This window comes from Frankia sp. Allo2 (genome assembly GCF_000733325.1).
Classification (GTDB): Bacteria; Actinomycetota; Actinomycetes; order Frankiales; family Frankiaceae; genus Frankia; species Frankia casuarinae.
This window is the reverse complement of the sequence record NZ_JPHT01000004.1, coordinates 93,056-208,398: the sequence shown is the minus strand read 5'-3', so window position 1 is coordinate 208,398 and position 115,343 is coordinate 93,056. Positions and strand designations below refer to the sequence as shown.

At 70.5% G+C, this 115,343-nt stretch carries 94 protein-coding genes, 3 tRNA genes and 2 pseudogenes; 32 read left to right on the top strand and 67 right to left on the bottom strand.

Features of this window, described 5'->3' with window-relative positions; translation table 11 throughout:
• The first annotated feature begins 216 nt into the window (after nucleotides 1–216).
• The 4 genes from ALLO2_RS05460 (at nucleotide 217) to ALLO2_RS05440 (ending at nucleotide 6,223) form a co-directional block, all read left to right on the top strand.
• On the top strand, nucleotides 217–1,422 hold the full coding sequence (locus tag ALLO2_RS05460; protein ID WP_232234899.1) for a glycosyltransferase family 4 protein: 1,206 nt from the start codon (nucleotides 217–219) through the stop codon (nucleotides 1,420–1,422).
• 1,469 nt (nucleotides 1,423–2,891) lie between these two features.
• Complete coding sequence (locus ALLO2_RS05450) at nucleotides 2,892–3,767, top strand: TylF/MycF family methyltransferase (RefSeq protein ID WP_035730206.1); 876 nt, start codon at nucleotides 2,892–2,894, stop codon at nucleotides 3,765–3,767.
• A gap of 45 nt (nucleotides 3,768–3,812) precedes the next feature.
• A complete protein-coding gene (locus tag ALLO2_RS05445) occupies nucleotides 3,813–4,604 on the top strand; it encodes a protein-tyrosine-phosphatase (protein WP_011435733.1) in 792 nt (263 codons plus the stop codon).
• Nucleotides 4,601–6,223, top strand: a complete 1,623-nt coding sequence (locus tag ALLO2_RS05440) for a Gfo/Idh/MocA family oxidoreductase (RefSeq protein ID WP_035730100.1) — start codon at nucleotides 4,601–4,603, stop codon at nucleotides 6,221–6,223. Before ALLO2_RS05445 ends, ALLO2_RS05440 begins: the two co-directional genes overlap by 4 nt.
• A 113-nt stretch (nucleotides 6,224–6,336) precedes the next feature.
• Here ALLO2_RS05440 and ALLO2_RS05435 read toward each other — a convergent pair whose 3' ends face one another.
• Together ALLO2_RS05435 and ALLO2_RS24005 are read right to left on the bottom strand one after the other, a co-directional pair.
• Nucleotides 6,337–8,151, bottom strand: coding sequence for a bifunctional diguanylate cyclase/phosphodiesterase (locus ALLO2_RS05435; protein ID WP_035730098.1), 1,815 nt, complete (start codon nucleotides 8,149–8,151; stop codon nucleotides 6,337–6,339).
• A 433-nt stretch (nucleotides 8,152–8,584) separates the two neighbouring features.
• A complete protein-coding gene (locus ALLO2_RS24005; protein ID WP_255361177.1) occupies nucleotides 8,585–8,974 on the bottom strand; it encodes a class E sortase in 390 nt (129 codons plus the stop codon).
• Nucleotides 8,975–9,283: 309 nt separating this feature from the next.
• Between ALLO2_RS24005 and ALLO2_RS05430 the strand changes: the two genes are divergently transcribed.
• Nucleotides 9,284–10,162 (top strand): glycosyltransferase family 2 protein, encoded by an 879-nt coding sequence (locus tag ALLO2_RS05430; protein WP_011435730.1) that lies wholly within the window; start codon nucleotides 9,284–9,286, stop codon nucleotides 10,160–10,162.
• Here ALLO2_RS05430 and ALLO2_RS05425 read toward each other — a convergent pair.
• Nucleotides 10,141–10,890: a bifunctional 2-polyprenyl-6-hydroxyphenol methylase/3-demethylubiquinol 3-O-methyltransferase UbiG gene (locus tag ALLO2_RS05425; RefSeq protein WP_023840565.1), complete on the bottom strand. Its 750-nt coding sequence runs from the start codon at nucleotides 10,888–10,890 to the stop codon at nucleotides 10,141–10,143. The genes ALLO2_RS05430 and ALLO2_RS05425 overlap by 22 nt on opposite strands.
• Nucleotides 10,891–11,010: 120 nt before the next feature.
• Between ALLO2_RS05425 and ALLO2_RS05420 the strand changes: the two genes are divergently transcribed.
• Nucleotides 11,011–12,219 (top strand): glycosyltransferase family 4 protein, encoded by a 1,209-nt coding sequence (locus ALLO2_RS05420; protein WP_035730084.1) that lies wholly within the window; start codon nucleotides 11,011–11,013, stop codon nucleotides 12,217–12,219.
• Between the two features lie 92 nt (nucleotides 12,220–12,311).
• Here the strand turns inward: ALLO2_RS05420 and ALLO2_RS05415 are convergent, their stop codons facing one another.
• The 3 genes from ALLO2_RS05415 to ALLO2_RS05405 all read right to left on the bottom strand — a co-directional run bounded on the left by ALLO2_RS05415 (nucleotide 12,312) and on the right by ALLO2_RS05405 (nucleotide 17,179).
• Complete coding sequence (locus ALLO2_RS05415; RefSeq protein ID WP_035730083.1) at nucleotides 12,312–13,490, bottom strand: RNA polymerase sigma factor; 1,179 nt, start codon at nucleotides 13,488–13,490, stop codon at nucleotides 12,312–12,314.
• Between the two features lie 40 nt (nucleotides 13,491–13,530).
• The gene (dnaG, locus tag ALLO2_RS05410; RefSeq protein WP_232234897.1) at nucleotides 13,531–15,354 is read right to left on the bottom strand and encodes a DNA primase; all 1,824 of its coding nucleotides are present in this window, start codon (nucleotides 15,352–15,354) and stop codon (nucleotides 13,531–13,533) included.
• 562 nt (nucleotides 15,355–15,916) lie between these two features.
• A complete protein-coding gene (locus ALLO2_RS05405; protein WP_023840561.1) occupies nucleotides 15,917–17,179 on the bottom strand; it encodes a deoxyguanosinetriphosphate triphosphohydrolase in 1,263 nt (420 codons plus the stop codon).
• Nucleotides 17,180–17,274: 95 nt separating this feature from the next.
• Here ALLO2_RS05405 and ALLO2_RS26195 point away from each other — a divergent pair, with 95 nt between their 5' ends.
• Nucleotides 17,275–17,430, top strand: coding sequence for a hypothetical protein (locus ALLO2_RS26195; protein WP_011435724.1), 156 nt, complete (start codon nucleotides 17,275–17,277; stop codon nucleotides 17,428–17,430).
• Between the two features lie 40 nt (nucleotides 17,431–17,470).
• A complete protein-coding gene (locus tag ALLO2_RS05400; protein WP_011435723.1) occupies nucleotides 17,471–18,010 on the top strand; it encodes a PH domain-containing protein in 540 nt (179 codons plus the stop codon).
• Between the two features lie 95 nt (nucleotides 18,011–18,105).
• Here the strand turns inward: ALLO2_RS05400 and ALLO2_RS05395 are convergent, their stop codons facing one another.
• The 16 genes from ALLO2_RS05395 to hemW all read right to left on the bottom strand — a co-directional run bounded on the left by ALLO2_RS05395 (nucleotide 18,106) and on the right by hemW (nucleotide 38,755).
• Nucleotides 18,106–19,980 (bottom strand): transketolase, encoded by a 1,875-nt coding sequence (locus ALLO2_RS05395; RefSeq protein ID WP_011435722.1) that lies wholly within the window; start codon nucleotides 19,978–19,980, stop codon nucleotides 18,106–18,108.
• A 237-nt stretch (nucleotides 19,981–20,217) separates the two neighbouring features.
• Nucleotides 20,218–20,904, bottom strand: coding sequence for a YdcF family protein (locus tag ALLO2_RS05390; RefSeq protein WP_035730080.1), 687 nt, complete (start codon nucleotides 20,902–20,904; stop codon nucleotides 20,218–20,220).
• Nucleotides 20,905–21,028: 124 nt separating this feature from the next.
• On the bottom strand, nucleotides 21,029–23,722 hold the full coding sequence (gene ppdK / locus ALLO2_RS05385; RefSeq protein ID WP_035730077.1) for a pyruvate, phosphate dikinase: 2,694 nt from the start codon (nucleotides 23,720–23,722) through the stop codon (nucleotides 21,029–21,031).
• A gap of 76 nt (nucleotides 23,723–23,798) precedes the next feature.
• A complete protein-coding gene (locus tag ALLO2_RS05380; protein ID WP_035730075.1) occupies nucleotides 23,799–26,852 on the bottom strand; it encodes a glycine--tRNA ligase in 3,054 nt (1,017 codons plus the stop codon).
• A gap of 273 nt (nucleotides 26,853–27,125) precedes the next feature.
• Nucleotides 27,126–27,692, bottom strand: a complete 567-nt coding sequence (locus ALLO2_RS05375; protein ID WP_232234896.1) for an antibiotic biosynthesis monooxygenase — start codon at nucleotides 27,690–27,692, stop codon at nucleotides 27,126–27,128.
• A gap of 23 nt (nucleotides 27,693–27,715) precedes the next feature.
• Nucleotides 27,716–28,513, bottom strand: coding sequence for an isoprenyl transferase (locus ALLO2_RS05370; RefSeq protein WP_011435717.1), 798 nt, complete (start codon nucleotides 28,511–28,513; stop codon nucleotides 27,716–27,718).
• A 288-nt stretch (nucleotides 28,514–28,801) separates the two neighbouring features.
• A complete protein-coding gene (gene recO / locus ALLO2_RS05365) occupies nucleotides 28,802–29,533 on the bottom strand; it encodes a DNA repair protein RecO (RefSeq protein ID WP_011435716.1) in 732 nt (243 codons plus the stop codon).
• A gap of 203 nt (nucleotides 29,534–29,736) precedes the next feature.
• Nucleotides 29,737–30,660, bottom strand: a complete 924-nt coding sequence (gene era / locus ALLO2_RS05360; RefSeq protein ID WP_011435715.1) for a GTPase Era — start codon at nucleotides 30,658–30,660, stop codon at nucleotides 29,737–29,739.
• Nucleotide 30,661: 1 nt separating this feature from the next.
• Nucleotides 30,662–31,087 (bottom strand): hypothetical protein, encoded by a 426-nt coding sequence (locus ALLO2_RS05355; RefSeq protein WP_035730071.1) that lies wholly within the window; start codon nucleotides 31,085–31,087, stop codon nucleotides 30,662–30,664.
• A complete protein-coding gene (locus ALLO2_RS05350) occupies nucleotides 31,084–32,448 on the bottom strand; it encodes a hemolysin family protein (RefSeq protein WP_035730069.1) in 1,365 nt (454 codons plus the stop codon). The genes ALLO2_RS05355 and ALLO2_RS05350 overlap by 4 nt, the downstream gene beginning before the upstream one ends.
• A 20-nt stretch (nucleotides 32,449–32,468) precedes the next feature.
• Nucleotides 32,469–33,074, bottom strand: a complete 606-nt coding sequence (gene ybeY, locus ALLO2_RS05345; protein ID WP_011435712.1) for an rRNA maturation RNase YbeY — start codon at nucleotides 33,072–33,074, stop codon at nucleotides 32,469–32,471.
• 28 nt (nucleotides 33,075–33,102) lie between these two features.
• On the bottom strand, nucleotides 33,103–34,140 hold the full coding sequence (locus ALLO2_RS05340; RefSeq protein WP_035730199.1) for a PhoH family protein: 1,038 nt from the start codon (nucleotides 34,138–34,140) through the stop codon (nucleotides 33,103–33,105).
• 150 nt (nucleotides 34,141–34,290) lie between these two features.
• Nucleotides 34,291–34,983: a 16S rRNA (uracil(1498)-N(3))-methyltransferase gene (locus tag ALLO2_RS05335; RefSeq protein ID WP_011435710.1), complete on the bottom strand. Its 693-nt coding sequence runs from the start codon at nucleotides 34,981–34,983 to the stop codon at nucleotides 34,291–34,293.
• Nucleotides 34,984–35,106: 123 nt separating this feature from the next.
• On the bottom strand, nucleotides 35,107–36,246 hold the full coding sequence (dnaJ, locus tag ALLO2_RS05330; RefSeq protein ID WP_035730067.1) for a molecular chaperone DnaJ: 1,140 nt from the start codon (nucleotides 36,244–36,246) through the stop codon (nucleotides 35,107–35,109).
• On the bottom strand, nucleotides 36,246–37,265 hold the full coding sequence (hrcA, locus tag ALLO2_RS05325; protein WP_011435708.1) for a heat-inducible transcriptional repressor HrcA: 1,020 nt from the start codon (nucleotides 37,263–37,265) through the stop codon (nucleotides 36,246–36,248). The genes dnaJ and hrcA overlap by 1 nt, the downstream gene beginning before the upstream one ends.
• Before the next feature lie 254 nt (nucleotides 37,266–37,519).
• Nucleotides 37,520–38,755 carry a radical SAM family heme chaperone HemW gene (gene hemW, locus ALLO2_RS05320; protein ID WP_011435707.1) on the bottom strand — a complete coding sequence of 412 codons (1,236 nt, stop codon included), beginning with the start codon at nucleotides 38,753–38,755 and terminating at the stop codon, nucleotides 37,520–37,522.
• A 225-nt stretch (nucleotides 38,756–38,980) separates the two neighbouring features.
• Here hemW and ALLO2_RS05315 point away from each other — a divergent pair, with 225 nt between their 5' ends.
• Nucleotides 38,981–39,145: a hypothetical protein gene (locus ALLO2_RS05315; RefSeq protein ID WP_232234895.1), complete on the top strand. Its 165-nt coding sequence runs from the start codon at nucleotides 38,981–38,983 to the stop codon at nucleotides 39,143–39,145.
• A gap of 60 nt (nucleotides 39,146–39,205) precedes the next feature.
• Here the strand turns inward: ALLO2_RS05315 and lepA are convergent, their stop codons facing one another.
• Complete coding sequence (gene lepA / locus ALLO2_RS05310; protein WP_035730196.1) at nucleotides 39,206–41,050, bottom strand: translation elongation factor 4; 1,845 nt, start codon at nucleotides 41,048–41,050, stop codon at nucleotides 39,206–39,208.
• A gap of 342 nt (nucleotides 41,051–41,392) precedes the next feature.
• Here lepA and rpsT point away from each other — a divergent pair, with 342 nt between their 5' ends.
• Complete coding sequence (gene rpsT / locus ALLO2_RS05305; protein ID WP_011435705.1) at nucleotides 41,393–41,662, top strand: 30S ribosomal protein S20; 270 nt, start codon at nucleotides 41,393–41,395, stop codon at nucleotides 41,660–41,662.
• A gap of 79 nt (nucleotides 41,663–41,741) precedes the next feature.
• On the opposite strand, the gene ALLO2_RS23105 is transcribed toward rpsT, so the two are convergent.
• The 4 genes from ALLO2_RS23105 to ALLO2_RS05285 form a co-directional block, all read right to left on the bottom strand.
• A complete protein-coding gene (locus ALLO2_RS23105; RefSeq protein WP_011435704.1) occupies nucleotides 41,742–42,113 on the bottom strand; it encodes a hypothetical protein in 372 nt (123 codons plus the stop codon).
• Complete coding sequence (gene holA / locus ALLO2_RS05295) at nucleotides 42,110–43,114, bottom strand: DNA polymerase III subunit delta (RefSeq protein WP_035730064.1); 1,005 nt, start codon at nucleotides 43,112–43,114, stop codon at nucleotides 42,110–42,112. Before holA ends, ALLO2_RS23105 begins: the two co-directional genes overlap by 4 nt.
• Before the next feature lies 1 nt (nucleotide 43,115).
• Nucleotides 43,116–45,749 (bottom strand): ComEC/Rec2 family competence protein, encoded by a 2,634-nt coding sequence (locus tag ALLO2_RS05290; RefSeq protein ID WP_232234894.1) that lies wholly within the window; start codon nucleotides 45,747–45,749, stop codon nucleotides 43,116–43,118.
• 7 nt (nucleotides 45,750–45,756) lie between these two features.
• A complete protein-coding gene (locus ALLO2_RS05285) occupies nucleotides 45,757–46,464 on the bottom strand; it encodes a ComEA family DNA-binding protein (protein ID WP_035730190.1) in 708 nt (235 codons plus the stop codon).
• Between the two features lie 9 nt (nucleotides 46,465–46,473).
• Here ALLO2_RS05285 and ALLO2_RS26930 point away from each other — a divergent pair, with 9 nt between their 5' ends.
• The 3 genes from ALLO2_RS26930 to ALLO2_RS05270 all read left to right on the top strand — a co-directional run bounded on the left by ALLO2_RS26930 (nucleotide 46,474) and on the right by ALLO2_RS05270 (nucleotide 48,091).
• A complete protein-coding gene (locus ALLO2_RS26930) occupies nucleotides 46,474–46,851 on the top strand; it encodes a hypothetical protein (protein ID WP_035730063.1) in 378 nt (125 codons plus the stop codon).
• 356 nt (nucleotides 46,852–47,207) lie between these two features.
• A complete protein-coding gene (locus ALLO2_RS05275) occupies nucleotides 47,208–47,402 on the top strand; it encodes a ferredoxin (RefSeq protein WP_011435700.1) in 195 nt (64 codons plus the stop codon).
• Between the two features lie 125 nt (nucleotides 47,403–47,527).
• Nucleotides 47,528–48,091 (top strand): HdeD family acid-resistance protein, encoded by a 564-nt coding sequence (locus tag ALLO2_RS05270; protein WP_011435699.1) that lies wholly within the window; start codon nucleotides 47,528–47,530, stop codon nucleotides 48,089–48,091.
• A gap of 69 nt (nucleotides 48,092–48,160) precedes the next feature.
• Here the strand turns inward: ALLO2_RS05270 and ALLO2_RS05265 are convergent, their stop codons facing one another.
• The gene (locus tag ALLO2_RS05265) at nucleotides 48,161–49,177 is read right to left on the bottom strand and encodes an SOS response-associated peptidase (protein WP_011435698.1); all 1,017 of its coding nucleotides are present in this window, start codon (nucleotides 49,175–49,177) and stop codon (nucleotides 48,161–48,163) included.
• Nucleotides 49,178–49,243: 66 nt separating this feature from the next.
• The gene (locus tag ALLO2_RS05260; RefSeq protein ID WP_011435697.1) at nucleotides 49,244–49,936 is read right to left on the bottom strand and encodes a M50 family metallopeptidase; all 693 of its coding nucleotides are present in this window, start codon (nucleotides 49,934–49,936) and stop codon (nucleotides 49,244–49,246) included.
• A gap of 225 nt (nucleotides 49,937–50,161) precedes the next feature.
• Between ALLO2_RS05260 and ALLO2_RS05255 the strand changes: the two genes are divergently transcribed.
• Entirely contained in the window at nucleotides 50,162–50,920 is a 759-nt protein-coding gene (locus ALLO2_RS05255) for a 1-acyl-sn-glycerol-3-phosphate acyltransferase (protein WP_023840554.1), read from the top strand.
• Between the two features lie 84 nt (nucleotides 50,921–51,004).
• On the opposite strand, the gene ALLO2_RS05250 is transcribed toward ALLO2_RS05255, so the two are convergent.
• A complete protein-coding gene (locus ALLO2_RS05250) occupies nucleotides 51,005–52,234 on the bottom strand; it encodes an alkane 1-monooxygenase (RefSeq protein ID WP_011435695.1) in 1,230 nt (409 codons plus the stop codon).
• Nucleotides 52,235–52,438: 204 nt separating this feature from the next.
• On the opposite strand from ALLO2_RS05250, the gene ALLO2_RS05245 reads away from it, so the two are divergent.
• Together ALLO2_RS05245 and ALLO2_RS05240 are read left to right on the top strand one after the other, a co-directional pair.
• A complete protein-coding gene (locus ALLO2_RS05245) occupies nucleotides 52,439–52,651 on the top strand; it encodes a hypothetical protein (RefSeq protein ID WP_051874897.1) in 213 nt (70 codons plus the stop codon).
• 102 nt (nucleotides 52,652–52,753) lie between these two features.
• Complete coding sequence (locus ALLO2_RS05240; protein ID WP_011435693.1) at nucleotides 52,754–53,656, top strand: AEC family transporter; 903 nt, start codon at nucleotides 52,754–52,756, stop codon at nucleotides 53,654–53,656.
• A gap of 71 nt (nucleotides 53,657–53,727) precedes the next feature.
• Here the strand turns inward: ALLO2_RS05240 and ALLO2_RS05235 are convergent, their stop codons facing one another.
• Nucleotides 53,728–54,552, bottom strand: a complete 825-nt coding sequence (locus ALLO2_RS05235; protein WP_011435692.1) for a hypothetical protein — start codon at nucleotides 54,550–54,552, stop codon at nucleotides 53,728–53,730.
• Between the two features lie 358 nt (nucleotides 54,553–54,910).
• Between ALLO2_RS05235 and ALLO2_RS05230 the strand changes: the two genes are divergently transcribed.
• Together ALLO2_RS05230 and ALLO2_RS05225 are read left to right on the top strand one after the other, a co-directional pair.
• Nucleotides 54,911–55,849, top strand: a complete 939-nt coding sequence (locus ALLO2_RS05230; RefSeq protein ID WP_011435691.1) for a proteasome assembly chaperone family protein — start codon at nucleotides 54,911–54,913, stop codon at nucleotides 55,847–55,849.
• A 405-nt stretch (nucleotides 55,850–56,254) separates the two neighbouring features.
• Nucleotides 56,255–57,145 carry a hypothetical protein gene (locus ALLO2_RS05225; protein ID WP_023840553.1) on the top strand — a complete coding sequence of 297 codons (891 nt, stop codon included), beginning with the start codon at nucleotides 56,255–56,257 and terminating at the stop codon, nucleotides 57,143–57,145.
• On the opposite strand, the gene ALLO2_RS05220 is transcribed toward ALLO2_RS05225, so the two are convergent.
• Nucleotides 57,056–58,735: a DHA2 family efflux MFS transporter permease subunit gene (locus ALLO2_RS05220; RefSeq protein ID WP_035730059.1), complete on the bottom strand. Its 1,680-nt coding sequence runs from the start codon at nucleotides 58,733–58,735 to the stop codon at nucleotides 57,056–57,058. The two genes, ALLO2_RS05225 and ALLO2_RS05220, sit on opposite strands and share 90 nt — an antisense overlap.
• A gap of 269 nt (nucleotides 58,736–59,004) precedes the next feature.
• On the opposite strand from ALLO2_RS05220, the gene ALLO2_RS05215 reads away from it, so the two are divergent.
• Nucleotides 59,005–59,898 (top strand): TetR/AcrR family transcriptional regulator, encoded by an 894-nt coding sequence (locus ALLO2_RS05215; RefSeq protein ID WP_232234893.1) that lies wholly within the window; start codon nucleotides 59,005–59,007, stop codon nucleotides 59,896–59,898.
• Between the two features lie 3 nt (nucleotides 59,899–59,901).
• Here ALLO2_RS05215 and ALLO2_RS28060 read toward each other — a convergent pair whose 3' ends face one another.
• The 4 genes from ALLO2_RS28060 to ALLO2_RS05195 form a co-directional block, all read right to left on the bottom strand.
• Complete coding sequence (locus ALLO2_RS28060) at nucleotides 59,902–61,116, bottom strand: nitrilase-related carbon-nitrogen hydrolase (RefSeq protein ID WP_011435686.1); 1,215 nt, start codon at nucleotides 61,114–61,116, stop codon at nucleotides 59,902–59,904.
• A gap of 80 nt (nucleotides 61,117–61,196) precedes the next feature.
• Nucleotides 61,197–61,910 carry an MBL fold metallo-hydrolase gene (locus ALLO2_RS05205; RefSeq protein ID WP_035730056.1) on the bottom strand — a complete coding sequence of 238 codons (714 nt, stop codon included), beginning with the start codon at nucleotides 61,908–61,910 and terminating at the stop codon, nucleotides 61,197–61,199.
• Nucleotides 61,907–63,010, bottom strand: coding sequence for a PHB depolymerase family esterase (locus ALLO2_RS05200; protein WP_330218937.1), 1,104 nt, complete (start codon nucleotides 63,008–63,010; stop codon nucleotides 61,907–61,909). Before ALLO2_RS05200 ends, ALLO2_RS05205 begins: the two co-directional genes overlap by 4 nt.
• A 176-nt stretch (nucleotides 63,011–63,186) precedes the next feature.
• Nucleotides 63,187–63,966 carry an SDR family oxidoreductase gene (locus ALLO2_RS05195; protein ID WP_011435683.1) on the bottom strand — a complete coding sequence of 260 codons (780 nt, stop codon included), beginning with the start codon at nucleotides 63,964–63,966 and terminating at the stop codon, nucleotides 63,187–63,189.
• Between the two features lie 234 nt (nucleotides 63,967–64,200).
• On the opposite strand from ALLO2_RS05195, the gene ALLO2_RS24000 reads away from it, so the two are divergent.
• Together ALLO2_RS24000 and ALLO2_RS26190 are read left to right on the top strand one after the other, a co-directional pair.
• Nucleotides 64,201–64,461, top strand: coding sequence for a hypothetical protein (locus ALLO2_RS24000; RefSeq protein ID WP_023840550.1), 261 nt, complete (start codon nucleotides 64,201–64,203; stop codon nucleotides 64,459–64,461).
• A gap of 198 nt (nucleotides 64,462–64,659) precedes the next feature.
• Nucleotides 64,660–64,827: a hypothetical protein gene (locus ALLO2_RS26190; RefSeq protein WP_157902431.1), complete on the top strand. Its 168-nt coding sequence runs from the start codon at nucleotides 64,660–64,662 to the stop codon at nucleotides 64,825–64,827.
• Between the two features lie 171 nt (nucleotides 64,828–64,998).
• On the opposite strand, the pseudogene ALLO2_RS05190 reads toward ALLO2_RS26190, so the two are convergent.
• A pseudogene (locus ALLO2_RS05190) lies at nucleotides 64,999–65,752 on the bottom strand (helix-turn-helix domain-containing protein); the annotation flags it as partial.
• A gap of 406 nt (nucleotides 65,753–66,158) precedes the next feature.
• On the opposite strand from ALLO2_RS05190, the gene ALLO2_RS05185 reads away from it, so the two are divergent.
• The 3 genes and pseudogenes from ALLO2_RS05185 (at nucleotide 66,159) to ALLO2_RS26920 (ending at nucleotide 68,626) form a co-directional block, all read left to right on the top strand.
• Nucleotides 66,159–66,830 (top strand): GPR1/FUN34/YaaH family transporter, encoded by a 672-nt coding sequence (locus tag ALLO2_RS05185; RefSeq protein ID WP_035730050.1) that lies wholly within the window; start codon nucleotides 66,159–66,161, stop codon nucleotides 66,828–66,830.
• Nucleotides 66,831–67,560: 730 nt separating this feature from the next.
• Nucleotides 67,561–67,848 (top strand): annotated as a pseudogene (locus ALLO2_RS28055) (transposase family protein); the annotation flags it as partial.
• A 370-nt stretch (nucleotides 67,849–68,218) separates the two neighbouring features.
• The gene (locus ALLO2_RS26920) at nucleotides 68,219–68,626 is read left to right on the top strand and encodes a hypothetical protein (RefSeq protein ID WP_035730048.1); all 408 of its coding nucleotides are present in this window, start codon (nucleotides 68,219–68,221) and stop codon (nucleotides 68,624–68,626) included.
• A gap of 170 nt (nucleotides 68,627–68,796) precedes the next feature.
• On the opposite strand, the gene ALLO2_RS05175 is transcribed toward ALLO2_RS26920, so the two are convergent.
• From ALLO2_RS05175 to nadD, 4 genes are all read right to left on the bottom strand, one after another.
• Nucleotides 68,797–68,870: transfer RNA gene (locus ALLO2_RS05175), tRNA-Ala, on the bottom strand.
• 78 nt (nucleotides 68,871–68,948) lie between these two features.
• Entirely contained in the window at nucleotides 68,949–69,647 is a 699-nt protein-coding gene (locus ALLO2_RS05170) for a histidine phosphatase family protein (RefSeq protein ID WP_011435678.1), read from the bottom strand.
• A complete protein-coding gene (gene rsfS, locus ALLO2_RS05165; protein WP_035730177.1) occupies nucleotides 69,644–70,105 on the bottom strand; it encodes a ribosome silencing factor in 462 nt (153 codons plus the stop codon). Before rsfS ends, ALLO2_RS05170 begins: the two co-directional genes overlap by 4 nt.
• A gap of 189 nt (nucleotides 70,106–70,294) precedes the next feature.
• Nucleotides 70,295–70,882, bottom strand: a complete 588-nt coding sequence (gene nadD / locus ALLO2_RS05160; RefSeq protein WP_011435676.1) for a nicotinate-nucleotide adenylyltransferase — start codon at nucleotides 70,880–70,882, stop codon at nucleotides 70,295–70,297.
• Nucleotides 70,883–71,133: 251 nt separating this feature from the next.
• Here nadD and pgm point away from each other — a divergent pair, with 251 nt between their 5' ends.
• Complete coding sequence (gene pgm / locus ALLO2_RS05155) at nucleotides 71,134–72,834, top strand: phosphoglucomutase (alpha-D-glucose-1,6-bisphosphate-dependent) (protein WP_035730045.1); 1,701 nt, start codon at nucleotides 71,134–71,136, stop codon at nucleotides 72,832–72,834.
• Nucleotides 72,835–72,848: 14 nt separating this feature from the next.
• Here the strand turns inward: pgm and ALLO2_RS05150 are convergent, their stop codons facing one another.
• The 4 genes from ALLO2_RS05150 to ALLO2_RS05135 form a co-directional block, all read right to left on the bottom strand.
• Nucleotides 72,849–74,297, bottom strand: a complete 1,449-nt coding sequence (locus ALLO2_RS05150; RefSeq protein WP_011435674.1) for a VWA domain-containing protein — start codon at nucleotides 74,295–74,297, stop codon at nucleotides 72,849–72,851.
• A 98-nt stretch (nucleotides 74,298–74,395) separates the two neighbouring features.
• Entirely contained in the window at nucleotides 74,396–75,283 is an 888-nt protein-coding gene (locus ALLO2_RS05145; RefSeq protein ID WP_023840545.1) for a MoxR family ATPase, read from the bottom strand.
• Nucleotides 75,284–75,471: 188 nt separating this feature from the next.
• Nucleotides 75,472–77,097, bottom strand: coding sequence for a malate synthase A (aceB, locus tag ALLO2_RS05140; RefSeq protein WP_011435672.1), 1,626 nt, complete (start codon nucleotides 77,095–77,097; stop codon nucleotides 75,472–75,474).
• Nucleotides 77,098–77,180: 83 nt separating this feature from the next.
• Nucleotides 77,181–78,440 (bottom strand): glutamate-5-semialdehyde dehydrogenase, encoded by a 1,260-nt coding sequence (locus ALLO2_RS05135; RefSeq protein WP_035730042.1) that lies wholly within the window; start codon nucleotides 78,438–78,440, stop codon nucleotides 77,181–77,183.
• Between the two features lie 323 nt (nucleotides 78,441–78,763).
• Here ALLO2_RS05135 and ALLO2_RS05130 point away from each other — a divergent pair, with 323 nt between their 5' ends.
• Together ALLO2_RS05130 and ALLO2_RS05125 are read left to right on the top strand one after the other, a co-directional pair.
• Entirely contained in the window at nucleotides 78,764–79,939 is a 1,176-nt protein-coding gene (locus tag ALLO2_RS05130) for an exonuclease SbcCD subunit D (RefSeq protein ID WP_035730040.1), read from the top strand.
• A complete protein-coding gene (locus tag ALLO2_RS05125) occupies nucleotides 79,939–83,097 on the top strand; it encodes an AAA family ATPase (RefSeq protein ID WP_035730038.1) in 3,159 nt (1,052 codons plus the stop codon). Before ALLO2_RS05130 ends, ALLO2_RS05125 begins: the two co-directional genes overlap by 1 nt.
• 181 nt (nucleotides 83,098–83,278) lie before the next feature.
• Here ALLO2_RS05125 and ALLO2_RS05120 read toward each other — a convergent pair whose 3' ends face one another.
• The 5 genes from ALLO2_RS05120 to rplU all read right to left on the bottom strand — a co-directional run bounded on the left by ALLO2_RS05120 (nucleotide 83,279) and on the right by rplU (nucleotide 87,464).
• Nucleotides 83,279–83,635, bottom strand: coding sequence for a hypothetical protein (locus tag ALLO2_RS05120; protein WP_232234892.1), 357 nt, complete (start codon nucleotides 83,633–83,635; stop codon nucleotides 83,279–83,281).
• A 356-nt stretch (nucleotides 83,636–83,991) separates the two neighbouring features.
• Nucleotides 83,992–85,107, bottom strand: a complete 1,116-nt coding sequence (gene proB, locus ALLO2_RS05115; protein WP_011435667.1) for a glutamate 5-kinase — start codon at nucleotides 85,105–85,107, stop codon at nucleotides 83,992–83,994.
• Nucleotides 85,108–85,111: 4 nt separating this feature from the next.
• Nucleotides 85,112–86,701 (bottom strand): GTPase ObgE, encoded by a 1,590-nt coding sequence (gene obgE, locus ALLO2_RS05110; RefSeq protein ID WP_035730037.1) that lies wholly within the window; start codon nucleotides 86,699–86,701, stop codon nucleotides 85,112–85,114.
• Between the two features lie 173 nt (nucleotides 86,702–86,874).
• On the bottom strand, nucleotides 86,875–87,141 hold the full coding sequence (gene rpmA, locus ALLO2_RS05105) for a 50S ribosomal protein L27 (RefSeq protein ID WP_011435665.1): 267 nt from the start codon (nucleotides 87,139–87,141) through the stop codon (nucleotides 86,875–86,877).
• A 5-nt stretch (nucleotides 87,142–87,146) separates the two neighbouring features.
• Entirely contained in the window at nucleotides 87,147–87,464 is a 318-nt protein-coding gene (gene rplU, locus ALLO2_RS05100) for a 50S ribosomal protein L21 (RefSeq protein ID WP_011435664.1), read from the bottom strand.
• A 466-nt stretch (nucleotides 87,465–87,930) separates the two neighbouring features.
• On the opposite strand from rplU, the gene ALLO2_RS05095 reads away from it, so the two are divergent.
• Complete coding sequence (locus ALLO2_RS05095; RefSeq protein ID WP_011435663.1) at nucleotides 87,931–88,575, top strand: hypothetical protein; 645 nt, start codon at nucleotides 87,931–87,933, stop codon at nucleotides 88,573–88,575.
• A gap of 133 nt (nucleotides 88,576–88,708) precedes the next feature.
• Here ALLO2_RS05095 and ALLO2_RS05090 read toward each other — a convergent pair whose 3' ends face one another.
• The 10 genes from ALLO2_RS05090 to ALLO2_RS05045 all read right to left on the bottom strand — a co-directional run bounded on the left by ALLO2_RS05090 (nucleotide 88,709) and on the right by ALLO2_RS05045 (nucleotide 104,322).
• Nucleotides 88,709–92,308: an Rne/Rng family ribonuclease gene (locus ALLO2_RS05090; RefSeq protein ID WP_083342663.1), complete on the bottom strand. Its 3,600-nt coding sequence runs from the start codon at nucleotides 92,306–92,308 to the stop codon at nucleotides 88,709–88,711.
• A gap of 441 nt (nucleotides 92,309–92,749) precedes the next feature.
• Nucleotides 92,750–93,499 (bottom strand): TIGR03936 family radical SAM-associated protein, encoded by a 750-nt coding sequence (locus ALLO2_RS05085; protein ID WP_011435661.1) that lies wholly within the window; start codon nucleotides 93,497–93,499, stop codon nucleotides 92,750–92,752.
• Nucleotides 93,483–95,522, bottom strand: coding sequence for a TIGR03960 family B12-binding radical SAM protein (locus ALLO2_RS05080; protein WP_035730033.1), 2,040 nt, complete (start codon nucleotides 95,520–95,522; stop codon nucleotides 93,483–93,485). The genes ALLO2_RS05085 and ALLO2_RS05080 overlap by 17 nt, the downstream gene beginning before the upstream one ends.
• A gap of 108 nt (nucleotides 95,523–95,630) precedes the next feature.
• A complete protein-coding gene (gene rodA, locus ALLO2_RS05075) occupies nucleotides 95,631–96,866 on the bottom strand; it encodes a rod shape-determining protein RodA (protein WP_011435659.1) in 1,236 nt (411 codons plus the stop codon).
• A 116-nt stretch (nucleotides 96,867–96,982) separates the two neighbouring features.
• Nucleotides 96,983–99,172 carry a penicillin-binding protein 2 gene (mrdA, locus tag ALLO2_RS05070; protein ID WP_035730031.1) on the bottom strand — a complete coding sequence of 730 codons (2,190 nt, stop codon included), beginning with the start codon at nucleotides 99,170–99,172 and terminating at the stop codon, nucleotides 96,983–96,985.
• Entirely contained in the window at nucleotides 99,169–99,711 is a 543-nt protein-coding gene (gene mreD / locus ALLO2_RS05065) for a rod shape-determining protein MreD (protein WP_011435657.1), read from the bottom strand. Before mreD ends, mrdA begins: the two co-directional genes overlap by 4 nt.
• Nucleotides 99,712–99,716: 5 nt before the next feature.
• Nucleotides 99,717–100,700 (bottom strand): rod shape-determining protein MreC, encoded by a 984-nt coding sequence (mreC, locus tag ALLO2_RS05060; RefSeq protein ID WP_011435656.1) that lies wholly within the window; start codon nucleotides 100,698–100,700, stop codon nucleotides 99,717–99,719.
• Nucleotides 100,701–100,838: 138 nt separating this feature from the next.
• Nucleotides 100,839–101,870 (bottom strand): rod shape-determining protein, encoded by a 1,032-nt coding sequence (locus ALLO2_RS05055; RefSeq protein ID WP_035730168.1) that lies wholly within the window; start codon nucleotides 101,868–101,870, stop codon nucleotides 100,839–100,841.
• A gap of 436 nt (nucleotides 101,871–102,306) precedes the next feature.
• Nucleotides 102,307–102,720: a nucleoside-diphosphate kinase gene (ndk, locus tag ALLO2_RS05050; protein WP_011435654.1), complete on the bottom strand. Its 414-nt coding sequence runs from the start codon at nucleotides 102,718–102,720 to the stop codon at nucleotides 102,307–102,309.
• Nucleotides 102,721–102,891: 171 nt separating this feature from the next.
• Nucleotides 102,892–104,322, bottom strand: coding sequence for a dihydrofolate synthase (locus ALLO2_RS05045; RefSeq protein WP_011435653.1), 1,431 nt, complete (start codon nucleotides 104,320–104,322; stop codon nucleotides 102,892–102,894).
• Between the two features lie 177 nt (nucleotides 104,323–104,499).
• On the opposite strand from ALLO2_RS05045, the gene ALLO2_RS05040 reads away from it, so the two are divergent.
• Complete coding sequence (locus ALLO2_RS05040) at nucleotides 104,500–105,819, top strand: folylpolyglutamate synthase/dihydrofolate synthase family protein (protein ID WP_035730028.1); 1,320 nt, start codon at nucleotides 104,500–104,502, stop codon at nucleotides 105,817–105,819.
• Between the two features lie 66 nt (nucleotides 105,820–105,885).
• On the opposite strand, the gene clpX is transcribed toward ALLO2_RS05040, so the two are convergent.
• The 5 genes from clpX to ALLO2_RS05015 all read right to left on the bottom strand — a co-directional run bounded on the left by clpX (nucleotide 105,886) and on the right by ALLO2_RS05015 (nucleotide 110,830).
• Complete coding sequence (gene clpX, locus ALLO2_RS05035) at nucleotides 105,886–107,172, bottom strand: ATP-dependent Clp protease ATP-binding subunit ClpX (protein ID WP_011435651.1); 1,287 nt, start codon at nucleotides 107,170–107,172, stop codon at nucleotides 105,886–105,888.
• Between the two features lie 362 nt (nucleotides 107,173–107,534).
• A complete protein-coding gene (locus tag ALLO2_RS05030) occupies nucleotides 107,535–108,188 on the bottom strand; it encodes an ATP-dependent Clp protease proteolytic subunit (protein ID WP_198030949.1) in 654 nt (217 codons plus the stop codon).
• A gap of 83 nt (nucleotides 108,189–108,271) precedes the next feature.
• Nucleotides 108,272–108,913, bottom strand: coding sequence for an ATP-dependent Clp protease proteolytic subunit (locus ALLO2_RS05025; protein ID WP_035730024.1), 642 nt, complete (start codon nucleotides 108,911–108,913; stop codon nucleotides 108,272–108,274).
• A gap of 335 nt (nucleotides 108,914–109,248) precedes the next feature.
• Nucleotides 109,249–110,700, bottom strand: coding sequence for a trigger factor (gene tig / locus ALLO2_RS05020; RefSeq protein ID WP_035730022.1), 1,452 nt, complete (start codon nucleotides 110,698–110,700; stop codon nucleotides 109,249–109,251).
• Between the two features lie 57 nt (nucleotides 110,701–110,757).
• Nucleotides 110,758–110,830, bottom strand: a tRNA-Pro gene (locus tag ALLO2_RS05015).
• A 47-nt stretch (nucleotides 110,831–110,877) separates the two neighbouring features.
• On the opposite strand from ALLO2_RS05015, the gene ALLO2_RS05010 reads away from it, so the two are divergent.
• A tRNA-Gly gene (locus ALLO2_RS05010) sits at nucleotides 110,878–110,951 on the top strand.
• 219 nt (nucleotides 110,952–111,170) lie between these two features.
• Here ALLO2_RS05010 and ALLO2_RS05005 read toward each other — a convergent pair.
• Both ALLO2_RS05005 and ALLO2_RS05000 read right to left on the bottom strand, forming a co-directional pair.
• Nucleotides 111,171–112,316: an acyl-CoA dehydrogenase family protein gene (locus ALLO2_RS05005; protein ID WP_011435637.1), complete on the bottom strand. Its 1,146-nt coding sequence runs from the start codon at nucleotides 112,314–112,316 to the stop codon at nucleotides 111,171–111,173.
• Between the two features lie 9 nt (nucleotides 112,317–112,325).
• Nucleotides 112,326–112,661 carry an enoyl-CoA hydratase-related protein gene (locus ALLO2_RS05000; RefSeq protein WP_023840467.1) on the bottom strand — a complete coding sequence of 112 codons (336 nt, stop codon included), beginning with the start codon at nucleotides 112,659–112,661 and terminating at the stop codon, nucleotides 112,326–112,328.
• Between ALLO2_RS05000 and ALLO2_RS04995 the strand changes: the two genes are divergently transcribed.
• Together ALLO2_RS04995 and ALLO2_RS04990 are read left to right on the top strand one after the other, a co-directional pair.
• The gene (locus ALLO2_RS04995; RefSeq protein WP_011435636.1) at nucleotides 112,639–112,932 is read left to right on the top strand and encodes a hypothetical protein; all 294 of its coding nucleotides are present in this window, start codon (nucleotides 112,639–112,641) and stop codon (nucleotides 112,930–112,932) included. The genes ALLO2_RS05000 and ALLO2_RS04995 overlap by 23 nt on opposite strands.
• A gap of 225 nt (nucleotides 112,933–113,157) precedes the next feature.
• Nucleotides 113,158–115,107 (top strand): class I SAM-dependent methyltransferase, encoded by a 1,950-nt coding sequence (locus tag ALLO2_RS04990; protein ID WP_023840466.1) that lies wholly within the window; start codon nucleotides 113,158–113,160, stop codon nucleotides 115,105–115,107.
• Nucleotides 115,108–115,343: the final 236 nt, after the last annotated feature.

Below are 115,343 nucleotides of genomic sequence, written 5' to 3'. Positions count from 1 at the left end.
CACCGCCACTCAGGCCCCACCGCCACTCAGGCCCCACCGCCACTCGGCACCCGCGATCCGCGACCCACGACACGCATCTACAGACAGTTGCTCGATTAATACTTTGAGTGACAGAGTCGGATCGATTCGTACTGGCGCACGGCCCACCCGGTCCGATCAGCGGTCATTGCGAGGAGGAACAGCCGGCTCATGACCTCCGTCCCCAGGTCGACGACGGTGGCAGTCGTCGTATCGCACGCGATCCAGCATTTCGCGCCGCTGTACCGGGCGTTGACCGAACACGAGGTGGATCTTCGGGTGCTCTTCCTGTCCCGATCGGGCCTGGAACGCTACTTCGACGCGGATTTCGGCCTCGACGTGCAGTGGAAATCGGACGTCGTAACCGGTTATCACCACGAGTTCATCGCGGACCTGCCGCTGCGCCCTGGCTGGCGGCAGCCCGACGTCACCCGGCAGATGGTTACCCGGACCTGGGCGGCCCTGGACCGACTGCGCCCCGCATGCGTGCTCGTCTACGGATACCGGTACGCCCATTCCCTCGCGGCGCTCGCCTGGTGCCGGCGACGAGGCGTACCCGCCCTCATGATCAGTGACAGCGAGCTCCTCGGCCAGCGAACCCCAGCCGTCCGCGCCGTCAAACGGCTCACGCTGCCCCACCTGATGCGTTCAGTGAGCGCATTCCTCACGATCGGCGACAACAACGAGGCGTACCTGGCCCACTATGGAGTCCCCGCCACCCGCATGTTCCGCACGCCGTATCCCACCGATGAGACGGCGCTGCGGGCCGTACTGGCGCATCGGGACAAGCATCGAACGGCGATCCGCGCCGAGCTGGGCATCGCCCCGGACGCCCTTGTCGCCTTGTTCGCCGGAAAGATGATCTCTCGGAAGCGCCCCCTCGACATCGCGGACGCACTGCGCATCCTCNCCCGCACGCCCCGGGGTCCGGTCGACCGGGAAATCATCGTGATCATGGCTGGGGACGGAGTGCTGCGCGCCACTCTCGATGCGGTGGCCGCCGAGCTCGGCGGCGCGTTGCGGATGGTCGGATTCGCCGACCAGGAACGGCTCCCCCGCCTGTACGCGGCCAGCGACCTCTACCTGCACCCCGCCGAGCGGGATCCGCATCCGCTGGCGGTCAAGGAGGCGGTGCTCTGCGGCCTGCCGGTGGTGGTCAGCGACCGGGTGGGCTCCACCGGCCCGACCGACGACGTCCGTCCCGGCCGCAACGGCCGGGTTCACCCGGTCGGCGATGTGGACGCGCTCGCACGGATCCTCGGGGAGCTGCGCGCGCGCCCCGACGTCCTGGCCAGGATGGCCCAGGAGTCGGAGAAGGTGATCGGCGACATCGAGCTCGCCGCGTCCGTGGACGGCTTCCTGCGCGCCGTTGCCCATGTGCGCGACACCGCTCGGCGCGGATGACCAGAGCCGTCAGCCGCCGGGCCGTCATGACCGGCCCGCTCGCGAGCCGGCTTCCCCGCTCCACCGTCGCCGTACTCGCCGGCAACGCGGGCACGCTGGTCGTCGGGACCGCGACCGGCGTCCTGGCCGCCCGCGCTCTGGGGCCGGTGGCCCGCGGCGAGTTCGTCGCGCTGCAGACCTGGGCGGGCATGCTCGCGATGGTGTTCGCCCTGGGTGTTTCCCAGACGCTGGTCACCGATGACGGTGAGGACCGCGCGCTGCTCGGCCCGCTGCTCACCCAGACCGTCGCGTCGGCGCTGCTCGCCGCGGTGCTGTTCACCGTGGTGCCGATGCTGATCACTGTGGGCCCGGGCCGTTCGGGCGGCACGGGAGCCGGGCGGGGAGCCGCCTGGGACGCCGTCGCCGTGCTGGGCGCGACCTGCTTCACCGCCGCGGCCGTGGCCGCCTCCAACGCCGCCGGGCTCGCGCAGCGCCGCGGTCGGATGACCGGCGAGTTCCAGCTCGTCCGGTTGCTACCGGCGGCGGCGACACTGGCCGCGTTCGCCGCGCTCGCCGGCAGGGGAGTCCGCGATCCAGGCTTGTGGATGCTGACCCTCGGCGTGACGGCCCTGCTACCCCCACTCGGGTACCACGTGGCGGTGCTCGGCGGCCTTCCCGCCCTCGCGCGGCCGGGACGCCTGCTGCCCCGGCGCCGTTTCATGCGGTCCGCCCTGGGGGCCTACGGCACCGTCGTCGGGGCCCAGCTCATCTACAAGCTGGACATGCTGCTCGTCGCCACCTTCCTGGCCGCCGAGCAGGTGGCCTTCTACGCCGTCGCCGTCGCTGTCGCCGGCGCCTGCACGACCGTCTGCCAGGCGACCGGCATGGTGATGTTCAGCCGGCTCCGCACCCTGGTCGATCCCCGGCAGCGGGCCCGGGTGGTGCGCCGCGCGGTCATCGCCACCGTCGCCCTCGCCGCCGCGGTGGCGGGCACGATCGCCCTCGTCACGCCGACGGCCATCCGCATCGTCTACGGCACGCGGTTCGCCCCCGCCGCCCCGGCCGCCCAGGTCCTCGTGCTGGCGACCATCCCGCAGTCCGTCGACTACCTGCTCACCCATGTGCTGCTCGGGTTCCGTGCCGCCCGCACGGTGCTTGCCATCCAGGTCCCGGTCGCGCTGTCGACCGTGCTCGGCCTCGCGGCGGCGCTGCACGACGGCCGCCTGCCGATCGTGGCCGCGGTGTCGGGGATCNCCTACNCCGCCTCGGCCGTGTCGCTGCACCTGGCCAGTACCCGCCTGCTCGCCCGCGCGGCAGGCGCCTCACCCGACAGCGTCCCCCTGGACGGCGCCTCACCCGACAGCGTCCCCCTGGACGGCGCCTCACCCGACAGCGTCCCCCTGGACGGCGCCTCACCCGACAGCGAACGGAGCCTGACGGCCCACGGTCCCATCCCCTTTCCGCGCTCACCCCTCTCATCAGGAGCCACGATGACCACGACGCCGACCGTCGCCCCGCACGACCCGACCGTCGCCCGTCACGATCTTTCCGATACCTCGGTGCGGTACCTCGATCTGCTTCGCGCGACGCTGACCTGCTCTCTCTGGGATGGTCAGGACGGCGGTGCGTGGGAGCCGCGCACCGGCGCGAAGAGGATGCTGGTACGAGCCTTCCGCAGCCAGGGAATGGAAATCGTCAAGAGGAGCGCACCGGGCGCCCGGACCGACGGCCGGGACTGGCCACGGCTGGCGCTCACGATGACCGGCGACCGCCGGATGCGCAACCTCCAGGAGTGCGCCGAACGAGTCATCGTCGACGGCGTCCCAGGCGACTTCATCGAGACCGGGGTATGGCGGGGCGGCGCGTGCATCCTCATGCGCGGGGNGCTCGCCGCCNACGGCGTCCCCGACCGCACGGTCTGGGTCGCCGACTCGTTCGCCGGCCTGCCCGCGCCCAATCCGGGGCGCTACGCCGCCGACACCGGCGACCGCCACCACGAGTACGCGGAGCTGTCGGTGTCCCTCGAGCAGGTGCGGGACAACTTCCGCCGCTACGGCCTGCTCGACGATCAGGTCCGTTTCCTGCGCGGCTGGTTCCGGGACACCCTGCCCACCGCGCCCATCGAGCGCCTCGCGGTCCTGCGCCTCGACGGCGACATGTACGAGAGCACCACCGACGCGCTGACGGCGCTCTACCCGAAGCTCTCCGACGGCGGCTTCTGCATCGTTGACGACTATGGAGCCGTTCCTGGCTGCCGGGCGGCAGTCGAGGACTACCGGGCCGCCCACGGGGTGACCGAGCCGATCATCGAAGTCGACTGGACCTGCGTCTACTGGCGCCGGAGCGAGCCCTCGCGGTCGCGCTGAGCTGGTCCGCGCCCCGCCGACCCCGGCGGAGAGAGGAGGAAAGGGATGACGGAGGAAGGGGTGGCAGTGCGGCAACGACCGTGGGCAGTACTGATGGTGTGTACCGGAAACGTCTGCCGCTCGCCCCTGGCCGAGCATCTCGCCGCCGCCCGGTTCAGCGCCGCGCTGGACCAGATCAGCCTCGGCGCGGCCGGCGCGCAGGCATCCGGTGGGACCGGGGGTAACGAGTCCTCATCCGAGGGATGGCATCCACCCAGCCCCGCCGGGGACCTTCTGGTGAGCAGCGCGGGAGTATGCGCCCGGGCAGGTGAGGCGATGTACCCCCAGGCCGCGGCGATCCTGACATCGCGGGGGCTCGACCCGTCCGGCTTCCGGGCAAGGTTGCTGACACCGGATCTGGTCCAGGCCAGCGATCTGGTGCTGTGCGCGACCCGCGCACACCGCTCGACGGTGGTGGGCCTTGTGCCACGGGCCATGCGCCGTACCTTCACCCTGCGCGAGTTCGGACGGGTGACCTCCGGAGTCCGCCCCGCCGACATCCCCCCGGGCGGGACACGGGCGGCCGGGGAGTATCTCGCCGCCACGGCCCGGCGGATCCGGGCCGCCGGCCACGCGCTACCGGCTGCCCTCGACGACCTGGCCGACCCCCTCGACGGCGGTCGGGATGCGTTCGAGAACTGCGCGCGAATGATCGAAGAGACGCTGTCACGGCCGATGGCCCTGCTGGCGGAGGCGTGTCACGAACGACTGGCGGTCACGCCTACGGACCCCGCAGACCCGGCAGGCCCGGCAGGCCTCGCGGATGTCCCGGTCGACCGGACCCCGGCACCGGGATGAACATCCTGATCGGGAACCGGTGGCTGGCCGGCTTCCTCGACGAGACCCCCCTGCCCGGCCACTGCCGGATCCGCCCGGACATCTGGGTGACGCTGTTCCCCGTGGACGGTCAGTTCTTCGTCAGGGCGGGCAGCAGCCGGGCCCTCGCCGCCTACACCCGCGAGTTCGGCATCCGCGCGGTCGCCCGCAAAACGGCCAGCCGGCTGCGGGAACGCGACCGCAACCAGCGTTACTTCGGCATGGGCCTGGGCACCCTGATCGAGGCGGTCCCACCCGTCAGCGGGGCGGCTTCGCCGACGGGAACGACCGTCGCTTTCGTCGCCCCCTGCCACCCGGCGTGCATGGAACGCGTCGTCCTGCATCAGGACCTCGTCCGCCCGGTGGGGCCGGGCGGCCCCACCGGCGCTCCCGCCGACCCACTCGGCTTCGTCAGCCCCGATCCGCCGCCACCGCGATCCGCGGTCGTCTACCGGGCCCGGCCGGCGACCGCGTTCCCGGCCGTGGACGACACGCTCATCGGCTGGTCCCCGATGTCGGGAGCACCGGTGGACCCCGGCGCCGTCGACCGTCTCGTCGCCTGGCTTGCAACCGAGTGGACCGGGGCCCGCCCCGGGGATCGTCCACTCGCCGGGGTCAGTCCGATCACGGAGAGCACCCGGCGCTATGGCCCGCCATCCGCGTCCGGACGACCCACCGCTGTCCTGTTCGGGTTGGGACACTATGCCAAGACGCAGATCGTCCCGCACGTCCGTGATCACCTCGACCTCGTCGGTGTGCATGAGATCGACCCCGTCCAGCTGGGCACCCGGCGACCGGACCGATGTTCCTGGGACACCGCGGCGCTGCTCCGGGACGGGGAGCGGGCCGACGTCGTCCTCATCGCGGGCTACCACCACACGCACGCGCCGCTGGCCCGGGATGCGCTGCGGCTCGGCTCGGTGGCCGTCGTCGAGAAGCCCGTTGTCACCACAGAGGAGGATCTCGGCCGGCTGGTGAAACTCCTTCACGCCGGCGGGCGCCTGTTCGCCTGCTTCCAGCGACGCCACAGCCCGATGAACGCCTGGCTGCGCTCCGACCTGCGCCTGGCCGACGGCAACGAGCCGCTGATCTACAGTGCCGTGGTGTACGAGGAACCGCTTCCCCGCCGGCACTGGTACCGCTGGCCGTCCTCACGCACCCGGCTGGTCAGTAACGGCTGCCACTGGATCGACCACTTCCTCTGGCTCAACGACTTCGCGCCGGTCCGCCGGAGCACGGTGGCCCGCTCCCGCACGGACACCTTCACGGTGTACGTCGAGCTGGAGAACGACGCGGTCCTCTCGCTCGTGCTGACCAGTGCCGGGGGCAGCCGGCACGGTCTGCGGGAACAGTCCCAGCTGCGCGCGAACGGCGTGACGGCCACCATCGTCGACGGTTCGCAGTACACCGCGGAGGCCGGGTCCCACATCCTGCGGCGGCGGCGAGTCAACCGGCTCGACAGCTACCCGGCCATGTACCGCGACATCTGCGCGGGCATCGTGGCCGGCGCCCNGGGCGAGGACGCACGGCAGATCGCCGCCGTCGCCGCGCTCACGCTACGGCTGGACGCCGCAGCCGGCCGGGATGGGCCCGAACCCTGATCACCGGAATCACGGACATCGGGGACATCGGGGTCCTGGTGCCGACGGCGCCCGGACCCCCGAATCGGACCGCCCTCACGGGCCCGGTGCGACCGCCACGCCATCGCCCGCCATCAGGACGCCGCAAGGTCGGCCGGCACCCGGCGCCCGNCCGCCCGCCGGGTTGCCGGTCCCGCCGCTGACGGCCGCGTGGGCGCGACGGCCTCGACCGCCGGTGCCACGATTGGGGAGATCGGGGACTGTGCCGCGCAGGTGTCGACCGGTCCCGCCACGGCGCGCGGCGCGGTCCCGGGATGGACGGCAAGCCTGCTGCCCCATTCCCGCAACCAGCCGACGACTCGTTCCCCCGCCATCGGACGTGACACAAAGTACCCCTGGACCTCGTCACACTGCCAGGCGGCGAGAGAGGTCCAGGAACGCTGCGTTTCGACCCCCTCGGCGACAATCCGTAACCGCAGCGCATGTGCCAGGGAGACCGTGGACCGCACGATCTCGGCCGCGGCCGGATCGCGGTCGAGGTCACGCAGGAAGGTCCGGTCCAGCTTCACCTCGTCGGCCGGCAGTTCGCGCAGGTACGACAGCGAACAGAAGCCGGTGCCGTAGTCGTCCAGGCTGACCCGCACACCGAACCGGCGCAGCCCCGCCAGGGTTCCCTGCGCCAGCTCCCGCGCCACGATGAGGGAGTCCTCGGTGACCTCGATGACAAGCGCCGAGGGCGGGAGCCGGTGCCGGGCGAGCGCGGCCCGCACCACGCCGACGAAGGCGCGGTCGACGATGACCGACGCGGGGACGTTCACCGACACCGCGAGCGGGGCACCCCGGCCGTGCCAGCGCGCGCAGTCGGCCAAGGCCTGGTCGAGGACCTGCACGGTGAGCTTCGGCATCAACCCGGCACGTTCGATCTCCGCCAGGAAGGCGTCGGGCTGCCGCACGCCGTCGACCGGATGGCGCCAGCGGACGAGGGCCTCCACACCGCTGATCCGACCGCTGCGCAGATCCGCCTTGGGCTGGTAACTCAGTTCGATCTGGCCGGAGTCCAGCGCATGGCGCACCTCGGCCCGCAGCAGCAGGCGGGCACGGTTGATCGGTGGATGGTCGCGGGCGTAGACGGTCTGCCCGTGACGGCCCCCCTTCGCCAGGTACATCGCCTCCTCCGCGTGACGAAAGAGCTCCAGCGCGCCACGGCCGTGCTCGGGGGCATGGGCGATCCCCACGCTCGCCTCGGGCCGCACCGGAGTTCCCGCGAGTGGAACGGGCAGTTCCAGCACCTCCCGCAACCGCCGAGCGACCTGTTCGGCCCGGGCCACATCGGCGCCGCGCAACAGCACGGCGAACGCGTTGCCGTCCACCCGGGCGAGCAGATCCGATCCGGGCAGCGCTCCGCGTAGCCGGCAACCCACCGTGGCAAGCAGGCGGTCCCCATGCTCATGCCCGAGCGCCCCGTTGACATCACGCATCCGATCGAGATCGATGAGCAGCACCGACACGGACGTCGCGCCACGCGCCCGGTGCTCACCACCCGTGAGACAACGGCTGGCGACGTCGAGGAAGTACCGTCGGCCCGGCAGCCCGGTCAGCTCATCCACCACGCCGCGCCGCGGCCACGCACGGCCCACGCCTCCCCGGGGATCCCACGGCTGGATGTCCGGTCCGGCCGAACCGGCCAGACCGTTCGCGTCGGCCGGACCGTTCGGACCCGGCCAGACCGCCGCGGCGAGGATCGCCACCGCGATCGACAACGCCGCGGCCGCGAGCACCACGCACGACAACGCGACCGGCGACGGCGCGGGCCCGCCCCATCCGCCGATGAGACAGAGCAGTCCCAGAAGCAGACCCAGCGCACCCCCCATCAGGGCGGCGACCCCCGAGACCGGCCGGACCAGCATCGACCGGGGCAACACCGACCGGAACAAAACTGACTGGACCATCGTCGCTCCGCCCGCAGCGCATCCATGACCTGGACGAGCACGCGGACCGACATCGCCGGTCCGCGTGCTCCCGGGGACANCCATCCCCGCCTCGACCTCGTGGCGCAACCATCGGCGGCTACCCGACGGGCGGCCCGCACCGCCGTGCCGGATCGTCGAGCCACGCCGTATCCGATCCCGCCCATTCATCGAATTCCCCCGAAGCCGATCCCGCAATGTCCTTGAGTGAGCTGCGTCCTTGGGTGAGCCGCCGCAGCCGGTCGAGGATGGCCGCCCACGACGTCACCGCCGCCGGCATCACGCGCCTGGTTTATCCCCGCGCTATCCGAGCGTAACGTTCGCCAGTTCGCAGGGTATCCGATGCCCGACTTTCCACCGGCATCGGCTCGGTCCGTGGCCGCCGACACCGTCGTTGGCCAACCGCCGGGTAACACTAATCACCGTGAAGGGCACCGGCGAAATCCAAACCGTTGCCGCCCGGGACCACACCGTGTCCGTTCCGGGAAATCCCCGCCAGGGGCGGAGATCTTACAGTAATCAGCTCCTTGCCCGGCACCTCAGCGGGTTCTCCGGGCATCGGACAGGTGGCGTCGAACCGAGTCGGCGCTACCACCTCAGATTCGGTGACGCGATACGCGTGGTAACGGTCTCGCACCTCGACGGGGAAGGGATCCCCAACCTTCAGCTCATCGAGACGACTAAACGGTTTTCTATATGCGGTCCGATGTCCGGAAACCACGACATTCCCCAGCTCATCGGGCATGGCGGTCCCCGGCATATGTCCGGGACCCCGGCGCAGGACGGTGGCGGGGNCACCTTTCACAATGGCCGGCGAATGGTTTGGACCGAATCGTGGAGCACACCGAATCGTGGAGCACACCGAATCATGGAGCACGCCGAATCATGGAGCACTCAGTATCGCCGGCCCCTCGCCGGCGCGTGCCGCCGGGAGTCCACCGGACCGGCAGGCCGGATGGGCGCGGGGACCACGCCGGCGGGTCACACCAGCACCCCGAACCTCACTCACCGTTACATGCAGAGGCACNTCTGTTACCCTCGATACTCATTCCGAGCCGTGGAGGCTCGTCGCCCGCCGGACCGGATGCTCTACCCGAGCGACGCAGGGGGTCCGATGAAGACCGTGGCGGTGATTGTCCACTGGGGTCCGCACCGGCCGACCGTGGAGCTTGCGAGATGGCTCGACGGCAGCCCCGTCATCGCCCAGGTGGCGGTGGTCGCGAACGACCGGTCGGACCGACCCGACCACCTGCCGGCCTCGGTCGCCTGGATCCTGCCGCCCCGCGACCTCGGTCTCGGCGGAGGCTTCCGGCTCGCCAGCCACGGCTACCCCGCCGCGCAGGCCTATCTCCTGATAGGCAACCACGTCAGGATCCCGGACCTGGCGCTGCGCGCCTGCCTGGATCTGCTGGCCGGGACGAACATCGGCGTGGTCGCGCCCACACTGGTCGACAACGACGGTCGGCGCTCGGGCCCGGCGCGGCTAAGCCCGGTCCTGGCTGCGCCGAAGGCCCGGCGTCCCCCCGGCGACCGCCCCCTGGAGGCCGACTGGGTCGCAGGCACGATCATGTTCGTCAAGGCGGACTGCCTGCGGCGGATCCCCCTGGACGGCCGTTACTACCTCGGGTTCGAGGATGTCGACTTCTGTTACCGCGTCCGGGACGCCGGATGGAGCGTCGTGGTCAGTCCGCACCGTGCACAGCGCATCGGGAGCACGACCGTCCCCCGGCATGGCGACGCCTACTACGGGGTGCGCAACCGGCTCTGGTTCGCCCGGGTCCGCGGATGGCGAGCCCGGGCCGCCTTGATCGCTCTGGCGACGGCGGTCGTCGTGCTACCCCGCGCCGTCGCGCTGGACATGCTTCTCGGGCACGGCACCCGGACCTCGGCCCTCGTCCTCCACGGCCTGCTGGACGGTCTCTCGATGCTTCCCCCGCCGGGAGAGGCACGTGACGACGAGCCGCGCGCCGCTCACTGGACAAGCTGGCCGTAGTCGGGCTGGTCACCAGACGGCGCGGACCGTTGCCGCACCACGGCAACGCCGGATGCGCCGGTCCGGCGCGTCGCCTGTGGCGCCGCGAGGAACAGCGCCTGCCAGCCGAACATGTTCGGCCACCGGTCCAGAACGCGACGATCCCACCGCCGCACCAGCTCCCCGGGGAGCAGCTCACGGGTGCGCCACCACGGCAGACCACCGGTGGTGGCGGTGGCGACGATGCGCAGTCCGTTGTCCTCCAACAGCCGCCGGGCCGAGTTGACAGTGTAGAACCGCAGGTGGGTAGCGTCCATGAGACCGGTCTCGGTGTACTCAAACCGACCCCGCAGGAACAGTGCGCGCTGCCGGTAGTGCAGCACGTTCGGCAGCGCCACCAGGACCCGGCCGCCGGGTGCCAGCGCCCGCCGGGCCTCTACGAGCAACGGCACCGGATCCGCCAGGTGCTCGAGGATGTGGGAAAGCAGCACGAGCTGGTGACTTCCGTCGGGGACGAAGGGCAGCCCGGCGTTCAGATCAGCGAGTTCGACGTGGTCGCACTCGGCCGTGGCGGCGGCCCGCTCGGACGGATCAATCGTCACCCCCGTCACCCGCCAGCCCCGGGCCCGCAGCAGCCGCGCGTTGTCCCCGGCTCCGCACCCACAATCCAGCGCCTTACCCGCCGGTATGTCGATCAGATCGAGGAGAGGCGGGTTACCACCGTTGCGGTACCGCAGATCGGCTTCCATACACGACCCCTTGTCGCCATCATCGGAGAAGCTACAGGCAGTCAAGAGAACTCGAAACGTTACTATGACACGCTCCGCAGCACAGGACTAGCACCTGGAGAGACATTAAAATCACTCTCCGTGCAGATCTCGCGTCGATCCACCGCCCCGACCGCCTCCCTCACCGATCGACCCGCCCGGGTTCTACTGCTGAGCAGTTCCCGCGGCCTCGGTGGCGGGATCGAGCGTTATCTCTCGACGATCGAGGAGACACTGCGGGCCGGTGGGGCCGATCTCCTGCGGGTCGACATGCTGGAGCCAGGCGTCGAGCTGACCCCGGCGATCAGGGCGCGCTTCACATCGCGCGCGCTCGCCGCGGCGCGCCGCTTCGGCCAGGCCGACAGCGTGGTCGCCGGGCACGCCAACCTCATCCCTGTCGCGGCGGCGGCCCTCCGACTGTCCCGGGCCCGTCTCGGCCCGGTGCTGCTCTACGGCACCGACATCTGGGGCATGCGCCGCACCGACCGCGCGATCCTGCGCGCCGACCCGCTCCTGCGCCCGGTCACGATCAGTTCCTACAGCGCCGGCGCGCTGTCGACGCTGGGTCTGGCCCCCATCCTCCGGCCGGGCATCTCACCGACGTGGCGGGCGACCCTGCTGGCCGAGGCGAACCGCCGCCGGCCGTTGTCCCCCGTACCGACCATGCTGAGCGTGTTCCGGCTCAGTGACTGGGTGGGCAAGGGTGCGGGGGTCCTGCTGGAGGCCGTGGAGTCCGTCCGGGCCACCCTCGGCCCGGTCCGGCTGGTGTTCGCCGGGCAGGGCCCGGCACCCGGGGNCCTGCATGAGCTGGTGTCCGCGCACCCCGACACCGAGCTGCACGAGTCCCCGACCGACGACGCGTTGGCACGCCTCTACGCCACCGCCGACCTGTTCGCGCTGTGCACCCGCACCCGCTCGCGCGGGCCACGGATCAGCGGTGAGGGCTACGGCATCGTGCTGCTCGAGGCGCAGCTCGCNGGGTGCGNGGTGGTCGGACCCGCCTCAGGCGGTAGCCACGACGCCTACCAGGACGGCGTGACCGGGCAGACGCCGATGGACGAGTCGGCGCAGGCGCTGGCGGACGTCCTGCACGGCATGCTCGCCGACCGAGCGCGACTGGCCCGCGTCGGCCGGCGCGCCGCGGAGTGGGCCGAGGCCGCCACTCGGCCCGACGACTACCTCCGCACGGTTTTCACCGCCCTGACCGGACGGCTACCGACCAGCGAGGGCCGGGACATCCCGGTCCAGCCCACGGGCACCGGAACCCGGCGGGGGGCGCCACGGGCCGATGCTCCCACCGGATCGGCGTGACTCCCGGATCCGGATTACGAATATCAAATATCGACCAGAGGTAACCATAACGCTATCGGCGGCCAACAGCCGGAAATGGTTGCCGGTCGCTCCTACTCCAGGTAGTCGCGCAGCTTCTGCGACCGGGAGGGATGCCGAAGCTTGGACAGCGTCTTCGACTCGATCTGGCGGATGCGCTCCCGGGTGACCCCGAACTCGCGCCCGACCTCCTCCAACGTACGCGGGTGCCCGTCAGTGAGCCCGAAGCGCAGCTGGATGACCTTCTTCTCCCGGTCGGACAGGGTGTGCAGGACCGAGTCGAGCTGCTCCTGAAGCAGGATGAAGCTGGCCGCGTCGACCGGGACGACGGCGTCGCAGTCCTCGATGAAGTCGCCAAGGTGGGAGTCCTCCTCCTCACCGATGGGGGTCTCCAGCGACACCGGCTCCTGTGAGACCTTGAGGATCTCACGCACCTTGTCCGGGGTGAGATCCATCTCCTTGGCGATCTCCTCCGGACTCGGCTCCCGGCCGAGGTCCTGCAGGAGCTGCCGCTGGATGCGGATCAGCTTGTTGATGGTCTCGACCATGTGCACCGGGATGCGGATGGTGCGTGCCTGGTCGGCGATGGCCCGCGTGATCGCCTGCCGGATCCACCAGGTGGCGTAGGTCGAGAACTTGTAGCCCTTGGTGTAGTCGAACTTCTCGACCGCCCGGATCAGGCCGAGGTTGCCCTCCTGGATGAGGTCCAGGAACAGCATGCCGCGCCCGACGTACCGCTTGGCGATCGAGACGACGAGACGCAGGTTCGCCTCGACCAGCTTGCGCTTGGCGATCTGCCCGTCGCGTTCGATGGCCTCGAGGTCCCGCCGCATCTGCGGGGAAGTTTTCTTGGTGGCCACCGCCAGCTTCTCGGAGGCGAACAGCCCCGCCTCGATCCGCTTGGCAAGATCAACCTCCTCCTCGGCGGTGAGCAGGGGGACCTTGCCGATCTCCTTGAGGTACATGCGCACCGGGTCGGAGGTCGGCGCCTTGAGGGCGAGCTCCTCCTCCTCGCGGCGACGGCGGGCCAGCAGATCCGCCTCGTCGGGGCTCTCACCTCCCGCCTCGAGTACCTCGATGCCCTCGTCGTTCAGCACCTGCAGCACCGTCTCGGCCTGCTCCGGGGGCAGCTCCGCGGCCTGGATGGCGACCGTGACATCCTCGGTGGTGAGGAACCCGATCTCCTTGCCCCGGGTGATGAGGTCCTTGACCTCGTCCACCTGGGCTTCGCGGGGTAGGACGGTAGGACTCATGGGCGGAATCTCGTCACTTCCTTCTCGGGATCGACCCAGGTTACGCGGCACCTACGCCCCGCTCCCGGAGTTGATGCTTGTGCTGCTCCAAAGCGATCAGCTCGCCGAACGCACGGCGAAGGGCCTCGGCGTCGGTCACCCCGTTGAGCCGCTGCACACGCGACTTCAGGTCCGTGATCCGACGGGTCACATGCAACTCCTGTACCCGCGACATCTGTTCGTCGACATAACGATCATCCACATCGTGGTCGCACAGCACCCTCTCCACTGCAAGGGCAGTGACGAAGCGTCGCAGCTCCTCCTCCGAAGCCGCCGCGGCCAGCTCGGCCACCCAGGTGGTGACCTCACCGGACCTCGCCAGCCCCGCGCACACCCCACCGGCCTCGGCGATGAGGTCACGGACGGCACGGTGCGCGGGAACAGTGAACATCTCCGGACCCAGCGTGTCGAACATCGGGCCCGCCAGCCCGGGATACTGAACGGCCAGCTTGAGCGCCTCACGCTCCACGATGACCGCCGCGTCATCGGCCCCCGCCCCGCGCCGGCGCATCGGCGCGGAACGGGCACCAGCCCGCTCGCCCCCCTGCCTCGACCGGTGCTCGGCCACCCGGCCCACCACGAACCGCTCGTCGAGGAAACCCAGCCAGCGGTCCAGGTTCACCGCGTACCGGTGCCGCAACGCGGCGTCCTTGAGCCGGTTGACCAGCGGCGCGGCGGCGTCCAAGGCTGCGAGCCGGCCCTCGGTGGTGTTGAGGTCGTAGCGGTCGAGCACCCCGCGGATCGCGAACTCGACCAGCGGCACCCGGCTGGCCACCAGATCCCGCACGGCGCCGTCGCCACCGCTCATCCACAGCTCGCAGGGGTCGCGGCCGGAGGGCTCCACCGCCACGAAGGTCTGGGTGGCGAAGCGCTCCTCGTGCTCGAAGGCGCGTAGCGCCGCCTTCTGCCCGGCCGCGTCGCCGTCGAACGTGAAAATCACTTCACCGCGACGCTCGTCGGAGTCCATGAGCAGCCGGCGGACCACCGCGACGTGCTCGGAGCCGAAGGCGGTGCCACAGGTCGCCACGGCCGTGGTGACCCCGGCGAGATGGCAGGCCATGACGTCGGTATAGCCTTCGACCACCACGACCTGGTAGCGGCGGGCGATGTCACGGCGGGCGAGATCGGCGCCGTAGAGCAGGTTCGCCTTCTTGAACAACGGCGTGTCCGGCGTGTTGAGGTACTTCGGCCCGGCGTTCGGGGCGTCGTCCTCGGCGAGGCGCCTCCCACCGAAGCCGACCACCTCACCGGCGAGATCCCTGATCGGCCACATCAGCCGATGATGGAAACGGTCGATCAGACCCCCGCGGGCGCCCTGTTTGGCCAGCCCCCCGAGCACCAGCTCCTCGCCGGTGAAGCGCCGGGCGAGCAGATGCCGAGTGAGGGTGTCCCAGCCGGTCGGGGCGTAGCCGACCTCGAAGCGCGCCGCCGTGGTGAGATCGAATCCCCGCGCAGCGAGGAAGTCCCAGCCGGCGCGCGCGGAGGCCTGCGACTCTAGCTGCTCGGCGTAGAATTCGGCGGCCGCCCGGTGCGTCTCCAGCAGCCGCTGCCGCTGGCTGGACACCGTACGGTCGGTGGTCCCACCGCCCTCGTAGGTCAGCGCCACCCCGGCCCGGCGCGCCAGGCGCTCCGCCGCCTCCCGGAAGGTCAGCCCGTCGATCTCCCGCACGAAGGAGTAGACGTCACCACCCTGCTGGCATCCGAAACAGTGGAACAGGCCGGTTGCCGCATTGACGTAGAAGGAGGGTGACTTCTCGTCATGGAACGGGCACAGCCCGACGAGCTCGTTACGCCCCGCCGGACGCAGTTGTACGTGCTCGGCCACGACGTCCGCAATCGGCGAGCGCTCCCGGACCAGGGCGACGTCGGCGTCACGGATTCGTCCCCCCNCCCGCCCCTCCCAAGTCCGCGTCGAGACTCTGCGGGTACCCGAACGAGAGGTAGCTCGCCCGGGGCAGAGTGCCCGTCAATATGTTTGCCACGTCCATTCCCGCCGGATCGATGCTAGGACCACCACCCGCCGGCCTGCCCGGCCTGTCGACGAGTGACGCGGCGCCCCTCACATCGGTCCTACCGCTGCGATGGTACGTGTCGTAAGCACGACAGTACCGATCATGCCACGTGAATGTTGGGGACAGGGGCCGTGACGTGCATGCCGAGCTGCGATGTCGGGCCGCGGACCGCGCGCCGGCTCGCTCCCCCAGCCGAGGGAGCGGGTGTCCCCCCGAACGGGGGAACACCCGAAACACCGTCGGGCCATCGGGCCAGCAGAGGACACCCACCGAACCCACCACGCACGGATCCGGCGGACACGGACCCACCACGTACGGATCCGGCACGCACCGAACCCCTCTCGCACCGGGTCCCCCGCACACCGGACTCGTGGCTCACAGGACCCGCGGCGCCGGTCGTCCACACAGCAACGCATACCGCCGCTCGGCGCTGGCGTCGGTCAGACGCGCCACCTGGTCGATGACGACCCGTAGCCGTGCCGCATCGTCAGCGGCCATGCGGTAGGCCGCGCGCAACGACGGCTCGAGCACGTCCGGCGCGCCCCGGGAGAGCATCGCCACGAGCTCCGCGACCACCTCCCGCTGCCGGGACTGCCGGGCGCGGGCACCCGGCCGCTCCATCACATACCAGGCGGTGACCCCCTTGAGCGCCGCGCACTCGGCCACGGTGTCCGGATCCACCACCAGATCCGCGCCATAGCGCCACAGCGGACCGTCGGGATGGCACGCCCGGGTGGCACGGACCGCGCTGTGCGCGAACCGGGCGATGAGCTCGCTGGTCATCGCCCGCAGAGCGGCCTGGCCCCGGGCCGAGGTGATCTCGGAGCGGACCCACCAGGGCTGGGACCGCAGGATGCCCAGGGCGGCCGCCACCGCCTCGGCGGACGGCCCCGGGTAGCGGACGGCGGTCGCGGCGGCGAGCTCCGCCCGGCGGCCGGAATCGTCGAGGGCGGCCAGATCGATGTGTCCGGCAACGACCCCGTCCTCGAGGTCGTGCACCGAATAGGCCACGTCGTCCGCCCAGTCCATGATCTGCGTCTCGATACAGCGCCGGGCGGCCGGTGCGCCCTCCCGGACCCAGCGGAGCACGGACAGGTCGTCGGCGTAGGCGCCGAACTTCGTGCTGTCCGCCCGGGGCCCAGGGCGGCGCGGCCACGGGTACTTCGTCGCCGCGTCCAGGGTCGCCCGGGTAAGGTTCAGGCCCGCGCTGCGACCGTCACAGTCGACGATCTTGACTTCGAGCCTGGTCAGCTCGCGCAGACTCTGGGCGTTGCCCTCGAAGCCACCGCAGGCGGCTGCGGCCTCGTCAAGCGCCAGCTCGCCGTTATGCCCGAAAGGGGGATGACCCAGATCATGCGCGAGGCACGCCGCCTCGACCAGGTCGGGGTCCGCTCCCAGTTCCTCGGCGAGCTCCCGGCCCACCTGGGCGGTCTCCAGGGAGTGGGTCAGCCGGGTACGCGGGAAGTCGTCGTCGAGCGGGCCCACGACCTGGGTTTTTCCCGCCAGCCTGCGCAGCGCGCTGGAGTGCAGCACCCGGGCTCGGTCCCGGGCGAAGGGACGACGCTGAGCCGGTGTGGCCTTCGGGCGTTCCACGATCCGACGGGCCGTGTCCGAGGTGTCATACCACTCACTGACCACGAGTTTGAGAGTATCGGCGCGATTCCGCGACCTCCATCGAGCTCAGCGGCGATACTTTGTGCGCACCCTTCCCCGAATCGGCCCGGAGGCCTGCCGTGGACAAGATCATTAGGTATGGGGCGATCGCGTTCCTCATCTTCTTCGTGGTGACCGCGCCCAACAGCGCGGCCAGTATCGTCGGCCGCGCCTTCGACTGGCTGCAGTCCGTCGGTAACGGGGTGTCCCAGTTCGTAACCGATACCGCTCTGTAATGGCTACCCGGCCACTCTTGATGTCTGGGACACTGCCGGCGTGGTGAGACTCCAGCTTCCGGACCTGGCTCAGCGCGACACCAAGTACCTCGCATCCCAGGAACGCCTGGTGATGATGGTGCGGTTGCACTGGGCGGTCCTGCTGCCCATCTTCCTGCAGACCGTCGGGGCCGTACTGCTCGCGCTCGTGGCGAACATCCTGTTCGCCTCGCAGGACGTCGACGCCGGCATCATCACCACGCTGCTGTGGTACTTCGCCCTCTTCATGATCTTGAGGATGCTGTGGAGGGTCGCCGACTGGCAGTTCGAGCACCTTATGATCACCGACAAACGGCTCCTGAAGGTGTCCGGGATCTTTTTCCGCAAGGTCCAGACGATGCCACTTTCCAAGATCACGGATCTCACGTACAACCGGGATCCGCTTGGCCGGTTGCTCGGGTACGGCGAGTTCGTCGTGGAGTCCGCCGGCCAGGACCAGGCGCTTTCCAAGATCCAGTTCCTGCCGCGTCCAGACCGGCTCTACCTCACCCTGGTCGACATGACCTTCGGTGGAGCACCCGCCCCAGCCGGAGACGACTGAGGGACGGCCTGGTGGGACCGGGGGGATCTCCCCCGGTCCCACCGGATGTCCCAGCCTCGTGCCTTCTCGACCGCCGGCCGCCGGCCCTGGACGGGTCAGCGCAGCAGGTCGCGGGCGGCCTCGACGATGTGCCTCGCGGAGATGCCGGCCGCGTCCAGGAGCTCCTGAGACGTCCCGGAACCCGGCAGCGACCGCACCGCGAGATGACGGACCGACAGCGGCACGCCGCCGTCGCTGAGCGCTTCCAGCACCGCGCTGGCCAGTCCNCCCTCCGGGTAGTGATCCTCGGTGACGACGATGCGCCCGCCGGTGGCCTGGGCGGCGTCGGCGAGCGTCGCCGCGTCGACCGGCTTCACGGAATACAGGTCGATCACGCGGGCCGCGATCCCCTCGGCCACGAGGGTGTCCGCCGCGGCCAGCGACTCGTGCAGGGTGACACCGGCACCGATGAGCGTGACGGTGTCGGCATTCGATCGGCGGAGCACCTTGGAACCACCGGGGGCAAACGGCTCGTCCGGGCCATAGAGCACGGGGTAGGCTCCACGGGTGGTGCGCAGGTAGCTGACCCCGGGCAGATCCGCCATCGCCTCGACGAGCTTCGCGGCGGACGTCGCATCGCTCGGGTAGAGCACCGTCGAGCCGCCGACCGCCCGCATCATGGCGATGTCCTCGAGCGCCATCTGCGACGGCCCGTCGGCGCCGATCTCGACTCCCGCGTGGCTGCCGGACAGCCGGATGTCGGCCTGGGAGATCGCCGCCATCCGGATGAAGTCGTAGGCCCGGGAGAAGAACGCCGCGAACGTGGAGGCGAAGGGCACGTAGCCACGCACCGACAGCCCGACCGCCGCCGCGACGAGCTGCTGCTCGGCGATGAAGATCTCGAAGAAGCGGTCCGGGTAGATCTTGGCGAAGTCCTCGGAGTAGGTCGAGTTGCTGACCTCCGCGTCGAGCGCCACCACGTCGGTGCGGGCTCCGAGCGCGGCGAGCGCCTGGCCGTAGGCGCGCCGAGTCGCCACCTTGGCGCCGAGATCGTAGGTGGGCAGTGTGATGACGGGCCGCTCGACCGGCGCCGGTCGGGGGAGGTCCGCGGGCGGCACCGGACCGCGAACCCGCAGGTCGCGCAGGCCGCCGAGCTCGGCGATGGCGCGGTCGGCCATGTCGGCGGGGAACGGCTTGCCGTGCCAGCCCTCGACGTCCGCGGTCTCGGAGAAGCCCTCGCCCTTGCGGGTGCGGGCGAGGATGACGGTCGGCCGGGTGACGTCCTCGGCGTCGGCGAGCACCGCGTCGATCGCGGCGATGTCGTGGCCGTCAACGACGACCGCGCGGGCGCCGAAGGACTCCACCCGCCTGGCGTAGGTGTCGAGGTCCCAGCCGAGCTCGGTCGGGCCGCGCTGGCCGAGCCGGTTGACGTCGACGATCGCGATGAGGTTGGAGAGGTTGTAGTAGGAGGCCTTGTCCAGTGCCTCCCAGACCGAGCCCTCCGCCATCTCGCTGTCACCGCAGATCACCCAGACCCGGTAGGGCACCTTGTCCAGGTACTTACCGGCGAGCGCGACGCCCACGCCGTCGGGCAGGCCCTGCCCGAGCGACCCGGTCGCGACGTCGACCCACGGCAGGACAGGCGTCGGGTGGCCCTGAAGCCGCTCACCGAAACGGCGGTAACCATTGATCAACTCGTCGTCACCGACGACCCCGACCGCCTTGAAGATGGAGTAGATCAGCGGGGATGCGTGCCCCTTCGAAAAGATCAGATGATCGTTCGCCGGGTCCGCCGGGTTGTCCCAGTCGTACCGAAGGTGGCGCGCGACGAGAACCGCCAGCACGTCCGCGGCCGACATCGACGAGGTGGGATGCCCGGAACCCGCCGAGGTGCTGCTGCGCACCGAGTCGACCCGCAGTTGCTGCGCGAGTTCCCGAACCGTCTCCAGGTCGGCCGTCCCGACCGTGCTCTCGGATACGGGAGTTGCCACACCAGTCTCCTTACAGTGTCGTTCCACACCCGGAAGGTAATCTCCGGAGGGTTCTCTCGCGCCGCGGGCAGCCGACTCCGCCGCTTTGCCTCACTACCACGTGTCGCACTACCCCCTCACCCGGCGATCCGAACCGTATCAGCGGCGGCCGACGGCAAAGAGGGCCGAAGCGGGCGTTGATATGTCAGAGGCGTCACGGGTTCGTATCCGCTGCTGCCGACGAACGTCGACCCGGTGTCAGACGGCCCGGGTGGTCGCCGAAGGTGGTGATGCCTGGCGGAAGAGCTGGTACCACCGGTAACCGATCCCCTCGCGGATGATGTACCGGACCTGCGTGCCGAAGCCGTGGACGGCCGGCCCCCGGTCGGCCGGGGAGGTGACGGCGTCAACACCGAGGTCACGGGCCATCGTCCGAGAACGCAGGCTGTGCCAGGGATCGGTGACCAGCACGGCGGTGTGCCAGTGCCGCGAGTTCATCAACCCGGCTACGGCGGTCAGCGACCCGAGCGTGTTCGAACCCTCGGGTAGGACGAGCACCCGATCCGGGGGGATACCCCGCTGCCGCAGATAGGTCGCACTGGCCTCGCCCTCGGTGTAACGGTCGCCCGGCTGCTTCCCACCGACTGTGATCACCTGAGGGGCGATTCCCTCCCGGTAGAGCTCCAGCACGTGGTCGAGACGGGCGGCGAGGACCGCCGAGGGACGCCCGTCGTACTGCGAAGCACCGAGCACCACGAGGACGTCGGACCGGGGCCGGTGATCCTCCCTGCCCACCCACCAGACCTGCAGAAACGTCACCACGGCGAGAACCATGATGCCGAGGAGGACAGCCGCCACCGCCCGCATCATCCAACGCCACCATGGCACGCGGTACCAGGTCACGCGAAACGGGTTGACGATGAGACGAGGACGGGACAGGCCCACACGAACGAACAGTAGCGTCCCTATGGGCACACGACCGACATCACAGGGCAACTGCCCCCTTCATCCGCCCAGCCCCGATCGGGATCCCGGCCCGGAAAGGGCAGGAAACGGGCCAGGCGGAAACTCACCCGACCGTCGACCGGCCGAGAACCGCGGCACGCCCGGCCTCCAGCCGGGCCACCGGCACCCGGAACGGCGAACAGGAGACGTAGTCGAGCCCGAGTTCGGCGAAGAAGTGCACGGAATCGGGATCGCCGCCGTGCTCGCCACAGACGCCGAGGCCGAGATCGGGCCGAGCGCCCCGCCCAGCCCGGACCGCCGTCCTCATCAGGGCGCCCACCCCGTCGCGGTCCACCGACGCGAACGGCGACCCGGCGAGGATGCCGAGGTCGAGGTAGCGCGGCAGCAACGATGCCTCGACGTCATCCCGGGAGAAACCCCAGAGCAGCTGGGTGAGGTCGTTGGTGCCGAACGAGAAGAACTCGGCGCGGCGGGCGATCTGGTCCGCGGTGAGCGCCGCCCGCGGAACCTCGATCATCGTGCCGATCGGCAGGTCGATCTCCAGGCCGCTCTCGGTGCCGACCTCGGCCAGCACCCCGCGCACCCGGTCCCGGATGGCATCCAGCTCCGTCGCGGTGGAGATGAACGGAACCATGATCTCGGGACGGGGATCACCGCCTACGCGGCGGCAGCGCACCAGCGCCTCGGCGATCGCCCGCGCCTGCAGTTCCACCAGCCCCGGGACGGTGAGAGCGAGTCGGACGCCGCGGCGACCCAGCATCGGGTTGGTCTCGTGCATGCTGCGCAGGACCGCCAGCCTCTCCCGGTCGGCGTCGTCGACCGGCCTTCCGGCGGCGTCCGCGGCGGCGATCGACACGGACAGCTCGGTGAGGTCCGGGAGGAACTCGTGCAACGGCGGATCGAGCAGCCGGACCGTGACGGGCAGACCGTCCATCGCGGTGAAGATCTCGACGAAATCCTCCCGTTGCGGGGGAAGCAGCCGGCTGAGCGCCTCGGTCCGCTCAGCCGGCGTTCCCGCGAGGATCATCTGCTCGACCAGGGTACGACGATCCCCGAGGAACATGTGCTCGGTGCGGCACAGCCCGATGCCCGCGGCGCCGAACCGGCGGGCCCGCGCGGCGTCCGGCCCGGTGTCGGCATTCGCGCGGACCCGCAGCCGGCGGGACCGGTCGGCGTGCCGCATCAGCCGATCCACGGCGGCGACCAGGTCCCCGCCCGGCCGGGGATGGTCGGGACGGCCGGCCTCGAAGTACTCGACGACTGGTGACGGGACGAGTGGTACGGAACCGGGGTATACCGCGCCGATGGTCCCGTCGATGGAGAGGATGTCCCCCTCCCGCACGACCACGCCCCGCCCGGTGGTGAGGCGGCGACCGGCGGGATCGACCTCGATCTCCTCGGCCCCGCACACGCAGGTCCGGCCCAATCCTCTGGCGACGACGGCGGCATGCGACGTCCGGCCGCCTCGGGAGGTCAGGATTCCGCGCGCCGCGAGCATGCCCGCGAGGTCATCGGGATTCGTCTCGCGGCGGACGAGGATGACCGGTCGGCCCTCGGCCGCCACCCGCACCGCCTCGGCGGCGTCGAAGACGGCCTCCCCCACCGCCNCCCCGGGCGCGGCGTTCACTCCCGTCGCGATCGGGGCGGGCCGGGCCGTGTCGTCGAAGCGCGGGAACATCAGGGTGGCGAGCTGGTCGCCGCTCACCCGGCACAGCGCCTCGTCGTCGTCGATGACACCGCCTTCGGCGAGCATGGCGGCGATCCGGAAAGCCGCCGCGGCAGTGCGTTTGCCGACGCGGGTCTGCAGGATCCACAACCTGCCATGTTCGATCGTGAACTCGATGTCGCACAGGTCCCGGTAGTGCTTCTCCAGGCGCGTCATGATCTCGCGCAGTTCGGTGAAGGATGCCGGGTCGATCCGCTCCAGCTCGGCGAGGGGAACCGGGTTACGGATCCCGGCCACCACATCCTCGCCCTGGGCATTGGGCAAATAGTCTCCGTACACGCCGGGTTCGCCGCTGCCCGGATCCCGGGTGAAGGCCACCCCGGTGCCCGAATCCGTTCCAAGGTTGCCGAACACCATCGCGACGACGCTCACTGCCGTCCCGAGATCGTCCGGAATGCGCTCGGTACGGCGGTACAGCCGGGCCCGCGGCCCGTTCCAGGAGTCGAACACCGCTCGGATCGCGAGATCCAGCTGCTCGCGGGGNTCCTGGGGGNAGGGGCGGCCGGTGCGCTCGAGCACGATCCGCTGGTAGGTCGCGACGAGCGCCCGCAGGTCGTTCTCGTCGAGGTCGAGGTCGCTACTGGTGCCCTTGGCCCGCTTCGCCGCCTCGAGGGCCGCGTCGAACGACGGCTCGCCGACGCCGAGGACGGTCCGGCCGAACATGGCCAGCAGCCGGCGGTAGGAGTCCCAGGCGAACCGCGGCGAACCTGACTGCTCGGCCAGGCCCAAGACGGCCTGATCGGTCAGGCCGATGTTCAGAATGGTGTCCATCATCCCGGGCATGGAGAACTTCGCGCCGGAACGCACCGACACCAGCAGCGGATCGTCGGCCTGGCCGAGCCGCCGTCCCCGGGCGGTCTCCAGGGTGGCAAGATGATGATCGATCTCCGCCCGTAGCCCGACCGGTTCGCCGCCGGCAAGGTACTCCCGGCATGCCTGGGTGCTGATAGTGAACCCGGGCGGGACAGGCAGGCCGAGATTCGTCATCTCGGCGAGGTTCGCACCCTTACCACCGAGAAGATCCTTCATGTCCTTGTTGCCCTGGTGGAAGCCATACACGTAGCGCGCCATGGTCGTCCCTTCCGCCCCGGAGTGATACCCAGACGCTAACCCGCGGTAACGGTATGCGCAGCCAGAATGCCCATGATCAGCGACCGGAGGCGGACAGCGAGCCGAGAGCCTCCCAGTCGAGAGCTCCGGTCGTCAGGTCCCGGATCCAGGCCAGCAGACCGAGCCGCGCCGCCCGCACCGCCGGGTCGTCGGCCATCACCATCACCGCGTCGAAGAACGCGTCGACGGCGGCCGGCAGGTCTCCGGCTGCGACGACCAGCTCATCAAGGGAGATCGCTCCGGCCGCCGTCTCCGCGGTGACAGCCGAATCGGCGCCGGAGGACGCGAGCCGCCGGACGAGCGCCGTCACGACCTCCAGCAGGTCGATCTCGGCGGGTTCGGTGAGGCGCTGCGCGTCGAGCACCGCCGGGGTCCCGGCCGGCACGATCCGGCGGACCCGCTGCAACGCGGCGGCCAGGGCGGCGAAGCCGGCGGCGGGTGCGGACTCCCCCTGGACGAGCTGCCGCAGTGTCACCAAGGTGGCGGCCGCGCGGGCCGGCGTGCCGGTGAGCGGCCCGACCGCGCCGACCAGGCGGTGGTCCACTCCGGTATCGAGTAGTTGCTGGACGTAGCGGCCACGGACAAACGTCTCGGCGGCCTCGAGCGCCTCGGCGGACACCGGCACCGGGGTGAGCCGGGCGGCGCGGGCCAGCGCGCCGGTGACGGTGAGGCCGGCGAGCTCAGGCCGGCTGCCCAGGATCGCGGCGACCCCGAGCGCGGCCCGGCGCAACCCGAACGGATCCGAACTCCCCGTGGGGGCCGCGTCGAGCGCGAACAGCCCGACAAGCAGATCGAGCCGGTCGGCGAGGGCCAGCAGGCCACCGGGGGCGGTATCGGGCAGCTGGTCACCGGCCCGGCGGGGCAGCTCCATCTCAAAGAGGGCGACGGCGACCGCCTCGGGCTCACCGGCCCGGCGGGCATACTCCCGCGCCATCGTGCCGGCGAGGCTCGACAGCTCGATGACCATCTGGGTGGCCAGATCGAACTTGGCGAGCGCGGCCGCCCGGTCCAGGGTGGCCCGGTCGTCCTCACCGAGGTCGATCTCCTCGGCGAGGTCACGCGCCAGCGCCGCGATGCGGTCGGCCCGGTCCGCGACGGAGCCGAGCCGCTGCTCGAACGTCAGCTTCGCGAGCTCCGCCCGGAACGTCTCGAGTGGCACCGTGATGTCGGCGTCGTAGAAGAACGCGGCGTCGGTGAACCGGGCCCGGATGACGTCCTCGTTGCCGGCGCGGACCAGCGCTTGGTCGACTTTACCATCGGCGACGGCTACGAACGACGGCAGCAGCCGCCCGGCGGCGTCACGCACCGGCAGGTAGCGCTGGTGCTTGCGCATGACGGTGGTGAGGATCTCCGCCGGCAGGTCCAGAAAGCGTTCCTCGAAGGACCCGAGGATCGGGCACGGGAACTCGACGAGGTTCGCCACCTCGGTGAGCACGTCCGCCTCGGCGACGAGGTCGATGTGACCGCCGGAGTCCGCGGTGAGCTTGGCCGCCTCCTCGACGACGAGCTCGCGGCGAACCACCGGGTCGAGCAGGATCGACCGGGCAGCGAGCAGTTCTGGGTAGCCGGACGCGCTCGGCACGTCCAGCGGCGGGGAGCCGGCCCGCCGGTGGCCGCGGGTGGTCCGACCGGCCGCGAGCGTCGACACCGTCACCGGCACCACGGTCTCGCCGAGCAGGGCGAGCAGCCAGCGCACCGGCCGGCTGAACGACAAGGTCGGATCGTTCCAGCGCATGTTGCGCTCCGCGCGCAGCCCCACCACCAGCTCACCGAGCACCCCGGCCAGCACCCGGGCGGCGTCCCGGCCGGCCTCGGTGCGCACGAGCGCGACATGCTCGACACCGCGGTGGGTGACGACCTGGAGGCCGGCGGGATCCGCACCCTGACCACGCGCGAACCCGACGGCGGCCTTCGTCGGCGCGCCGGCGGCGTCGTAGGCGGCCGAGACGCGCGGGCCGCGGACGACCCGCTCGACGTCCGGCTCCCGGGGCGCCACCTCGTCAACGATCGCCACGATGCGCCGGGGAGTGCCCAGCACCCGGACCGCACCGTGCGTGAGGCGGGTGGCCGCCAGCCGCTCAACGAGGCCGGCGCGCACCGCCTCGACGGTCCGGGTCACCTCGGCCGCCGGGAGCTCCTCCGTCCCGATCTCGAACAGCAGGGTGGCCGGCTCCTCGGCCCGGGTGGTCNCCGCGGCGGGCNCCGCGGCNGGTGGNGGGGAAGCCGCCCCGNGGGGATGGCCGAGCTCCTCGCGACGGTCCCGCCACAGCGTCGCGACCTCCCGCGACAGTCCACGCATCTGCGCGAAGGAGGTGGCCCGCTCGGTGGTAGAGACCGCGCCCCGGGAGTCGAGGATGTTGAAGGCGTGCGAGCACTTCAGCACGTAGGAGTGCGCGGGGACGGGCAGCCGGGCGTCGATGAGCCGGCGGGCCTCGGCGGCGTAGTCGGCGTAGAGCCGGCGCACGGTGTCGATGTCGGCGTCGTCGAGGTAGTACCGGGACATCTCGTACTCGGCCTGGCCGAACACCTCGCCGTAGGAGATGCCGGGGGCGTAAGCGATCTCGCTGAAGTGGCGGACGCCCTGCAGGGCCATGAGGATGCGTTCCACGCCATAGGTGATCTCGACGCTGACGGTGTCGAGCGTCTGGCCACCGGCCTGCTGGAAGTAGGTGAACTGGGTGATCTCCAGGCCGTCGAGCCAGACCTCCCAGCCCAGCCCCCAGGCACCGAACGCGGGCGAGGCCCAGTTGTCCTCGACGAACCGGACATCGTGGGCGGCGGTGTCGATGCCGAGCGCCGCGAGGCTACCCAGGTAGAGCTCCTGGGGGTTACCCGGATCCGGTTTGAGGATGACCTGGAACTGGGTGTGGGTCTGCAGCCGGTTCGGGTTGTGGCCGTAGCGGGAGTCGTCGGGACGGACCGAAGGTTCGACGTACGCGACCCGCCACGGCTCCGGTCCGAGCACCCGCAGCACCGTGGCTGGGTTGAGCGNACCGGCGCCGACCTCGGTGTTGAACGGCTGTACGATCATGCAGCCGCGGTCGGTCCAGTAACGGGTCAGCGCCAGCAGCGCGTCCTGCATGGTCAACATCGAGCGAGCCTCGGCATTTCGCTGTCGCGGTCACGAGTGGTGCGGGACACCCCGGCTCCGGGGACCGGACACCGGTCCGCCGGCGACCGGTGTCCGAAGAGAGCGGTCAGGCGATCAGGGAGGGGACTGTCCACGGGACATCGACACTCNGAATCCATGATCCATAGATTCATGATCAATAGATCTGCAAATCATAGATCCACAATCCATAGATCGTAGATTCCATGATGCTGAGTCGAGGCTACCGGTACCCACCGACAATCCCGCGGTTGGTCACGGCCGGCCGGCGCCCGGCGCACCGACGGAGCGCGGCGGCTCGCCGGGGGCCGCGGTGTCGGCGTCCGGCGTACGGTCGGACCGATGGGTCCGCGCCGAGCCGCCCGGCCCGTCCACCGACACCAGCACCTCGAAGGTGCCAGGCCCGTCAACCGCGAAGACGAGCAGCGGCGTCAGCGCGTATCGCACCTCGAAGGCGGACAACGCGCGACGCCACGCGCCCGGCCCGTCCCACTCGGTGGTCATCAGCCACGAGCCGGGTTCGTCGAGCGCCTGGGCGATCCGCCCACCACGAAATCCCGGGGCCCGGGCGAGCGCGTCAAGCGCCGGACGTGCCGCCGCGGCGAACCCCGCCCCGCCCGGCACGGCGTCCCCCGGTACGGCGTCCCCGGGCACGGCGAAGGCGATCTGGGCGACGACCGGAGCACCGGCCGTCGGCGCCGCCCAGTCGGGCACGGTGGAAGCGTCGGGTCCGGTCGGAACGTCGGGTCCGGTCGGAACGTCGGGTCCGGTCGGAACGTCGGGCACGGTCGGAACGTCGGGCACGGTCGGAACGTCGGGCACGGTCGGAACGTCGGGCACGGGCATCAGACGTGATGGGCGACGGTTCCGCCGTAGCGCCGGTCCCGTCGGGCGAAGTCCTCACAGGCGGACCACAGATCGCGCCGGTCGAAGTCCGGCCAGAGCGTCTCGACGAACGAGAACTCGGCATAGGCGGCCTGCCAGAGCAGGAAGTTGCTGAGCCTCTGCTCCCCGGAAGTCCGAATGACGAGGTCCAGATCGGGCATGTCGGGCTCGTCCAGGTAACGGCCGATGGTCGCCTCATCGATCCGATCGACGCGCAGCCGGCCCTCCCGCACGTCCCGGGCGATCGCCGCCGCGGCATCGGCGATCTCGGCCCGGCCGCCGTAGTTCACGCACATCACCAAGGTGAGCCGGTCGTTGTCACGGGTACGTTCCTCGGACGACTCCAGCCGCCTGATCACGTTCCCCCACAGCCGGGGACGACGACCCGCCCAGCGAACCCGCACACCGAGCGCGTGCATGTCCTCGATGCGCCGGCCGAACACCCCGTCGGTGAAGCGCATCAGGAACGCCACCTCGTCCGGTGACCGTTTCCAGTTCTCCGTGGAGAAAGCGAACACCGACAACCATCGGACCCCGAGCTCGATCGCGCCCTCGACGCAGTCGAACAGGGCGTCCTCGCCGGCCTCGTGTCCTTTTGTTCGCGCCAGCCCGCGCATCTTCGCCCACCGTCCGTTGCCGTCCATGACGATGCCCACATGCCGCGGGACGAGACGCGACGGCAGGACCGGAGGTCGCGCGCCGGAGGGATGGGGATGCGGATCGCGAAACCGCGTCTTCACACCATTACGCAGCGCCACCGCCTACCTCCCCGCACCCGTCCGGGGCGGCTTCACGCCGCAATCCGTCCTGCCGGTCCCAGCCATCACCACATCGTCCCCCCGTCGGCGCCGGGTCGCGCCGGACGCACCCACCGCCGCTTTCCGCCTCACCATGTCCGTCCTCGTCCTTCCGCCACGGCCCGTCCCACCGCCGTCCCGCTCTCATGGTCCCGTTCCCCGGCGGTCGCACCCAGGCCGCCCGGCCCGCCTCGCCGGGATGACCGTCCCGGCCCACACGCAAGACCTCCACCACGGCGCCCGGCCGCGTCACGCCCTCTCCAGATAAGGCAGTGCGCGAAGCCCGCGTTCGAGATGCCACTGGAGATAGGCGGCGGCGATGCCACCGGCCTCCCGCCGGGCGCGGGCGTCACTGACCAGTGCACCGTCCCAGTCACCGCGCAACAGATCCGCGAGCAGCCGCACCGCACCCGCGGACACCGACGCCGCACCGTGCGGGCGACATTGCGGGCACACTACGCCGCCGCCCGGCACGGACAACGACAGGTGCAGCCCGGGCCCACCGCAACGCGCGCAGTGGTCCAGGGCCATCCCATACCCGGACACCGCGAGCGCCCGCAACAGGAACGCGTCGAGGACGAGCGCGGGTGGGCGCTCGTCGCCGGCGAGCGTACGCAGACCACCCACGAGCAGGAGGAACAGCCGCAGGGCGGGCTGGCGTTCCTCGCTGGTCAACCGCTCGGCGGTCTCGAGCATCACCGCGGCCGCAGTGTACCTCGGGTAGTCAACGGCGATCGTGGCGCCGTAGGGAGAGATGATGTCCGCCTGGGTGACCGTGTCCAGCGCCCGGCCGGAATGCAGCAGCAGATCGACGTACGTGCCCGGCTCCAGCCGCGACCCGAACCGCGAGGACGTCTTGCGGACACCCTTGGCGACGGCCCGCACCCGACCGGTCCGACGGGTGAGCACGGTGATGATGCGGTCGGCCTCGGCGAGGGGGGCCGTGCGTAGGACGACACCTTCGTCGCGATACACCGGCACCCGCCCATGGTTGCACGGTCCCGAGTTCATGCGGTGAAGCGAGGTCGCCCGGCAGATGGCCGGTACCGGCCGGATGTTCTCCTGAGGAACCCGCAGGACATCCCGGTCCATAGCCGGGGGGTAGGTATGGCAGTACATTGCGGCATGGATGCGGCATGGATGCGGTGCTGACGGCGCCTCGGTGGGGCCGGCGGCGAGCCGGCTCAGAACCCCAGGCGACGCAGCTGGCGCGGATCGCGCTGCCAGTCCTTGGCGACCTTGACATGTAGATCGAGGAAGACCGGGGTACCGAGCAGCGCCTCGATCTGCGTGCGGGCGCGGGAACCGACCTCCTTGAGGCGGGATCCGCCGGTCCCGATGACGATCGCCTTCTGGCTGGGCCGCTCGACGAAGACGTTCACCCGGACGTCGAGGAGAGGACGCTGCGCCGGCCTGCCCTCCCGGGAGACCATCTCCTCCACCACGACGGCGAGCGAGTGCGGCAACTCGTCGCGGACCCCCTCCAACGCGGCCTCACGGACGAGTTCGGCGACCATCACCTGTTCCGGTTCGTCGGTCAGCTCCCCACCGGGGTACAGCGCGGGCCCGGCGGGCAGCCGGGCGACAAGCACGTCGGCAAGCACGGCGACCTGGTAGGAGCGCACCGCGCTGACTGGAACGATGTCACTGAACTCGCCGAGCCCGGCGATCTCGAGCAGGCGGGCGCCGATCCGATCGGGATCGGCGACCCGGTCTGTCTTGGTGAGGATGGCGACCACCGGGGTGCGCTTGGGCAGCCGGGACAGCTCCTCGGCGATGAAGCGGTCCCCCCGGCCGACCGGCTCGTCCGCGGGCATGCAGAAACCGACGACGTCGACCTCGGACAGCGTGGCCCGCACCACGTCATTGAGCCGCTGCCCGAGCAGCGTGCGCGGCCGGTGCAACCCCGGGGTGTCGACCAGGACGAGCTGGGCGTCGTCGCGGTGGACGATGCCGCGGATGGCGTGCCGAGTGGTCTGTGGTCGCCCGCTGGTGATGGCGACCTTCGTCCCTACCAGCGCGTTCGTCAGCGTCGACTTGCCGGCGTTGGGTCGTCCGACGAGGCAGGCGAAGCCNGCCCGGAACGGCACCGAGGTCGTTGTCGACACGCTAGGTGGTCACCCTGGTCCGGGCGACGCCGTCCGAGCCGGCGAGGAACACCGGGATCCCGGCGCCGAACTCGGCCAACGTCGCCAGGTCGGCGCGGTCGAGCTCGTCCTTCTGCGTGACCACCGCGGCGGCTTCGAACCGGCGGGCGCCGCTGGNGACCGCGGCGGCCACCGCCGCGCGCAGCGCCGAGATCGCTAGCTCGGCCCGGCCCAGGCCGAGAGTCGCCGCCGCGTAGGTGCGACCGTCGGTGTCGCGCAGCGCCGCACCCTCCGCAGGGTCGCCCGAGGGGGCGTAGGCACGCAGCCGCGCCGCCCTGGCCAGCACCACGAGCTTCGCGTCCTCTGCGGCGAGGTCGAGAGCCGGGGCGCCGTCGGCCGAGTTGCCATCGGCAGGCACGGTTCCCGACCGGGTCGCGTCGGCGGTCACGAATTCACCTTTCTGTCCGACGACGAGCTGCGCACGGGTTCGCCGCCGTCGTCGGATCGGGGAGGCGGCGAGCCGTCGTCGCCGTTCGACGGATGCGGCAACCGCTGGACGACCACGGTGCCAATCTGGTTACGCCGGCCGGCGGCCCGTTCCGCCGACAGCCGCAACCCACCGACCGTGACCGTCGCACCCGGGATGGGCACCCGTCCCAGGGCCGTGGCCAGCAGGCCACCGACGGTGAGGCTGTCATCCGCACCGGGCAGGTCGTCCACGTCGAAGTCAAACAGCTTCGCCAGATCGTCGACGTCGAGCCGGGCGGTCACCCGCGCGGTGTTGGCGTCGATCCACTCCACCGGCGGAACCTCGTTGTCGTACTCGTCGGTGATCTCACCGACGATCTCCTCAAGGATGTCCTCGATGGTGACGAGTCCGGCGGTTCCACCGTACTCGTCGATGACGATCGCCATGTGGGTACGCGACGCCTGCATCTCACGGAGCAGGTCGTCCGCGGGCTTGCTCTCGGGCACGAGTGCGGGTGAACGCATGATCTCGGCGATCGCACCATCCTCGCCCCCCTCCCGTTCCCGGCGGACCATGTCCTTGAGGAAGGCGATCCCCACCACGTCGTCGACGCTCTCCCCGATGACGGGGATCCGCGAGAAGCCGCTGCGCAGGGCCAGCGCGAGAGCCTGCCGGACGGTCTTCGTCGACTCGATGAAGACCATGTCCGGACGCGGCACCATCACCTCGCGCACCAGGGTGTCCCCGAGCTCGAACACCGACGCGATCATGTCGCGTTCCTCACGCTCGATGACCTCGTTCTCCTCGGCGAGGTCGACGAGATCGCGCAGCTCGGCCTCGGATGCGAAGGGACCATCCCGGAAACCAGGACCGGGGGTGACCGCGTTGCCGAACGCGATCAGCAGCCGGGGCAACGGCCCGAAGATCCGCGCCAGCCGGACCGTGAGACCGGCGCTGGCCAACGCCACCGCAGGGGCGTGCTGGCGGCCCAGGGTGCGGAACATCACCCCGACGAGGATGTACGCGACCAGGGTCGAGGCCAGCGTCCCGAGGCCGATCGCGGCGAACCCGGCCCCGTAGGCGTGCACGAACAGCACCGTGATACAGGCCGCGGCGAGCATCTCCGCGACGATGCGCAGGAGCAGCAGCAGCGCGAGGTAGCGGCCCGGATCGGCCACGACGGTCGCCAGGTTCCGGGCGCCGGCCCGGCCCTGGCGGGAGAAACCCTCGACCGTCNCCCGGGAGACCCGGGTCAGGGCCGCGTCGATGCCGCCGAGACCCGCCGCGGCAAGCGAGCCCATCACGGCGATGAAGACGAGAAAAAGATCACCGGAACTCATGCGGACCCCCTTGTGCCGGGTCAGCGTGCGGGCGCGGCAGGGGGCTCTCCGGCGCCACCGCCACGGCCCTGGTCACCACGGCGGCCCTGGTCACCACGGCGGCCCTCGCCGCCGTCCGCGGCACCGTCCGCGGCACCGCGGGCGCCGTCCGCGCCGTCCGCGCCGTCCGCGCCGTCCCACGACGCGAGCAGCTGGCTCTGTACCTTCCACATCTCGCGTTCCTCGTCCGGCTCGGCGTGGTCGTAGCCGAGCAGGTGCAGGATGCCGTGGGTGCACAGCAGGGACAGCTCGCGATCGAAGGAGTGACCGGCCTGCTCCGCCTGCCGCCGCGCGACGTCCGGGCACAGCACGACGTCGCCGAGCAGGGTAGTCGGATCGTCGTCGACCGACTCCGACCACGAGGCGTCAAAGGCATCGTCCTGCGGGAAGGACAGGACGTCGGTCGGACCCTCCTCGCCCATGTACCGGACGTGCAGATCGGTCATCGCCTTCGGCTCTACCAGCATCACCGAGAGCTCGGCGAGCGGGTTCACCTTCATGGCGTCGAGCACGAACCGGGCGAGCGCGGCCAGCCTCACCTCGTCGACGTCACTCGCGCCCGACTCGTTGGCAACGAATACGGCCATCAGCGGTCCTCTCCGACCGCGGCAACGGTCACCGTCGGTCCCGACGAGCAGACCGGGCCGGAGCGGGTGGCGGCGCACTGGCCGCGTCCCAGCGGGCGTAGGCGTCGACGATCTCGCTCACGAGCCGGTGCCGAACCACATCGGAGCTGGTCAGGGATGCAAAATGGACGTCGCCGAGGCCGTCGAGGATCTCCCGGACCACCCGCAGCCCGCTGCGGGTGCCGCTGGGGAGGTCGACCTGGGTCACGTCCCCGGTAACGACGATCTTCGCGCCGAAGCCGAGCCGGGTAAGGAACATCTTCATCTGTTCCGGCGAGGTGTTCTGGGCCTCGTCGAGGATGATGAAGGCGTCGTTCAGCGTCCGGCCGCGCATGTAGGCCAGTGGGGCCACCTCGATCGTGCCGCTCTGCATCAGCCGCGGGATCGAGTCCGGATCGATCATGTCATGCAGCGCGTCGTAGAGCGGCCGCAGGTAGGGATCGATCTTCTCGTACAGGGNCCCCGGCAGGANCCCGAGGCGTNCCCCCGCCTCGACCGCGGGGCGGGTCAGAATGATCCGGTTCACCTTCTTGGCCTGCAACGCCTGAACGGCCTTCGCCATGGCGAGGTAGGTCTTGCCGGTGCCGGCCGGCCCGATCCCGAAAACGATGGTGTGCTGGTCGATCGCGTCGACGTACCGCTTCTGGTTCAGCGTCTTCGGCCGTATCGTCCGGCCCCGGCTGGAGAGGATGTTGAGGGTGAGAACCTCGGCCGGCCGCTCCTCGGCGCCGCTGCGCAGCATCGCCAGCGAATGGTCGACATGCTGCGGGCTGAGCTCCGTCCCGGCGTCGAGCAGCGCGATGAGCTCAGCGAACAACCTGGCGGCGAGCTCGTTCTCAGCCGGAGCGCCGGTAATGGTGATCTCGTTGCCACGCACGTGGATATCCGAGGAGAAAGCCTTCTCGATGGTACGGAGCAGCTGATCCTGGTGACCGAGCAGACTCACCATGCTGTGCGGACCGGGTACGACAATGCGCGTCTGGACCCTGGTGTCGGGCGCGACGGGTGGCGTAACGGATTCGGGCATAAAGAGCGGCCAGCGAGGCCGGGGCACCTCTCAGGATTGATGATCGCGGTGGGTGGCGCGGCGCGGACGGCCGACACCGGACAGAACCCCTCCAGCCGGAGGGACCGCCCAGCGAGGCGGACCACGGACGCTACCTGACCAGTCTATCCATCATCGCGCCGGGCCGTCCCAACGACCGAGGTCCGCGAACACGACCGCCGCGGCCACGACGCCGGCGGTGGATGTGCGCAGCACCGTCGAACCGAGCCGCGACACGATCGCTCCGGCCTCGCCCAGCGTGGCCAGTTCCAACTCGGACACCCCTCCCTCGGGGCCCACGACGAGCACCAGCTCCGCCGCCGAGGCGGCCGGAGCCACTCGCTCCGACACCTCAACCGAGCGGGCCAGGCCAACCAACGGGATGGTCGCCTCCTCGTGCAGGAGGACGGCAAGCGCCGCCGCCCGCACCCGCTCGACAACCTCCTTCAGGCCGGCCAACTCGCCCACCACCGGCCAGTGCAGTCGGTGGGACTGCTTCGACGCCTCCTCCGCGGCTCTGACCCAGCGTTCCCGGGCCCGCACGCCACGGACACCCTCCCAGCGGGCCACGGACCGGGCCGCCGACCACGGGACGATCTCGTCGACACCGACCTCGGTCAGCATCTCCACCGCCCGCTCGCCCCGATCCCCCTTGGCAAGGGCCTGCACGACAACCAGTCGGGGGCTCGGGGCCGCGGCGGCGACCCGGCGCCGGACCGCGCAGTCGATCTCATCCCGCCGGGCGGCAACGACCTCGCACTCCACCGCACGGCCGAGACCGTCGGTCACGTCGACCGGCTCCCCCGGCCGCAGCCGGCGCACCATGGCCGCATGGCGACCCTCCGGACCGGCGAGGGTGAACGAGTCCGCGATCGGCAGCGGCGACAGCCGGAACAGGGCGCTGGTCAGGATGCATCCTCTCCGCAGCGGTCACGGCCGATGACCGGGCTAACGGCCGCGGCGCGTGCCCCGCCGCCGGAATAGCCCCGCCGCGCCGCCGGCGGATCCGCCCACGACGGCCGGTGCCTCCTCGTCGCGCAGCTTCGCCAGCTCTCGTAGCAGCCGCTCCTGCTCGCCGTCCAGCTTCGTCGGAGTCTCGACGTTGATGTGGATGTGCAGATGACCGCGCCCGGCGGCCCGCAGATGCGGAACCCCGCGGCCGGCGAGCTTGATGACCTCACCGGGCTGGGTGCCGGGCTTCACGGCGATGGTCTCGGTGCCGTCGAGGGTCTCCAGCGTGGCGGAGGTGCCGAGCGCCGCCGAGGTCATCGGCAGCGGCAGCTCACAGTGCAGATCGTCGCCCTCCCGGGTGAAAACCGGGTGCTGCTTCTCGGAGACCTCGACGTAAAGGTCACCGGGCGGCCCACCGCCGGGCCCGACCTCGCCCTCGCCCGACAGCCGGATGCGCATGCCGTCCTCGACCCCGGAGGGGATCTTCACAGTGAGCGTCCGGCGCTTGCGCACCCTGCCGTCGCCGCCGCAGTCCCGGCAGGGATGCTCGATCACGGTGCCGGTACCCGAACACCGCGGACAGGGCCGGGAGGTCACCATCTGGCCGAGGAAGGAACGGGTGACCTGCTGGNCCTCGCCCCGCCCGCCGCAGGTGCCGCAGGTCGACGGGTGCGTGCCGGGAGCCGCACCGGCACCGGTACACGTCGAGCACACCGCCGCCGTGTCCACGGTGATCTCGCGCGTGGCGCCGAACGCGGTCTCGGACAGGTCGAGCTCGATGCGCAGCAGCGCGTCGTTGCCGCGCCGGACCCGGGACCGGGGCCCACGGCTCGACCCGCCGCCGAAGAAGGCGTCCATGATGTCACCGAGGCCGCCGAAACCGGCGCCGAACGGCGANCCGCCACCGCCGCTGCCACCGGGCGCGAGCGGATCGCCGCCCAGGTCGACGATCTGGCGCTTCTCCGGGTCGGAGAGCACCTCGTACGCGGCCGTGACGCCCCGGAAGCGCTGCTGTGCATCCGGATCTGGATTGACATCCGGATGCAGCTCACGGGCCAGTTTGCGGTAGGCCCGCTTGATCTCGTCGTTCGACGCTTCCCGGCGTACGCCCAGAACGGCGTAATAATCCACTGCCATCAGTCGGCACCCAAGAGTTCACCCACGTATTTGGCGACGGCCCGGACGGCCGCCATCGTCCCCGGATAGTCCATGCGCATCGGGCCGAGCACCCCCATCCCACCCAGCGCGAAGGGACCACGACCGTATCCCGTGGCCACCACCGCGGTGGACCGGAGGGCGTCCACATCCGTTTCGCGACCGATCCGTACCGTTACAGTACCGGTCTCCCGCGCCGAGCCGATGAGTTTCATCAGCACGACCTGTTCTTCTAACGCCTCAAGTATCGACCGCAACGAGTCGGCGAAGTCGACCGGGGACCGCGTGAGATTCGCCGTCCCAGCCATCGCGATGCGCTCCTCCTGCCGCTCGACCAGCGACTCCAGCACGGCACCGGCCACCGTGGTCAGGTAGGGGCGCAGCTCGGAGCGGGTGCTGTCGGGCAGGGCCGCGACGATGTCGGGGGCGTCGACCAAGCGCCGGCCGGCCAGCGCGCAGTTGAGCACGGAACGCAGCTCGCCGGCGACCTCGTCGTCAACGGGTACGAGGCTGTCGACGATACGCTGCTCGACCCGGCCGGTGTCGGTGATGAGGACCATCAGCAGGCGGTACGGGCCGAGCGTGACAACCTCGATGTGCCGGATGCTGCTGCTCGACAAGGAGGGGTACTGCACGACGGCCACCTGCCGGGTGAGCTGGGCGAGTAGCCGCACGGAGCGGCGCACCACGTCGTCCAGGTCGACGGCGCCCTCCAGGAAGCTCTGGATCGCCCGACGTTCGGCCCGGGACAGCGGCTTCACCCCCGACAACCGGTCCACGAACAACCGGTAGCCCTTGTCCGTCGGTATCCGTCCTGCGCTGGTATGAGGCTGTGTGATATACCCCTCTTCCTCCAGGGCGGACATGTCATTACGGACAGTAGCTGGCGATACACCGAGATTATGCCGCTCCGCCAGCGCCTTGGAACCCACCGGCTCGTTGCTCAGCACAAAGTCCTCAACAATCGCCCGAAGGACTTCGAGCCGCCGATCCTCCAGCACGCGGTCGCACCCCCTTCACCAGGCGGGACGTGGCCGGGCCACGGTGTGTGCAGCGGCGGACACCCAGCTTGGCACTCGGCCGCAGTGAGTGCCAAGTGTAGCCGCCTGCTCAGGTCGAAGCACAGAACATGAGCCACCCCGCGAATGACCGGTAAGGGCCCGGCGACGTCCTCGTAACGAAACGAGCATGCCGGTACCCAGGTTCCGGTCCCGCCCGATCGGGCCACCGGACGGCCGCCGGTCGGGCAGCGGCGTCAGTCGGGCAGCAGGGCTCGCACGACCGTGTCGGTGAGCAGACGACCGCGACGAGTGAGACGCACCCGGCCGAACTCCAGGGCACCGGGTTCCACCAGGCCGGACTTCGCGAGCCCGGCGGTGGCCTCCCGGCCGGGCCCGTCCAGCTCACCGACGGCCAGTCCCTCGGCCAACCGGACGCCCAGCATGACCCGCTCGACCCGGCGGGCCTGCGCGTCGAGCTCCTCCCGGGCGGCCGCGGGACTGCGCCCGGCCCCCAGCCGGGCCGCGTACTCCGCCGGATGACGCACGTTCCACCATCGCACCCCGCCGACGTGGCTGTGCGCGCCCGGACCGATCCCCCACCAGTGATCTCCGCGCCAGTACCCCAGATTGTGCCGACACCGGGTATCGGTCCCCCGCGACCAGTTGCTGACCTCGTAGCTGGTCAGGCCGGCCGCGCACAGAGCGTCATCGGCCTGCAGGTAGCGGTCGGCAAGCAGGTCGTCGTCGGGTTCGAGCAGCTCGCCCCGGCGGACCCGGCGGGACAGTTTCGTGCCCTCCTCAACCGTCAGCGCGTAGGCACTGACGTGGTCCGGGCCGAGCTGGATCGCCGCGTCCAGGCTCGCCGCCCAGTCCGCCTCCGACTCGCCCGGAGCCCCGTAGATGAGGTCCAGGCTGACCTGGTCAAAGCCCGCCTTGCGGGCCCAGCGCATCACCTCGGGCACGCGGCCAGGGGTGTGCCGCCGGTCCAGGGCGGCGAGGACGTGCGGACGGCTACTCTGCATCCCGAAGGAGATCCGGGTGTAACCGGCGGCGCGCAGCTGCTCCAGTTGCGCCGGATCCACCGACTCCGGATTCGCCTCGGTGGTGATCTCCGCGTCGGACGCCAGCCCGAACCCGTCGTCCAGGATCCGCAACAGCCGCCCGAGATCGTCCGCGGTCAACAGGGTCGGCGTGCCGCCACCGACGAAGACCGTGGAGACCACCAGCTCCTGCTCACCAAGCACGGTACGCGCGAGCCGGACCTCGCCGGTCGCGATGTCGACGAACGTCGTGAGGCCCACCGACGACACCAGGGCGCCGCCTAGGTCGGCCGCCGTGTAGGTGTTGAAGTCGCAGTAGCCGCAGCGCGCCGCGCAATAGGGCACATGCACGTAGACCCCGAACGGCCGCCGGGTCACCTCGGCCAGCGCGGCCGCCGGGAGGGCACCGTCGTCCGGCGGAAGCGAGCCGTCGGGAGGCTTTTGTGGCATGCCCCCAGTGTGCCCCCAACGTGTGCTCTCGCGGCAACGCTACGTTTGCCAACCACGCGGGCGGGCCAGGGGTGGCCACACGAGGACCACCTAGGGATAAGGCCGGAATACCCACTTCGGCGATGTTGGCCGGGTGTAATGACATTTTGTCATCGTTGGGCACAGAAGGGAAAATATGGGTGGTTCACCATGGACCGATCGACGTCGGTGCGAAAAGATCCGGTCATGGACGACGACGCCAGGGCCGTTCTCGACGAGATCTTCGAACTGCTCCCGCCCCGAACCACCGTGTACCGTTCCAGCGCCGCCGCCCCTGTCGCGGACCTGTCGTTCCCCGAACCGGCCACCGAACCGATCCGCCTCCCGGCCAGCCCCCTGCCGACCCGCTGAACGGCCGACTCACTGAACAGGCGGATGGCACCACGGTCCCGCGTCGGCCCCGCACCGGACTCACTTCACCGCCGGTTTGCCGGTGTCCGTGGACAGCGCCGCGATGAAGGCCTCCTGCGGCACCTCGACCCGACCGATCGTCTTCATCCGCTTCTTGCCCTCCTTCTGCTTCTCGAGCAGCTTGCGCTTGCGGGTGATGTCGCCGCCGTAGCACTTGGCGAGCACGTCCTTGCGGATGGCGCGGATGTTCTCCCGCGCGATGATCCGGCTGCCGATCGCAGCCTGGATCGGCACCTCGAACTGCTGGCGCGGAATCAGCTCGCGCAGCTTGGTCGTCATGGACACGCCGTAGGCGTAGGCCTTCTCACGGTGCACGATCGCCGAGAAGGCATCGACAGTCTCCCCCTGCAACAGGATGTCGACCTTCACCAGATCGGCCAACTGCTCCCCGGCCGGCTCGTAGTCGAGGCTGGCATAGCCCCGGGTCCTGGACTTCAGGGCGTCGAAGAAGTCGAAGATGATCTCACCGAGAGGCAGCGTGTACTTGAGTTCCACCCGGTCGGTCGACAGATAGTCCATCCCCTTCAGGACACCGCGCCGGCCCTGGCACAGTTCCATCACCGCCCCGACGAAGTCGGTCGGCAGCAGCAGCATCGCCTCGACGACGGGCTCGTACACCTCGGCGATCTTCCCGCCCGGCCAGTCACTGGGGTTGGTCACTATGATCTCGGAATGGTCCTCCATGACCACCCGGTAGACGACGTTCGGGGCCGTGGAGATGAGAGTGAGGTTGAACTCGCGCTCCAGCCGCTCCCGGACGATCTCCAGATGCAGCAGGCCCAGGAAGCCGCACCGGAATCCGAACCCCAATGCCGCGGAGGTTTCCGGTTCGTAGGTCAGGGCGGCGTCGTTGAGCTGAAGCTTGTCGAGAGCCTCGCGCAACGCTGGATACTCGCTGCCGTCGATCGGGTACAACCCGGAGTACACCATCGGCAACGGATCCCGATAGCCACCGAGCATCTCCGTCGCCGGCCGCCGGGTAGTGGTGATGGTGTCGCCGACCCGGGCCTGCCGGACGTCCTTGACCCCGGGGATGACGTAGCCGACCTCGCCGACCGACAGCGACCCGGTCGGATGGGGGTCCGGCGAGATGACACCTACCTCGAGGGTCTCGTGGCTCGCGCTGGTCGACATCATCAGACACCGGTCGCGGGTGGTCAGCGTGCCATCGACCACCCGCACATAGGTGATGACGCCGCGGTAGATGTCGTAGACGCTGTCGAAGATCATCGCACGAGCCGGACCGTCCGGATCGCCGACCGGGGCGGGCACCCGGCGCACGATCTCGTTGAGCAGCTCCGGCACTCCCTGGCCGGTCTTGCCGGACACGCGGAGCACCTCGCCCGGCTCGCAGCCGATGATCGCCGCGATCTCCTCGGCGTACTTCTCCGGCTGGGCCGCCGGAAGATCGATCTTGTTGAGTACGGGAACGATGGTCAGGTCGTTCTCGATCGCCAGGTACAGGTTCGCCAGGGTCTGCGCTTCGATGCCCTGGGCCGCGTCGACCAGCAGCACCGCGCCCTCGCAGGCCGCGAGCGAACGGCTCACCTCGTAACTGAAGTCAACGTGGCCCGGTGTGTCGATGAGATGCAGGATGTAGTCCCGACCATCGTCGGCCCGCCACGGCAGGCGCACGTTCTGGGCCTTGATGGTGATCCCGCGCTCGCGCTCGATGTCCATGCGGTCGAGGTACTGCGCGCGCATGTTGCGCGCCTCCACGACACCGGTCACACCAAGCATCCGATCGGCAAGAGTCGACTTGCCATGGTCGATGTGGGCGATGATGCAGAAGTTGCGGATCATCGTCGGGTCGGCGCCGGGCGCCAGGTGCGGGGCTGTGGACACGCGGAGAGTTCTCGTTTCGCTCGCGGTGATCACGGTGGAGCCGCCCGTGCCGATATCTGGGTCGACCACCTTCATCGTGCCAGGAGCCGCGCGCAACGTTGCGCCGGTGCGCCGCCGCGCGGGGGTTTGATAATCTGAGTGCCACCGTGACGGGCCGCGTCGTCGTCCGGTCATGATCTGGTCGCCATTCCGTGCGGCGCCGGTCGCCGGAGGCAGCCGGTTCTCCGCGGTACCTGCTGCTCCCAGGAGCCAGCGAGATATGCCGGATCACCGGGCACGGCCGGTACCCGTACTATGACGTGTCCGCACCACCCCGACTCGACAAATCAGAGGTTCTCCCGCGTGGCCAACATCAAGTCGCAGATCAAGCGCAACCTCACCAACGAGAAGCGGCGGCTGCGCAACAAGGCTGTGAAGTCGGAACTCAAGACGCACGTGCGTCGCTTCCGCGACGCCGTGGATGCCGGTGACGTCGAGCGCGCCGGCGAGACGCTGCGGATCGCGTCCCGCAAGCTGGACAAGGCCGTCAGCAAGGGTGTCATTCACGCCAACCAGGCCGCCAATAAGAAGTCGGCACTGGCTCGCACGCACGCCAACCTGGCCGCCAGCTGAGTCGTCTTCCTCCAGCCGGGGCGCCGCAGGCGTCCCGGCTTTTCCGCGTGCCCACCCGTCGGTCGGGCCTCTCGCCCGGTCAGAGCCCGCCGCACGGCGTGGAACGGGCTCCGGGCTGCTGTGGAGCCGGTTCCGCCGAGACCTCGTCCGGCCGGATCAGCCGCTCAAGCACTTCGTGATAGGCAACCATCGCGCCGACGGTCAGCGGGAGGACACCGACCACCCAGGCGCTCGCGAGATCACCGAGTGCGATCACCACCGTGACCAGCCCAGTCACGATCATGAGCAGCCCCCGCATCCAGCCCGCCGGTAGCACCCGCAGGCCGAACCAGCCGCCCGGCGGCGGGGCCTCGGGGTCGGCTGCCGGCTGAGGAGCCACGACGATGCCGGCACCGGCTCCCGGACCGTCAGCCGTCCCCGGACCGTCAGCCGTCCCCGGACCGTCGGTCATCCACGGCTCCCGGCCGCCCGGGCCCGCCCGACCAACCTGGCCACGGCGACCTCGCGCAACAGTTTCTCCAAGGCGTAACCGGCGTCAACCGCAGCGCCCTTGACGCCGGCGTCGGCCTCGGCGGCCGCCCGCAGGGCCTGGCCGAGACCCCGGTCCGACCATGCTCGGGCGGAGCGCTGCGCCTTCTCGACCTTCCAGTCCGGCATACCCAGGGCTCGGGCGAGATCCCACTTCGAGCCGGGACCCGCGGACGCCACCCGGGCGAGGTCACGCAGACCACCGGCAACGGCGCTGGAGACCAGTACGGCCGCGGTACCCCCCTCCAGGGACTGACGCAGCAGCGTCAACGCCTGCGGCAGGTCGCCGCCGATGATCGCGTCCGCGACGGCGAACCCGCTGGCCTCGGCCCNGCCCCNGTGGAAACGGGCCACCGCGGCCTCGTCGATCAGCCCGTCGGTGTCGGCCACGAGTTGATCGCAAACGGCGGCGAGCTCACGCAGATCACCACCGACCGCGTCGAGCAGGGCGCGCACCGCGCCGTCGCTGACCCGGCCGCCGAGATGCCGCACCTCGGCGACGACGAAATCGTGACGCTCCCGCGGCTTGGNGATCTTCGCTGCCGGCACGACCCGCGCGCCCGCGGTCTTCAGCACGTCCGCGAGTTTGCGGTTCTTCACCACGCCGCTGTGGACGACGACGAGCACGACGTCGTCGAGCGGACGAGCGATGTACTCCAACAACGCGTCACGCAGATCCTCGGCGAGGTCCTGCGCGCCGCGGACGACCATCACCCGGCCACCTCCGAACATCGAGGTGGCGCCGAGGTCGATCAGATCGGCCTCGCTGAGCTCACCGGCCGGCCGGTCGACGATCTCGACATCGGGATCACGGGCCCGAGCCGCGTCGAGAACCCCGCGCACCGCTCGACCGACGAGTAGATCCTCGTCGCCGGTGACGAGCACGAGCGGCGGCAGTGCGGAGGAGGACACGCAGGTGAGCATGTCACGATCCGCCCCCGGGCCGGCGGAGCACCACCGAGACGCGGACTCCCGCCCCCGACCCGGAGGCGGCTCCCGCCAGCGACCCGGACTCGGCGGACCCGGCGGGTGCCGCCGTGGCGACCACCGCCACCGCGCCGTCGCGGTCGGTCCGGGCGACGGCCATGCCGGACCGGCGCAGCGTCCGCAAGGTGGACGGCGCGGGATGACCATAGCTGTTCCCGGTGCCGACGCTGATCAGGGCGAATCGGGCCCCGGTCGCCGCGAGGAAGGTGGCGTCCTGATCAGCGGCGCCGTGATGGGGCACCTTGAGCACGTCGGCTCGTAGCGCCGTCCGATCCTCCGGGCTGCCGGTCAACACCCGCTGGGCCGGCGGCTCCACATCCCCGGTGAGCAGGATGGTCACCTCCCCCACCCGTGCGGAGAGCACCAGGCTCGCGTTGTTGGGATCGCTCTCGGTGCCGTGCAACACGGTGCGCGGAGCCAGGACCGTCCAAGAGACCGCCCCCACCTGTGCCCGGGAGCCGATGACGGCCGTCCGCAGCGGCACACCGGCCCGCCGGGNCCACTGTTGGACCCGGTGCCACTGGAGAACGGGNTCCCCCNGCGGACTGCCGAGTACCTCCCCCACCGGAAGCCGGCCGAGCACGGCCGGCAGCCCCTCGACGTGATCGGCGTGGAAGTGGCTGAGAATGACCACCGGTATCCGTCGCACGCCGAGGTCGGAGAGGCAGCGGGTCAGCAGGGCCGGATCGGGGCCGGCGTCGACCAGCACCGCGGTGCCCGGTCCCGCCGACAGCACGAGGGCGTCGCCCTGACCGACGTCGCAGGCGACCAGGCGCCAGCCGGGCGGCGGCCACGGCGCCAGCCGCCCGGCGACGGCGCATCGCGCCAGGAGCAGGCCGACCAGGGCCGCAGCGACCAGTCGCCGCGGCACCCGCCGCCGCAGCGTCGCCACCACGAGCCAGGCGACACCGGCGGCCACGCCCGCTCCCATCACCCCCGTGGGCCACGGCAGCGTCGCGGCAGGAAGATCGGCGCACCGGCCGGCGACCGTCACCAGCCACCAGCACGGCAGATCGGCGAGGTGCGCGAGCAGCCCGGCTGCTGACGGCGACACCGCCGCCACGACCAGCGTCAGTACTCCCAGCACGGTCGCCGGTGCGACGGCGGGCACGGCCAGGACGTTCGCGGGCACCGCCACGAGGCTCAGCCCCCCGCCGGTCCAGGCCAACACCGGGGTGCACGCCAGCTGGGCGGCGGCCGCGACGGAGAGCACCTCGGCGATTCGCGCCGGCAGCCGGCGAGCGAGCGCGTCCCGCCAGCCCGGCGCGAGAACGATCATTCCGGCCGTGGCGAGGACGGACAGCGCGAAGCCGACCGAGAGGGCGAGCGCGGGATCCGCCAGGATCAGGATGATCACGCTCGCCGCCAGGGAGGGCAGCACCGCCCTGGGACGGCCAACGGCGAGCCCGAGCAGGCCGACCAGACCCATCGCCCCGGCACGCAGCACGCTGGCCGAGGGCCGGGCGAGCACGACGAACCCGACGAGAGCGAGGGCTCCCACCGCGGCGCGCGACCGTGACCCACGCCCGGTCCATCCCATGAGGTAGAGCGCCGAGGCCGTCACGATGGCGACGTTGCTACCGGACACGGCCGTTAGATGGGACATTCCGGCGGCGCGGAAGTCCGCGCGCACCGCATCGTCGAGCCCGGAGACGTCGCCGACCACGAGGCCGGGCAGCAGCCCGCGACGCGGTTCAGGCAGTCCCCCAGCGGCTCGACGCAGCCCGGCCCGCAGCCCCCCGGCGATTCGTTGGATCATTGCGGGTCCGCCGCGGGTCCGCGGTGGGCCGTCGGCGAACAGGACGGCGGCCACGGTGTCACCGACCCGGGGTTCGGCGAGCCTGCCGGAGACGACCAGGTGCTGGCTGGGCAGCAGAGCACCCCAGCCGCCACCCCGCGCGAGCAGGACCATCGGGGCCCGGACCCGCAGATCCGCCGGTGACGCGGTAAGGCGTTCCGCCCGGACGGAGATCACGAAGGTCACGCGATCGGCGCCGCCGCCCTCTCCTCTTCCCTCTCCGGCTCCGGGCCCGGTTCCCGTCCGGACCGCGGTGGACGAGGAGGTGGCGCGGGGATCGTCGGTGACGACGACCTCGGCGGTGACCGGACGGCCATGCCGGACCAGATCGGCGAGCGGGCCGCTGTCACGCGGACGAGCCGCCAGTCCACCCGCGAGAAACCCGGCGGCCAGGAAGACGAGGGCCGTGAGCACGACGACAGTGCCGCCGGAGCACCGCCCAACGCCCCGGGTGAGCGGCGCGCTGCGCGGCTGCGACTGCGACTGCGACGGACGAGACGCGCCCGTAGCCGCCTCGGCCCGAGCGCCGCCCGGTCCCGGGCGAGTCGGCCGACCACCCCGCGGACGGACCTGGAGCAGCAGGAACATCGGAGCCGCGACGAGCACCGCACCGGCGGCGCCCAGCAACGGAACGGACGGCGGCCAGGTGCCGGCACCCGCCGCGCCAGCCCAGGCCATGACCGCCGGGCCCACCAGCCGGGCGTCCATGGGACGGGAAGCCCCGGACGGCCGTTCCGGCAGCGCGAGTCCGGTCTCCATCCCGACGTCGACCACTGGAACGTCAAACCTTCAGCAATGGCAGCAGATCGGCCAGCCGCTTGTCGCCGACTCCGGTCACCTCCGCCAGCTGCTCGGGCGACCGGAAGGGCCCGTGCGCCGTGCGCCACTCGACGATGCGGCGAGCCAGCACAGGCCCCACCCCGGGCAGACCGTCAAGCTCCTCGGCGGTCGCGGCATTCAGGTCGATCGGACCGGTCGCCGCGGTGGAACCGGCGGACCCGAGGCCAGTACCCGCAGGTTGCCCGGCCGCCGTTCCGGGCCGCGCCGGGCCGGGCTTGCCGTCGACGAGGACCTGTTCTCCGTCGACCAGCAACCGGGCCAGGGCGAGGCCGGTCGTGTCGGTGCCCGGGAGCACTCCCCCGGCGCGTTCGATCGCATCCACCACGCGCGCGCCCGCCGGGAGCCGGACGACCCCCGGCCGGGCCACCCGGCCGGCGACGTCGACCACCACCTCGCCGCTCGCCCCGGTGCGGGCGGCCCTGGCCGTCGGTGCCGAAGTCACGCTCGTATCCGTGGCGGAGGTGGCCCCGTGGTCCGAGTGGTCCGACCGGGCGTTGCCAGCCGCCGCCGACTCCCCCGTCCGGGGGGTATCGACCTCGGAGGAGGCGAGCGGCACCGGGCGGTGCTGCCAGGAGAACCAGGCGGTCATGAGCGCGGCGGCGAGGGCGACCAACGCGAGAACGAGGGCGGCCCGGGCGGCCGGCGCCACCACGATGCCATGCAGCGTAGCCGGAAGCCGCCTGCGGATGACGCCGACCAGATCGCCCCGTGGAACTCCCGGCGCCGGCCGGCCGGCCGATGGCCCGCGATCAGGTCCCCGGCCGCCCTCGTCCTCGCCATCGTCCATCTCGCGCCCCGCACGGGGGTGGACCAGACGGGAGTGGACCGGACGGCGCCGATCCGTTCGGCCGGCGACCAGCCGGCCAAGATCGGCCCCTTCCGCCGCGAGCTCGTCCGCGACCCATCCGCCGGCGGCCCGGTCCTCATCAAGGAACACGCCCTCGCGAATCCCGAACAGGTCGGACTCGTCGCCACCGATCTCCTGCTCGTCCTCGGTGAACGTGGCGTCACGAACGCGGCGGGATCCACCAGCTGAGCCGTCCGCTGGGGGGTCCGGCGGACGCAGCGGCACGGTGGCGTCGTCCGACGGCAGCAGGTCCAGCGATGGCCATCGCGACGAAACGGACGTTTCAGGCGGAAATGCGTGGACGGGGAAACGCGGCGACGGGGCCGACAGCGGGTACCCGGGACCAGGGGTGGATTCGACCATGGCTGGACCGTAGATCGATCACGGCGGCTCCCGCTCCGCTCGCCGCCGTCCTGTGGACAGCCGCCCGTCGTCCACAGCCCCCGCCCAGTGGCCTGCCGGGGTCCCGGTTCTGTCGCAGCCACGGGCTCGGCGGTAAGGTCCGCTCGACACTGATTGTGGGAGCACCACTGGGAGGTGCGCCGATGCGCGTGACTGTCGACTACGACCGCTGCGCGAGCAGCGGAACCTGTGTCCGTCTCGTCCCGAACGTGTTCGAGATCCGCGACGACGGCTTCCTCTACCTCCTCGACGAGGAACCCGACGACGCCAGGTGGGACGACATCCAAGAGGCTGTTGACTCCTGCCCGACCGAGGCGATCAGCATCTCCGACAGCTGATCACGACGTGGCGGTCGGCCGGGAGAGTGAGTCGCGGTAGCGACTCGCCGGAACCGGGTAGAGACCTTCTGGCGAGAGCGGCCCGCGCGTATCCGGGCGGAGCCCCGACCCGGGGAGGTGCCTCGATGGCCACGATCTACCGGCAGCACCGNCGTCAGCAAGCCCCCAGCGCGCTGTGGCCGGCGTTGCTCCTGCTCGGTGCGGCGGTCACCGTGCTGGGACTTCTGCTGATCACGAACCCCTTCGCGACAGCCCGCACGCTGGCGGTCCTCGCCGGGGTGGCACTCGTGCTCTCCGGTATCAGCGAGACGATCGCCGCGGTCCGGTCGGAGAACACTGCGGGGACCGCCCTGTTCGGGATCATGCTTGCGCTCGGCGGCGTCATCGTGCTGCTGTGGCCGGGAGTCACCCTCCGAGTCGTCGCACTGCTCGTCGGCGCGATACTGATCATCACCGGGGTCGTCCGGGCCCTGGTGACCTGGGCGAGCAGATCCTCGCGCGGGACCGGCCGCGGCATCGCCGGTCCGCTCGCCTTGGCCGCGCTCAGTGTCGTCCTCGGCGTGCTGGCGCTGACCTGGCCGGGAACGACGATCATGGTACTAGCGGTGATCTTCGGAATCCAACTGATCGTCACCGGTGTCACCGAGATCGCGCTCGGGCTCGCGCTTCGCCCGCACGGTCACTCCTGACCTCCGGCGACCATCCGTTCTCCGGATTTCCGGCGGATCAACCCGCGATTGCCGAGCGCGCCCGCCGAGTCACCCGCCTCCCGGCCCCGCGGCGGTGCCTTTGCCCGGGGCATTGACGGGGGTATCGACCGGGTCATGGACGGGGTCATGGACCGGGTCGATGCCGAACGACGACAGATCGACGGTGCCGCCCGCCCGCGTGGACGGACCGGTACCACCGCCGACGGAACCACCGGACCGCTCCGGGTCCACCGCGAGAGCCGTCCGCCCGCCCGCCTGCGCGACGGCCGCGGCGACCACCGGATCGATCTCGACGGGATCGATGAGATGACGACCCTTGTTCCGGACACTGCCCACCTCGGCCGCGACCGGATGCGCCGCGACCACCCCGGCCGGAGCCGGCCGCAGCAGCGAGGCGAACGCGGCGGGATCGCGGACCGAGGGATCCATCCAGCGATCCCAGGCGGCCTCGGGCAGGATCACCGGCGAGCGGTCGTGCAGGAACTCCAGCCCCGCGGCGGCCCCGGTCGTGAGGATCGTGAAGGTCACCAGCGGGGCCTCACCCCGGCGCCAGACCTCGTAGAGACCCGCGAACGCGAAGATCCCGCCGGTCGCGGGATGGCCCGCGGGACGGATGTAGAAGGGTTGCCCCCGCCGCGAGCCACCACCCGGATGAAACCACTCGTAGAAACCGGTCGCCGGGACGAGGCAGCGCCGTGCGGCGAAGGCCGATCGGAACGCCGGCTTGGTCGCCGCCGTCTCCGACCGCGCATTGATCATCTTTGCCCCGATCGTCCGCTCCTTGGCCCAGGACGGCACCAACCCCCAGGTCGCGAGGCGAAGGACCCGCTCGGTCCGGGCGGCAGCCGGCGGCTTCCCGGCCGGGTGCCGGCCGGCCGGAGGGAGGTGCGCCTCACCCCGAAGAGCGCCGTCCGGGAGCTCACGCGGCTCGGCGATGACGATCGGCATCGCCGAGGTGGGCGCCACGTTGTAGTTCTCCGCCACCCCGCCGGCAGTCTCGTCGCGAGCGGACATCGCCGCGGCGAGGTCGTCGGTCTTCAGCTTCTGGGTGTACCGACCGCACATGGCGCCAGTGTGGCACCCGGGTCCGACAGTTCCAGGTTCCGCGCGGAGGTCACCCGAACGCGAAGGTCACCCGAACAGCGTGGCGAGGCCACCGGCCAATGCACCGAGGTTGACCAGGCCGAAGAACCCGACCCAGAGCGTCGGGGGCAGTCCGGTCAACCGCGCGAGCTGATCCGGGTCGGAATCCCCGGCCCGGCGCCGACGGCGCCCCCGCTGCACCTCGATCACCGGGCGGATCGCGCCCAGCAGCAGGAAGCACGCGATGTACGCGGCGAATCCGGCGCGCACGGTCTGCGGCGCGAACCAGGAGACCGCCAGGATTCCCGCGGTACTCCCCAGCACGGACAGGGCCCCGAAACCGTTGCGGATCACGACCAGCATCGCCAGCAGCAGCGCCACGCACAGCTGCAGCAGCAGACTCGTCCGGCCGGTGGCCAGCAGGCCCGCGGCTCCGAGACCGAGCAGAGACGGTGTCGTGTAGCCGGCGGCGACGGTCACGACGACACCCGCACCGGTCGGCCGTCCGGAGGACACGGTTACTCCGGAGGTGTCCGAATGCAGCCGAACGCCGGCCAGGCGGCGCCCCGTCGCGACCGCGGCCAGGGCATGGCCGCCTTCGTGTGCAATTGTTATCACATGTCTGGATATCGGCCATAGGCGGTCGCTGAGTACCGTCAGGGCCGCCAGAATCGCGGCAACGACGAGCACCCACTGCGGCGCCGCCGGCTGCGCCGCAATGCTCCGGCGCAGAATCTCCATTTCCGTCGTCTCTCCCTCATCCGCGCGGTTGGTCCCGCTCCTCCACAGACGCCTGATACGAACATCATCGATCCTGCCCTCACCCCACGCGACGTTGCCTTCCGGTGAAACCGGACCGCGGTATCGCCGGACATCCACGACGACCGGTGTCAGGGGGTGGGGGTAAGGTCGTGTCGCATTCGGCACACCGGGGAGACCGCGAGGAACATCGAGGAGTGGCCCGTCGTGGCGGAGTACGTCTACCGGCCGGTGGTCAGCATGGTGCGGGGACTTTTCGGCGCACTGCGCCTGCGTCTCGACATCCAGGGCACGGAGAACATCCCGGCATCGGGTGGCGGCATCGTCCTGATCAATCACGTCTCGTACCTGGACTTCGCGCTCGCGGGTCTGCCGTTCTGGATCGCGGAGCGTCGGCTGGTCCGGTTCATGGCCAAGAAGGCCGTCTTCGACCACCGGATCAGCGGGCCGCTCATGCGCGGCATGCACCACATCCCGGTCGACCGGGAGGCCGGCGCAGCGTCTCTGCGCCACGCCCTCGACGCACTGCGCGCCGGGGAACTCGTGGGCGTCTTCCCCGAGGCGACAATCAGTCCGAGTTACTGTCTGGCGACATTCAAGACCGGGGCGGCCCGGATGGCCGCTCACACGAAGGTGCCGGTGATCCCGGTGATCCTCTGGGGCAGCCAGCGCATTTTCACCAAGGGGCGGCCCTTCAGACTGCGGGACGCGATCGGTGTCCGCGTCTCGATCACGGTGGGCAGGCCCGTCCAGCCCACGGAACTGGGTAAGGGCCGCGACGGCACGGCGCTGCTGGAGAAGGTGATGAACGAGCTGCTCGACGACGCGCAGCGCCGCTACCCGCGACCCGCGCCGGGCGAGCCGGACTGGTGGCTGCCCGCGCATCTCGGTGGCTCGGCTCCTGATCGGCCGGCCGATCAGGACGCCGCCGAGCAGAGCACCTCCGAGGAATCCGGCCAGAGCTGACAGATCATCCCCGCCGGAATCCTTGCCGACCGACGATCTCGCGGACGGCTCTGCGCTGTTACCGTGCGTTATTCAAGGAAGTGCTCACCCACGAACACCGCCCCGGGACGGAGACCCGTCGACCTCGGTACCGGACGGCGGCGGCCCGGACGGCGACCGGTACCGGGTCAGCAAAGCGGCCCGGCGCGCGGGGTGCAGGTTCGCCCGGCTGACGTCCCCGCCGTAATGCTCGACGACGCGGTCGTCCATCACCCGAAACCACACCGGCGGGAGATACGCCGCGAGCAGGAGCGTGGCGTACCCCGCCGGTAGCTGGGGAGAGGCCTCGAAGGACCGCAGTGCCTGGTAGCGCCGGGTCGGGTTGGCGTGGTGGTCGCTGTGTCGCTGCAACTGGTAAAGCGCCAGATTGCTGATCACGGCGTCGCTGTTCCAGCTGTGCCGGGGGTCGACCTTCTCATAACGCCCGCTCGGAGTCAGCTCCCGGGCCAGGCCGTAGTGCTCGATGTAGTTGACCCCCTCCAACAAGGTGAACCCGAAGGCCGCCTGGGCGACGAGGAAGACGAGTACAGCCGGCCCGAACTCGACGGCCAGCGCCAGGAACAACACCGCGGTGAGCAACCAGCCAAGCACGACCTCGTTGCGCACCGACCAGACCCGTCGGCCGCGCAACCGTAGCCGGGCGGCCTCCAGCGACCAGGCGGAACGCAGGCTGCCGACGACGGTCCGCGGCCAGAACCGCCAGAAGCTCTCCCCCAACCGGGCGCTCGCCGGGTCCGCCGCCGTCGCTACCCGCACGTGATGGCCCCGGTTGTGCTCTACGGAGAAGTGACCGTACGCGGCCGGCGCCAGCATCAACCTCGCCAACCAGCGCTCGAAAATCCCCCGCTTGTGGCCGAGCTCGTGCGCGGTGGTGATGCCCACCCCGGTCACGGTGCCGACCGACACCACCACGCCGATCCGGGCGGACCACGACAGGTCGCCGTTCGTCCAGGCCGAGGCGCCCAGCAGCAGGCCGACGCCCGCCAGCGGCGGGTAGAGATACGTGCACCGGCGGTAGTAACGGTCGGCCTCCAGCGCGGCCCGGATCTCCTCCGGTGGATTGACCGGATCCGGCGGTGTGGTCATGTCGAGCAGCGGAACCAGGACGAAGACGAAGAGCGGGGTGATCCACCAGTGCAGCTCGACACCCGTCCGATGCCACAGGCCGTATCCCACGATGGCCAGCAACGGAACGATGATCGCGGTGAGCCACATGTACCGCTTGCCGTCCCGCCAGGCGAGGCCGCCGGGCGCGGTGAGGACAGGTGCCGCCATCGGTACCTCCGATTTGCCGGCCGGACCGCCGACCGGCGCCGACCGCCACCGCGGGGCGAAAACCCCTGACGGCGCACGATAACTGGACAGTGAGCCTGCCACGTGTCATATACGGTGACAACAGAACGCCGGTCACATCGAGGAGCAGGACCCGTGCAAACAGGTGGCGTGACGCCGTCGCCCGCGGGCCGGCGGTCCCGTTCGATGACCGACTCGCCCCCCTGGATCGGCGGGGTGNTGGTCGGCACTCTGTTGCTGTCCACCGTTGTTCTGATCACGTATACGCTGCTTCCCCTGCCCGGCCAGGAACGTCTGGGTGCGGGCAACTACGTCCTCGCCGCCGTGCTGTTCGCCGCCAACATCCTGCTGCCCCGGCTCCTGCGATGGCACCGGCGCCGCCGGAACCACCGGCCATGATCCATCCGCGCGCCGGTCCCCGCCCCAGGCCGGCCACGTGGCCTGTCCCACGCCCGGCGCATCCCGGCGCCTTCCGGGAACTCCGGCTGCCACGATGGCCGAATGTCCGCACTGATCGTGCTCTTGGTCGGCCTGGTGGCGGGCATCGGGGTCCGGCACCGCGGACGACTGCCTGCGGACACCGCCCACGTGATCAACCTCTGGCTGCTGGACGTGGCCCTGCCCGCTCTGACGCTGCGCGCCATGCACGGCATCGTCTTCCCGCCGAACCTCGCGCTCGTCATCGCCGCGCCCTACCTGCTCTTCGTCCTGACGACGGCCGGCTACGTGCTGGCCGGACGAGCGTTGCGGATGCCGCGGGAGGTCGTCGTCGCCCTGATCGCCACGACCGCGGTGGCGAACACGAGCTTCGTCGGCATCCCGATGGTGACCGCCTTCTTCGGCGCGTCGTCGGTCCCGGTTGCCGTGCTCGTGGATCAGCTCGGTTCCTTCCTACTGCTAAACACGGTGGTCCTCGGGACGGTCACGATCAGTGCCGGCGCATCGCTTTCCCGCGCCGAGCTCGCCCGTCGAGTCCTCACCGCTCCGGCGCTGATCGCCTTGGTGGCCGCGCTCGTCCTGCGGCCGGTGACCTTCCCGGGCTGGCTGAACGCCGCGCTGGGGTCGCTCGGTGGCACCCTCACCCCGCTCGCCCTGTTCTCCATCGGTCTGCAACTCCAGGTGCGTGCGGTCCGGGTGTGGTGGCGGGAGCTGGCCCTCGGCCTCGGCGTCAAGCTGGTCGCCGCGCCCGCGCTCGTGGTGGGGATCTACGCGCTGACGGGGAGCGTCGGAGATCACGACGTGCGGGTGGCCCTCTTCGAGGTGGCGATGCCCCCGATGGTCGCCGGCGCACTCATCGCCGCCCGTCACGAACTCGCGACACCGTTGCCGAGCCTGCTGGTGGGAGTCGGGGTTCCGCTGTCGTTCGTGAGCCTGGTGGTCTGGGCGCTGCTCCTCGGGGCCTGAGGAGGTGGGGGGCCTGAGTCGTGCTCGTCCTCCAGTGGGGTCACCGCTGTAGCGGGCGCCCGGCGTGCTGATCACACCCCACGTGGGCGGGTTGACCATGCGTGCGGCGCACCGGGCGGCACCTCCCACGAGCGCGCGCCGTCGGCGCACGGGGCGAGATGTGTGTCCGCGATGGCGGAGAAATCGCCGAAGAACTTGATTTCCAGCCGCTCGCGACAGACACCTCCCTTGCCGTCCGGCGCGAGACGCAGAAAGTACAGCACGCTCGTACCTCCGGCAGCCGGCCGGTCATGCGGGTTGTAGCCGCCACCGTCCCAGTGGAACTCGGCCCGGGTCCGCAACACCCAGCGCAGTCCCTCGATGATGATCGGATTTGGGTCCGGCAACCGCATCGCGAAGTGCCGCTCGAGCTCGAACACGCGTTCCTGCTCGATGAGCCCGGCCGGTAGTCCAGGTGTCCGCCGGAGCATGAAGATCTCCAACGTGCGGTCCGCGCCCGCATCGGACCGCAGCGCGGCGTGGGTGAGACGCACGTCGAGCAGCTCCGCGCGCACCGCGTAGCGCTCGGCCAGCCGGGCCTTCACGATGACGCTGGGCACCAGCGCGCTCGGCCGCACGCCGAGAGCGGGCAACGCCGCGAGCGCGGCCTCGAAGTCGTCCACGGCGATCAGCAGCGCCGCGTGGTCCAAGACGCAGTACCGTGCCACCAGATCGACGAGGGCCGCCGCCTCGTCAAGGCCGTCGAACAGGCCGGCGAGGAGACCCTCGGTGCGCAACGCGCGCAGCGGCGCGCACACGGCCTCAATCCGGCGCACGTCGACGACGTCCAGACCGCTACCAGGCCGTCCGAGGTCGGGATGCCCCGGTGAGGCCGTGAATCCCTGCGCTTCGATCATCCCGTGCCACCTTCCGCCGCGCGGATGTGCATGACGACCGGACACACCACGCCGATTCGTCCAGTCGGGTTCCTGCTCAGTCGGGTCAGGCCACCTTAGGCCGCTGGGCCTGGCCACCACGGCAGATCCGGCCCTGGAGCGTTCCTGGCAGCCTAGCGGGGTTGAGATAACAGCCCGTCACCACCCACCGGCGAATCGCTCCTTACCGGTAAAATTGTCGCATCACCTGTGTGACGAGGCTCGCTGGCATCCCCGGGCCGCGACAGGCCCGTGGAATAAGCCGGTGGAATGAGGAGGCGCGCGCCACGCTTCTTCCTGACGACGGACGCGACCCGTGGCGTAAGGAGGACCTCAACCCGTGCTTGATCCCGATGCACTTTACGATCTTGCCGAGGACCTGGCCGGCGGTTCGATCGATCTCGGCCGTCCCGTCATGCTGGAGGCGATGACCGGGGTGGTTGACGCTGGCAGCGCGGTCAGCCTGGCCGGCGAGCACCTGATGACCGCGCTCGACCACCGGCTACTCGCCACCTTCGACATCGACCAGTTGCTCGACTACCGGTCCCGCCGGCCGACCATGGTCTTCTCCGAGGATCGCTGGGAGAGCTACGAGGATCCCGTCCTCGCGCTGTACCTGTTGCGGGACGAGGCAGGCACTCCGTTCCTGCTGTTGGCCGGGCCTGAGCCAGATCTGCAGTGGAAGCGGTTCACGGTGGCGCTGCGAGGCCTCGTGGCCCGGCTCGGCGTCCGTCTGACGGTCGGGCTGAACGCGATTCCGATGGCGGTGCCGCACACCCGCCCGTTGGTGGTGAGCGCGCACGCGACCCGTAAGGACCTCATCGTGGGGTACGAGCCCTGGCTGCGCCGGCTACAGGTCCCCGGCAGCGCCGGCCACCTGCTGGAATTCGAGCTCGGGCGGGAAGGCCGGGATGCGATGGGTTTCGCCGCTCACGTCCCGCACTACCTGGCGCAGACGACCTATCCGGCGGCCACCGAGGTCCTGCTGACCTCGGTGTCGAAGGCGACCGGGCTCCTGCTCCCGCTGGACGGGCTGCGCTCCGCCGCGGTTGCCATCCAGGACGAGGTCGACAGCCAGATCGCCAGGGGCGGTGAGGCCGCCGCGCTGGTCAGCGCCCTGGAAGAGCAGTACGACGCCTACCAGCGCGGACGGCGCGGGCCGAGCCTGCCGGCCGCGGACGACGTCCAGCCGCTGCCGACCGCCGACGAACTCGGCGATGCCTTGGAGCGTTTCCTCGCCGAGCAGACCGAACCGGACGGTCCCACCCCGAATCCCTGACCCGGGTCAGGGATTCGGATCCCACCAGCCTGACCGGCCCGCTCCCCACCGAGGTCACCTGCCGCAGCCCGCCCTCCGCGGGCCGCCGTGGAGTGGACCGGTCCCGTGCGTGTGGATTGCGCACGGGTCGAGCCGTCGATCGACCAGACGTGAAGGTGGCGGCGCAGGGAANCCCACACCGCCGATGATCAATCTTTCTATACCATGATCCGAACGCGGTCCGGGTGTGGTTGCATTTAAATTGTGGAAGTAGCTTCTGGTCACCTATGCCAGACCGGGCCAACCGATTGGCTGTACTATTTCGATCCGCTACTCGGAGAGCCAGCCCAGGACGCCTGACAATCGTCTCACTTGATGATCCAGTGACGGAGAGAATCGGACGATGAATCTGCCCGAGACGTCCGCATGACCGCATCCCCCGCCGGACCGGTGCCCACCGCGGCCGGTTCGACGCCGCTCGAGACCGCGGACAGCACGGACCCAGCTGCCGGCACCGACCCGGCCGCCAGCGCGACGCCTGCCGGTCCGGCGGCACCGGCAAACCCGGCGTCACCGCGCGATCCGGAGCCGACGGTCGATCCTGCGCAGACAGCCGATTCCGGGAATCCCGTACCTGCCGTGGCCCCGACGGCCGGCGCCTCGGCGGCCGGACCCACCATGCGCGAGCGGTACCGCTACCTGCGTAAACCAATGCGCACCGCCCTGTTGGCAGTGCATGTGCTGGTGAGTGTCGGCTGGAATGGCGTGGCGTTCGCGCAGCTCGTCCTGGCTTCGACCGCAGCGGCCGATGCCGGTCTTCGGCACTCCGCATATGAGCTCATGCACGTCGTTGACCGGGTCCTCAATATCCCGCTCGCTCTACTCGCCCTGACCACCGGGGTGGTGATCTCGGTAAAGACGAGGTGGGGACTGCTGCGGCACTGGTGGGTGGCGACAAAACTCGTCATCACCGTCGTTGCCGTGATACTCGGCAGCTCCATGATGCGCCCGTTGGTCGTGCGGGCCGGACATGCGACGGATGGGGGGGAGGTCGCCTACGCGGCTCCGACCGTCGCGATCATCCTCGGCGCCAGTGTGATGAACGTCCTGTTCATCACGGCGACGGTGCTGTCCATCGCGAAGCCTTGGGGAAAGACTCCTCGGGGCCGGCGAGCGATGCGCCGCGCCGGGGCGGCTCCCCTGTCCACGCGGCCGGGCCTGCCGGCGTCATCCGCGCCACTGGCCACCGCCTCGGCCGCCACGGGGAGCGGGGACCCGGTACTCCCGACCATCGTGGCGGTTCCCCTCGGCCCCTGAGACGGCGGCGCGGCGGCCGGGAGAAGTTTCATGGCTCTTCAGCTCCCCGTGGTCGCCCGACCGGCGACGGGTGGGGACGGCCCCGGCCGGCCGCGGGAGCTCGACCGGCGGGCCTGACGGGGCGGGCTGCTCCGCGCCGGCTGGCCGTCCCGGCAGCAGAAAGGCGAACGGTGCGGCGAGGACCGTGGACCCGAGGGTCCACCAGAACGCCGTACCGAAGGCGCCGGCCAGCGCCACCGGATCGGCGGGTCCGGTCCCGGCGGGTCGGCCGGTGATCTGGTGGGACAGCACCACGGCGAGGATGGCCGTCCCGAGTGAGCCGCCGATCTGCTGGAAGATCCGCCCCGCGGAGGTGGCGCGCGGAATCTCCTCCCGGCGCAGCCCGTGGTAGGCAGAGGACATCACCGGGATGAGCGCCATGGCCAGCCCGATGCCGCGGACCGTCAGGGAGACCCCGAGCAGCACCTCGCTGGTGTCGGCGGCGACCTGTGTATACGCAACCGATCCCAGCGCGCTGAGCAGAAGGCCGACCAGAACGAACAACCGCGGGCTGCGCCGGTCCGCCACCCGGCCCAGCACAATCAGGGCGATCATCATCCCCAACCCCTGCGGGGCGAGGAGCAGGCCGGCGGCGGCGGCACTGCGGCCACGGGCCTGCTGCTCGTACAGGGGCAGCAGGAACATCGCCCCGAACAGCGAGATCCCGAACAGGAACATCATCCCCGATGAACCGGCGAAGGCCCGGGACCGGAACAGCCGCAGGTCGATGATCGGTTCGACGGCGGTCCGCAGGGCATGCACCGTGAACAGAACGAGCAGGGCCGCGCCGAGGGCCAGCGGCACGATCACCCGCACACCCGTGAAGTCACCCTGCCGGCCGGCCACGGAGAAGCCGTAGACGATCGCGGCCAGCCCCGGGGACAGCAACGCGAACCCGAGAGCGTCGAAGCGATGCCGCCCGGGAGTCCGCACATCCGGCATCCCCAGCCAGGCCAGGACCAGCCCGATCAGGCAGACCGGCACGTTGATNAAAAAGATCCAACGCCAGTCGAGATCGTCGACGATCAGCCCGCCGATGACCGGCCCGAGCACGGGAGTGACCAGCGCGGGCNCCCCCNCCGCCGCCATCAGGCGGCCCAGCCGTTCCGGCCCGGCCGCCTGCGCGATGATCGTCTGCATCAGAGGCAGAAGCAGGCCGCCGCCGAGGCCCTGCACGATCCGGAAGGCGATGAGACTGCCGGCCGACCATGCCGCCCCACACAGCGCCGAGCCGACGAGGAACAGGACCAGCGACAGCAGCCACATCCGCTTGGCGCCGAACCGCTCGGCTGACCAGCCGGTCACCGGGATCACCATGGCGAGCGCGAGCAGGTAACCGGTACTCACCCACTGGATTGTCGAGATTCCGACGTTGAAGGATCGGGCGAGGGTGTTGATCGCCACGGAGGTGATCGTCGCATCGAGCTGCACCACGACCGCACCGACGAGGACGATCCCGGCGAGACGGATCAGCGCCGGATCGAGCCGATCTCCGCTACCGCCCGTCATGCCCCCGCCCGCCGCGGCGGGCGCCTGGGTCTGCGCTGCCATCACAACCTCCGTACGACCCGAGCAGGATCATCCGCCGCGAACTGGGGCGAGTCGGACCAGGCGCCCGGGAATAGTCCTGGTCGAGCCGCACCCCGCCGACGATACACCGTATCGCTTTCGCTACGCCGTACCTTTGTCCGTACGGTGTAGCCGCCGGACCCGACCGTGTAATCTCGCTGACCACGTAACCTCGCTGTATGTGCGGATCGAGGGGAGCGTGGAACGNCCCGTCGNCNCCGGCCGNCCCNCCCGCCGCGCCCGCCCCGGAGTTGATCTCCCGCACCGACCCGGACGGGCCCGTCACAACCGCCGGGTCGGGCGACCCGGGCGGGCCGCACACGCCCCAACGTCGCCTGAAGCCCGCGGCTGCGACCGGCTTCGCCCCGTCTCCCGCCCGCCCGGCCGCTCCCCCGACGGCGCTACCGACCGCTCCCCCGACGGCGCCGCCGCACGTCGAGGAATGCGACAGCCCGATGAAGGGCCTGTTGTGGACCCGGCCCGTAGCGCGCCAGAAGCCCCGGCTGAGCCGGGAGGCCATCGTCGACGCGGCGATCACCCTGGCCGACACGGAAGGACTCGACGCCGTCTCTATCCGCCGGGTCGCGGCAGTTCTCGGCGTCCGGCCGATGAGCCTGTACTCCCACATCGCCCGCAAAGACGATCTTCTCGATCTGATGAGCGACCGGATCGCTGCCGAGATCCTCGTCCCCGACCCGCTGCCCGCCGACTGGCGCGACGCCCTGCGTGCCATCTCCCATCAGACCCGGGCCAGCTGCCTGCGCCATCCCTGGATGCTGACCACGTTCGCCGGACGGCCGCACTACGGACCGAACGCGCTGCGCCACGCCGAGCAGTCGGCCGCAGCGGTCGCCAGGCTGCCCGTGCCACCTCGCCGGAAGATCGCGATTCTGCGCGCGGTCGACACGTACACGATCGGGCACGTTCTCGCCGAACTGCGGGCGCGGGACCTCCACTCCCGGACCGACGTCGACAAGGTCGAGCTGACCACCTACCTCCGCGGCCTGATCGCCACCGGCGACTATCCCTTCCTCGCGCAGTTGGGTCCGGGCAACATGACGATCATGGGTGACGACGCGCAGGAGGACTTCGCCGACGGGCTGGAATGGCTGCTGGTCGGCATCACCGCGGCGATCGAGTCCTGAGGGTCAGACGCTGCCGAGCACGCGGGTGATCCGCACCTCCACGACGACACGCCGGGGATTGGCCCGCGGCGCGCGGTAACGCTGCGCATAGCGGAACTCGGCGTCGGCCACACTCGCCGGATCATCCCGGAGCACGGCCAGTCCCTCCAGCGTCGACCAGCGTCGGCCGTCGATCTGGCAGAGCCCGACGGGGGTGCCGTGGGCCGGTCCCGCCGCGATCAGACGGGCCTTGCGGGACCGGGCCGATGTGATCACCCGGGCGATGCCCGCCGCCGGATCAAGTGTCGCGCCGACGGCGACCACGTGCGGGCTGCCATCCGGCCGGACGGTGGTCAGGCTGCACAGGTGCCGCTCTCGCCAGAAGTCAAGAAAGGCCTTGCCACGCCCGGCCAGGTCGAGCAGATGCGCGGGGTCAAGCCGGTTCTGGTGGTCGACCCCGAGCCGGCGATGCGTGAGCACCGGGAACTCGGCACGAACGGCGGCCGGTCGGGACGGGTCCAGCTCCGCGCGCACCGTGGTGGGCCGCGGGCCGGCCTCGGCGAGCACCTCTCCCCACGGATCGACGACGACGCTCGCCCCGGCCATCTCCCGGCCCGCCTGGCGGCCCGCGGCGTTGCAGGCGACGAGATACACCTGGTTCTCGATGGCCCGGGTCCGGGTGAGCACGCGCCAGTGGTCCAGCCTGGCCAACGGCCAGGCCGATACCACCACCACGATCTCGGCACCGCCCTCGGCCAGCAGCCGGAACAGCTCGGGAAACCGGAGGTCGTAACAGGTCGCCAGCCCGACGATGCCGAGTTCGGTGGGGACGGTTCCGACCGTGGCACCCGGCGTCAGCAACCGGGCCTCCGCGGAGCCGTAGCCGAACAGGTGCACCTTGCGGTACGCATGCCGGATCATCCCGTCCGGACCGATCAACACGGTCGTGTTGAAAAGCCGTCCGTCGGCGGACCGTTCCACGATGCTGCCGGCCACCAGGTGGCATCCGCGTTCCCGGGCGGCCTCCCGCAGGGCGGTGACCGTCGGCCCGGTCAACGCCTCCGCCTCCGCCTCGTACCGATCGAAGTGAAAATAGCCGGTGACCCATAGTTCGGGGAGGACGACCAGGTCCGCCTGGGTCTGCCGGATCTCCCCCAGCACCCTGCGCACCCGGTCCGCCGCGTTCTCCTCGTCGGGACAGCCGAGCTGCAGGACGGCGGCACGGACCGGGGCTGTCATACGGGGCTCCTCGCCTTGTCGACCATGCGGTTCCGCAAACACGAGGGTCTTCCCGGCGGCGACCCGGTCGACCGCGGGATTCAGGACAGGCCCAGCATCGCCTTCCACTGCTGGGCGCTCGTCGGCCGGAAGACGTGGTTCATCCGCTTGACCACCGCAAGGTCCTCCGACGCCTGCGGAGAGTACTGGTGGCCGGGGAAGACGGTGGTGGTGTCCGGCAACGCGGCCAACCGACGCAGGCTGTCGTACATCAGTCCCGCGTCGCCGCCGGGCAGGTCCATCCGGCCGCAGCCCTCGAGGAACAGGGTGTCTCCGGCAACGAGCCGATCGTCGACGAGGAAACACTGGCTGCCGGGGGTGTGGCCAGGGGTGTGCAGCAGCCGCACGGGGATCTCCCCGACCGNCNCCACATCGTCGTCGTCATGCNCGACCAGANCGGCCGNGGAGNCCTCGGTCGCCCGCCGTACCCACTCCGCCTCGGCCCGGTTCACGTGAATCGGGACGNTCTGCCGGCCGAGCAACTGGCGGACACCCTCGATCTCCAGGCCGAACGCGTTTCCACCGATGTGATCGGCGTGGTAGTGGGTGACGAGCGCGCCGGTGAGCCGCATACCGTCGGCGGCCAGCAGGTTGAGCAGGTCGTCGACCTTGTAGGCGGGATCGACGACCAAGGCCTCGCCGGTCTCGCGGTCACCCACGAGGTAGACGAAGTTGACCATCTGGGTACCGACCGGATCGCCGACGGCGAAGTCGCGGCCGGACAACAGTTGACGGAAGTACAGGCGATCGGTCACCCCGCCAGCCTACGAAGGTCCGGCCCACGGCGGGGCGAGTTGCTCACCAGGGCTACCCGCGGCGGCATGACGGGNGAATGATCCATGTGGTGCACGGTGAAGAAGTCCAGGATCGCGCCGGTGGCGTCGAAGGACCGGCCGGCGGCCGAGTCGGACCGGTCCCGGCGGGCCTCCGGGCTGGCCGGCCACAGATGCGTGCCCCCGGTCACCGTGTCGAGCCGAACCTCGGCACCCCCGAGGCAGTCGACGTACCGCAGGATGATCACTTCGCCTCTGGGCTCGGTCAGCACCGGCGTCGGATTGCAGCCGTAACGGTCGGCGTATGCGCGGATCACCGCCGGAGCCGGCGAGATGTGCGCGGGTCCGCCCGCCACCGCGCCACCCGCATAGGGCACGGACGGATCGGCGGTGCCGTGCACGGCCATGGTCGCCGGGGTACGTCCGGGCGGGCAGCGGACCTCGAACGTCGAGGAGACCATCGCCACGGCCGCGAATCGACCGGATCTGCACACCAGCGCGGCGGCGAACTCGGCACCGTTGGAATGCCCGGCGGCGTAGACAGCACGGTCGTCCAGGCAGAACCGCGCATCCAGATCATCCAGCAGAGCATTCACGAAACCAAAGTCATCCGCCTTACCCGGCTCCCCGAGGGTGTTCCAGCGTCGTGGTGTCCCCAACGCGTCCGGGGTCACCACGATGAAACCGCGGTCGCCGCCCAGGGCGCCCATGCGGGAACGCTGCTCTTCCAACTCCTTATCGGCCTTGAAACCGTGGAAGTCGAAGATCAACGGATAGGCGTGACGCCCGTCGTGACCCACCGGCAGTGTCAACCGGTAGTAGCGACGGACTCCACCCAGAACCAGGGAATGTGCCCCCGAGAGCAGCGGGACCGCCGGCCGCGGTGAGACGCAGGAGGAGCCCGCGGTCGATATTCCCGAGCCGGCAGCGAAACGTCGCGGCACTGCCTTGTCAGAGACGCTGCCGGAGACGCCGGACGAGCCCGCGAAACCGTGCACCAGCTGGACGACAATGACCAGTGTCAGCGCGACGACACCCGGCACGGCGAGATGCCAACGTGCTGGCGGCGGTTTCCGGGACACCGCACCCACGGTACGGACCAGACCAGGCCGAAGGAATACATCGCCGCGACGCCTGCGCGACACCGTCGATTCCCGATGTCGGGACGGCAACCACACCGGCAACCACACCGGCGGCGGACCCGGCGGTGGACCCGGTCGAAACCCCGCGCGCCGGTTGATCGGCCGGCCGTCTGCCGTCAGGCTACCGGGCTGAGGCCGCCATCGAGGTTGATCGTCGCACCCGTGATGTAGGCGGCCCGCGCGGAGAGCAGGAACGCGACCAGATCGGCGAACTCCTGGGCCCGGCCCACCCGACCGAGCGGGATTCCGGAGGTCCGCCCCATCCGTTCGTACAGCTCGTCGACCGTGATGTTCTCTCGGGCCGCCGCCCGATCCCACTGCCCGCTCTCCACCAGGCCGATCAGCACCGCGTTGACCCGGATCCGGTCCGGGCCGAGCTCCTTGGACAGGGCCTTGGTGAGCGCGAGGCCCGCGGCCCGGGTGACGGAGGTCGGGGTGGAACCGGCGCTGGGGGCTCTGGCCGCCACGGACAGTGAGTTCACGATGCCGCCACCGCCCGCGCGCCGCAGGTACGGCAACACCAGCCGGGAGGCCCGGATCGCCGCGTGCAGCTTCAGCTCCAGATCGGCGTTCCAGACCTCGTCGGTCTGGTTCTCGAACGTACCGCCCGCGCTGGCGCCGGCGTTGTTCACCAGGGCGTCGACGGCGTTCCAGCGGTCGACGGCGGTGGCGACGAAACGTTCGAGGTCAGTGATGCTGGTCACATCGGCAGGTACGGCGAGAACCTCGCCACCGCCGGCCTGCGCCTGCCCGGCGACCTCCCGCAGCCGCGTCTCGTCGCGCCCGCAGAAGGCCACCCGCGCCCCCTCGGCGGCCAGCGTCCGCACCAGGGCGGCTCCCAGCCCGTTCGAGCCGCCGGTCACCAGCACCACCTTGCCCGCCAGCTGAAGATCCATCCCGCTCCTGTCGCCTCGCTCCGGTCGCAGTTTTCGATGAGGCAGGCCAGCCGCGGCCGGCCGGCAGNCCGCCCGACCATCCGCGACGGGCGCCACCGGTCCTGACGACCTGGGCAGCTACCGGGTGATCGGCCCGCCGTTCCCATCGATCGACATGATGAACATACCGAGGGCGGAAGATGCGATCAGCATCCACCCGGTCTAACGTCGGGACCGGCGAGAGGGGGCGGGACGATGGCCAGGTGCGACACCTGCGGTAACGACTACTGGATGTCGTTCGAGGTGCAGGTTATAAGTGGCGAGAAATACACCTTTGACTGCTTTGAATGCGCTGTGGCAAAACTTGCCCCCCGCTGCGAACATTGCGACTGCCGCATTATCGGGCACGGCGTCGAGGTATCCGGGCGGTTCTTCTGCTGCGCCCACTGTGCCCGGGTTTCGGACGGCCGCCTCGGTGCCGAGCTCCGCGACACCGTCGGCACGCATCCGGGCTGATCCGGACCGGATGCGCTCCAGCCGACCCGGATCAGCCCGGCGGCCCGCCACCCGCCCGCGGAGCGGCCATCGACATCACCGAGACAACTCCGAGAAATATCGTTTCTACTCTCTGTAGACGGACATACGGGTCCGAGAGGGTACCATGCCTAACGAGTCGACGCCCTCGTCCGCTTCGCCGACGGCGTCGGCAGCCAGGTGATCGCCGATGGTGCGGAGACCGCCGACGAGCTCGCCGCGGTGGTCGGGGTGTCGACCGGGGTGTCCGGGGTGCCGCCGCGTCCTGTCGGACACACCTTGGCGGCGTCACGACATCAGAGCGCGAAATGGGTACGCAGCGCGTCCTCCAGTTCCCCTGACGTCTGAAGGCGTCAGTCCCCTCGGGAGTTTCTGATGGATGCCGCCTCGCTGGCAAGGATCTCCTCCATACGTTCAGAGATGTCCCGCCGACCACTGTGGCCGGGGCGCCACGAGCACCAAGCACACGCCGACCGTTAGCGCGGTGTCCATAAATGTTCGCTGGGTTGGGTTAGGCGGCTTGGGTGCGGGGCGTCCCCAGCGTTGCTGGCGTTCAGAGCGGACGCGGGCGCGTTCGCGGCGTTGCGCGGCCAAGACGGGCGGGGTAGCGGGCCGTCGGCGTTGCGCCCGCGCGGGTAGGCCTGCGGTTCGCGGGCGAGCACGGTGTGGTTGGGGTGGTCGGAGCTGGCGATGACGACGGTGCGCACCGGGCCGAACTGGTCGAAGGCGAAGCAGCGGTTCGGGCAGGTGGCGGTCAGGTACTCGATCCGGTCGAGTTTCCCTCCTTGTCCGGATCGGTGAACTCCTTCCAGGTTCTCGTCCGTTGGAAGGAGATCCGGTGGTGGCCCAAGAGCTGACGCAGCCGTTCCCGGCCGACGGTGACGACCCGGTCGGGGTTGTCGCCCAGGTAGTCGGCGAGTTTACGCAGGCTCCAGTGCGTGAACGGCCGCCCCAGTTTCGTGGGACGGGTCCGGGCCANCGCGATGATGAACGCCTCGTCTTCACAGCTGATCCGGCGGGGACGGCCTCCGGCCCACCGAGGGTCCAGGCAGGCCAGACCGATCTCGTTGAACCGGTGGATCACATCCCGGACCGTGCCCTCGTCAGCGGCAACCAGCCGGGCGATCGCCGGCACCGTCGTCCCGCCGGCCGATGCCATGATGATCGTCGCCCGACGGGCCCGGACCGAGGAGTGCGTCCCCCGCCGCACGATCGCCTGCACCTGGCGGCTTTCCTCCCCGGTCAGCCGCCGCGCCCGCACACGCTGTGCCATACGCCCACCTCCCGGCACCGGTCACACACGTCGGTACCGACAGTGCACATCCCGCCCCCGGGCAGCGCCAGCCCCACCCGGCGCCTCCCGACCCAGCAAACGTTTATGGACATCACACTGGCGATGACGATCAAGATTTCGGGTTTGACGAAGTCGAATGCGCCTTCAGGTTGAAGGAAACCAAGGAGGAAGGCATTATTAAACCCCGCGTTCGTTTCGCGTAGCCCGCTGCGTGACACGACGGCAAGCAACCCCAGCAAAACTGGGAAGGCCGGACACTGCCTCACCGACATAGGACGGGGACGGCGTAGTCCCCCACGGCACGTCCGGCCCTCCTCCACCCCCTGCACCCGCAGTACACACGGCGGGCCGCCTCGGAAACGGCCCCTTCAGGAGGATGATCCCGATGACCACCAGCACTGACAGCGCCACCGTCGCCACCCACTCACAGCCGTTACCAAACGAAGCCGAGGCGTTACCCACTCCGCCGCCCCTCAGCCCGCTGCGCGGCAACCCGGGCGTGATCGGTATCCCCACCTTCATCGCCGGGGCCGTCGGCCTCGGGCTGGTCGACACCGGGTGGCTTCCGCCCGCCGCGGCCGGCGCAGCCATACCCGTTATCATGACCGCCACCACCGTCGGTCTCCTGATCTCCGCGATCTGGGCGGCGGCGCTCGGGCAGAACGCCGCGGCCAGCCTGTTCGCAGTGTTCTTCGGGTTCTACGGCAGCTACGCCGCGTTCGTCCTCGGTCTCGGCCACAACTGGTACAACANCCCCGCCGATCAGGCCACCAGGAGCACCGAGCTGTGGCTCATCAGCTGGCTGGTCACCATCGTCCTGTTCACCGTGGCCACCCTGCGCCTGCCCAGCAGCTACACTCTGCTGCTCGGGCTCGTTGACGTCGCGCTGGTGCTGCTGCTACTCGGCACCATCAACACCAGCACCGCCCTCACCCACGCCGGCGGCTACGTCGTGTTCGCCTTCATCGCGGTCGCGGTCTACCTGTACCTCGACCTCATGTTCACCGAGACCGGCGGGAAGGGNCTGCCGCNCGGCAAGCCGGNCATCTCCGGATAGCATGCCGCGATACGATTGCCATAGATAGCCGGGCCGACGCGTACTGATGAAAATTTCTTGCACCTGCCATCAGATTCATAATCGACATTGGTGATTGCGATCCGGTTCACCGAGCAGGTAAATGGAGAGGCCGATGGGAATCGTCATCAACGTCGAAAATGGTGGCACGTTCACCGATGATTCCATCCCCGAGCCAACGGCCATAACGCCATAACACCAAAAAGAACAAAGAACAAGCGACAAAGATCAATTTCGCCTGAACGGCCAGGCAGTGCTGGCCACTGGTGGCGCCCGCGGCATCGACACCGAGCCTGCTCGGGTTCTCGCAGCTGCGGGCGCCACCGTGTGGAAACCGACATGACAGAGTCATTGAGCCTTTTCAAAGTTGGTTGTTCTAATGGCCCTCGCTAGCGAGGACGAGGACGGCCTGGGCGAAGGTGCCGACGCGGCGTGGGCAGCCACGGAAACGGTCGAATATGTGCCAGTTCTTGAGGACCGCGAATCCTCGTTCGCCTTGTGAGCGGGTGGTGGCGTGGGTCCGGTTCAGGACTCTTGCACGAACGCGGTTTGACGGGAATAGGCGTTCCTTCCGTTTCGGGTGATCGGTGACGGTAGAGGGGTTTTGCGCTGGGCTGTGGGCACGGCTGGGCCACGTGTCGTAGGCGAAGAAGCAGGCACGCCGCTTGTAGATCACTGGGATGTCTGAAGTCCTCGTGGTCTGGAGTGCGGCGTGCCTGTGGGCGCATTGTCGCGCGATGCCGCCGGTGTGCCGGGNGCTGGCGAGGTGTCGCGTGAGGGAATCTGGGAGCGGTTGGATCGGGTGACCGATCCACGGTCGACGCGGGGGCGGGTGTATTCGTGGCTGTGCCTGGCCGCGGTGTGGCTGTGCTCGCTGACGGCTGCGGGGCACCACCGGGTGTCGGCGGTCCGGGCGTGGCTGGCGCGGACCAGCGGCGCCGAACGTGCGCGGCTGCGGCTGCCCTGGGACCCGTTCGCCGGATGGCGGCTGCCGAGCACGGCGACGATCCACTGCTTCCTTCAGGCCGTGGACGACGGTGAGCTCGCCGTGGCTCTGCTCGATCCGCCGTTGGACCCGGACCCGCCCGCCGAGCAGGGGGACGATACCGACCAGCGAACCGAACCGTCCGCTGCCCCGGTGGATCCGGGCCACGGCTGCCAGCCGGTGGAGTCGGCGGTCGCCCTCGACGGGAAGACGAGCCGGCACGCGAAGCGCGCTGACGGGTCCAAGGTGCACCTTGTCGGCGTGGCCAGCCACGGCGACGGACGGCTACTCGCCCAGGTCGAGGTCGAGGCCAAGACCAACGAGACCGCGGTGTTCCGTCGGTTACTGCGGCCGCTGGACCTGACGAACGTGCTGGTCACGGCCGATGCTCTGCACACGGTCCGCGCGAATCTCGACACGCGGTCCAGGCGATCCGTCCGCACCGCTGGCGCCGGGAGAAAGGACGGCCGGCTTCCCGGGAGAGCGTCTATGCCCTCACCAGCCTCAGCTTCGCCCAGGCCGGGGCCGCGCTGCTCGCGGCCACTGGCACATCGAAACCGGCAACAAGCAGCCCAAGACCTACCTACGCGGCCCAGGGAAGGTCCTGCGCTCCAAGCACCCCGACACCGTCTACCAGGAAATCTGGGGCTACCTGCTCACCCACCACGCGATCAGCGCCCTGAGGTGTCGGGCCGCAACCGCCGCCGGGATCGACCCCGACCGGATCAAGTTCCCGCGCACCGTAATGATCATCCGCGACCGGGTCGTCACCGACCCGGTTTTTCCCCCCTGATGACCAGCATCACCGTGTGCTGCGGCCACTCGCCGCCGACATCACCCGGCCAACGCGGCACCCAGCACAATGCGCCACCCACGATCAGGTTCGCCAACCCGCTGAACCCGCAGCTCGATCGACTTAGCGTCAGTGGCATTGGGGCAAGGGTTCTAACAACAACTCTAGGGTGGAGCTGAGGGGATTCGAACCCCTGACCCTCACACTGCCAGTGTGATGCGCTACCAGACTGCGCCACAGCCCCAACTGCTATTCATTTTATATCAGACCCGAGCAAATCCGGTCTTGTACCCCACCCGGGCACCAAACCTGTCCTGATGGACTACTTCGGCAAGTGTACAGGCTCCGTGTCGGCTGCTGTCGGCGCCCCCTGGCTCGGCAGGAGCGTCTCGGTTAGCCCCGATCCGGCGGTCCCGACCTTACCAGCCAGCGGCCCCGCGTTGTGCTCGACCAGGCGGAACCCACCCTCGACGAGCCGCAGGACGGACCACCGGCAGTTGGCGAGCGGTCCGAAGTGCCACCAGAACTCCGGTGGAAGGCCGAGCACATGACCGATCAGTGACCGGGCAGTACCGCCGTGCAGGACAAACACGACGAGACCGTCCCATTCGGCCGGAAACCCCTCGGCCCGGACCTCGTCGAAGACCGTGCCGGCCCGCTCCGCCACCTGCCGGTAGGTTTCGCCACCGCCACGGGGCACGTCATCCCCGCGCCGCCAGGCCCGATCCTCCGCGGGGAAGCGTTGGGCCGCCTCGGCAGCGGTCAGCCCGGACCACGCGCCGAGATCGATCTCGCGCAGCCGCGCGTCGGAGCGGAAGGGCACGCCGAGCGCCGCCGCGGTGTCCCGGCAACGTTGCAGGTCGGACGACACGACGAGTTCCGGGCGCATCGCCTGGATGACCGGGGCCACCGCGGCGACCTGGGCACGCCCGGTGGCGTCGAGGGGCGGATCCGCGTGCCCCTGGAAGCGGCCGACGTCGTTCCAGGTGGTCCTGCCGTGCCGCCAGAGCAGCAGCCTCACCGTGGGGTCGCCGTACCGGGCCCGGCCACCCCCGAGCCCGAGCCGCCGCTCGCCGCGGTGGACCCCGAGGAGACACCGGCCCCGACCGCGACCCCGACCGCCGCGTCGACGAACGGGATCACCGGGCAGTCCTTCCAGAGCCGTTCGAGGGCATAGTAGACCCGCTCCTCGTCCCGCTGCACGTGCACCACCACGTCGACGAAGTCGAGCAGGACCCAGCGGCCCTCCCGCTCTCCCTCCCGCCGGACGGGCTTGGCTCCCAGCCGGCGCAGGTGCTCCTCGATCTCGTCGACGATACCCTTGACCTGCCGCTCGTTGCCCGCGGATGCGAGCACGAAGCAGTCGGTGATGGCCAGCCGATCGCTCACGTCGAGGATGAGCAGGTCATGGCCGAGCTTGTCGGCGGCTGCCTGCGCGGCGGCGAGGGCGAGTTCGACGGCTCGCGGGGAAGCGGTCACGCTCGGGTTCTCCAGGGTGGTGACGGGCGGGAGGCATCCGTCTTCGGCTGCCTCGCGCACCATCCGGGGCCGGACGGCTGCATCCAGCGTGACACATCGACGCGCGGGCAGGGCACTCCTCGCGTCCATGACGGGCCGAAAAATCGAGATATCGCCTGGCCCGGTGGCCCGTCCGGACGGCTCGGCGGGTCAGGAAGCACCCTGGTAGAGACGCCGCTTGGCGATGTAGCGCACGACCCCGTCTGGGGTGAGGTACCAGATCGGCGCCCGGCGGCCAACCCGTTCCCGGATGTCGGACGAGGAGATCGCCAGCGCCGGGACCTCCAGCAGGCTGACGGCGCCGGTCGGGAGGCCGGCGTCCAGCGCGAGGTGGTAACCGGGCCGGTTCACGCCGACGAAGTGGGCCAGTTCGAACAGCTCGCGGTGGTCACGCCAGGTGAAGATCTGCGCGAGCGCGTCCGCCCCCGTGATGAAGAACAGCTCGTCGTCCGGTCGCGCCGCACGCAGGTCTCGCAGGGTGTCGATGGTGTAGGTGGCGCCACCCCGGTCGATCTCGATCCGGCTGACCGTGAACTGCGGGTTCCCCGCCGTCGCGAGGAAGGTCATCAGATAGCGGTCCTCGGCGGCGGAGACTTTGCGATGGATCTTCTGCCAGGGTTGCCCGCTCGGCACGAAGACCACCTCGTCCAGATCGAACAGGGCGGCCACCTCACTGGCTGCGACGAGGTGCCCGTTGTGGACGGGGTCGAAGGTCCCACCCATGACACCGAGGCGCACGACCGGACACTAACCCCGCATCACCGCACGTGCCCGTCTGGCGCAGCCCGGCGGGAGATGTGCCACAAAGCCTCACACCCACCGACGCCTCACACCCACCGGCGCCTCACACCCACCGGCGCCTCACGCTCATCGGTCTCACGCCCACCGCCGTGCCCGCCGCAAGCGGGCCAGTCCCGGAACGGCCCACCCGGCTAGGCTGACCACAGGCCGCAGGCCGGCCCCGTCCCCCCCGCGAGGAGGCCCCGCCCATGCCGACCAGTCCGCGTGCGGGGCAACCCGCCGCCCCCGAGGATCTCGTTGACGTTGACGGCCTGCTCGCCGCCTACCACGAGATCCATCCCGATCCCGCCGATCCGACCCAGCGGGTGTCGTTCGGCACGTCCGGTCATCGTGGCTCGGCGCTGCGCGGCTCCTTCAACGCCGACCACATCCTGGCCACCACCCAGGCGATCTGCGACTACCGGAAGGAGGCAGGCGTCGACGGACCGCTGTTCGTCGGGATCGACACGCACGCACTGTCGGCGCCCGCGCTCGCGAGCGCCCTGGAGGTCCTCGCCGCGAACGGCGTCACGGTATGCATCGCCCCGGACGGCGAGGCCACCCCGACCCCGGTGATCTCGCACGCGATCCTGCGCCACAACCGCGAGCGCACGCCAAGCAACAGGACGGGCAGGACGGACACCACCGGCGCCACCGGCGCGACCGGCCCGGCGCGCGGCCTCGCCGACGGCATCGTCGTCACGCCGTCGCACAATCCGCCCGCCGACGGCGGGTTCAAGTACAACCCGACGCACGGCGGTCCGGCGGACACCGGCGTCACCAAGGTCATCCAGGATCGCGCGAACGCCCTGCTCGACGGTGGCCTCGCGGGCGTGGCCCGGGTGCCGTACCCGCAGGCGCGCGCCGCCGCCGTGGTCCACGACTACGTCGGCGCCTATGTCGCGGACCTCGGCGACGTCATCGATCTCGACGCGATCCGCGGCGCCGGGGTGCGCATCGGCGTCGACCCGCTCGGTGGGGCGAGCCTCGTGTACTGGCAGGCCGTCGCCGAGCGGTACAAGCTGGACCTCGACGTGGTGAACACCACGATCGACCCGACCTTCGCCTTCATGACGACCGACTGGGACGGCAGGATCCGGATGGATCCGTCGTCGCCGTACGCGATGGCCTCCCTGGTGCGGCTGGCCGGCTCGTTCGACGTCGCCCTCGCCAACGACGCCGACGCCGACCGGCACGGCATCGTCACCGGCACGGCCGGGCTGTTAAACCCGAACCACTACCTCTCCGCGGCCATCGCCTACCTGTTCGGCCACCGCCCGGGCTGGCCGACCGGGACGGCGATCGGCAAGACGCTGGTCAGCTCCAGCATGATCAACAGGGTCGGAGTGGGCCTCGGCCGCGACGTGGTCGAGGTGCCGGTGGGCTTCAAGTGGTTCGTGGCCGGCCTGACCGACGGGAACCTGGGCTTCGGCGGCGAGGAGAGCGCGGGCGCGTCGTTCCTGCGCCGCGACGGCGCGGTGTGGACGACCGACAAGGACGGGATCATCGCCTGCCTGCTCGCCGCCGAGATGACGGCGGTCACCGGCCGGGACCCCGGGCAGTTGTACCGGGAGCTCACCAATGTCCACGGTGCCCCGGCCTACCGGCGGGNCGACGCGCCNGCCNCCCCNNCGCAGAAGAANANCCTGGCCGCGCTCACCCCGGAGAGCCTCAGCGCGACGACGCTCGCCGGTTCGCCGGTGACCGCCGCGCTGTCGCACGCGCCGGGCAACGGCGCGGCGATCGGCGGGGNGAAGGTCGTCACTGACGACGCCTGGTTCGCCGCCCGGCCCTCCGGCACCGAGGACGTCTACAAGGTCTACGCGGAGAGCTTCCGGGGCCCCGGACATCTCGACGAGGTCATCACGGAGGCACAGTCGATCGTTGACGCCGCCCTCGCCCGCGGCTGATCCTGCCGGACCCGTCAGGACGGAAGAAGCCGCCCGATGAACGCCTGGAGCTGCTCGATGTTGCGGCACTCCACCATCTCGTCAACGAGCTCGGCGTACACGTTTGTCGCCGAGTCGCCCGAGCCCCAGTAGCTGCGCGGCTCCGGGTTGAGCCAGTAGGAGTGCCGGGCCCGCGAGCACAGTCGCCTGAAGATGGTCGCCGAGGTCGGTCGGTAGTTGTTCCGGGCGTCGCCGAGGATCAGCAACGACGTCTTGGGACCGACCGCCTCGGGGTACTTCTCGGCGAAGACCTCGATGGCATGCCCGTAGTCGCTGTGCCCGTCGAACCAGACGAGGTCCGCCTCTCCGGAGATGCGGGCCATCATGTCGCCGAGGTCGAGGCCACGCAGGTACCTGGTGACCTCGTCGGTCGTGTCGATAAAGGCGAACGCCCGGACCTTGGCGAACTGCTCGCGCAGCGCATGGGTCAGCATCAGGGTGAAATGCGCGAACGAGGCCACCGAGCCGGAGACGTCGCACAGCACGACCAGCTCGGGTTTGTGCGGCTTGTGCGGGCGGTGCCTGGTCTCCACCGGTACGCCGCCGGTGGCCAGCGATGCCCGCACCGTGCGCCGGAAGTCCAGCCGGCCGATGCGGCCGAACCGGCGCCGCGCGGTCAGCCGGGTCGCCAGCCGCCGGGCGAGCGGGTAGACCTGCCTGCGCAGCTCCACCAGGTCCCGCTGGGAGGCTCGCAGGAACTCGACCTGGTCGCTGAGCGGCTTCACCGCGGTGCGCTCGACCGCATCGAGGCCGCGTTCCTCGGCCATCCGCCGCCGCACCTCGGTGGACACCATCTCCTCGAACTCGCGGATCCGGTCGGTGATGGTCTGCCGGGCGGCCCGTTCGGCGAGTCCGCCACGTTCGGAATCTGCCAGCATCGCCGCGAGCAGATCGACGATGAGGGTCTCCGCCGACATCATCCGCAGCACCCGGTAGATGAACCACGAGCGGGCGGAGCTGCCGCGCGCCGACCCGAACGCGCTCACCGCCTGCCGGGCGAGCGCGCGCAGCGCCTCGTCGTTGCCGTCGCGCAGCGCGTCGAGCAACTGGTCGCGCAGCGCCTGACGCAGCTCCTCCAGCTGCTCGGGCGACAGCTCGCCGGGGTCGACGCCGGCGTTCGCCGCCGCGCCGTTCGCCGCCCCGGCCGGGTCGCCGTCCAGGTCGTCCAGGTCGTCCAGGTCGTCCAGCGACACCCCGTCCCCGATCCGGGGCGGGAAGTACAGGTCGAACAGAGTGTCGAAAGCCGGCCGGTACAGTGGCCGCTTGCACAGGGTCGCCGCGAATGCCGCCCGGACGGCGTCCCGCTCGGCCCAGCCCAGCGCGCCGACGGCCCTGGCGGCATCCACGGTCTCAGCGCTGCTCACCGGGACACCGGCCCGGCGCAACGCCGCGGTGAAATCGACGGTGCGGTCCAGCAGATTCATGCCGGCGCCCCCTCGTGGACGTGCGGCCGTGGCGACGGCCGTCAGCTGGCAATCGGTTCGATGAATTCGATCAGTTCGATGGGTTCGGCTCGGGCTGTTCAGTTCGCGCCGAGCTTGAGGTGACTGATGGCTCGGGCCTGGTCGCTGGCGTGCTTGAGGACGACGCCGAGGGTCGAGGCGACGGCGGCCTCGTCGAACGTGTCGAATCCGAGCGCGAGCACGGTCTGACCCCAGTCGATGGTCTCGGCGATGGAGGGCGCCTTCTTCAGTTCCATCGCCCGCAACGCGCGGACGATCCGGACCAACGATTCGGCGTGCCTCTCCGGGAGATCGGGCACCCGGGAGAGCACGATCTCCTTCTCCCGCTCGGCCGAGGGATAGTCCAGGTTGAGGTAGAGGCAGCGCCGCTTGAGCGCCTCGGACAGCTCCCGCGTCGCGTTGGAGGTCAGGATGACGAAGGGACGGCGGGTGGCGCTGATGGTACCGAGCTCCGGAATCGTCACCTGGAAGTCGGACAGCACCTCCAGCAGCAGGCCTTCCACCTCGACGTCGGCCTTGTCGGTCTCGTCGACGAGCAGCACCGTCGGCTGCTGGCGGCGGATCGCCGTCAGCAGCGGCCGGGAGAGCAGGAACTCCTCGCTGAAGATGTCGTCGTGGGCCTGCTGCCAACCCTCGGCGCCGCCGTCTCCCGATCCGGCCTGAATGCGCAGCAGTTGCTTCTTGTAGTTCCATTCGTACAGTGCGCGAGCTTCATCAAGCCCTTCGTAGCACTGCAGCCGAATGAGCTCGGCGCCAACCGCGGTCGCCAGCGCCTTCGCGAGCTCGGTTTTACCGACACCCGCGGGCCCCTCCACAAGCAGCGGTTTACGCAGCCGATCCGCGAGGAAGACCGTGGTGGCAATCGCCTCGTCCGCGAGGTATCCGGTCACGCGAAGCCGTTCCCGCACATCAGCGACGTCGGCGAAAGCGTGTTCCTGCAGCGACATGGCCACCTTCCGTCCGTCCCCGTGTCAGGCATCGCCACGTCCATACTGCCAGGCTGGCGCCGCAGACGAGTGACTACGCCTTGCGCGCCACCGTCCGCCGGGTGGATATCCACGGGCTGCTCATCGACCTGTTCGCCGCCGGTTCACCCGAGGATTCTCCCGAGGTGTTCGCCCAGGTGTTCGCCGGTTCAGTCGATCCGCTCGTAGGCGGGAAGAGTAAGGAACTCGACGAANGTCTCGCCGAGCGCCGTCTCCTCGAACACCGCCGCCGCGTCCTTCCAGCGACCGTTGTCGAAGGCGGCGGCGCCGATGGAGAGCCGGATCTGGTCCAGCACCTCCGCCAGAGCGGTCCGGACCAGATCGGCCGTGACCGGACGGCCGTCGTCGAGCACGACCCCGGCGGCTATCCACTGGAAAATCTGACTACGGGAGATCTCAGCGGTGGCGGCGTCCTCCATCAGGTTGTCGATGCCGACCGCCCCGATCCCGCGCAGCCAGCTCTCCAGGTAGCGCACCCCGACGCTGATGTTCCCGCGGACCCCGGCCGCGGTGACGGAACCCGGAGTGTCGCGCACCGCCAGCAGGTCGCCGGCGCCGACCTTGACGTCGTCACGCAACCGGGTGAGCTGGTTCGGCTCGTCGCCGAGCACCGCATCGAAGACCTCGGTGCACACCGGCACCAGGTCAGGGTGCGCCACCCAGCTCCCGTCGAACCCGTCCGCGGACTCCCGCTCCTTGTCGGCGCGCACCTTCGCCAGGGCCGCGGCGTTGATCTCGGGGTCGCGCCGCGACGGGATGAACGCCGCCATCCCGCCGATCGCGTGCGCGCCGCGGCGATGACAGGTGGAGACCAGCAGCTCGGTGTAGGCGCGCAGAAACGGCACCGTCATCGTCACGCCGTTGCGGTCGGGCAGCAGGAACTCAGTCGGCCGGGACGCGAACGTCTTGATGGTGGAGAACATGTAGTCCCAGCGGCCAGCGTTGAGTCCGGCGGAATGCTCCCGCAGCTCGTAGAGGATCTCCTCCATCTCGAAGGCGGCGGGCAGCGTCTCGATGAGAACGGTCGCCCGGATGGTGCCGACGGGCAGGCCGAGCTCGGCCTGCGCCGCGGTGAACACGTCGTTCCACAGCCGGGCCTCGAGATGACTCTCCAGCTTCGGCAGGTAGAAGTACGGCGCCACGCCCGTAGCCCGCAGGGCGTGCGCGTTGCGGACCAGGTACATTCCGGCGTCGAAGAGCGCGGCGACGATCGGCTCCCCGTCGACGGTGACGTGCCGCTCCGGCAGGTGCCAGCCGCGCGGGCGCACCACGAGCGTCGCCGTGGACTCGTCGAGCTCGTAACGACGGCCGTCGGGCGAGGTGAAGGCGAGCGTGCCGGCGACGGCCTCACTCAGGTTGTGCTGTCCGACGACCATGTTCGACCAGGTCGGCACGTTGGCGTCCTCGAGGTCCGCCATGAAGACCCGGGCACCGCTGTTGAGCGCGTTGATGAGCATCTTGGCGTCGGTCGGGCCGGTGATCTCGGCCCGACGGTCGACCAGCCCCGGCGCCGGCGACGCGACCCGCCAGTTCCCGGCCCGGATGTCGGCGGTCTGCGGCAGGAAATCCAGGGTGGCCCCGGCTGCGATCGCGGCGCGGCGGGCGGCCCGGGCGGCGAGCAGTTCGGCACGCCGGCCGGCGAACGTGCGGTGCAACCCGGCGACGAAGGCCAGCGCGTTGTCGGAGAGCACCGCGTCGACCTGCTCCGCGGTGAGCCCCGGCACGGTCCGCACCGCGGACACCCCGTGCACCGTCACCCCGTCCAACGAGCCCATACCTATTCCCTTCCCGGTTCCGTTGCGTCCCGGACGGCCCGATCCGGCGGGCCCGGTGACCCGGGCCTCAGGTGACCCGGGCCTCAGGTGACCAGATGCCCGTCGCCGACGCCGACCCACGTCGTCGAGGTCAGCTCGGGCAGCCCCATCGGGCCGCGGGCGTGCAGCTTCTGGGTCGAGATGCCGATCTCGGCGCCCATCCCGAACCGCTCCCCGTCGGTGAAACGGGTCGAGGCGTTCACCATGACGGCCGCGCTGTCGCAGGTCGTGATGAACCGCCGCGACGCCGGCAGGGACCGCGTGACGATCGCCTCGGTGTGCCCGCTGCCCCAGCGCCGGATGTGCGCGACCGCGTCGTCGAGGGAGTCGACGACGGCGACGGCCATATCCAACGACAGGTACTCGGCCGCCCAGTCGTCGTCGGTGGCGGGCAGCACCCGAGGATCGACGGCGCACACCGTCTCGTCGCCGTGCACGGTGACCCCGGCATCGTGCAGAGCGGCCAGCACCCNGGGCAGGAACTCCCCGGCCACGCCGGCGTGCACGAGCAGGGTCTCCGCCGAGTTGCACACCGAGACCCGCTGGGTCTTCGCGTTGACGGTGATCGCGAGCGCCTGGTCGAGGTCGGCCTCGGCGTCCACATACACGTGGCAGTTGCCGACCCCGGTCTCGATGACGGGCACCGTCGACTCCTCGACGACCGCCCGGATCAGACCCGCGCCACCCCGCGGGATGAGCACGTCGACGAGCCCGCGCAGCCGCATCAGGTGCTTGACCGCATCGTGGTCCATCCCGGGGACGAGCTGCACCGCGTCCGCCGGCAGGCCGCTCGCGACGGCGGCGNCGCGCAGCACCGCCACCAGCGCGGTGTTGGAACGTACCGCGGAGGCGCTCCCGCGCAGCAACGCGGCGTTGCCGCTCTTGAGACACAGGCCCGCGGCGTCCACCGTGACGTTCGGCCGGGCCTCATAGATGATCCCGACGACACCGAGGGGGACCCGGATCTGGCGCAGCTCCATCCCGTTCGGCAACACCCGGCCGCGCACGACCTCGCCGACCGGGTCCTCCAACGCCGCGACCTGACGCAGGCCGTCGGCCATGCCGGCGAGCCGGGCCGGGGTGAGGGTGAGCCGATCGACCATCGCCCCGGCGGTGCCCGCCGCCCGCGCGGCGGCGAGGTCCTCGGCGTTCGCGGCGAGAATCTCAGCGGAACGGGCGATCAACGCGTCGGCCATGGCGAGCAGCGCGCGGTCCTTCTCGGCGCGGCTGCGCGGCGCCAGCAGGGCCGCCGCCGCCTTGGCACGGACGGCGCTGCCTCGGACATCCTCCGCAGAGGTGCTCATCTCGGGTCCTCCGTTAGGCGGGCGCCGCGGCGCTGCCCGCCGCTACGAGGCTACCGGTGGCTCGGCGGTCGTGCCGTTCATCGCTCCTCACCCGCATCCGTCACCTACACCCGCATCCGTCACCTGCTCATCCCTGCATCCGCGACCTACTCATCTCCTTATCCCGTTATCCAGCTCATCTCCTTATCCCGTTATCCAGATCCGCGATCCGCCAGGTCCGCGACAGGCAGGGACCCGGAACGGTGATAACCGGAACAGCCAGAAAGGCGCGCAGTTCGGACCCCCATGACGATCATCTCGACGGGATTGCCTACCGTGCTCGCATGCGTGCGCTGCACACGTCCGACTGGCATCTCGGGCGTGGCCTGTACGGTCACGACCTGATGCCGGCCCAGGCGGCCTTCGTCGATCATCTCGTCGACGTCGTCCGTTCCGAGGGCGTTGACGTCGTGCTCATCGCCGGCGACGTGCACGATCGGGCGATCCCGCCGGTGGGCGCGCTGGAGCTCTTCGACGAGGCGCTCTCCCGACTGCGCGATGCCGGCGCCCGGGTCGTGGTGATCAGTGGCAACCACGACGCGGCCCGCCGGCTCGGCGACAAGGCCGGCCTGCTCGACCCCCGCGTCCGCATCCGGACGGATCCGGCCGCGGTCGGGGATCCGGTCGTCGTCGAGGATCCCGCCGGGGCGGTCCGGGTGTACGCGATCCCCTACCTGGAGCCGTCGGCGGCGAACTCCCAGCTTCCCGAACCGGCGCAGGCGCCATCTGGCTCGGACGTCCCGGCCGCCGGGATCCCCGCCGCGACGATGCACCGGGCGATGCACGCGGTGCGGGCCGACCTCGCACGGTATCCGGATGCCCGGTCCGTCGTGGTGGCGCACGCCTGGGTCACCGGCGGGGCGGCGAGCGAGAGCGAACGCGACATCAGCGTCGGCGGGGNGGGCAATGTGCCGGCCCGGTTGTTCGAGGGGATCACCTATACCGCGCTCGGCCATCTGCACCGGCCACAGGCGATCGCCCCGTCCGTCCGCTACAGCGGATCGCCACTGGCCTACTCCTTCTCGGAGTCCGGCGACGCGAAAGCGTCGCTGCTCGTCGAGATCGGTCCGACCGGGCTGGGGAACGTGACCCGCATCGGCGTTCCCGCCCGGCGGCGGATGACCCTGCTGCGCGGCAGTCTTGCCGACCTCCTCACCGACCCCGCCCATGCCCCGCACGAGGCCGACTTCGTCTCCGCCGTGCTGACCGACCCCGTCCGCCCCATGGACGCCATGGCCCGGTTGCAGCACCGGTTCCCCTTCGCCCTACGACTCGCGCACGAACCGGAGACGGAACCAGACGAGATACTCAGCTTCGGCCGGCGGACCCGGGGACGCTCGGAGCTGGAGATCGCCGAGGCCTTCGTCGCCCATGTACGCAGCGCTCCCTCGGCTCGGGAACGTGCTCTGCTCGCCGAAGCCCTCGGCGCCGCCCGCCGGGCCGAGGAGGAAGTCGCCTGATGCGTCCCCACCACCTGACCCTGGCGGCGTTCGGCGCCTTCCCCGGCACCGTCGAGATCGATTTCGACGTCCTCGGCAGCGGCGGCCTGCTCCTGCTCTGCGGGGAGACCGGGGGCGGCAAGACGACGCTGCTCGACGCGGTCGGGTTCGCGCTGTTCGGCCGGGTGCCGGGGATGCGCGGGGAGGTCTCCGGGCCGCCGGACCTGCGCTCGCACCACGCCGCGGCATCCCTACGGCCGGAGGTGACGCTGGAGTTCACTGTGGCGGCGGGACGTTTCCGGATCNCCCGCGGCCCCGCCTGGGACAAGCCGAAACGCGGCGGCGGGACGACCCGCGCCCATCCGACGGCGCGGCTGGAACGGTTCGACGGCGCCGGCGGCTGGGAGACGGTCGCCACCCGCATGGAGGACGTCGGCCATGAGATCGACCTGCTCGTCGGCATGAGCGACAAGCAGTTCTTCCAGGTCATCATGCTCCCGCAGGGACGCTTCGCCGACTTCCTCCAAGCCGACCACGGTGCGCGCGAGAAGCTCCTGAAGCGGCTGTTCCACGTCAACCGCTTCGAATACGCCGAGCAGTGGCTGCTGGACCAGGCAAAGATCGCCGCCGAACGGCTGGCGCTGGCCCGCGCCGAGCTCGACCGGGTGACCGCCCGGGTCTCGCAGGTGGCGGCCGTCGACGAGCCGGAGGATCCGACGGCTGACGCCGGCTGGGCCTCGGACCTCGCCAGGACCGCCGCGGCGGCGGCCATCTCGGCCGACGAGGCGGCCGGCGCGGCGGCAGCGCGGCGCACCGCGGCCGAGGAGGCCTTGGACCAGGCACGCGACCTCGCCCGACGCGTCGGGCAGCGCCGGGTACTGGCCGCCCGGCAGGAGGAGCTCGCGGCACAGGCGCCCCGGATCGAGCTGCTCGCCACCGAGCTGGACGCGGCCCGCCGGGCCGCCGTCGTCGCACCCGCCCTGGGCGAGGTCCACCGCCGCGCCGCCGAGGTCCACCGGGCCGAGGCCGCCGAACGCGACGCCCGGGACCGGCTCGGACGCCATCCATCCGGGCTCCTTCCCGGGGAACCCGCCCCCTCGGGACCGCTGCCCGAGGAGGGCACCGGGAGGCCTGCCGAGGCACCTGCCGAAGCACCTGCCGAGGAACTCGCCCGCCTGGCCCGCCTCGCCCACACCGAGACCGGGCGACTGGGAACGTTGGCCGACACCCTCGCCGCCGCCGAGCGGGACGCCGAGGAGGCCGCCGGGGCCGACCAGGATACGGCCGCCTACACCCGGTCCGCCGCCGAACTCGCCGAGGCGATCAGCGTCACGCTGCCCCGCGCCCGCGTCGCGGCCGAGGCCCGGGTGGAGGTCGCCCGGCGGGCCGGCGCCGCTCTGCCCGGCCTGGTCGAACGGGCCCGGTGGGCCAAGGAGCTGGCCTCCGCCGTCCGGGAGGGGCGGCAGGTGCGGACCGTGGCCGACGAGGCCGAACGAGACGCATCCGCGGCCCGGACCCACGCATCCGACCTCCGGCAGCAGCGATTCGACGCCATCACCGCCGAACTCGCCGCCGCGCTTGTCCATGACACGCCCTGTCCGGTCTGCGGGGCCCTGGAGCATCCCGACCCGGCCGAGACCCGGGCCGACCATGTGAGCAAGGACGCCGAGACCGCGGCCGGGCAGGAGGCGGACCGGCTCGCCGACGCCGCGACGAGGGCGAGCCGGGCGGTGGCCCACTGGGAGTCCCGGGTCCGGGCGCTGCACGCCGACCTGGTCGGCCCAACGGACCCGGACCACAGCGCGAACCCGGACCACAGCGCGAACCCGGACCACAGCGCGAACCCGGACGACCGCGTCGAGGCGGCCTTCGCCGAGATCCGCGCGCTTCCGGTCGCGACGCTGCTGGGCGGCTCCGGGGCGCCGGTCGCGGATCGGCTCGATGAACTCGCCGCCGTGCTGACCCACGCGGTCCGCGCCCGGACCCGGACGGCGAAGAAGCTCGCCGCGGCGGAGGCCGCGTTGCGCGAGGTCCACGAGAACGAGAAGGAGACCGCGGCCCGCCATTCCGCCGCACGGACCGCGGCGCAGGCGGCCCGGGAACGCGCGGCGGACGCCCGGGACCGCGCCGTCCGACGGCTCGCCGGCGTTCCGGCGGAGCTATGCGACCCCGACGCCCTGGCCGCGCGCCGCCGTGCCGTCACCGCCCTCGCCGCCGATCACGAGGCCGCGCAGGCCGCGGCCCTGGCTGCCGAGCAGGCCCGGGCCGAACACATCCGCGCCGGGACGGCCGCCCTCGACCAGGCGCGGCAGGCGGGGTTCTCCGACCTGGACGACGCCGCCGAGGCCGTGCGGGACTCCGACTGGATGCGCCGCGCCGCGGACGAGGCCCGGGCCCATCGGGACGAGCTCGTCGCCGTCGGGGCCAGGCTGGCGGGCGAGGATCTCGCCGTCGATCCGGACACCGAGGTCCCGCTGGCCGACCACGAGACGGCCGTGACCGACGCCCGCGAGGTCCACGAGAGCGCGCTCGCCACGGCCGCACGCGCCCGGGAACGGGCCGAACGGCTGGCCTCGCTGGTCACGGAGTTCACCGAGAAGCTCACTACCCTGGATCCGCTGCGGGAGGCGGCGGACGAGCTGCGGGGCCTCGCCGATCTGGCCGCCGGGCGGGGTGCCAACACCGAGCGCATGCCGCTGTCCAGCTTCGTGCTGGCGGCTCGGTTGGAAGAGGTGGCCGCCGCCGCCAGCCATCGGCTCGCGGCGATGAGCAGCGGTCGGTTCACCCTGGTGCACGACGCGGGGGAAAGCCGCGACAAGCGTCGGCGCGCCGGCCTCGGGCTGCTGGTCGACGACGCCTGGACCGGCCGGCGGCGCGACACCGCCACCCTGTCCGGCGGGGAGACCTTCCAGGCGGCGCTGTCACTGGCCCTCGGGCTCGCCGACGTCGTGACGGCCGAGGCGGGAGGCCGGCGGATGGACGCGCTGTTCATCGACGAGGGTTTCGGCACGCTCGACCCGGACAGCCTCGACGAGGTGATGACCGTTCTCGACGAACTGCGTTCCGGCGGCCGGCTCGTCGGCGTCGTCAGCCATGTCACCGAGCTGCGCCAGCGCATCCCGAACCAAATCCGGGTCGTCAAAGGGGTCGGCGGCAGCCGGGTCGAGACCACGTCCTGACCCGGACGCACCACTGACCCGGGCACACCACTACTCGGCTGGCCTAGCCGGGAAAACCGCCCCCAGGCCAGGACCCGGGATCGGAAATGGCCGCCACCGGATTCCGGTGGCGGCCATTTCGGCATTGCCGAGCGGACCAGGGATCAGATCATTTCATCGAGTCTTCAACGGAGATGTCCGGTTACGAGAACAAGTTTATGGTGACCGACTTTCCACTGAACGGTCTCTGGAGGGGGAAGGTACGGCTGTAGTTGTCAGAGCTGTCGGAACACTGGACGCTGAAGGTGGCGCTCGTGCCGGCCACCGGAACCTGCTGGAGGCTCAGGCTGTAGAAGCCGCCGGCGCCGACGCCGGACGAGTCGAACTCGCCGGCCGTCGTGCGGACCGCCACGCCCGCCGCGGCGCTGGCCGGGCACCTGGCGACGCCGCCGATCAAGACATTCGAACTGTTCAAATCCGCGCTCGCGGGAAGGGCCGATGCCAGCGTCAGCGCGCCGGCGGCTCCGGCCGAGGCGAGGAGACCCACGGTCCTACGCATTCTCATGACGAAATAACCTCTCTCAACAGATTCGACCTCTTGCCCGCCGAGGGAAGGTTACCCGACTCCGGAAGCGCTATTCGCCGCCGTCGCTATTTTTTGCGCCGAGACCCCTTCAGTTTTATCGGCGGCTTTCCGGGTAGCCGGGGNGAAATGCCGGGAAAGAACTGTTGACGGGCTCTCTCGAATTCCGGGCCACGAGGCGCGATAGACGCCGGTTTCCACTGGAATATCGTCGTCAAAGCCATCCCCAATCCGATATGTCTAATTATATGGATAGCTATCTGGACGGTCTTGTCCCGGGCCGGCGCGCCTGGCTGTCACCTCAGCCCGGGTCGGGTGAGTAGCCGGCCGGGTCAGCGGGCCGGCAGCAGCAGCACGAGGTCGTCGCGGTGGACGATCTCACGTTCGTACGACGGTCCGAGTTCCATGGCGAGGTCGGCCGTCGAACGCCCGAGCATCACGGGCAGCTCCGCCGCGTCGAAGGCGACGAGCCCCCGCGCCACGGACCGCCCGTCGGGGTCGACCAGGTCCACCGGGTCCCCGGCGGCGAAGTCCCCCTCCACGCCGGTTATCCCGGCGGGCAGCAGCGACGCCCGCCGCCGTACCACCGCGGCCACCGCCCCGGAGTCCAAGTGCAGCCGGCCCTCGGGTGCGGTCGCGTGCGCCAGCCAGAGCAGGCGGGAGGCCCGACGCGACCCGGTGGGGTGGAAGACGGTGCCGACCTCCTCCCCCCGCAGCACCGGTGCGGCGTTCGCGGCCGAGGTGATGATCGCCGTGACGCCGCCGGAAGCCGCCATCCGGGCCGCCTCGATCTTGGTAGCCATCCCGCCGACCCCGACACCGGCGGTGCCCGTGCCCCGGGCGGTCAGCCCGTCCAGGTCGGTATCCGAACGCACCTCGCGCACCATGGTCGCCGGGCCCAGCCTGGGGTTGGCGTCGTACAGGCCGTCCACGTCGGACAGAAGCACCAGCAGATCCGCCGACACGAGATGGGCGACAATCGCGGCGAGCCGGTCGTTGTCGCCGACCCGGATCTCCTGGGTGGCCACCGCGTCGTTCTCGTTGATGATCGGGATGACGTCGAGCTCAAGCAGCCGGTCGAGCGCGGTCCGGGCGTTACGGTAGTGGGTGCGGCGGATCACATCGGTCGCCGTCAGCAGCACCTGGCCGACCTGGTGACCGGCCCGTCCGAACGCCGCCGCGTAGCTGTGTACGAGCGAGCTCTGGCCGACGCTCGCCGCCGCCTGCTGGGTGGCGAGGTCACGCGGCCGCCGGGCCAGGCCGAGCGGGGCGAGACCCGCGGCGATGGCCCCGGAGGACACCAGCACCAGTTGTTGTCCGGCCCGGGGCAGCACCGCGGCCACCAGCGCCTCAAGCCGGTCGACGTCCAGACCGCCGGCGGCCGTCGTCAGCGAGGACGAACCGACCTTGACGACGACCCGGCGCGCGTCGGTCACGAACGGACGCACGCCTTCATCCTTCTTCTTCTCCTCGNCCCGCCGGTTCTCCTCGTACCGCCGGGTCGACGACGGCGGCGGCGCGGCGAGCCATCCGTTCGGCCCGGGTCAACCGCACCGAGGCCCGCAACCGGTCGTCGGTCCCGCGCGGTCCGAGGGACACCGAGGAACCCGTGTCCCCACCTCGGCCGGGTGACGGTGCCGCACCGGAGGCCGCGGTGCCGGCCGGCCCGCGGCCACCCGGACCGGTCTCGGCGAGCCCGTCGCCACCCGGATGATCATCAACACCCAGCCCACCGTTCCCCAGCCCGCCGCCGCTCAGCGTCGGCTCCCAGTCGAACGTGACCTCGCCGATGGTCACCTCCGCTCCCGCGGTGGCGCCGAGGCGAGCGAGCTCCTTCTCCACGCCGAGGCGGGCGAGCCGGTCGGCGAGAAAGCCGATCGCCTCGTCGTTGGTGAAGTCGGTCTGCCGCACCCAGCGCTCGGGCTTCGACCCGGTGATCAGGAAACCGTCGCCGAGGGGGCGCACCGTGAAGTCGGGCTCGTTCACCGCGCGGGGACGCAGCACGATGCGGGTCGCCGCCCGGGCCGGCGCGGCCGCCCGGTGCTGGGCGACGAGGTCGGCCAAGGCCAGGGACAGCGCGTGCACGCCACGTCGGGTCGCGGTACTCACCGCGAAGACCGCGAGGTCACGGGCTCGCAGCTCGGGAGCGACGAGCTCCGCGAGCTCCGCGGCGTCCGGAACGTCGATCTTGTTGAGGACGACCAGCCGGGGACGGTCGGACAGATCGGCGGAGTAGGCGGCGAGCTCGGCCTCGATGACGTCGAGGTCGGTCATCGGATCACGACCCGGTTCCAGGGTGGCGCAGTCCAGCACATGCACGATCACCGAGCAGCGTTCGATGTGCCGGAGGAACTCCAAGCCCAGCCCGCGTCCCTCGCTGGCGCCCGGAATCAGGCCGGGGACGTCCGCGACCGTGTAAGGAGGACGATCACCCGCCTGCGCCACGCCGAGATTGGGCACCAGCGTCGTGAAGGGATAGTCGGCGATCTTCGGCTTGGCCGCGCTGAGCACCGACACCAGGGAGGACTTGCCGGCGCTGGGAAAACCGACGAGCGCGACGTCGGCCACGGTCTTGAGTTCCAGCACGGCGTCGAGCTGCTCGCCGGGCTCGCCGAGTTCGGCGAACCCGGGGGCCTTGCGGCGGGCCGACGCGAGCGCCGCGTTGCCCCNCCCCCCNCGGCCGCCGCGGGCCAGTACGAACGCGCTGCCCGGTCCGACCAGGTCGATGATCTGCTCGCCGTCCTCTGTCAGCACGACGGTTCCGTCCGGCACCGGGAGGACGAGGTCCGCACCGTCCGCTCCGTGCCGGTTCGACCCCTGGCCGGGGCGTCCCCGAGAGGCGCGCTGATGCGGATGGAAGTGGAAGTCGAGCAGGGTGGTCACGCTCGGGTCCACCACGAGGCGGACGTCACCACCCCGGCCGCCGTCACCGCCGTCCGGCCCGCCCAGCGGCTTGAACTTCTCCCGGTGGATGGAGGCACAGCCGTGACCGCCGTCCCCGGCCGTCGCGTGCAGCACCACCCGGTCGACGAACGTCGGCATCACCGCCTCCTCTCTACATCCCTCCCCGCGAGAGAGGCGCCAAAGCCGCGCAACCACGCCCGGAAGGGCGGTGGTACGCGCGGCTGCTGGCTCACCAGTGATCGCCGATGATCGCCATCTGACGGCAACCAAGGCCACGCCGTCGAACCGACGGCGTGGCCTTGACGATCAGATTAAGCGGGTACCGCCGCCTCGGCCACCACGTTCACGACCCGACGGCCCCGCCGATGGCCGAACCGCACGTGCCCGGGCGAGAGCGCGAACAGCGTGTCGTCCTTGCCGCGCCCGACCAGATCACCCGGGTGGAAATGGGTCCCGCGCTGACGGACGATGATCTCGCCGGCCTTCACGTACTGGCCGCCGAAGCGCTTCACGCCCAGCCGCTGCGCGTTCGAATCCCGCCCGTTGCGCGAGGAACTCGCGCCCTTCTTGTGCGCCATCCCGCTCAGGCCTTCCCGGTCTCGATGCCAGTCACCTTGAGACGCGTCAGCTTCTGGCGGTGACCCTGGCGCTTGTGGTAGCCGGTCTTGTTCTTGAACTTGTGGATCCGGATCTTCGGACCCTTGACGACGCCGACGACCTCGGCGGTGACCGCGACGGACGCGAGAGCGTCGGCGTCGTGGGTGACCGACTCGCCATCGACGAGCAGGAGCGCCGGAAGGTTCACGGCCGCGCCCGGCTCTCCGGAAAGGAGCTCGACGTCGACGACATCGCCGACGGCGACCCTGTGCTGCTTGCCGCCGCTGGCAACGACCGCGTACACCAGATCTCCCTGCTGTTGTTATGCCGCTGTGACCGCACGGAACCCGAAACGGCGTTCCCCGCGGAGCTTTGGGTGCGCATGGGCCGCGATCGACCGGAACGCGGACGATCAGCGGTCATCCAGCGAGCATTGCCCGCTAGCGAGCATCGCCCCATCCGGATGAGCATGCGGACTCCACCTTACAGGTCATCGGGAGCGGAGCGAAGGAGCGCCCGCCGCATACCGCGCATTCCGTCCCGCGCATCCCCCGCACGGCGGTCGCGTGTCCCGCACCCGACGGGCCCGCCGGGCGGATCTCATCGCGGGTCCTCGCCCCGCTCGTCCGGGTCATATCCAGGGATGACCCGGACGGGCCATGGTGTAGGCCACTGAGGAGAGAGAAGCATGGATCGTCCACATGGCGGAGTTCCACGATGGATCGTGAGGCTTCGGCGCCGGGAATGAGATCGCGTCGGGGGTGACGAGGATGTACTGGCAGCTGGTGATCTGGGCCGCGGGAGCCGGTACCGCCGTCGCTCTGGCTGTCGTCTGCCGCCCGGCGGCCACCGCCGCCCGTCGTTACGGCTCGGTTCCCGGCACGGTCCCCGCCGCGACGGGCGCGCTGACCGTGCTGGTCGTCGTCGGTCTCACCCTCACGGCCTTCGCCGGCCTACCGCCCTGGGCAGGCGCCTGTTGGACGCTGGGCACCGCGGCCACGGCCGGATGGATCGCGCTGCGCCGGCGGGGTCCATCCGCGTGGGGATTGCCCGATTCCGGGATGAAGGGCCGGCCGTCCGGTGGTCTCGAGGCGGGAGAGGCGGGAGAGGCGGGAGACCCGGGAGAGGCGGCCGATCCCGCCTACGCGGCCGATGAGCCGGTCCTACGCGGTCGGATGATCCCGAACCTCGCCGATCAGGACGATCTGGTGCAGTCGCTGACCATCGCCTCCTATGCCCTGCAGATGGGCGATCCAGGACGGGCCCGTCAGGCGATCGAGGTAGCCTTGTCCCGTTCCCGGGCCACCCTCGACCTGCTACTGCGGGAGAATGCCGGCCGCGGGCTCGTGCGCCCGGGCCCGGCCGCCGGGCCGAGTCGGGCCGGGCCGAGTCGGGCCGGGCCGACCGCCGCCTGAACGGCCGGTCCGGCTCTCCGCCAAGCCTCGATCAGCTGGGGGCGCCCACGACGAGCATCCCACGCCGGACGCCGCGGGGTCCTTCCGCTCCAGAGACAAGCTGACGGACCAGCGGCACCGGATCTCTGGCGGGTCAGGCGCTCGGGGGTTCCGCCGAGGGCACGGACTCCAGCGACTCGGCCGGCTTGGACACCGGCCGGGAGGCCCGCCGTCGTCGGCCCCGGGCCGGTTTGCCCACAGTGGACAAGGCGTTGTCCGCGGTCGCGAGGCTGTCGGGATCATCGGAGTTGGCGTACACCGGCGGCAGGGCCTCCTCGAGGCCGCCCGCGCCGGAGCCACCGCCAGCGGGCACATGCCCGTTCGACCCGGCTGGGGAACCGGCTGCCCCGAGTCCCGGGGCGGCGGCAGCTGCGGCCCCGCCCGCCGGCCCCGCCGCACTGTCGGCCGCATGCGCGGGCTCGGGCGCGGGCACCGTATCCGCGGCGGTAACGCCCGCGGTGGCTATCGCACCCTCGCCGGCCGTCACGGCGACGTTCTCCGCGGCGTCGGGCGTCGATGATGCGGCGGATCCGATGGGTTCGCCAGGTCCGCCGGACGCCTCGGATTCGGATGCGGACGTAGGCTCGGCCGACGCGGCGGCGATGATCGCGGGGCCGTCGACGGCACTCGTGGACACGGCACTCGTGGACACGGCACTCGCGGACACGGCACTCGCGGACGAGGAGCGGACCCGACGACCGGACCCGGACCCCTCCGCCGGCGCGGGCACCGCCACCGGAGTCGGCTGACCGGCACCGGACACAATGGTCCCGCTCGGCACGCCGGCTGCGGCGTGTGCACCGCTGCCGCCGTCGAGGTGGATGACCACCCCGCGGCCGTTGCAGTGCACGCACGGCTCGCTGTACGCCTCCAGCAGGCCCTGCCCCACCCGCTTGCGGGTCATCTGGACCAGCCCGAGGCTGGTCACCTCGGCGACCTGGTGCCGGGTACGGTCCCGGCCAAGGCACTCGGTGAGCCGGCGCAGGACCAGTTCTCGGTTGCTCTCCAGAACCATGTCGATGAAGTCGATGACAATGATGCCACCGATATCCCGCAGCCGCAACTGACGGACGATCTCCTCGGCGGCTTCCAGGTTGTTCTTGGTGACCGTCTCCTCGAGGTTGCCGCCCTTGCCGGTGAACTTGCCCGTGTTGACGTCGATGACCGTCATCGCCTCGGTCCGGTCGATGACGAGCGATCCACCCGAGGGCAGCCAGACCTTGCGGTCGAGGGCCTTGGCGAGCTGCTCGTCTACCCGGTACTCGGCGAAGACGTCACCGGTTCCGGTGTAGCGGCGGATCCGCGACCGCAGGTCGGGAGCCACTGTGTCGATGTACTCCTCGATCGTGATGGCCTCACCCGAGCCCTGGACGACCAGCTCGGTGAAGTCCTCGTTGAAGATGTCCCGGATCACCCGGACGACCAGGTCCGGCTCGCCGTAGAGCAGCGAGGGCGCCGACGCCTTCTTCGCCTTGCGCTCGATGTCCTCCCATTGGGCGGCGAGCCGCTCGATGTCGCGTTCCAGCTCGGCCTCGCTGGCACCCTCGGCTGCGGTGCGCACGATGACCCCACCGTCCTCGGGCGTGATTTTCTTCAGGATGCTCTTGAGCCGAGCTCGTTCGGTGTCCGGCAACTTGCGGCTGATCCCGGCGTTCTGTCCGTCCGGGACGAACACCAGGTACCGCCCCGGCAGACTGATCTGGCTGGTGAGCCGCGCGCCCTTGTGCCCGATCGGATCCTTGGACACCTGGACCAGGACCGACTGACCGGACTTGAGCACCTGCTCGATCTTGCGAGGCCGACCGTCCAGCCCGGATGCGTCGTAGTTGACCTCGCCGGCGTAGAGGACGGCATTGCGTCCCTTACCGATGTCGACGAAGGCCGCCTCCATGCTGGCCAGCACGTTCTGTACTCGGCCGAGGTAGACGTTGCCCGCATAGGACGACGAGCTCGCCCGGGTCACGAAGTGCTCGACGAGTACCCCGTCCTCCAGCACGGCGATCTGGGTGCGCTCCCCCGCGTGGCGGACGACCATCCGGCGTTCGACCGACTCCCGCCGGGCCAGGAACTCCGCCTCGGTGACGATCGGTGGCCGACGCCGACCACTGTCGCGGCCCTCCCGGCGCCGCTGACGCTTGGCCTCCAGACGGGTGGACCCGCTCAGCCCCCGGACCAGGTCCTCGTCCTTGCGGGTCTCCCGGACGTGGACGACCGTGTTCGGCGGGTCGTCGGCGAGCGCCGGCTCGTCGCCGCCGGCGCGACGGCGCCGCCGCCGCCGACGGCGGGCCCCTCCCAGCCGGTCGTCCTCGTCCTCACCGTCACGCTCGGCACTTTCCTCCGCCGCGCCGGGGGTCGTCTCGGCGCCCTCATCCGACGCGACGGCGGGCACCGACCCGGTTCCCTGCCCGGCCACGGACGAGCCGTCCACACCGTCCGTGTCCTGTGCCACACCCTCGCGACCCGTGTCGTCCGCGGCCGCGGCGCCGTCCTCCGGGCCGGACTCCACGCCGTCCTCGTCGCCCCGGGCCCGACCACGACCACGGCGACCACGGCGCCGACGGCGGGTGGAGGCCGAGCCGCCCCCATCCGGGTCGTCGTCGAATTCGCTGTCCTCCTCGCCGCCCGTGAGGTCGCCCATCGTGTCGGGATCGGTCGTGTCGGGATCGGTGGCCACGTCCGCCTCGTCCCGGGGGTGAGCCGGTGCCTCGGCATGCCGCCGCTCGGCGGACGGGAACGCCGTGCCCGCCACGGCATCCACCGCGGTGGCGGCGGATCCGAGTTCGGCGGCACGCCGCCAGCGAGCCTCCACGACCGCCGGTTCGGGAGCCTGGAAGGTCACCATGGCGGCCGGTCGCCGGAGCACGGGACGGATCATCGTCTCGACGACCGGCTCGTTATGGATCCCGGCCCAGGTCGGAGCGGTCGCCCGCCTGGCCCTTGTCGCCGCGCTCCGGGTGCTGCCGGCCTCGGGCTCGGCAGAGCTCGGCTCGGCAGAGCTCGGCTCGGCAGATCTCGACTCAGCGGTCGACTCCCGGGCCGCCGGCTCGGCGACGCCGGGCTCGTCGGTCCCGGGCTGCGCGGACTCCGGTTCCGTGGGCCCAGGCGTGTCCGTAGGCCCGGATGTGTCCGTAGGCCCGGGCGTGTCGGGAGCCGACGCCACGGCGGCGGTCGAACCCGCGGGTACACCGACGGACCCGGTCGCACCGACATCCGGCATCGCCGGACCGAGGATGGTCGCATCGCCAGGCCCGGCGGCGACCGGCCCGGCCGCCGCGGTGCCGGACCCGGCCGGGTCCGGCACCGCGGCAGCGGGCGTCATCAGTCCGGAGATGGCACGACGGGCCCTGGTCCGTTTCGGCTTCGCAGCGACGTCCGGCGATACGACGTCCCGCGGCGCGTCCTCGGTGGGAGGGGCGTCCTCGGCGGGAGGGGCGTCCTCGGCGGGAGGGGCGTCCTCGGCGGGAGGGGCAACCGGCACCTCGGTCACCTCACGCACCGCGCGGCGGCTGCGTGCCGCCCGGGTGCGCCGCGCCGGCACCGGTTCGGTGGCCTCCACCGTGTCGTCCCGGGCCGTGTCGTCCCGGGCCGGGACGACAGTGACGGATTCGACGGTGGCGGGTTTATCGACCGGACCTGGTTCGCCGACCGGGGTGGTCGAGGGAGCGTCGGCTTCGGTGGTATCCGCCGGTTCCATCCTGGCCCTGGCGGAGCCGCGGGTCATCCGGGCGCGGGTGGTCGAACCGGCGTCCCGGCGACGGCGCCGGCCCTCGGCCGGCGCCGAGGGTGCGTCGCCGGAGGTCTCGTCTCGAAGGGGCCCGCCCGGGACCTGTGCGACGGCCGGGTCGTCCGGAACCGGATTCCCGGCTGGCGCCACATCGGTCACGTTCGGCCCGGCGGTGGCATGGTCGTCGGCGGGTGGGCCTGCCGCTCGTCCCGCGGCCCTGCGCCTACGCGCCGCCGGTCGGGTGGGCTCGGATTCAGTCTGGATGGTCAGATCGTCGTCGGGCACGGGTTAAGAAGCCTCTCGGGCTCCCGGGCGCGCTGCTCATGCAGTCGCGACCGCGCAGAAGCCACTGTCTCGGTCCGGCGCGGGTACCGCCGGGGAATCCTGCGACGCCCTGCAACACGCTGAGGTTCAACCCACCAGCCGGCCAGCGCCGTTGCGGTCCTGCGCCAGCGGGTCCGCCACAGTGCCGTCCTCACACAGTCGGCCCTGTTCGAGCCGGGTGGACTCGGGCGGCGCCGACGAGCGCAGGCCGGCTACCACGCCTAGGGCGGTCAGCACGTCGTCTGGTCGTACAGCGGGCGTCGTGTGCCGCACGACCATCTCCAGTATCGCACACGTGTCGTTCTCTGCGCGGCAAACGGCGGAGACCACTGCCGCGCGCACATCGAACCGTCGCCTGCCGTCCTTCGTCGCCCGCTCAACTTCGACCACGTCGCGGCGCAACAGCTCCCGCACGGCGGCGGAGACCTCCGGACCGGAGGCACCCGGCAACCGTACCGACCACCGCGAGGCGTCGATCCGCTCGGCGAGGCTGCCGCCTTCCGCCCGGTGGCACGCGAGCACGTCCAGCCCCGGCGGAAGAACGGCGTCCAGGCCGACCCGCAGCGCCTCCGGATCGACCGAGGCTGCCAGGGCCAGCTCGACGTATTCGGCCTCACTGGCTGCCCCGGTCGGCGCGGCACCCAGCCACGAGATCCGCGGATGCGGACTGAATCCCGCCGAATAGGCCATCGGGACCCCGGCGCGGCGCAATGCGCGCTCGAACGTTCGCGCCACGTCCCGATGTGAGAGGAATCTCAGCCGGCCCCGCTTCGCGAAACGAAGTCGCACCCGTTCGACCACCGGCGGAGGCGGCGGCCCCTCAGGTCGCCGCGCCACTGCCCACCGGAGCCGGGGCGAGCCGCGGCGTGGTCGCGGGATCGGGTTGAATGGCCGGCTGCGGTCGCTCGGCCTGCCCGGACCCGGGGCCCTGGAGGTTCGACACCGCAAGCACGGGGAGCAGCCGNCGTCCGGTCGGGCCGATCTGGGTGTCGGTGCCCATCGTTGGACAGACCCCGCAGTCGTAGCAGGGTGTCCAGCGACAGTCATCGAGCTCATTCCCGCTCAGCGCATCCTGCCAATCAGCCCACAGCCAGTCCCGGTCGAGGCCCGCGTCGAGGTGATCCCAGGCCAGCACCTCGCGTTCGTCACGCTCGCGGGTGGTGAACCAGTCCAGCGACACCCCCAGCGGTTCGAGCTCCGCCGCGCACGCGGACTCCCAGCGTTCGAACGAGAAGTACTCGTTCCAGCCGTCGAAGCGGCCGCCGTCTCGCCAGACCCGTTCGATCACCGCAGCCACCCGGCGGTCACCGCGGGCCAGCAGGCCCTCGATGATGCCAGGCCGACCGTCGTGGTAACGGAAACCGATCGCCCGACCCACCTCACGATCGGCGCGCACGGCATCACGGAGCAGCTTCAGCCGGGCGTCGGTCACCTCGTGCGGCGCCTGCCCCNCCCACTNAAACGGGGTGTGCGGCTTGGGCACGAACCCGCCGATCGACACGGTGCAGCGGATGTCGCGCTGCCCGCTGACCCGCCGACCGGCCCGGATGACCTCCCTGGCGAGGTCGGCGATCTCCAGCACGTCTTCGTCGGTCTCGGTCGGCAGGCCGCACATGAAATAGAGCTTCACCTGCCGCCAGCCGTGAGCGTAAGCGGTGCTAACGGTGCGGACCAGGTCCTCGGCACTGACCATCTTGTTGATGACCCGACGCAGCCGCTCGGAGCCGCCCTCGGGGGCGAAGGTCAGCCCGCTACGCCGGCCGTTACGGGAGAATTCGTTCGCGAGCGTGACGTTGAAGGCGTCCACCCGAGTGGACGGCAGACTCAACGAGACGTTGGCGCCCTCGTACCGGTCGGCGAGACCGGTGGCGATCTCGCCGATCTCGGTGTGGTCCGCGCTCGACAACGACAGCAGGCCGACCTCGGAGAAGCCCGTCGCGCGCAGCCCCGCGTCGACCATCGCACCGATGGTGGCGATGTTGCGCTCACGCACCGGACGGGTGATCATCCCGGCCTGGCAGAACCGGCAGCCCCGGGTGCAGCCGCGGAAGATCTCCACGCTCATCCGCTCGTGCACCGTCTCGGCGAGCGGGACCAGCGGAGCCTTCGGATACGGCCAGGAGTCGAGATCGGACAGCGTGTGCTTGCTCGGCCGGGCCGGCACGTCGTCCCGGTTGCGGGTGACCGACCGGATACGGCCGTCGGGCCGGTAGGAGACGTCGTAGAACGCCGGCACGTACACCAGGCGCCGGCAGGCCAGCCGGTGCAACAGCTCGCCCCGGCCACCGGGACTCCCGGCCGCCTTCCAGGCGCGAACCACGTCGGTGATGCCCAGCACGGCCTGCTCGCCGTCGCCGAGCACGACGGCGTCGACGAACGTGGCGATCGGCTCGGGATTGAAGGCGGCATGCCCCCCCGCGACGACCAGCGGATCGGCGTCGGTGCGCTCGGCCGCGTGCAACGAGATCCCGGCAAGATCGAGTGCCGTCAGCAGGTTGGTATACCCGAGTTCGGTGGCGAAGCTGACGCCCAACAGGTCGAAATCGCCCACCGCGCGGTGGGCGTCCACCGTGAACTGCGGCAGCCCGTGCTCGCGCAGCAACGCTTCCAGGTCCGGCCACACCGAGTAGGTGCGCTCGGCGAGCACATCCGGCTGCTCGTTGAGGATCTCGTACAGAATCTGTAGTCCCTGGTTGGGCAGGCCGATCTCGTAGGCGTCCGGATACATCAGGCACCAGCGGACGGCCGCGGAGTCCCAGGGTTTGACCGTGGAGTTGCCTTCGCCTCCGACGTACTGCACGGGCCTTCGCACCCGCGGGAGCAGCGGCTCCAGGCGAGCGAACAGCGACTGTCCGGACATGCATGCGAGCCTACGGCACGCGCCAGGTCCACCTCGACGCTCGGCCGACCCGGGAAGCGCGGCCGACCCGGGAAGCGCCGCCGACCCGGGAAGCGCCGCCGAGCGAGCTCAGGAGGCATACGGGTCCGATCGGGATCGCAGCCGCACGTTCTGCAGGAGTCCGACAGCAATCATGTTTGCGAACATCGACGAACCGCCGTAGGAGAGAAAAGGCAACGGCAGGCCGGTGACCGGCATGATGCCCAGGCACATGCCGATGTTGACGAACGCCTGGAAGGTGAACCAGGAGACGACCCCGGTGGCGACGAGCGCGCCGAAGGAGTCCTGCGAGCCGAAGCCGATCGACAGGGCCCGCCACAGAACCACGCCGAGCAACACGATGATTCCGCCACCCCCGAGATATCCCAACTCCTCCCCCGCGACACTGAACACGAAGTCCGTCTGCTGTTCCGGGACGAACTGGCCCTGGGTCTGCTGGCCGTGCAGCAGGCCCCGTCCGGAGATTCCGCCGTTGGCGATCGCGATCATCGCCTGGTCGACGTTGTAGCCCGTGCCGGACGATGCCTTGTTCTCGGAGACGAACGAGGTCAGCCGGGCCTCCTGGTACGGCTTCAGAAGATGGAACTGGAGGATCGCGCCGCCGAACAGCACACCGCAGAGGATCAGCCCCAGCACCCATCGGCGCGGCGCGCCGCTGACCGCCAGCATGCCGAGGGTGGTGAAGACCAGAACCATGACGGTACCGAAGTCCGGCTGCAACATGATCAAGCCGATCGGGACCACGGCGAGCCCGAGCACGAGCAGCACGTCACCGTGGCCAGGGGCGCCGCGCCGGACTCCCGTGTGCCGGTCCTCGTGTTTCTCACCGAGGATCATCGCCGCGCCGACCACGAGCGCCATCTTGGCGAACTCGGACGGCTGCAGCTGGAAGCCGGCAGGCAGCACAATCCACGAGTGTGCGCCGTTGATCGTCGAACCGAACAGGAGTACCGCGACGAGCCCGACGAGCGAGCCGAGATAGACGAAGGGCGCGTAGGCCCGCACCGCCCGGTAGTCGATGACGGTCGCAACCGCGCCGAGCACCAGCCCGATGGCCAGGTTCAGCAGGTGCCGATCGAGGAAGGTGTTGGGATCACTGCCCGCCTCGCTGAGCCGCTGGCGGGTCGCCGACCAGACCAGCAGAGCACCGAGAACGGACAACGCGATGACGCAGAGCTGCAGCGGCCAGTCGAGCCGGCGCAGCGGCGAGTGGGGCCCGGAAGCCCTCTCCCGCAGGTGCCCGATCCGCCCCCGGATGGGCACCGGAGACGATCGAAGTGCGGTGGGTCCCGCTTCGTCTACCACTGCGCCTCCCGCCACCACCGTCACGCCGACACGACATTCACGTCCTGGGCTCCCACCCCATCCCCCGAGACCCCGCCCCCATCCCGAGGCGCCGTCCTCACGGCACGAGGTGGCCGTCAGGGCGGCGCCCGGCCCGTCGCCGTCACGCCCGCGCCGCTGGTGCCGGGCAGGGGGGCGGCCGGGCCCGGCGCCGATCCGGCCGGCGAGGCCAGCGTCGCGGGGGCGGGCTGCGGTGACGCCGCCGCGATCGTCCCGTCCCGGTTGAGCTTCGGCAGCCCGGCCGGCGGTTTCCCACCCGGCATCGCCGCCGGCCGGCCGACACCGTAGATTGCCTGGTAGATCTGTTTGGCCACCGGAGCCGCGAACTCCGCGCCGGTCCCGGAGTCCGGGATGGTGACCACGACGGCGAACTGGGGGTCGTTCGCCGGCGCGAAGGAGGCAAACCAGGAGGTGTCCCCTTTACCCTCAACCTCGGCGGTTCCGGTCTTCGCCGCGATCGGGACGACGTCGCTCGGCCAGTCCGCGAAGACGCCGGTGGCGGTGCCCCCGCCCTCCGTCGTCACCCCGCGCAGGCTGTCCCGGATGTAGGCGAGGTTCTCCGGTGAGACCGGCAGCGTCCCGGCCCGGCGCGGCGCGAAGGTCCTGACGACCTTGCCGTCCGGAGACACGGTGGCCTTGGCGAGGGTGGGCTTGTACAGGGTGCCGCCGTTGGCGATGGCCGCGTAGGCGACGGCGAGCTGCAGCGGGCTCAGCGACAGGTACTGGCCTTGGCCGATCGCGAACTGGGTGGCGGCACCGGCGTTGTACAGGTAGCCGTCAACGCACGCCTCGGCGGCGTACTTGCGGTACCGCTCGGCCTTGGCCGGGTCGGGTTCCTCCGGGTAGCCGTTCTTGGCCCGCCGGCAGTAGGAGTCCTTGAGCTCCGCCCAGATCGCCTTGGCGCCGGCGCGGTCGACGACGGAGCCCCGCGTCTCGCCGGGCAGATCCAGCCCGGTGGTCCGGCCGAAGCCCATCGCCTGGGCCATCTTGACGAAGTATTCTTTCGGGGGGGAGTAGGGCCCACGGCCGTTACGCAGCCCGCCGTCCGCGAGCCAGGCGTCGTAGGCGAACTTGTCGAAGATGACGTCACAGGAAATGACCAGCGCCTGGTGCAGGGTGATCGGACCGGCCGACTCGCCGTCGAAATTGTGGAAGACCTGGTCACCGATCTGCAGGCTGGGCGCGCAGTCGTAGCGGTCGTTCCCCTTGGCGCCCAGGTTCTGCATCGCGACGGCGGTGGAGATGGCCTTGAAGGTGGAGCCGGCCGGCCCCGACCCCTGGTAGGCCCGCGAGAGCAGCGGGATGCCGTTCGCGGGATCGGACAGCGCCCGGTAATCGCTCTCCGAGACCCCACCGCTAAAGACCGACGGGTCGTAGGACGGCAGGCTCGCCATCGCGATCACCCCGCCGGTGCGCACGTCCAGCACAACCGCGGAGGCGGTGCGCGGGCCGCCCCCGAGCTTCTTGATCGTTTCCGTCAGCGCCTGCTCGACCGCCTGCTGCACGTCGAGGTCGAGGTTGAGCACCAGGTGGTCACCGCTGAGCGGCGCGATGGTCGACGCGGTACCGGCCACCCGGCCGAACCGGTCCACCTCCAGGCGTTCCACCCCNTCGGTGCCGCGCAGCTCGTCGTCATAGGTGCTCTCCAGACCGGCGACGCCGATCAGGCTGTTGAGGTGGTAGCCCTTCTCATCCCCCTGCTTGTCGAGCTGGTCCTGACTGACCGGCGCGAGATAGCCCAGCTCGTGCGCGGCCAGCGCGCCATGCGGGTACTCGCGGACGGCCTGCAGGTCGGCGGAGACACCGGGGAAGCGGTCGGGATGTTCGATGACGGCGAGGGCCTGCCGCGGACTGACGTCCTTGGCGACCGGTACCGGCTGGTAGGGCGATCCGTTCCAGCAGGGCGGCTTCACCTGGGCGCTACAGAACCGGATTCGCCGGGCGAGCTCGTCCGCGGGGGTGCCGATCACCGCGGCGAGGCGGGCGAGGACGGCCCTGCCCTGGTCGGCCTGCCGATCCGTGGTCGACCGGTTCACCGAGATGACCAGCGACGTACGGTTTCGGACGAGGGCCTGCCCCTTGTCGTCAAGGATCATCCCCCGGGTCGCGGGCGTCACCACCTCGCGGACCCGGTTGGTCTCGGCAACCCGGCGGTAACGGTCACCGTCCAGGATCTGGAGCACCCACAGCCGCGCGCCGAGTGTGATGAGCAGGGAGACGACCAGCACGCGCAGCAGCAGGACGCGGACCCGCATCCGGTCGTTCACCGCGGCTCCCGCCGTCGACCGCCGGCCAGCCGCCGGGAGCCCGCGAGCAGCAACGGGAACAGGAACGGGGTGAGCAGGAGGGCGTAGACGCCGGCTACCAACGCCCGCAGCACAGCCTGACCTCCCGTCAACGCCGCCTCACCGAGGATCGAGGTGGTGGCGGCGTATCCGAGAGTGCCCAGCACACTCGCCCCACCGATCGCCGCCAGGGGAACCACCACCGACCGCTCCGCCGCATCCATCGCCAGTCCGACAGCGTAACCGATCAGACACAAAACGAGAGCAGTCTGACCGAGGACATGACTGGAGGACAGATCGGCCAGCAATCCCGCCACGAAGCCGGCGACCGCGCCGAGCAATGGCCCCTCGATCAGCGCGATCGCTGCCAACAGAACGAGCATGAGGTCAAGCCGGCCACCGGGCAGACCCAGCCGGGCGATCACGGAGACCTGGAGGATCAGGGCGACGGTCAGGAGCACGACCGCGGCCACGACGGCGCGCCCGCGCAGGGTCTCCTCAGGGCCGGCGATGCCCCACATCACGCTCAACCCGCTCCGCCCCCGACGCCGGATGCCGCCCCGGCCAATGATCCCCCCACCGGCGACCCAGCGGTGGGTGACAGCGGGGCCGGCGGAACGGACGCGGTCGGCGGAACGGACGCGGCCGGCTCGGTCGGCACCGGCCTGGGCGTCAGCACCCGGTCGCCGGGGTCGGCCGGTGGCTTGCCGACCACCACCCCGACCAGGTCCAGGGTGCCGACCGACGCGTACGGTTTGACCTCGGCGGTCCGCGACAGACCATCGACGTCAGTGACCTTGGTGACCATACCGATCGGGACGCCGGCGACGTAGTCGAGACTGCCGAAGGTGACCAGCCGATCACCTTTCTGCACCCGATATGAGGCGTCGTACAGCGTGAAGGTCAACGTGCCCGGTCCCTGCCCACCGGCCACGGCACCGAGCAGCTGGGTGCGTTCGAGCCGTGCTCCGATGTGACTACCCGGGTCGCAGGCCAGCCGGACGATTGCGGTGTGCTCGGTCACGCCGGACACCGTGCCGACCAGCCCGTCGGCATTGAGCACGGTCTTGTCGACCACGATGCCGTCGGCCCTGCCGGCGTTGATGGTGACGGTCCAGTCCGTCCCCGTCACGTCACCGACCGCAATCACCTTCGCCGGCACGATGGTGTACTGGCCCTTGTCCGCCAACAACCGGAGGTCGGCGAGTTCGGTCGACATCCGGCCGATCTCGGTGTCGTCGGCGATCTGGCGGCGCAGGCGGGCGTTCTCCTCCGCGAGTCGATCCGCCCGGTCGTGATAGCGGTTCGGATGCGTCAGGGAGGAGGCGGTCCGGCCAATCGGGCGGGTGACCGTCGTGACGCCGTTCTCGACCCCCCCGAAGATCGAGTGCAGAACCCCACGTGCTCCGGTGGCCGATCTCCCGGTCCGGTAGTCCAAGGTGATCAGAGTGAAGGCGATGATGAGCAGGGCGACGATCACCAGGCGAGATCGCCTCGTGCCACGGCCCACAACACCCTCCGAACACACTCTTACGCGATCCGGTGCCGCGTGGCGACGGCCACGCGGCACCAGGCACCGCTCCGGCTATATCCAATGGGAAGGGATCGGTCCAATGGGAAGGGATCGGCAAAGGCCCTGCGCAAGCGCCTAGCGCCGCGGCTCGGAGATCAGTACCTGCTGTAGGGCCTCGAACTCCTCCACACACTTGCCCGACCCCATTGCAACCGAATGCAGTGGATTCTCCGCGATGTGGATCGGCATGCCGGTCTCCTGCCGCAGCCGCTCGTCGAGACCGCGCAGCAGCGCCCCGCCGCCGGTGAGGACGATGCCGCGGTCCATGATGTCGCCGGAGAGCTCCGGCGGGCAGCGGTCGAGGGTCACCTTCACCGCGTCGATGACCGCGTTGACCGGATCCTCGATCGCCTTGCGGATCTCCTCCGCGGTCACCACGATCGTCTTCGGCAGTCCGGTGATCAGGTCACGCCCACGGATCTCGGCGCTGGGCTCGTCGGGAACCTTGTGCGCCGACCCGATCGCCATCTTGATCTCCTCGGCGGTGCGTTCGCCGAGCATCAGCGAGTACTCCTTCTTGACGTAGGAGATGATCGCGACGTCGAGTTCGTCCCCGGCGGTACGGATCGACTGGCTGGTGACGATGCCGCCCAGTGAGATCACGGCGNCCTNGGTGGTNCCCCCGCCGATGTCCACGACCATGTTGCCGGTCGGCTCGTGCACCGGCAGACCAGCGCCGATCGCCGCGGCCATCGGCTCCTCAATGATGTAGACCTTGCGGGCGCCGGCCTGATAGCCGGCGTCCTTCACGGCCCGCTGTTCCACGCCCGTGATGCCGGAGGGCACGCATACGACCAGCCTGGGCTTGGCGAAATGGCGCCGCCGGTGCACCTTCTGGATGAAGTAGCGCAGCATCCGCTCGGTCGTCTCGAAGTCGGCGATGACGCCGTCCTTCAGCGGCCGCACGGCCACCACGTTGCCGGGCGTCCGGCCGATCATCCGCTTGGCGTCGGTTCCGACGGCGAGGATGCCCGAGGTGGTGGTATTGATCGCGACCACGCTCGGTTCGTTGAGGACGATCCCGCGGCCACGCACGTACACCAGCGTGTTGGCGGTACCGAGGTCGACGGCCATGTCACGACCGAGGAACGACAGCGAACTGGACATCGTCGGGTACCGACCTTCCCGGGGGATGCGGTCCTGGCCGCCTCCGGCGCGACCGACAGGCACGGCCTACCGAGGAGCCGGAGAAGCGCGTGGAACACGTACAGAGTTCGTAGATCGGACAAGACGACCCGGGCGCCCACCGGGAATTCGACCACGGCCACCGACCACGACCCTGTCGGTTACCGCGACCCACCGGACACGCTCCGGGCAAGTACTTGAAGGGTAGACCGACACCGGGCCCCTCGCCGCCCCGGTCGGTGATGGGCCGGTTTCGTGTCACCCTTGGGCCGGAACCGCCCTGCGCACACCCATGAGTCACGAGGGCGACACGCCCACGGTCCCGGCCCGGCCAGGCCAGGCCAGGCCACCCGAAATCCGACCGGAGGCGTCTCGATGCGTCTCGGGAACGCCCCGGTCGGTGTGAACGGCTACGCGGTCAGCTCAGGCCCGGGAAGAAGAGGTCGATCTCCCGCTTGGCAGACTCCGGCGAGTCCGAGCCGTGCACGAGGTTCTGGCCGATCTCCAGCGCGTAGTCCCCACGCAGCGAGCCGGGCGCGGCCTTGACCGGATCGGTTGCGCCGATCAGCCCACGCGACGCCTCCACCGCACGCGGCCCCTCGGCCACGAGGGCCACCAGCGGCCCGGAGGTGATGAAGTCGACCAGTTCACCGAAGAACGGCTTGCTGGCATGCTCTCCGTAGTGCGTCTCGGCGACGGACCGCTCCAACGTGCGCAGTTCGAGCGCCACCAGAGTGAGCCCCTTGCGCTCGAGCCGGCCGACGACCTCACCGACGAGGCCACGGCTGACGCCATCGGGCTTGACCAGGATGAGGGTGCGCTCGACGGACACGGTACTCCTTCTCGATCATCGACTTCGTCGTCCTCGACGAGGGACCCAAGGATCCCTCGCCAACTTACAGGGTGCCCACGTCCGCACCGTGACGGGACCGCGGCGTCCCGGGAACGCCCCGCAACCGCATCAGGAACGCGTCGGGAACATGTCGGAAAACCCAGGAGGACGTCACGGACGCAGCAACGCCCGGGCCCGACCCACGACGGAGGCCGAACCGGTGACCACCACGCCGGCGCCACCCAGATCGGCGTCCTCCTCGGCGAGGCGCACCCCGGCGTCGAGCGCGTCGTCCAACCGGGGTACGACCTCCACCCGGTCGGAGCCGAAGACACCCACGGCGACCGCGGCGAGACCGTCGACCGGCAGCCATCCGGGCCCAGCACCGGCGGTGACCACCACCGTGTTCAGGACCGGCTCCAGGACGGCCAGGAGCTCCGCTGCCTCCCGCTCGGCGGCACCGTCCCGCTCGGCGGCACCGTCCCGCTCGCCACCACCGTCCCGAGCGGCGGCACTCTCGACCTCGCGCTCGATGGCGATGACCCCGACAAGGACGTCGAAGGTGAACGCCTCGTCGAGCGCCGCGGCCAGCGCGCCCGCCGCCACAGGCGAGCCGGCCACGTCAAGAATGATCGTCGGGGACCGGCGGACGACCTCCAGCCGGCCCCGGGAGTCCACCTCGGCAAAACCGGCGCGGACCGCATCGACGTCGAGTTGGTTGCGCCCGCCGCCGAGGAACGCCTCGACCGCGGCCAGCGCGACCGCCGCGTTATGGGCCTGATGCGCGCCGTGCAGCGGCAGGAAGATCTCCTCGTAGGTGCCGCCCAGCCCCTTCAGCGTGATCATCTGCCCCCCGACGGCCACCTGCCGGCCGAGTACACCGAACTCCAGCCCCTCCCGGGCGACCATCGCCCCGGTCTCGGCGGCGCGCCGCAGCAGCGCCTGCGCGGCGGGCAGGACCTGCTGGGCCAGCACGACCAGGGTGTCGGCGCGGATGACTCCCGCCGTCCGCGTGGTGATCCGGTCCAGGCCCGCCGCCGGCTCCCACTCGCCCACCGCCACGGGGGTGACGACCGACACCGGCGCGTCGAGCAGTGCGCTCAGCTCGCCGGCGTCGTCCCAGCCGGACTCGATCACGGCGAGGTCGGCGGGGGCGTCGGCGAAGGCGGCGAAGGCCACGGCGGCAAGCAGCTCGAAGGCGCTCAGCCGGCCGTCATCCTCGATCAGCGGCAGGTACGGCGCGATATCGGCGTAGGCGCGGCCGAGGACGTCGGAATCGATCGTGGCGTCGGCCAACCCCACCCGCTGCTCGGCCCCGAGCCAGCCCGGCGAACTCAACGATCCCGCGCGGATGCCGAACGAGTGCAGCAGTGCGGTGATCGCGGACACCGTGGAGCTCTTCCCCACCGAACCGGTCACCACGATGCTCGGAAGGGCCCGCTGCGGCTGGCCGAGCAGATCCAGCAGACGGCGCAGCCGGTCGAAGCCCGGCCGGGCGCGGATGTCGCGGCGTTGGGAGTACTCGGCCGCGAACGCGCGTGGACCCTCCCGCTCGTGATCAGGAGCATGGGTGGTTCCGGCGGTCCCGGCAGCGCCTGTCACATCCCCGATGGTACGGCCCGATGGGACGGGTCCACCGGGTTCACTCCCGCCTACGCAGGTGCCCACGCCGGTACCCGCGCTCCCCCGCAAAGGACGCGTCCGGCGCACCTGTCCGCGGACTACTGTCGACCCCAGGTCGAAGGAGGGCGAAACCAGCCGGTGAAGTGGAACCAGCCTGTGAAGTGGACGTACGAGTCGGCGTGGGCCGCCCTGAACAACACGGTGGATCTCGAAAAGCAGACGATGCCGGCGGGTCGGCCGGTGCCGAGCCTTGACCGGATGCGGGAGCTGGCGGGCCGGCTCGGGGNTCCGCACCNGGCGGTTCCGCTGATCCACCTGACCGGCACGAACGGCAAGACCTCGACGGCGCGGATCATCTCGGCGCTGCTGGGCGCGGCGGGGCTGCGGGNGGGGCTGTACACCAGTCCGCATCTGGAGCGGGTGAACGAGCGTCTGGTCGTCGACGGCCGACCGATCGGCGACGAGGAGTTCGGACGCTGCGTGGGCACCGTCCTGGACGCGGCCGCCCCGATGAGTGGACGGCCCACCTTCTTCGAGCTGCTGACGGCCACCGCCTTCCGATGGTTCGCCGACCTGGCCGTCGACGTCGCCGTGGTCGAAGTGGGCCTGCTCGGTCGCTGGGACGCCACGAACATCGCCGACGGGCGGGTCGCGGTCGTCACCAGCATCGGCGCTGATCATCTGGACTACGCCGGGAGTATGGCGGGCGTGGCCCGCGAGAANGCCGGGNTCGTCAAGCCCGGCAGTCACCTGGTGCTCGGCGAGGTGGACCCCCGCTTCGACGACATCTTCGCCCGGACCCCGGCCACGGACGTCCTGCGGCTGGGTCGGGACTTCGCCGCGGTCGCCGGCCACCCGGACGCGGCGGGTCGACGGGGCGGNTTNCNCACCCCGCAGGCGCGCTACGACGACGTGCGACTGTCCCTGCACGGTTCCTATCAGGATGCCAACGCGGCGTGCGCCCTGGCCGCCGTGGAGACCTTCGTCGGTCATTCCCTCCCCGACGTCGTGGTCCGGACCGGTCTCGGGGGCGTCCGGGCGCCGGGACGCCTGGAAATCGTGCGCGCACAGCCGCTGTGCGTGCTTGACGGGGCGCACAACCCGGCAGCGGGCGCGGCGCTCGCCCGGTCCCTGCGTGAGGAGTTCCCCGGGCGAGAGTGGACCGTCGTCTACGGGGCGCTGCGCGGTCACGACTACGAGGGGACTCTCGCGGAACTGCGCCACCAACCGATCAGCTCGCTGATCGCCTGCGAACCGGCGTCACCGCGGGCCATCCGCGCCGAGCACCTGGTCTGCGCGGCGCGGGCGCGGGCGATGCCGGCCCACGCCGCATCCGACGTCGGCTGCGCCGTCCGCCACGCCCTGCGGGACGCGGCGGGGCCGGGNGGGGCGATCCTGGTGACCGGGTCCTTCTACCATCTGGCTGAGGCCCGCCGGACCCTGACCGCGCTGGACCCGACGCACGGAATGCACTGAGTGACCCGACGCGCGGGCCGCGCCGAGTCGCACGGGACACGCCGAGTGGGCGCCGGGTAGGCGCCGTCAGGCCGACTTCTCCTGGCGGGGAGCCCGCTTGGACACGACGTCGCGCGGGACCAGCGTCGGATTGACGTGCTCCAGCACGACCTCGCGGGTGACGACGACCCGGGCCACATCCTTGCGGCTCGGGATGTCGTACATCACCGAGAGCAGGACCTCTTCCATGATTGCCCGCAGCCCACGAGCACCGGTCCCACGCAGGATCGCCTGGTCCGCGATGGCCTCGAGCGCGTCCGAGGTGAAGTCGAGGTCGACGCTGTCCAGCTCGAACAGCCGCTTGTACTGGCGGACGAGGGCGTTCTTCGGCTCGGTGAGGATGCGGATCAGCGCCTCACGATCCAGGTTGGACACGCTGGTGATCACCGGGAGCCGGCCGATGAACTCCGGAATCATGCCGTACTTCAGCAGGTCCTCGGGCATGATGTCGCCGAAGACATCGGATCCGTCCGGGTCGTCCTTGCCGTGCAGTACGGCGCGGAACCCCAGCGACTTCTTGCCGATCCTCGACTCGATGATCCGGTCGAGCCCGGCGAACGCCCCGCCCACGATGAACAGCACGTTCGTCGTGTCGATCTGGATGAACTCCTGATGCGGGTGCTTGCGCCCGCCCTGTGGCGGCACGCTGGCCGTGGTGCCTTCGAGGATCTTCAACAGGGCCTGTTGCACGCCCTCACCGGACACGTCCCGCGTGATGCTCGGGTTCTCCGACTTCCGGGCGATCTTGTCGACCTCGTCGATGTAGATAATCCCGGTCTCGGCCTTTTTGACGTCATAGTCGGCGGCCTGAATGAGTTTGAGCAGAATGTTCTCGACGTCTTCCCCGACGTAGCCCGCCTCGGTCAGCGCGGTGGCGTCGGCGATGGCAAACGGGACGTTGAGCATTCGCGCNAGAGTCTGGGCGAGCAGCGTCTTGCCGCAGCCCGTCGGCCCGAGCAGCAGGATGTTGCTCTTCGCGAGCTCGACCTCGCCCTTGCTCCCGTCACCGCTGGATCCGCCCGCCTGGACCCGCTTGTAGTGGTTGTAGACCGCGACGGAGAGGGTCTTCTTCGCCGTCTCCTGCCCCACCACGTAACTGTCGAGGAACTCGTAGATCTCGCGCGGCTTGGGCAGTTCGTCCCATTTGAGCTCGGAGGATTCGGACAGCTCCTCCTCGATGATCTCGTTGCAGAGATCGATGCACTCGTCGCAGATATAGACGCCAGGGCCGGCGATGAGCTTCTTCACCTGCTTCTGCGACTTACCGCAGAACGAGCACTTGAGCAGGTCACCGCCATCACCGATGCGTGCCACCGAGGACTCAGTCCCTTCGTCCAGACGATGGTGTCGCCTGCATGTCAGGGGCGGTTGACACCGCCCAGTCGTCGCGTGTCTGCCTGCAACCATCCCCGTGGGGACGGTACCCCGCCGAGCCGTCCGGTGAGAGCCCAATCGCTCGGCTCATACCGGTCAGCCTACGGTCACCTTGGCCGCCCTCGCCCGTCCACGCAGTCCCATTAGGCCATCGCGTCACGGACGAGAACCGCTGACCGGGTTTCACCGCATCGGCGCGTCGGGTGTGGTAGCGGCCGACGGCCGACGACCGCGGGCCGGCCTCACGAGACGTCACGCCTCGCGAGGCTCCGACCGCGGGCTCGGACCGCCGGCCCGGCACCTCAGCGAGCGGTGGCGAGCCGGGAGGACTTCCGGGTCTTGATGACCTCGTCGATCAGGCCGTACTCCTTGGCCTCGTCGGCACTGAAGATCTTGTCACGCTCGATGTCCTTGCGGATGTCCTCTTCCTTCTTGCCGGTGTGGACGGCGAGCATCCGCTCCAGCAGAGACCGCATCCGCAGGATCTCCCGCGCCTGGATCTCGATGTCGCTCGACTGGCCCTCGCCCTGCGCCGACGGCTGGTGGATGAGGATCCGGCTGTTCNCCAGCGCGAACCGCTTCCCCGGCGTGCCCGCCGCCAGCAGCACCGCCGNCGCCGACGCCGCCTGACCCATGCAGATCGTCGAGATGTCCGGCCGCACGAACTGCATCGTGTCGTAGATCGCCGTCAACGACGTGAACGACCCACCCGGCGAGTTGATGTAGATCGAGATGTCCCGGTCGGGATCCTCGGACTCCAGGAACAGCAGCTGCGCCATCACGTCGTTCGCCGACACATCATCGATCTGCACACCGAGAAAGACGATCCGCTCCTTGAGCAGCTTCGAATACGGATCCATGCCGTACTCGCCGCGGGAGGTCTTCTCGATGATGTTCGGCAGGACGTAGCGGCCCTGCGGCTGGGCGGCTGCCTGGCGGGCCTGCTCGTGCCGCATCTGCTGGTACAGCGTGTCGTGGAACATGGTGGCTGCCTCCGGGACGGATGACGACGGTTCGATCCGGTGAGCGGGGGCTCCGCTCAGCTCACCGGGCCTTCGCTGGGAACCTGGCGGGCCTGCTGGACGACGTGGTCGACGAAGCCGTAGTCCTTGGCCTCCTCGGCTGTGAACCACCGGTCCCGGTCGGAGTCGCGCTCGATCTGCTCGATCGGCTGACCGGTGTGGAAGGCGATGCGCTCCTGCATCATCNGCTTGGTGTACAGCATCTGCTCCGCCTGGATGGCGATGTCGGAGGCGGTGCCCCCGATACCACCGGACGGCTGGTGCATCATGATCCGCGCGTGCGGCAGGGAGTAGCGCTTGCCCGACGCACCGGCGCAGAGCAGGAACTGCCCCATCGACGCGGCGAGACCGAGCGAGACGGTCGCGACATCATTCTCGACGAACTGCATGGTGTCGTAGATCGCCATACCGGCGCTCACCGACCCACCCGGCGAGTTGATATAGAGGAAAATGTCGCGGGTCGGATCCTCCGCGTTGAGCAGCAGGAGTTGCGCGCAGATCGCGTTGGCGATCGAGTCCTCGACGACCGAGCCGAGGAAGACGATGCGGTTGGCCAACAGACGGTTGAACACCTGGTCGTCGAACGCGGGTCCACCCTGACCGGGTGCACGAAGGTCCGGACCCGGAACCGGCAGGCGCGGGGCTGCGATGTTACTCACGGTCAGCTCCTCGACTTCCTCACATGGGACGGCTGATTGACCGGCTCGACACTATCTGTGACACGCCCCAGTTCCCGCCCTTCCCGCCCGATGTTCGCGCTGGGCGTGAGGACGGGCCAGCCCGGCCAGCCCGGGGCCGGTGGGCGCTCATGGCCAGCCGGGTGCGGGCTGGTTCGGCGCGGCGCCGTCCGGTCACGGAAGGCGGCGATGATGAGACGAACAGCGGGGCCGGCCACGGTTCCAGGTGGGAACGGTGACCAACCCCCACGGTTCGCCTGTTATGACCCGATGGTTGCTTCGGGAGGAACGCGACCGCGCCAGCGGCGAGGCGCTGATCAGCCGTTGCCGTCGGTCTCCGCCTCGACCGGCTCGACCGGCTCGACCGTGGCGTCCCCGTCCCCGGGGGCGACGGCCTCCGCCGCGACGGTGACATCGCGGTCATGATCGGCGTCGGCATCGGTGTCCGGCTGCGAACGGGCTGGCAAAGCGAGCTCGACGGGGGTCCCCGCACCGTCGACGACCTTGGCGTTCTCCAGCAACAGGAAGAGCGCCTTGGTCCGCAGGACGTCGGCCATCAGGGCCGTGAGACCCTCGCCCTGCGCAAGCTGCTGAGCGTAGACGTCCGGCTGCACCCCGGAGCGCTGAGCGCGCAGGATGAGCTGCTCCATCAGCTCGCCCTGGTCGATCCCGATCGACTCGGCATCGATCACCGCGTCCAGGATGAACTGGGAGCGGATCGCCTTGCCGGCGGACTCGCGGACCTCCGCGTCGAACTCCTCCTCGGTCTGGCCGAGGGTCTCCAGGTAGGACGGGCGGTCCGTGCCGATGTACTCCAGCTCGCGGGAGAGGCGGTGCTCACGGGCCTCGATCTCGCCGGCGAGCAGCGAGCCGGGCACCGGCACCTCCACCCGCTCCAGGAGGCTTTCCAGCAACTTCTCCCGGGCCTGGCCGACCTGTTCGGTGCGGCGCGACTGCTCCAGGCGCGTCCGGATGTCCGCGCGCAGCTCGTCGAGGGTGTCGAACTCGCTGGCGGTGGTCGCGAAGTCGTCGTCCAGGGCCGGGAGCTCCTTCTCCTTGACCCCGCGGACCGTCGCCGTCACCTGGGCGGGCTGACCGGCTTGCTCACCGGAGAGCAGCTCCGTGGTGAAGGNGCGGGTCTCGCCGTCCGTGGCGCCGATGATCGCGTCGTCGAGACCCTCGACCAGGTTGCCGCTACCGACCTCGTAGGACAGCCCGGTCGCCTCGGCACCATCGATCGGCGTGCCGTCCGCCTCGGCGGACAGGTCGAGCGAGACGTAGTCACCCGCCTGCACGGCCCGCTCCACCGGCGTGAGCACCGCGAAACGATCACGCAGCGCGCCGAGCTGCTCCTCGACCTGCTCGTCGGTGACCTCGACGGCGTCAACGGTGATCTCAAGCTCCGAGAACTCCGGCAGAGTCACCTCGGGCCGGACATCCACCTCGGCGGTGAAGACGAGCTGGCCGCCGTCGGCGAACTCGGTGATGTCCACCTCGGGCCGGGACAGCACATCGACCTCCTCGGCCTGCACGGCCTCGGAGTAGAGCTGCGGCAGCGCCTCCTGGACGGCCTCGTCCAGGATGACACCCCGGCCTAGCCGCTGGTCCAGGATGCGCGGCGGGACCTTGCCCGGCCGGAAGCCCGAGACCCGGACCTGGCGGGCAAGCTTGCGATATGTGGCCTCGAGCGAGGGCTTGAGCTCGTCGAAGGGCACCTCGACAGTGAGCTTGACCCGGGTCGGGCTGAGGGTCTCCTTGGTGGCCTTCACGGCGCGGCGGTCTCCTGGTACGACGTTGGACAGGGGGTGACACGCCGAGGGTATCGGTCGGGGCGGGGAGACTCGAACTCCCGATCTCCTGCACCCAAAGCAGGCGCGCTAGCCACTACGCTACGCCCCGAGGCGTCGCCTGCTCATTCTACGGGGTAAGCTCGCATCGATCACCTCGCGGGTGTAGCTCAATGGCAGAGCCCCAGCCTTCCAAGCTGGCCATGCCGGTTCGATCCCGGTCACCCGCTCCACTCTGGGTCAACCGTGTCCGCGCGGAGGCGGACCTTGTCGTTCCGCCATGTCCACCGGGCGGGCCGAACCCCCCGAACCCCCCACGTACCGAACAGACCCGGCTNGTCCGCGCGGAGGCGGACCTTGTCGTTCCGCCATGTCCACCGGGCGGGCCGAACCCCCCGAACCCCCCACGTACCGAACAGACCCGGCTCCAGGCGTGGTTGGTCTCTTGCCGGTCAGAGGGAGCGGGCGATGAGCTCCTTCATGATTTCGTTGGTGCCGCCGTAGATCCTCTGGACGCGGGCGGCGGCGTACATGCGGGCGATGGGGTACTCGGTCATGTAGCCGTAGCCGCCGAAGATCTGTAGGCAGCGGTCGACGATCTCGCACTGCTTGTCGGTGGCCAGGTATTTGGCCATGGACGCGGTTGCTCCGTCGAGCCGGCCGGCCACATGCTCGGTGATGCAGTGGTCGATGAAGGTGCGCAGCGCCAGCGCTTCGGTACGGCACTCGGCGAGCACGAACCGGGTGTTCTGGAATTCCAGCAGGGGTTTGCCGAACGCCGTGCGCTCCTTGGCGTAGGCGATGGCCAAGTCGACGGCGTGTTCGGCGGCGGCCGCGGCATTCACCGCGATGGACAGCCGTTCCTGCGGCAGCTGCTGTACCAGCTGCACGAAGCCTTGGCCCTCGGCCGGACCGAGCAGGTTGACCGCAGGCACCCGCATGTCGGTGAAGGCCAGCTCGCGGGTGTCGGTGCCCATCGCGCCGATCTTCTGCAGCACCCGGCCGCGTTCGAACCCCGGCAGCCCCTGGGTTTCCGCCACGATCAGCGACAGCCCTCTGCCGCCGGGCGCGTTGCCGGTGCGGGCCACGATGATGAGCAGGTCACAGTGGGTACCGTTGGTGATGAACGTCTTTGCACCGTTGATCACGTAATGGTCACCCTCACGCCGGGCGGTGGTGCGCACGGCCTGCAGGTCGCTACCGGTGCCCGGTTCGGTCATCGCGATCGCGCCGACGAACTCACCGGACGCCAGTCTGGGCAGCCAGCGCTGCTTCTGCTCGTGGTTGCCGTAGGCGTTGATGTAGTGCGCGACGATCGGGCTGTGCACCAGGTAGGCCCAGCAGTCGTCGGCGATGTAGCCCTGCTCGCGCAACACCACGGCCTCGTGCGCGAACGTGCCGCCACCGCCGCCGTACTCAATGGGGCAGCTGATGCACAGCAGGCCGATCTCGCCGGCCTTGTTCCAGAACTCGCGGTCGACCGCGTGCTGCTCGGTCCACCGCCCGTGGTTGGGTTCGGATTCCTTGGCCAGGAAGGTGCGGGTGAGGTTTTGGAGCTGGTCGAGCTCCTCGGTCATCCACGATGATCGGTAGGTCATAGTCTGTCCTCAGTGGCCGGTAAAGTTGTCGGTGATCCGTTCGGCGATTTTCGTCGCGGTGGCAAGGGTTCCGGTGTCGGGGACGACCTCGGCGGCCAGCCTGGCGGCGAGCGCGTCGGCGAGCGCGTCGGCGGCGATGATCGGCTCGCCGGTGAGCAGCATCCGCATCGCCGTGGCCTTGCCGGCCGCGTGCACCAGCCGCTGGGTGCCGCCCGCGCCCGGGATCACCCCGAGGGTCACCTCGGGCAGCCCGCCCTTCGAGGCGGAGTAGGCGGTCTGGCCGATCTGCCTTGCAAAGGCCGCGGTCGACGCGGTGTTGACGATGACGGCTTCTCGGATACTCATGCTGTCCGACGGTACGGCAGGCTATACAAACGGTCAGCTGATCATCCTGCTCGCCGACCTCACCCTCAGCCAGGTCCGCGACCTACGTGCCGCCGGCATTTCCACCAAGCCCGATCCAGAGCACACCCAGGCGCTGGGCATCCTGATCCGCGAACTCGGCCCTCGCCCGCTGCAACCCATGGTCGAGCAGTTCTGGAACCGCCTCGCCCAGGACGCGCCCACCGCCGGACCACCGCCAGAGCTGGAGATCAAAATCAGACCAGTCCCGTGACCCTGACGCAGGGCTCCGGCGTGCCTGCGGTGACGTTCTCCCGTGCCGCGGCGGGTGCGGCCGAACCCAGCTGCGTGTTCCGCCCCGGTTCAGCCTGACCACCCGGTTCAGCCGCGCAGCGCGGAGCGGTCGGTGAAGCTTCGGCTGCAATTCGGAGGCAAGAGGTATTTTGCGGGGGCTTCCCGACAGCGGACCGGATGCGGATCAAATATTCAGAGGAGGCCGATGGTGAGGCGTCGTGGCTGGCTCCCGGTAGCCGCGTGTGTGGGGATCGGCCTCAACAGCATCCGGCTGCGCGGCCGGGTAGGTGCCATCGACGTCATCGAATCGGTGGACCATGGGCCCCCGGGGGGCGCGCCCGGCTCGGACGACCCTCACGCGCAGCGTCCGCCGTACGTCCTCCTCCTCGCTTCCGGAGTGCGTCTCGGCCCCGAGCATCGCCGCGCGGCCGACGCGTACGCGCGTCGGCACGGCTGCGAGGTCCTCGACCTGGTCCCGGCCGAGATGTCGGCGCACCGGATCCTCGACCTGGCGCGGATGGTCGACCCGTCCACCTACCGGTCAGCCCGGCTGGCCCGCGGTCGCGGTGCCTTCCAAGCGGTGCTCGTCGATGCAGAGGTGCTGGCCCGCACCGGCCTCACCACCGCGGACAGCACCGATCTCACCGACCTCACCGACCTCACCGAGGCCGAGCTCGTGGCCGTGCTCGAGACGTGCAAACGGCACGCCGCCGCGTCCACCGACCTCGCCGTGCTGCCCGGCCTGGTCGGTGCCGAGCCGGACGACGGGCGCACCCGGCTGTCCGTGCACCGCGCCGCCTATGCGTGGGAGCCCGCCAGACGGGTGCTGCCCGCGCTGCGGGACGCCGCCATCCTGCTCGGGGCTACCAGCAACCCGCTCGCGGCACTCGCGGCGGTGACGATGTCCTGGCTGCAGCCGGTCGCCGTGGGCGGTAGCCGACTATTGGTGACGCCCGGGACGCTGCGGCGCAGCATGCTGACGCGGCGACGCGGCGCCCTCCTCCAGCTGGTGGGGATGCCGAGCCGAACCCGTGATCTTCTCGGCGCACCGACCATCGGCCCGGACCCGGCGACGTGCCCGCGGGCTCCGCGACCGATCAGAACGGCGGGCAGGCTCACCCCCACGGAGATCGCCGAGAAGAGATCCCAGTACCGGCGGGAGCTCGCCGGCGGTCTTGACCGGTTCCTCGAGTCGCCTCGCACGACCTGCCCGTGGTGCGGCGGAAACGACCTCTCCGTACGCATGAATGGCCGCGACGTCTCCCAGGGGAAGCCCGGCCGGTTCCGCTACGACCGGTGCGGCGACTGCGGCCACGTCTTCCAGAATCCCCGACTCTCCTTCGAAGGTCTGGACTTCTACTACCGGGACTTCTACGACGGGCTCGGCGCCGCCATGATCGAGGAGGTCTTCGGATTCAGCCCGGGCCCTTATCTCCACCGGGCCAGCCTGTCGATACCGACGCCCCGTCGCTGGTTGGACGTGGGAGGCGGCCATGGACATTTCTGTAACGTGGCGAGAACGGTCTGGCCGACGACGTCGTTCGACGCACTCGACATCGGGGCGGGCATCGAGGAGGCGGAACGCCGACGCTGGGTGGATCGGGCCTACCGCGGATTATTTCCCGATATCGCCGCCGATCTGGCTGACCAGTACGACGTCATCAGCATGTTCCACTACCTCGAACACACCCGGGATCCGCTGGCCGAACTGGATGCCGCCGCACTCGCGCTGGCCCCGGGCCGCCATCTGCTGCTCGAGGTACCGAATCCGGAGAGCCCCGCGGCCCGTATGTACCGCCAACTGTGGCCGGGATGGCTGATTCCGCAACATCAGCACCTTATGCCGGCGGCCAATCTGGCGGCTGCCCTGAGCGAACGTGGCTTCGCGGTCCAGGAGATCCGGTTCGGTGACGTCCATCAGCGGGGGGACCCGGTGATGGCCCTGTACGGGCTGCTCCAGACTGTCGCGCCGTCACCGTCCTCAGCGTGGCGCACCGAGGAGGAGCCGGGCCGCCCGCGGAGGGTCCGGGCGCTGACCGCGGCCGCCATGGTCCCCGCATTCGTGGCAGGCCTGGCCCTGGACGCGATGAGCCGGCCTTATCTGACCGCCGGCAGCCGGTCGAACGCCTACCGCATCCTCGCCCGCCGGAGGTAAGCCGGAGCGCCACATTCCCGCCACCCGCGCGTGATGGCCATGAAACGTGAGTGCCGGACACCGCAGCGCCATGGTGTCCGGCACCGCGCCGGCCAAAGAACCCGGGCGGGCATTGCCGATCGGAATCCGTTCCGGACACCCTCGCCAACGCCGCTACACGTTTCTCCTAGCGGTTCGCCATATTTCAGTGGCGCTCCGTCCAGGTCCTCTCGTCAGCTCAGGCCCAGTCCCAGTTC

Excerpts from the sequence above, each read along its gene's own strand:
- ALLO2_RS05335 (WP_011435710.1), bottom strand. The coding sequence starts at position 34,983 with ATGGTGCGCCGGCTGCGGCCGGGGGAGCCGGTCGACGTGACCGACGGT.
- ALLO2_RS26930 (WP_035730063.1), top strand. The coding sequence starts at position 46,474 with ATGCAGCGTAGCCGGAAGCCGCCTGCGGATGACGCCGACCAGATCGCC.
- ybeY (WP_011435712.1), bottom strand. The coding sequence starts at position 33,074 with ATGGCCGTATTCGTTGCCAACGAGTCGGGCGCGAGTGACGTCGACGAG.
- ALLO2_RS05425 (WP_023840565.1), bottom strand. The coding sequence starts at position 10,890 with ATGGAAGCCGATCTGCGGTACCGCAACGGTGGTAACCCGCCTCTCCTC.
- ALLO2_RS26920 (WP_035730048.1), top strand. The coding sequence starts at position 68,219 with ATGCTCTGCACACGGTCCGCGCGAATCTCGACACGCGGTCCAGGCGAT.
- ALLO2_RS05275 (WP_011435700.1), top strand. The coding sequence starts at position 47,208 with ATGCGCGTGACTGTCGACTACGACCGCTGCGCGAGCAGCGGAACCTGT.
- ALLO2_RS05195 (WP_011435683.1), bottom strand. The coding sequence starts at position 63,966 with ATGGATCTTCAGCTGGCGGGCAAGGTGGTGCTGGTGACCGGCGGCTCG.
- ALLO2_RS05235 (WP_011435692.1), bottom strand. The coding sequence starts at position 54,552 with ATGATCGAAGCGCAGGGATTCACGGCCTCACCGGGGCATCCCGACCTC.
- ALLO2_RS23105 (WP_011435704.1), bottom strand. The coding sequence starts at position 42,113 with ATGACCGACGGTCCGGGGACGGCTGACGGTCCGGGGACGGCTGACGGT.
- ALLO2_RS05250 (WP_011435695.1), bottom strand. The coding sequence starts at position 52,234 with ATGGCGGCACCTGTCCTCACCGCGCCCGGCGGCCTCGCCTGGCGGGAC.
- ALLO2_RS05225 (WP_023840553.1), top strand. The coding sequence starts at position 56,255 with ATGACCGCATCCCCCGCCGGACCGGTGCCCACCGCGGCCGGTTCGACG.
- ALLO2_RS05000 (WP_023840467.1), bottom strand. The coding sequence starts at position 112,661 with ATGAGTATCCGAGAAGCCGTCATCGTCAACACCGCGTCGACCGCGGCC.
- ALLO2_RS05315 (WP_232234895.1), top strand. The coding sequence starts at position 38,981 with ATGGACGACGACGCCAGGGCCGTTCTCGACGAGATCTTCGAACTGCTC.
- ALLO2_RS05090 (WP_083342663.1), bottom strand. The coding sequence starts at position 92,308 with ATGGAACCGGCGGATACCACCGAAGCCGACGCTCCCTCGACCACCCCG.
- rpmA (WP_011435665.1), bottom strand. The coding sequence starts at position 87,141 with ATGGCGCACAAGAAGGGCGCGAGTTCCTCGCGCAACGGGCGGGATTCG.
- mreD (WP_011435657.1), bottom strand. The coding sequence starts at position 99,711 with ATGTGGGGCATCGCCGGCCCTGAGGAGACCCTGCGCGGGCGCGCCGTC.
- ALLO2_RS04995 (WP_011435636.1), top strand. The coding sequence starts at position 112,639 with ATGACGGCTTCTCGGATACTCATGCTGTCCGACGGTACGGCAGGCTAT.
- ALLO2_RS28060 (WP_011435686.1), bottom strand. The coding sequence starts at position 61,116 with ATGACAGCCCCGGTCCGTGCCGCCGTCCTGCAGCTCGGCTGTCCCGAC.
- ALLO2_RS05005 (WP_011435637.1), bottom strand. The coding sequence starts at position 112,316 with ATGACCTACCGATCATCGTGGATGACCGAGGAGCTCGACCAGCTCCAA.
- ALLO2_RS05150 (WP_011435674.1), bottom strand. The coding sequence starts at position 74,297 with ATGAATCTGCTGGACCGCACCGTCGATTTCACCGCGGCGTTGCGCCGG.
- ALLO2_RS05445 (WP_011435733.1), top strand. The coding sequence starts at position 3,813 with ATGACGGAGGAAGGGGTGGCAGTGCGGCAACGACCGTGGGCAGTACTG.
- ALLO2_RS05120 (WP_232234892.1), bottom strand. The coding sequence starts at position 83,635 with ATGCGTAGGACCGTGGGTCTCCTCGCCTCGGCCGGAGCCGCCGGCGCG.
- hemW (WP_011435707.1), bottom strand. The coding sequence starts at position 38,755 with ATGCCACAAAAGCCTCCCGACGGCTCGCTTCCGCCGGACGACGGTGCC.
- ALLO2_RS05145 (WP_023840545.1), bottom strand. The coding sequence starts at position 75,283 with ATGTCGCTGCAGGAACACGCTTTCGCCGACGTCGCTGATGTGCGGGAA.
- ALLO2_RS05415 (WP_035730083.1), bottom strand. The coding sequence starts at position 13,490 with ATGAGTCCTACCGTCCTACCCCGCGAAGCCCAGGTGGACGAGGTCAAG.
- ALLO2_RS05240 (WP_011435693.1), top strand. The coding sequence starts at position 52,754 with ATGTCCGCACTGATCGTGCTCTTGGTCGGCCTGGTGGCGGGCATCGGG.
- ALLO2_RS05260 (WP_011435697.1), bottom strand. The coding sequence starts at position 49,936 with ATGGAGATTCTGCGCCGGAGCATTGCGGCGCAGCCGGCGGCGCCGCAG.
- ALLO2_RS04990 (WP_023840466.1), top strand. The coding sequence starts at position 113,158 with ATGGTGAGGCGTCGTGGCTGGCTCCCGGTAGCCGCGTGTGTGGGGATC.
- ALLO2_RS05430 (WP_011435730.1), top strand. The coding sequence starts at position 9,284 with ATGAAGACCGTGGCGGTGATTGTCCACTGGGGTCCGCACCGGCCGACC.
- ALLO2_RS05095 (WP_011435663.1), top strand. The coding sequence starts at position 87,931 with ATGTACTGGCAGCTGGTGATCTGGGCCGCGGGAGCCGGTACCGCCGTC.
- ALLO2_RS24000 (WP_023840550.1), top strand. The coding sequence starts at position 64,201 with ATGGCCAGGTGCGACACCTGCGGTAACGACTACTGGATGTCGTTCGAG.
- ALLO2_RS05265 (WP_011435698.1), bottom strand. The coding sequence starts at position 49,177 with ATGTGCGGTCGGTACACCCAGAAGCTGAAGACCGACGACCTCGCCGCG.